At 69.8% G+C, this 88109-nt stretch carries 73 protein-coding genes and 4 pseudogenes (1 of these 77 running past the window's edge); 26 read left to right on the top strand and 51 right to left on the bottom strand.

The window, feature by feature from the left end; genetic code table 11:
* The 4 genes in view from SALMUC_RS03305 to SALMUC_RS03320 are tightly spaced (each overlapping or abutting the next) and all read left to right on the top strand, a layout consistent with a single transcriptional unit that may run on beyond the window.
* On the top strand, window positions 1-233 hold the 3' portion of the coding sequence (locus tag SALMUC_RS03305; protein ID WP_020039605.1) for a sugar ABC transporter ATP-binding protein. Its footprint begins 1192 nt before the window's first position; the window shows 233 of its 1425 coding nt (coding positions 1193-1425); its start codon lies beyond the left edge, outside the window; the stop codon is at window positions 231-233.
* Window positions 230-1159, top strand: a complete 930-nt coding sequence (locus SALMUC_RS03310) for an ABC transporter permease (RefSeq protein ID WP_020039606.1) — start codon at window positions 230-232, stop codon at window positions 1157-1159. The genes SALMUC_RS03305 and SALMUC_RS03310 overlap by 4 nt, the downstream gene beginning before the upstream one ends.
* Entirely contained in the window at window positions 1156-2097 is a 942-nt protein-coding gene (locus SALMUC_RS03315) for an ABC transporter permease (RefSeq protein ID WP_020039607.1), read from the top strand. Before SALMUC_RS03310 ends, SALMUC_RS03315 begins: the two co-directional genes overlap by 4 nt.
* Window positions 2094-3020: an SMP-30/gluconolactonase/LRE family protein gene (locus SALMUC_RS03320; RefSeq protein ID WP_020039608.1), complete on the top strand. Its 927-nt coding sequence runs from the start codon at window positions 2094-2096 to the stop codon at window positions 3018-3020. The genes SALMUC_RS03315 and SALMUC_RS03320 overlap by 4 nt, the downstream gene beginning before the upstream one ends.
* A 29-nt stretch (window positions 3021-3049) precedes the next feature.
* Here the strand turns inward: SALMUC_RS03320 and SALMUC_RS03325 are convergent, their stop codons facing one another.
* The 5 genes from SALMUC_RS03325 to SALMUC_RS03345 all read right to left on the bottom strand — a co-directional run bounded on the left by SALMUC_RS03325 (window position 3050) and on the right by SALMUC_RS03345 (window position 8188).
* Window positions 3050-4387 (bottom strand): amidase, encoded by a 1338-nt coding sequence (locus SALMUC_RS03325; protein WP_020039609.1) that lies wholly within the window; start codon window positions 4385-4387, stop codon window positions 3050-3052.
* Window positions 4384-5685, bottom strand: a complete 1302-nt coding sequence (locus SALMUC_RS03330; protein WP_021119772.1) for a TRAP transporter large permease — start codon at window positions 5683-5685, stop codon at window positions 4384-4386. The genes SALMUC_RS03325 and SALMUC_RS03330 overlap by 4 nt, the downstream gene beginning before the upstream one ends.
* A 2-nt stretch (window positions 5686-5687) precedes the next feature.
* The gene (locus tag SALMUC_RS03335) at window positions 5688-6242 is read right to left on the bottom strand and encodes a TRAP transporter small permease subunit (RefSeq protein WP_020039611.1); all 555 of its coding nucleotides are present in this window, start codon (window positions 6240-6242) and stop codon (window positions 5688-5690) included.
* Between the two features lie 107 nt (window positions 6243-6349).
* Complete coding sequence (locus tag SALMUC_RS03340; RefSeq protein WP_020039612.1) at window positions 6350-7381, bottom strand: TRAP transporter substrate-binding protein; 1032 nt, start codon at window positions 7379-7381, stop codon at window positions 6350-6352.
* Between the two features lie 39 nt (window positions 7382-7420).
* Window positions 7421-8188 (bottom strand): maleate cis-trans isomerase family protein, encoded by a 768-nt coding sequence (locus SALMUC_RS03345; protein ID WP_020039613.1) that lies wholly within the window; start codon window positions 8186-8188, stop codon window positions 7421-7423.
* Between the two features lie 121 nt (window positions 8189-8309).
* On the opposite strand from SALMUC_RS03345, the gene SALMUC_RS03350 reads away from it, so the two are divergent.
* Window positions 8310-9257, top strand: a complete 948-nt coding sequence (locus SALMUC_RS03350; RefSeq protein ID WP_020039614.1) for a LysR family transcriptional regulator — start codon at window positions 8310-8312, stop codon at window positions 9255-9257.
* Here the strand turns inward: SALMUC_RS03350 and SALMUC_RS03355 are convergent.
* From SALMUC_RS03355 to SALMUC_RS03385, 8 genes and pseudogenes are all read right to left on the bottom strand, one after another.
* Window positions 9238-9957: a hypothetical protein gene (locus tag SALMUC_RS03355; RefSeq protein WP_020039615.1), complete on the bottom strand. Its 720-nt coding sequence runs from the start codon at window positions 9955-9957 to the stop codon at window positions 9238-9240. The genes SALMUC_RS03350 and SALMUC_RS03355 overlap by 20 nt on opposite strands.
* A 35-nt stretch (window positions 9958-9992) precedes the next feature.
* A complete protein-coding gene (locus SALMUC_RS27920; RefSeq protein WP_020039616.1) occupies window positions 9993-11972 on the bottom strand; it encodes a M10 family metallopeptidase C-terminal domain-containing protein in 1980 nt (659 codons plus the stop codon).
* A gap of 161 nt (window positions 11973-12133) precedes the next feature.
* Window positions 12134-13405, bottom strand: coding sequence for a hydroxymethylglutaryl-CoA reductase, degradative (locus SALMUC_RS03365; RefSeq protein WP_020039617.1), 1272 nt, complete (start codon window positions 13403-13405; stop codon window positions 12134-12136).
* Window positions 13406-13436: 31 nt separating this feature from the next.
* Complete coding sequence (locus SALMUC_RS31465) at window positions 13437-13709, bottom strand: SDR family NAD(P)-dependent oxidoreductase (RefSeq protein WP_021119774.1); 273 nt, start codon at window positions 13707-13709, stop codon at window positions 13437-13439.
* Between the two features lie 91 nt (window positions 13710-13800).
* A pseudogene (locus SALMUC_RS31470) lies at window positions 13801-14202 on the bottom strand (SDR family NAD(P)-dependent oxidoreductase); the annotation flags it as partial.
* Between the two features lie 12 nt (window positions 14203-14214).
* Entirely contained in the window at window positions 14215-15558 is a 1344-nt protein-coding gene (locus SALMUC_RS03375) for a TRAP transporter large permease (RefSeq protein WP_020039619.1), read from the bottom strand.
* Window positions 15551-16129: a TRAP transporter small permease subunit gene (locus SALMUC_RS03380; protein ID WP_020039620.1), complete on the bottom strand. Its 579-nt coding sequence runs from the start codon at window positions 16127-16129 to the stop codon at window positions 15551-15553. The genes SALMUC_RS03375 and SALMUC_RS03380 overlap by 8 nt, the downstream gene beginning before the upstream one ends.
* 8 nt (window positions 16130-16137) lie before the next feature.
* Complete coding sequence (locus tag SALMUC_RS03385; RefSeq protein ID WP_020039621.1) at window positions 16138-17181, bottom strand: TRAP transporter substrate-binding protein; 1044 nt, start codon at window positions 17179-17181, stop codon at window positions 16138-16140.
* A 176-nt stretch (window positions 17182-17357) separates the two neighbouring features.
* Here SALMUC_RS03385 and SALMUC_RS03390 point away from each other — a divergent pair, with 176 nt between their 5' ends.
* From SALMUC_RS03390 to SALMUC_RS03410, 5 genes are read left to right on the top strand one after another with little or no spacing between them, the layout of a single operon-like run.
* Window positions 17358-18062, top strand: coding sequence for a GntR family transcriptional regulator (locus SALMUC_RS03390; protein ID WP_021119775.1), 705 nt, complete (start codon window positions 17358-17360; stop codon window positions 18060-18062).
* 28 nt (window positions 18063-18090) lie between these two features.
* Entirely contained in the window at window positions 18091-18870 is a 780-nt protein-coding gene (locus SALMUC_RS03395; RefSeq protein WP_020039623.1) for an SDR family oxidoreductase, read from the top strand.
* The gene (locus SALMUC_RS03400) at window positions 18870-19823 is read left to right on the top strand and encodes a 3-hydroxyacyl-CoA dehydrogenase (protein ID WP_020039624.1); all 954 of its coding nucleotides are present in this window, start codon (window positions 18870-18872) and stop codon (window positions 19821-19823) included. Before SALMUC_RS03395 ends, SALMUC_RS03400 begins: the two co-directional genes overlap by 1 nt.
* A gap of 23 nt (window positions 19824-19846) precedes the next feature.
* Entirely contained in the window at window positions 19847-20782 is a 936-nt protein-coding gene (kce, locus tag SALMUC_RS03405) for a 3,5-dioxohexanoate:acetyl-CoA acetone transferase (protein WP_020039625.1), read from the top strand.
* Window positions 20769-21515: an SDR family oxidoreductase gene (locus tag SALMUC_RS03410; protein WP_020039626.1), complete on the top strand. Its 747-nt coding sequence runs from the start codon at window positions 20769-20771 to the stop codon at window positions 21513-21515. Before kce ends, SALMUC_RS03410 begins: the two co-directional genes overlap by 14 nt.
* 60 nt (window positions 21516-21575) lie before the next feature.
* Here the strand turns inward: SALMUC_RS03410 and SALMUC_RS03415 are convergent, their stop codons facing one another.
* From SALMUC_RS03415 to SALMUC_RS03430, 4 genes are all read right to left on the bottom strand, one after another.
* Window positions 21576-23591: a CocE/NonD family hydrolase gene (locus SALMUC_RS03415; RefSeq protein WP_020039627.1), complete on the bottom strand. Its 2016-nt coding sequence runs from the start codon at window positions 23589-23591 to the stop codon at window positions 21576-21578.
* A gap of 79 nt (window positions 23592-23670) precedes the next feature.
* Window positions 23671-24969 (bottom strand): ATP-grasp domain-containing protein, encoded by a 1299-nt coding sequence (locus SALMUC_RS03420; protein ID WP_020039628.1) that lies wholly within the window; start codon window positions 24967-24969, stop codon window positions 23671-23673.
* Between the two features lie 73 nt (window positions 24970-25042).
* Window positions 25043-27691, bottom strand: a complete 2649-nt coding sequence (gene cphA, locus SALMUC_RS03425; protein ID WP_037370995.1) for a cyanophycin synthetase — start codon at window positions 27689-27691, stop codon at window positions 25043-25045.
* Window positions 27678-28538, bottom strand: coding sequence for a cyanophycinase (locus tag SALMUC_RS03430; RefSeq protein ID WP_020039630.1), 861 nt, complete (start codon window positions 28536-28538; stop codon window positions 27678-27680). The genes cphA and SALMUC_RS03430 overlap by 14 nt, the downstream gene beginning before the upstream one ends.
* A 188-nt stretch (window positions 28539-28726) precedes the next feature.
* Between SALMUC_RS03430 and SALMUC_RS03435 the strand changes: the two genes are divergently transcribed.
* A complete protein-coding gene (locus SALMUC_RS03435) occupies window positions 28727-29653 on the top strand; it encodes an isoaspartyl peptidase/L-asparaginase family protein (protein WP_020039631.1) in 927 nt (308 codons plus the stop codon).
* A gap of 13 nt (window positions 29654-29666) precedes the next feature.
* On the opposite strand, the gene SALMUC_RS03440 is transcribed toward SALMUC_RS03435, so the two are convergent.
* Window positions 29667-30851 carry a GAK system CofD-like protein gene (locus tag SALMUC_RS03440; RefSeq protein ID WP_020039632.1) on the bottom strand — a complete coding sequence of 395 codons (1185 nt, stop codon included), beginning with the start codon at window positions 30849-30851 and terminating at the stop codon, window positions 29667-29669.
* A gap of 297 nt (window positions 30852-31148) precedes the next feature.
* On the opposite strand from SALMUC_RS03440, the gene SALMUC_RS03445 reads away from it, so the two are divergent.
* Window positions 31149-31712 (top strand): carboxymuconolactone decarboxylase family protein, encoded by a 564-nt coding sequence (locus tag SALMUC_RS03445; RefSeq protein WP_020039633.1) that lies wholly within the window; start codon window positions 31149-31151, stop codon window positions 31710-31712.
* 9 nt (window positions 31713-31721) lie between these two features.
* Here the strand turns inward: SALMUC_RS03445 and SALMUC_RS03450 are convergent, their stop codons facing one another.
* The 5 genes from SALMUC_RS03450 to SALMUC_RS03470 all read right to left on the bottom strand — a co-directional run bounded on the left by SALMUC_RS03450 (window position 31722) and on the right by SALMUC_RS03470 (window position 36988).
* Complete coding sequence (locus tag SALMUC_RS03450) at window positions 31722-32699, bottom strand: endonuclease/exonuclease/phosphatase family protein (protein WP_020039634.1); 978 nt, start codon at window positions 32697-32699, stop codon at window positions 31722-31724.
* Window positions 32696-33769 carry a sn-glycerol-3-phosphate ABC transporter ATP-binding protein UgpC gene (gene ugpC / locus SALMUC_RS03455; protein ID WP_020039635.1) on the bottom strand — a complete coding sequence of 358 codons (1074 nt, stop codon included), beginning with the start codon at window positions 33767-33769 and terminating at the stop codon, window positions 32696-32698. The genes SALMUC_RS03450 and ugpC overlap by 4 nt, the downstream gene beginning before the upstream one ends.
* Complete coding sequence (locus tag SALMUC_RS03460; RefSeq protein ID WP_020039636.1) at window positions 33769-34611, bottom strand: ABC transporter permease subunit; 843 nt, start codon at window positions 34609-34611, stop codon at window positions 33769-33771. The genes ugpC and SALMUC_RS03460 overlap by 1 nt, the downstream gene beginning before the upstream one ends.
* Window positions 34612-34616: 5 nt before the next feature.
* Window positions 34617-35588, bottom strand: a complete 972-nt coding sequence (locus SALMUC_RS03465) for an ABC transporter permease subunit (RefSeq protein WP_020039637.1) — start codon at window positions 35586-35588, stop codon at window positions 34617-34619.
* 104 nt (window positions 35589-35692) lie between these two features.
* The gene (locus tag SALMUC_RS03470; RefSeq protein ID WP_020039638.1) at window positions 35693-36988 is read right to left on the bottom strand and encodes an extracellular solute-binding protein; all 1296 of its coding nucleotides are present in this window, start codon (window positions 36986-36988) and stop codon (window positions 35693-35695) included.
* A gap of 224 nt (window positions 36989-37212) precedes the next feature.
* Here SALMUC_RS03470 and SALMUC_RS03475 point away from each other — a divergent pair, with 224 nt between their 5' ends.
* Both SALMUC_RS03475 and SALMUC_RS03480 read left to right on the top strand, forming a co-directional pair.
* Window positions 37213-37896 (top strand): DUF6639 family protein, encoded by a 684-nt coding sequence (locus SALMUC_RS03475; RefSeq protein WP_020039639.1) that lies wholly within the window; start codon window positions 37213-37215, stop codon window positions 37894-37896.
* 86 nt (window positions 37897-37982) lie between these two features.
* The gene (locus tag SALMUC_RS03480; RefSeq protein ID WP_020039640.1) at window positions 37983-38600 is read left to right on the top strand and encodes a hypothetical protein; all 618 of its coding nucleotides are present in this window, start codon (window positions 37983-37985) and stop codon (window positions 38598-38600) included.
* Window positions 38601-38661: 61 nt separating this feature from the next.
* Here the strand turns inward: SALMUC_RS03480 and SALMUC_RS03485 are convergent, their stop codons facing one another.
* The gene (locus SALMUC_RS03485) at window positions 38662-40686 is read right to left on the bottom strand and encodes a TonB-dependent receptor domain-containing protein (RefSeq protein WP_020039641.1); all 2025 of its coding nucleotides are present in this window, start codon (window positions 40684-40686) and stop codon (window positions 38662-38664) included.
* Between the two features lie 190 nt (window positions 40687-40876).
* Here SALMUC_RS03485 and SALMUC_RS03490 point away from each other — a divergent pair, with 190 nt between their 5' ends.
* From SALMUC_RS03490 to SALMUC_RS03505, 4 genes are read left to right on the top strand one after another with little or no spacing between them, the layout of a single operon-like run.
* The gene (locus SALMUC_RS03490) at window positions 40877-41929 is read left to right on the top strand and encodes a hemin-degrading factor (RefSeq protein WP_020039642.1); all 1053 of its coding nucleotides are present in this window, start codon (window positions 40877-40879) and stop codon (window positions 41927-41929) included.
* 11 nt (window positions 41930-41940) lie between these two features.
* Complete coding sequence (locus SALMUC_RS03495; protein ID WP_020039643.1) at window positions 41941-42837, top strand: heme/hemin ABC transporter substrate-binding protein; 897 nt, start codon at window positions 41941-41943, stop codon at window positions 42835-42837.
* Window positions 42838-42840: 3 nt separating this feature from the next.
* Window positions 42841-43908: a FecCD family ABC transporter permease gene (locus SALMUC_RS03500; protein WP_020039644.1), complete on the top strand. Its 1068-nt coding sequence runs from the start codon at window positions 42841-42843 to the stop codon at window positions 43906-43908.
* Window positions 43905-44699 (top strand): heme ABC transporter ATP-binding protein, encoded by a 795-nt coding sequence (locus SALMUC_RS03505; RefSeq protein WP_020039645.1) that lies wholly within the window; start codon window positions 43905-43907, stop codon window positions 44697-44699. The genes SALMUC_RS03500 and SALMUC_RS03505 overlap by 4 nt, the downstream gene beginning before the upstream one ends.
* Window positions 44700-44714: 15 nt before the next feature.
* On the opposite strand, the gene SALMUC_RS03510 is transcribed toward SALMUC_RS03505, so the two are convergent.
* The 6 genes and pseudogenes from SALMUC_RS03510 to SALMUC_RS03535 all read right to left on the bottom strand — a co-directional run bounded on the left by SALMUC_RS03510 (window position 44715) and on the right by SALMUC_RS03535 (window position 51309).
* Window positions 44715-45494, bottom strand: a complete 780-nt coding sequence (locus tag SALMUC_RS03510) for an SDR family NAD(P)-dependent oxidoreductase (protein ID WP_020039646.1) — start codon at window positions 45492-45494, stop codon at window positions 44715-44717.
* Window positions 45495-45541: 47 nt separating this feature from the next.
* Window positions 45542-46861: a TRAP transporter large permease gene (locus SALMUC_RS03515; RefSeq protein ID WP_020039647.1), complete on the bottom strand. Its 1320-nt coding sequence runs from the start codon at window positions 46859-46861 to the stop codon at window positions 45542-45544.
* A gap of 39 nt (window positions 46862-46900) precedes the next feature.
* Window positions 46901-47422: a TRAP transporter small permease gene (locus tag SALMUC_RS03520; protein WP_020039648.1), complete on the bottom strand. Its 522-nt coding sequence runs from the start codon at window positions 47420-47422 to the stop codon at window positions 46901-46903.
* Window positions 47423-47461: 39 nt separating this feature from the next.
* A complete protein-coding gene (gene dctP, locus SALMUC_RS03525; RefSeq protein ID WP_020039649.1) occupies window positions 47462-48547 on the bottom strand; it encodes a TRAP transporter substrate-binding protein DctP in 1086 nt (361 codons plus the stop codon).
* Window positions 48548-48586: 39 nt separating this feature from the next.
* Window positions 48587-50132, bottom strand: a pseudogene (locus SALMUC_RS03530) (class I adenylate-forming enzyme family protein).
* A gap of 4 nt (window positions 50133-50136) precedes the next feature.
* Window positions 50137-51309 carry a thiolase domain-containing protein gene (locus SALMUC_RS03535; protein WP_020039650.1) on the bottom strand — a complete coding sequence of 391 codons (1173 nt, stop codon included), beginning with the start codon at window positions 51307-51309 and terminating at the stop codon, window positions 50137-50139.
* A gap of 114 nt (window positions 51310-51423) precedes the next feature.
* On the opposite strand from SALMUC_RS03535, the gene SALMUC_RS03540 reads away from it, so the two are divergent.
* Window positions 51424-51993: a PAS and helix-turn-helix domain-containing protein gene (locus SALMUC_RS03540; protein ID WP_020039651.1), complete on the top strand. Its 570-nt coding sequence runs from the start codon at window positions 51424-51426 to the stop codon at window positions 51991-51993.
* Window positions 51994-52014: 21 nt separating this feature from the next.
* Here the strand turns inward: SALMUC_RS03540 and SALMUC_RS03545 are convergent, their stop codons facing one another.
* The 9 genes and pseudogenes from SALMUC_RS03545 to SALMUC_RS03585 all read right to left on the bottom strand — a co-directional run bounded on the left by SALMUC_RS03545 (window position 52015) and on the right by SALMUC_RS03585 (window position 66484).
* Window positions 52015-52986 carry a GDP-L-fucose synthase family protein gene (locus SALMUC_RS03545; protein ID WP_020039652.1) on the bottom strand — a complete coding sequence of 324 codons (972 nt, stop codon included), beginning with the start codon at window positions 52984-52986 and terminating at the stop codon, window positions 52015-52017.
* Between the two features lie 31 nt (window positions 52987-53017).
* Window positions 53018-54137: pseudogene (gene gmd, locus SALMUC_RS03550) on the bottom strand (GDP-mannose 4,6-dehydratase).
* Window positions 54138-54326: 189 nt separating this feature from the next.
* A complete protein-coding gene (locus SALMUC_RS03555; protein WP_020039654.1) occupies window positions 54327-58481 on the bottom strand; it encodes a DUF4082 domain-containing protein in 4155 nt (1384 codons plus the stop codon).
* A 22-nt stretch (window positions 58482-58503) separates the two neighbouring features.
* Entirely contained in the window at window positions 58504-59745 is a 1242-nt protein-coding gene (locus SALMUC_RS03560; protein WP_020039655.1) for a GTP-binding protein, read from the bottom strand.
* An 18-nt stretch (window positions 59746-59763) separates the two neighbouring features.
* On the bottom strand, window positions 59764-61824 hold the full coding sequence (locus SALMUC_RS03565; protein WP_198014477.1) for a GumC family protein: 2061 nt from the start codon (window positions 61822-61824) through the stop codon (window positions 59764-59766).
* Window positions 61825-61926: 102 nt separating this feature from the next.
* Entirely contained in the window at window positions 61927-63054 is a 1128-nt protein-coding gene (locus SALMUC_RS03570) for a glycosyltransferase family 4 protein (RefSeq protein ID WP_021119783.1), read from the bottom strand.
* Between the two features lie 51 nt (window positions 63055-63105).
* On the bottom strand, window positions 63106-64278 hold the full coding sequence (locus SALMUC_RS03575; RefSeq protein ID WP_021119784.1) for a glycosyltransferase family 4 protein: 1173 nt from the start codon (window positions 64276-64278) through the stop codon (window positions 63106-63108).
* On the bottom strand, window positions 64275-65228 hold the full coding sequence (locus SALMUC_RS03580; protein ID WP_020043054.1) for a glycosyltransferase family 2 protein: 954 nt from the start codon (window positions 65226-65228) through the stop codon (window positions 64275-64277). Before SALMUC_RS03580 ends, SALMUC_RS03575 begins: the two co-directional genes overlap by 4 nt.
* The gene (locus SALMUC_RS03585; protein ID WP_020043053.1) at window positions 65225-66484 is read right to left on the bottom strand and encodes a polysaccharide biosynthesis/export family protein; all 1260 of its coding nucleotides are present in this window, start codon (window positions 66482-66484) and stop codon (window positions 65225-65227) included. The genes SALMUC_RS03580 and SALMUC_RS03585 overlap by 4 nt, the downstream gene beginning before the upstream one ends.
* A gap of 218 nt (window positions 66485-66702) precedes the next feature.
* On the opposite strand from SALMUC_RS03585, the gene SALMUC_RS03590 reads away from it, so the two are divergent.
* From SALMUC_RS03590 to SALMUC_RS03610, 6 genes are all read left to right on the top strand, one after another.
* Complete coding sequence (locus tag SALMUC_RS03590; protein WP_020043052.1) at window positions 66703-68040, top strand: O-antigen ligase family protein; 1338 nt, start codon at window positions 66703-66705, stop codon at window positions 68038-68040.
* 268 nt (window positions 68041-68308) lie between these two features.
* Window positions 68309-69097, top strand: a complete 789-nt coding sequence (locus tag SALMUC_RS27930; protein ID WP_021119787.1) for a hypothetical protein — start codon at window positions 68309-68311, stop codon at window positions 69095-69097.
* On the top strand, window positions 69078-69686 hold the full coding sequence (locus SALMUC_RS27935) for a sugar transferase (protein ID WP_021119788.1): 609 nt from the start codon (window positions 69078-69080) through the stop codon (window positions 69684-69686). Before SALMUC_RS27930 ends, SALMUC_RS27935 begins: the two co-directional genes overlap by 20 nt.
* Window positions 69687-69737: 51 nt before the next feature.
* Complete coding sequence (locus SALMUC_RS03600) at window positions 69738-70787, top strand: UDP-glucuronic acid decarboxylase family protein (protein WP_020043050.1); 1050 nt, start codon at window positions 69738-69740, stop codon at window positions 70785-70787.
* Entirely contained in the window at window positions 70784-72010 is a 1227-nt protein-coding gene (locus SALMUC_RS27940) for a glycosyltransferase family 4 protein (protein ID WP_020043049.1), read from the top strand. The genes SALMUC_RS03600 and SALMUC_RS27940 overlap by 4 nt, the downstream gene beginning before the upstream one ends.
* A 50-nt stretch (window positions 72011-72060) precedes the next feature.
* Window positions 72061-73524 (top strand): oligosaccharide flippase family protein, encoded by a 1464-nt coding sequence (locus tag SALMUC_RS03610; RefSeq protein WP_020043048.1) that lies wholly within the window; start codon window positions 72061-72063, stop codon window positions 73522-73524.
* A 2-nt stretch (window positions 73525-73526) separates the two neighbouring features.
* Here SALMUC_RS03610 and SALMUC_RS03615 read toward each other — a convergent pair whose 3' ends face one another.
* Window positions 73527-74189 (bottom strand): response regulator transcription factor, encoded by a 663-nt coding sequence (locus SALMUC_RS03615; protein ID WP_020043047.1) that lies wholly within the window; start codon window positions 74187-74189, stop codon window positions 73527-73529.
* 484 nt (window positions 74190-74673) lie between these two features.
* Here SALMUC_RS03615 and SALMUC_RS03620 point away from each other — a divergent pair, with 484 nt between their 5' ends.
* Window positions 74674-75282, top strand: coding sequence for a NeuD/PglB/VioB family sugar acetyltransferase (locus SALMUC_RS03620; RefSeq protein WP_084513880.1), 609 nt, complete (start codon window positions 74674-74676; stop codon window positions 75280-75282).
* 13 nt (window positions 75283-75295) lie between these two features.
* Here SALMUC_RS03620 and SALMUC_RS03625 read toward each other — a convergent pair whose 3' ends face one another.
* From SALMUC_RS03625 to SALMUC_RS30900, 11 genes and pseudogenes are all read right to left on the bottom strand, one after another.
* Window positions 75296-76474 (bottom strand): DegT/DnrJ/EryC1/StrS family aminotransferase, encoded by a 1179-nt coding sequence (locus SALMUC_RS03625; RefSeq protein WP_020043045.1) that lies wholly within the window; start codon window positions 76472-76474, stop codon window positions 75296-75298.
* On the bottom strand, window positions 76471-77475 hold the full coding sequence (locus SALMUC_RS03630; protein WP_020043044.1) for an NAD-dependent epimerase/dehydratase family protein: 1005 nt from the start codon (window positions 77473-77475) through the stop codon (window positions 76471-76473). The genes SALMUC_RS03625 and SALMUC_RS03630 overlap by 4 nt, the downstream gene beginning before the upstream one ends.
* Window positions 77472-78599, bottom strand: a complete 1128-nt coding sequence (locus tag SALMUC_RS03635) for a DegT/DnrJ/EryC1/StrS family aminotransferase (protein ID WP_020043043.1) — start codon at window positions 78597-78599, stop codon at window positions 77472-77474. The genes SALMUC_RS03630 and SALMUC_RS03635 overlap by 4 nt, the downstream gene beginning before the upstream one ends.
* Window positions 78596-79615 carry a Gfo/Idh/MocA family protein gene (locus SALMUC_RS03640; RefSeq protein WP_020043042.1) on the bottom strand — a complete coding sequence of 340 codons (1020 nt, stop codon included), beginning with the start codon at window positions 79613-79615 and terminating at the stop codon, window positions 78596-78598. The genes SALMUC_RS03635 and SALMUC_RS03640 overlap by 4 nt, the downstream gene beginning before the upstream one ends.
* Complete coding sequence (locus SALMUC_RS03645; protein ID WP_020043041.1) at window positions 79612-80130, bottom strand: acyltransferase; 519 nt, start codon at window positions 80128-80130, stop codon at window positions 79612-79614. Before SALMUC_RS03645 ends, SALMUC_RS03640 begins: the two co-directional genes overlap by 4 nt.
* A 250-nt stretch (window positions 80131-80380) precedes the next feature.
* Complete coding sequence (locus SALMUC_RS03650) at window positions 80381-83554, bottom strand: cadherin-like domain-containing protein (RefSeq protein ID WP_037370997.1); 3174 nt, start codon at window positions 83552-83554, stop codon at window positions 80381-80383.
* A 484-nt stretch (window positions 83555-84038) separates the two neighbouring features.
* Entirely contained in the window at window positions 84039-84719 is a 681-nt protein-coding gene (locus SALMUC_RS27945) for a class I SAM-dependent methyltransferase (protein ID WP_021119791.1), read from the bottom strand.
* Between the two features lie 48 nt (window positions 84720-84767).
* Entirely contained in the window at window positions 84768-85598 is an 831-nt protein-coding gene (locus SALMUC_RS03660) for a WecB/TagA/CpsF family glycosyltransferase (RefSeq protein WP_020043038.1), read from the bottom strand.
* 107 nt (window positions 85599-85705) lie between these two features.
* Window positions 85706-86491 (bottom strand): non-hydrolyzing UDP-N-acetylglucosamine 2-epimerase, encoded by a 786-nt coding sequence (gene wecB, locus SALMUC_RS03665; protein ID WP_021119792.1) that lies wholly within the window; start codon window positions 86489-86491, stop codon window positions 85706-85708.
* Between the two features lie 61 nt (window positions 86492-86552).
* Window positions 86553-86678: pseudogene (locus SALMUC_RS31475) on the bottom strand (non-hydrolyzing UDP-N-acetylglucosamine 2-epimerase); the annotation flags it as partial.
* The coding region (locus SALMUC_RS30900; protein ID WP_245584655.1) for a hypothetical protein at window positions 86638-88109 on the bottom strand (1472 nt) is incomplete at its 5' end. The gene SALMUC_RS30900 and the pseudogene SALMUC_RS31475, both read right to left, overlap by 41 nt.

Genomic DNA, 88109 nt, shown 5'->3' on the forward strand with positions numbered 1-88109 from the left:
ACCCCATGCGCGGCGTCGACGTCGGCACCAAGCAGGACGTCTACGCCATGATCCGCGCCGAGGCGGCACGCGGCCGCACCTTCCTGTGGTACTCGACCGAGACCGAAGAGGTCTGCCAGTGCGACCGCGTCTTCGTCTTCCGCAACCACGAGATCAGCGCCGAACTCACCGGCGCCGACATCACCGAGGAACGCATCCTCGAGGCATCCTTCGAAATGCAGGAGGCGTCATGAGCCTGCTCGCCCGCTACCGCATCATCCTGCCGGCGGTCTCGCTCGCCGTGCTGCTGGCCGCGACCTTCTGGATGCAGCCCCGCGCCATGAGCTATTTCGGCCTGAACCTGCTGTTCAACCTGGCCGTGCCCATCGCGCTGGCGACCATCGCGCAGATGATGATCATCATGGTCAACGACATCGACCTCTCGGTCGGCGCCTTCGTGAGCCTCGTCGCCTGCATCACCGCGACCTTCCTCAACGACGCGCCGGTGCTCGGGCTGGCCATGCTGCTGGCGCTGATCGTGACCTATGCCGTCATGGGGGCGGTGATCCACGCGCTCGACCTTCCGGCCATCGTCGTGACGCTGGGCATGTCCTTCGTCTGGGGCGGCATCGCGCTCTTCATCCTGCCCAGCCCCGGCGGCAGCAGCCCCGGCTGGCTGCGCACGCTGATGACGGTCAAGCCGCCGCTCGCGCCCATGGCCGTCGTCGCCTCGGTGGTGATCGCCGTGGTGACGCATTTCCTCGTCATCCGCTCGGGGCTCGGCACCGTGCTGCGCGGGGTGGGGGGCAACGCCCGCTCGGTCCAGCGCGCCGGCTGGCCGGTCATCCGGCTCAAGGCGCTGGCCTACGGGCTCGCCGGGCTCTTCGGCGTGCTGGCGGGCATGGCGCTCGTCGGGCTCACCACCTCGGCCGATGCCAACATCGCGCTGCGCTACACGCTGCTGTCCATCGCCGGGGTGATCCTCGGCGGGGGCGAGTTCACCGGGGGCAAGGTCAGCCCCACCGGCGCCGTCATCGGCGCACTGACGCTGACGCTGGCCTCCTCCTTCCTGAGTTTCCTGCGCCTGTCGCCGGACTGGCAGATCGGCGCCCAGGGCGCGATCCTGATCCTCGTGCTGACCGCGCGGCTGGTGTTCCGTCAAAAGAGGGCCGAGGCATGACCAACCCCTTCGCCAAACCCTGGATCTGGTCCTGGGTCGCCGCCGCGCTGGCCTTCGCGCTGACGCTGGGGCTGACCTCCGGCCGCGGCGCGGGCGAGCTGGCCTATGCCGCGCTCAGCTTCGGGGCCTTCGCCGCCATCGTCGGGCTGGGGCAGATGCTGGTCATCACGCTCGGCCCCGGCAACGTGGACCTGTCGATCCCCGCCACCATGACGCTCTCGGCCACGCTCGCGCTCAAGGCCATGGGCTCGGACGAGGGCACGGCGCTGCTGGGCCTCGTCGTGGCGCTGGGCGCGGGCCTTGGCGCGGGCCTCGCCAACTACGCGCTCATCTTCCTGCTGCGCCTGCCGCCCATCATCGCCACGCTCGCCGCCTCGCTGGTCTACCAGTCGTTCGCGATCTGGTCGAACCGGGGCCTGCGCATCAAGCCGCCCGAGGGGCTGGCCGATTTCGCCACCGGCCGCTTCCTCGGCCTGCCCAACGTCGCATGGGTCGGCCTCGCGCTCGCCATCGTGGTCTGGGTCGTGCTCGAACGCTCGGTCTGGGGCCGCTGGCTGCTGGCCACGGGGCAGCAGATGCGCGTCGCCCGCCTCGCCGGTGTCCCGGTCGAGCTGGTGCGCGCCAGCACCTACGTCACCGTCGCCGTCTTCGCCGCGCTCTCGGGCTACCTGCTCGCCAGCTTCTCCGGCGGCGCCGCGCTCAACATGGGCACCGAGTACCTGCTCATGTCCATCGCCGTGGTCGTCATCGGCGGCACCTCCATCGCGGGGGGCTACTCCAACGTGCCCGGCGTCTGGGGCGCGGCGCTCTTCATGTTCCTCGTGGTCTCGATGCTCAACAGCTACGGGGCGGGCGCGGGCGTGCGCAACGTGCTCACCGGGGCCATCATCATCGCCATCGTCATCGCCGCCAGCACGAAGAAAAGGGGTCGCGCATGATCACCCTGCCGCCGCATCTCGACATCCACGACGACCGCTTCTCGGCGCTGGTCCACCCCATGTCGACCCTCGACATGATCGCCGAGGGCTTCACCTGGACCGAGGGGCCGGTCTGGTTCGGCGACCGCGACTGCCTGCTCTTCTCCGACATCCCCAGCCAGCGCATCCTGCGCTGGTCCGAGACCGAGGGCCTCTCGACCTACCGCGCGGGCAGCGAATTCAACAACGGCAACACCCGCGACCGCGAGGGGCGACTCGTCGGCTGCCGCCACGGCATGCGCGACGTGGTCCGCACCGAGCATGACGGCTCGCTCACCGTGCTGGCGGACAGCCACGAGGGCAGGCGCCTCAACTCGCCCAACGACGTGGTGGTCAGCTCGGACGGCGCGGTCTGGTTCACCGACCCGACCTACGGCATCATCTCGAACTTCGAGGGTTACCGCAGCACGCCCGAGCAATCGGCGCACCACGTCTTCCGCCTCTCCCCCGAGGGCGAGCTGCGCGCCGTGGTCTCGGACTTCACCCAGCCCAACGGCCTGTGCTTCTCGCCCGACGAGCGGCGGCTCTACATCGCCGAAAGCGGGTCGAGCCACGACGACAGCGTGCCCTCGGTCATCCGGCAGTTCGACGTCGAGGGCGGCCGCCTCACCGACGCCGGCGTCTTCGCCACGATCGACCGCGGGTTGCCCGACGGGATGCGCTGCGACGTGATGGGCAACCTCTGGTCCTCGGCCGCCGACGGGGTGCACTGCTTTGCCCCCGACGGCACGCTGCTGGGCAAGATCCTCGTGCCGCAGGTGGTCTCGAACCTCTGCTTCGGCGGCCCCGACGGGCAGCGCATGTTCATCACCGCCACCCGCGCGGTCTACCGCGTCTTCGTCGACGTGAAGGGCGCCGAACCCTGGACGCGCGGCCGGGGCTAGGGCCCCGCCGCCGCCCGCGCCCCGGGGGCTCAGGCCCCCGGCGCCGCGTCGAGCGCCTCCGCCACCGACAGCAGCATCTCCTCGCCGCCGGCATCGCCCACCAGCTGCATGCCCACCGGCAGGCCCCCGTCCGGCCCGGCCGGAAAGGCCAGCCCCGGCAGACCCGCCGCGTTGACCCAGCCGGTATAGACCGCGTGCCCGCGCGGGCCGACCTCGGCCCCGTCGATGCGCGCCGGAAAGACCTCGGCCGCGGGCCAGGGCGGGGCGGCCGCCGTGGGCATCAGCACCGCGTCGACCCCCCAGAGCCCGCGCACCGCCTCGCGCAGCGCGAAGACCCGCGTCAGCGCCTCGTAGAGCGTCACCGCGCTCACCTCCGCGCCGCGCTTCGCCATGTCGCGGTATTTCTCCGCCGCCGCCTCCAGCACCGGCGGATCGCGCCAGGCAAGGTGCGCCAGCCCGATCTCGGCCATCTGGCTCCAGACCTCGTTCAGCGGCCCGAGGTCCAGCGGCAGCGCGCCCTCCTGCACCGCGTGCCCGAGGCCCCGCAGCCGTTCCACCGTCGCGGCAAAGGCCGCGCGGATGCCCGCGTCGCAGGGCGCGTCGCCGATCACCGGCACCGCGAGGATGCGCAGCGGCCCCCCGGGCGCCCGCCGGGTCCGGCCCGACAGCACCGCGTGGAACAGCGACAGGTCCCGCGCCGAGCGCGTGATCGGCCCCACCGTCTCGAAATCCAGCAGCACCTGCGGCAGCCCGCCGCCGCGCCGCACCGTGCCGATGCCGGGCTTCAGCCCCCAGAGGCCGGTATAGCCCGCCGGCCGCCGGATCGAGCCGCCGCCGTCGGTCCCCAGCCCCGCCACCGCCATGCCGGCGGCCACCGCGGCCACGACGCCGCCCGAGGAGCCGCCCGGCGTCAGCGCCGGGTCGACCGGGTTGCGCGTCACGCCATAGGTCATGTTCGCGGTATAGCCCTCGACCGCGAACTCCGGCGTGTTGCCCTTGCCCAGCACGATGGCCCCCGCCGCGCGCAGTGCCGCCACCGGCAGCTCGTCGTGCTCCGGCACCCGCCGGCCCAGCTCGGCATTGCCCCAGGCGGCGGGCAGCCCCGCCGAGACCAGGTTGTCCTTCACGATCACCGGAACCCCGTCCAGCGGCCCGGCGGGCGCGCCCCCGGCCCAGCGGTCCCGCGCGGCCCGCGCCTGCTCCAGCGCGTCCTCCGCACGGGCGGAAAAGGCGTTCAACTCGGGCTCCAGCCGCTCGATCCGCGCCAGGTGCGCCTCCACCGCCGCCACCGGGTCGCTCCGCCCGGCGCGGTAGTCCGCCAGCAGCGCGGTGGCGTCGGGGCTCTCTGCCAGGTCGCGCGGGCTCATCGTCCGATCGCTCCGGGCAGCCATGTCGCCAGCGCGGGCCACAGGATCAGCGCCGAGGTGAAGAGCAGCATCAGCACCGCGTAGGGCACCGCGCCCGCGATCACATCGGTAAAGGGCCCCCGGTCGCTGCGCACCCCGTGCACCACGTAGAGGTTCATCCCCACCGGCGGCGTGATCATCCCCAGCTCGCACATGAGCACCACGAAGATGCCGAACCAGACCGGGTCGATCCCCGCGCTCACCACGATGGGCACCACGATCGGGATCGTCAGCACCTGCATCGAGAGCACGTCCATGAACATCCCCAGCACGAGGTAGAAGACCATCAGCGCGAACAGAAGCTCCACCGGCGTCAGCCCCAGCCCGTCGACCCAGGCCGACATCACCCCGGTGATCCCGCCAAGCGCCAGCGTCACGTTCAGCGTGAAGGCCGCCACGATGATGAGCAGGATCATCCCCGTGGTCTTGGCGGTCTTGCGGAAGCACAGGTCGAGAAAGGCCATGTTCAGCCGGCCCTCGTACCAGACGAACCCCAGCGCCACCATCACGGCCAGCGCCGCGCTCTCGGTCGGCGTCGCGATCCCGAGGTAGATCGACCCCATCACGATCAGGAAGACCGTCGCGGCGGGCACGAGGTGCTTCAGCGCGCGCAGCTTCACGTCCATCGGCACATGCGCGTCCTCGAAGGCCCCGCCCGGCGCCAGGATGTCCTGCGCGGCGATGAAGACCATGAAAGGCAGCGTCAGCAGGAGGCCGGGCACGATCCCCGCGATGAAGAGCTGCCCCACCGAGACGCTCGCCAGCGAGCCGTAGACCAGCAGGTTCACCGACGGCGGGATCAGGATCCCCAGCGTGCCGCCGGCGGCCAGCGAGCCGAGCGAGCGGGCTGGCCGGTAGCGGCGTTCGGTCAGCGCGGGCAGGGCGACCGTGCCCACCGTGGCGGCCGTCGCCACCGACGAGCCCGAGGTCGCCGCGAAGAGCGAACAGCAGCCGATGTTGGTGTGCAGCAGCCCGCCGGGCAGCCGCCCCAGCCACAGCGCCAGCGCGCCGTACATCCGGTCCGCCAGCCCCGAGCGCAGCAGCAGCTCGCCCAGCAGGATGAAGAGCGGGATGGCCGTCAGCACCGGCTCGTTCGAGGTGCCCCAGAGCACCGGCCCCATGCTCTTCAGCAGCACCGGCCCGTAGAGGATCATGCCCCCCGCGACGCCCATGGCGACCATCACGGTGGCGACCGGCAGCCCGGCCAGCAGAAGCCCCATCATCACGATGAAGCCGACGAAGACGTCGATGATACCCATGTTCAGCGTTCCTTCAGCTGGTCGAGCTCTTCCGAGAGCTCGTCCTCGGCGGACTTGGGATTGAATTCCTCGGCCAGCCGCCGGTGCCGTCCGGTCACGAACAGCCGCGTCGCGCGGCCCGCCATGACGAAGGAGCACAGCGCGAAGACCGCCAGCCCCGCGTACCAGGCCGACTGCGGCCAGATCAGCGGCGTGCGCCAGGGCGTCGCGGCGGTCGAGCCATAGGCCAGCGTGTCCGAGATCACGAACCAGCCCACGTAGAGGAAGAAGAGCCCCAGCACCCCCAGCGAGATCACCGAGAGCCAGTCGACCAGCGCCTGCAGCTTCACCGGGAAGCGCGCGTGCAGCACGTCGATGCGGATATGCGCGCGGTCGATCATCGCGACGATGAAGGCCAGCGAGGCCCCCAGCGCCAGCACGTAGCCCCCGAGCTCGTCGGCGCCCTGCAGCGAGGTGTTGAAAAGCTTCCGAAGCGCCGTCTCCAGCGCGACGAAAGCGGAAAGGAACAGCATCGCCCATCCGAAGAGGCGGCTGATCCAGGTGGCGAGGCGGTCCATGTCCCGTTCCTTCTTCTGGCTGGAAATATCCCGGGGTGCGGGGCAGCGCCCCGCCGGCCCGAAGGGCCGTCCGCGCGCGCCGCCAAGGGCGCGCGCGGACCGTCAGGTCACATGTTCATGTCGCTGCCGACGGTCTCGAGCCAGGCCTCCGAGCAGCCCGGGTTGACCGCGTCGCAGACCTCCTTCCACGCCGGGAACGAGACGTTGGGCACGGCGGTGCCGACCAGCTCCTTGTCCTCGGCGGTGGGCTCGACCAGCGTCAGGTCGTACATCGTGCCGGTCTCGCAGGGCTCGGTGCCGGTGTTGCAGTTCACTGCGTCCACGAAGAGCTCTTCCGAGTAGTCCCAGATCCGCCCCACGAGGCTGTCGAAGGCGCCCTGCAGCTTCTCCTGCTCCTCGGGCGACATGGCGTTCCAGGTGTCGAGGTTGATGCCGTAGCCGTTCATCGCCAGCTGGAAGGCGATCGGCAGGGTGAAGCTGCTGACCTCGGGCCAGCCGGCCGAGTTGGCCGAGGAGGGGCCGGTGATCGCGCAGTCCACCACGCCGCGCGCCAGCGACTGCTGCACCTCCGGGAAGCCGATCGGCACCGGCGTGCCGCCGACGAGGCTCACGAACTCGGCGAGGTTCTGGTCGTAGACCCGCACCTTCAGCCCCTCGAGGTCCGCCAGCGAGCCGATCTCGGGCTCGCAGAACAGCACCTGCGGGCCGAAGGGCCAGACGCCCAGCAGCTTGGTATTGAACTTCGCCTGCAGCTGCTCGTCGACCACGGGCGCAAAGGCCTCGACGGTCTCGCGGCCGGTCTCGTAGTCGGGGTTCAGCCCCACGAGGTCGAGGCCCAGGATCGTCGGCTCGTCGCGCGACACCTGGCTCAGGCGCAGCGAGACGATGTCGAAGAGTCCGTCCTTGAGGATGCGCAGCTGCTCGGTGTCCTTGATGCCGGTCACGTCGACGGGCTGGTAGTCGGCCGTGTAGCCCTCGAGGCCGGTTTCCTCGGCGAAGTTCTCGAAGAAGGGCTGCTCCACGTTCTCCTGGATGAGGCCGGTGGCGACGGGCTGGCCCATCACGCGCAGGCTTTCGGCGCCGGCAGGCACGGCGAGGACGGCCAGCGCCGCGGCGCCGGTTGCGATCTTGTGGATCATGTCTTGGTCTCCTTGGGTCGGTGTCTGTCGTTACTGTGGTCAGGTCGGACTTGTTACGGCCGGAACCGCGAGGCGCCCGAAGACGCTCCCCCAGCCGGTCACGCGGGCGGGGTCGAGCCCCGTTTCCCGCAGGCAATGCGCCGCCGTGACGGCGACGGAATCGAGCACCGGGATCCCGGTCTCGGTCTCGATGCGTTCCGCGACGGGGGCGCCGCGGAAATTCGTGCAGACGACGGCGATGGCGTCGGGCTTCGCCTCGGCCACCTGCTCGATCATCGCGCCCACCTGCGCGGGCGGGTAGGTGGCGAAGCTGTAGTTGCCCTTGTCGTCCAGCCGCGCGCTCGCGGTGACCTCGATGCCCTGCGCGGCGTAGGTCTCGATCATCCGCCGCTCGATGTCGGCGATGTAGGGCGTTACCAGCCCCAGCCGCCGCACCTGCATCGCCCGGAAGAGCGCGTCGTAGGCCAGCACGGTCGAGGTCGCGGGCACGCCCGTCCGCTCGGTGATCGCGGCGCAGAGCGCGCGGTCCTTCTCCAGCCCCAGCCAGCTCGCCGAGGTGCCGTTCCAGCAGATCAGCGCGGGCTCGGCCTCGGCCAGACGCTCGGCGGCCTCCAGGATCGGCTCCGGCGTGAACTGCGATTGCGAGGCCTCCGACATCGAGATCTCGACCACCCGGAAGCGCCCGAAATGCGCGCTCGCCGCCTCGCCGAAGGGCGCCAGCATGGCCGAGGTGTAAGGCTCGAGCACGGTGTTGGACGAGGGCGTCAGCATGCCGATGCGGCGGCCGTCGACGGGGGCGTAGGTCATGGTCTCGGTCGGTCCCTCTGCTTGGGTTTCACAAACCCTAGCGAGGCGTTGAATTGCCATCCATGGCAAAATGAGTAATGCTGCGTTCTCGAATCGAGAATGCAAAACAGGGCGATCCTGCATGAATTTTCACCTCGTTCCGCGCCCTCTGCTCTATGTCGAGGCGGTTGCCGAACACGGATCGGTCCAGGCCGCCTCGCGGGCGCTGGGAATCGCCGCATCGGCCATCGACCGGCACATCAAGTCGCTGGAAGAGGCGAATCGCGCGCCCCTGTTCGAGCGCCTCCCGCGCGGCATGCGCCCCACCGCGGCGGGCGAGGCGATGGTCGTCATGACCCGCCGCTGGCGCTCGGACGCCGAGCGGCTCGAGACCGACCTGCAGGAGATGCGCGGGCAGGAGCGCGGCAGCGTGCGCCTCGCCGCGATGGACAGCCTCGCCAACGGCGTGCTCTCGGACCTGCACGCCTGGCTCCGGGACGAGCATCCGCACATCCGCCTGACGCTCGACATCCTCGCGCCGACCGAGGCCGCGCGCGAACTCGACGAGGGCACGGTCGAGGTCGCCATGGCCTTCAACATGCCGCGCCTGCGGCACCAGCACGTCGTCTGGACCGAGAAGCTGCGCTTCGGCTGCATCGTCGCGCCCGGCCATCCGCTGGCCGACAGCGCCGAGACCTCGCTCGCCCGCGTCAGCGGGCATCCCCTCGTGTCGCAAAGCGCGATCCTGCCCACGCGGCAGTATCTCGACAACCGCTACGCCTGGTTCTTCGCCGAGAACGCGCCTGTCCTCGCCTCGAACTCGCTGCAACTTCTGAAGGGCGCCCTGCGGCAGGGCGAGGTCGCGATGATCACCTCCGAGCTCGACGTGCTGCCCGAGCTTGCGCGCGGCGAACTGCTGTTCCTGCCGCTCAAGGACAAGGGCCTCGCATCGCCCACGATCTCGGTGGTGATCGACGCGCGCCGCCCGCTCTCGCGGGCCGCGCGGCTGGTGTCGGAATGTCTCGTCTCGCGCACGCAGACCCTGCTGGCCGAGGCGCGCGGCACGCCGCTCAGCCCAGCTGGCAGCTGACCTCGCCGAAGCCCTCGACGCGCCCCGAGACGGCGGTCCCGGCGGGGAAATACTCGAGGCCGGACAGCGAGCCGGTGATGATCACCTGTCCCTCGCGCAGCCCGCCGCAGTGATCGCCGACATTGGCGCAGAAGACGCCAAGGTTCGACAGCGCCGAGCCGCCGGGCACCGTGGCCGCGGCCTCGATCACCTGCACCTCGCCGCAGCGCAGGGCGGCCTCGACGGTGCCGAAGTCGCTGCCGTCCCAGCCCTCCAGCACCGGACCCAGGATCAGCCCCGCGTTGATCTGCATGTCGGCCAGCTTCAGCATGGGGATCTCGTCCGCGCCCTCGAGCCGCGTGTCCACCAGCTCGATCACCACGCGCGGGCGGAACACCCGCGCCGGGTCCGCCATCGGGTCGGCGCCGGGCGGCGCGATCACCTCGAAGCCGATCTCCAGCTCCACGCCCATCCGGTCGCGCACCGCGACCCGCGCGCCCGAGGGCCGCGTCAGGTCGGCGCGGATCGGCGCGATCACCGGCGGCGCGTCGCCCTTGTCCGCGACCTTGAAGCCCGCGACATCGCCCAGCCGCGCCTGCACCCGCTGCTGGATGTCCAGCGCCTCGCCGTGGTCCGGCACCGGCAGCGCCGAGGCCTCCGCCCGCGTGCCGCTCTCGTGGGCGCCGATCAGCGCCTCCGCGACGGTGTCGATCGTGGTCATGTCCTGGTCCCTTCCTGCCCCGCGGCGCGGCCCGGTCAGATCAGGAAATCGTCCGCCGACAGGTCCATCACGCCCGACAGCTCGATCTCGAAATCCGCCGCGCCGTCGCCGTCGAAATCGGCCTGCACGATGGTGTTGCCTGCCTCGTGGCGATACCCCAGCTGGCCGGCCGCGTCCAACGCCGCGTCGCCGACCCAGTCGAAGGCCTGCTTGAAGCCGCGGGTCGTGTCGGCATCCAGCCGCGAGATCTCGATCCGGTCCTCTCCCGCGACGAAGTCGGTGATGACATCGCGGTTGCCGGCCCCCGGCCGCGACTCCTCGGCCTGGAAATAGATGAAGCGATCGCGCCGCCCGACATCGTCGCCGCCCGTCATCACGTCGGCGCCCAGGTTACCGTAAAGCGCGTCCGCTCCCGTGCCGCCGAGCAGACGGTCGTCGCCCGCCCGCCCGTAAAGCCGGTCCGAGACGCCGCCTCCCTGCAGCACGTTCACCCCCGCATCGCCGCGCAGGTTGTCGGCAAAGGCCCCGCCCACGAGGTTCTCGATCCCCGCGTAGGTGTCGCCCGCCGCGGCGCCCGCCGCGAAGAACCGCGCGAAGTCCGCGCCGCTGACGTCGGCCTGCAGGTCGACCAGCACGCGGCCCTCGGCCCGCAGGTGCAGCAGCGTGTCCACGCCCTCGCGCCCGTCGAAGCGCTGCCCGCCCGCGCGGTCGACCATCCGGTCGCCCGCCTCCGTGCCCAGCACCTCTGCCGCGTAGAAGCGCATGCGGATGTCGTTCTCCGAGCCGAAGCCGAAGCCGCGCTCCCAGACCGCGACGAGACGTCCGTCGTCCAGCTGCTCGATGTCCGAGTCCATGTTGACCGTGATCCGGTCCAGGTCGCCCGCAAGGCGCGCGACGTCGTCCACCGGTTGCCCGTCCGGGTCGAAGCGCAGCAGCCGCGTCTGCGGGAACTCCGGCCCCCAGCCGCCGGACACGTCGTAGGCGTAGCGCAGCAGCCAGCCGCCGTCGTCCAGTGCCGTGACCCCGGGATCGCCGATCCGGGGGCCGCTCCCGTCCTGCAGCGCGCTCCAGGTCTCGCCCGCCGTGCGGCCCTGCGCGTCGAAGCGCTGCACGAAGACCCCGTCGGTGAAATCGCCGGGCGAGTCCGGGCTCTCGTAGCTCAGGCCGCCCGACAGCAGCCAGCCGCCGCCGGGCAGGGCCTCGATCGCCGGCGAGACATGATCGTAGGCCGACCACGGGCGCCCGTCCGGCGTGGCCGGAAGGTCCAGCGCCTGCTGCGGGCCGCGCGGCTCGCCCTCGGCCGAGAACCGGCGGGTCATGATGCCCTCTTCGAGATAGTCGCTCTCCGGCGTCAGCTCCCGCGTGCCCCATGCGGCCAGGAAATCGCCGTCGGCCAGCACCTCGACGTCGCCCTGTAGCAGGAAAGCTCCGCCCGCTGGCTGGCTCAGCACGAACTGCCCGCCCTCGGGCGTGCCGTCCGCCGCGAGCAGTCGCGCCTGGATGCCCTCGGCGCGTTCGGTGCCGACGCCGTTGTCGTACCAGGTGACAATCATGCGCCCGTCGTCGAAGACGTCCAGCGCTGTGGCGCCGCTGTTTGCCGATCCGACGGCGTTGATCTCGAAAGCCGCGCCGCGCGGGTCGCCCGCGCCGTCGAAGAGACGGCCGCGCACGTAGGTCACCGGGGGATGGGGGTCCACCTCCGGGTCCCAACCGCTGGGATCGTACTCGCGCCAGCCCACGACGAAGCCGCCGTCGGGCCGGGCCTCGACCACCGGCGTCAGCTGCACCGAGACGGGGTTTTGATCGACCAGCCGCACTTCCGTCAGCGGGCTGCCTTCGGCATCGTAGAGCCGGTAGCGCAGGTTGCTGAGATCATCGGCGCCGCCGGGGCCGACCCAGACGACCACCACGTCGCCCGAGGGCAGGATCGCCACCTCCGGGTTTTCATGGCTCTCGTCGGATCTGTCGGGAGTATTGACGACGAAGGAGTCTCCGTCCGGGAGGGGGCTTGCCATGACAACCGGCCTTTCACTCTGGATAACGCCCCAGCCTCGTGGCGCGGGGGCGCGCGTGTCAATGGCGCGGGCGGGGAGGTGGTCTCAACAGGCTGTAATATATAGGAAAAAAACTTGGAAGGCGGTGCCCCGGCCCGTCCTTGGGCCGGGGCCGGGGGGCGTCAGCCCCCGCGCAGCTTCTCCAGCGCCTTGCGGCCCTCGGCCTCGGTCACCCGGCCGCCCGCGCGCAGCGCGGCGGCGACCTGCTCGACCTCGTCGCCGGTGGCGCCCACGGTGATCGCCACGTTCTGCGCGTGCAGCGCCATGTGGCCCTTCTGGATGCCGTCGGTCGCCAGCGCCCGCAGCGCGCCGAAGTTCTGCGCCAGCCCGACCGCGGCGGTGATTCGCGCCAGCGCCTCGGCGCTGTCGGTGCCCAGGATCTTCAGGCAGAGCTGCGCCACCGGGTGAATGCGCGTCGCGCCCCCCACGATGCCCAGCGACAGCGGCACCTCGATGGTCCCGGCGAGGTCGCCCTCGGCGGTGCGCTCCCAGTGGGTGAGGGGGCCGTACTGCCCGCCCTGCGCGGCAAAGGCATGGGCGCCGGCCTCGATGGCCCGGGTGTCGTTGCCGGTCGCCAGCACCACGGCCGAGATGCCGTTCATGATGCCCTTGTTGTGCGTCGCCGCCCGGTAGGGATCGGCCTCGGCGAACTCGGCGCCCAGCAGCATGGCCTCGACCACCTCCGCGCCGCCGATCTCGGCGGCCGGCCAGACCGCGCGGGCGCGCGCCAGCCGCCGGTCCGCGAGGTTCGACAGGATGCGCAGCAGCGGCCGCGCGCCGGTCCACTCGGCCAGCACCGGGGCCACGGTCTCGGCCATGGTGTTGACCGCGTTGGCCCCCATGGCGTCGCGCGTGTCGACGACGAGGTGCACCACCACCATGTCGCCCGCCCGCGTGTTCAGCAGCCGCACCTCCAGGTCGCGCAGCCCGCCGCCCAGCTCGGTGAGCTGCGGGTCCACCTCGTCGCACATGGCGCGGATCTCCTCGGCGCGGCCGAGGATCTCCAGCCGCGCGCGCTGCGGATCGCTCAGCCCGCAAAGCTGCACCTGCGCGATGGTCAGCGAGCCGGCATAGGAGGTGTGGAAGCCCCCCGTCGCCCGGCAGCGCTTGGCCGAGTTGCAGACCGCCGCGATGACCGAGCTTTCCTCGGTCGCCATCGGCACCAGCATCTCGCGGCCGTCGACCATCATGTTGGTCGCAAGGCCCAGCGGCACCGGCATGACGCCGATGGCATTCTCGATCATCCGCTCGACGAGCTCGCCCTCGACGGGGCCGAGGTGCTCCATCAGCGACAGGGCCTCTGCGTTGCCGCCAAGCCGTTCGGCGAGCACGCCAAGGCGCTCCTGCCGGCTCGCGGTGGCGAATCCCGGCAGACGGGACGTGGTGTCGGTCATGGTCTCCTCCCAGATACCGATGCGCGGGGGCTCAGCCCCGCATGAGATAACCGCCGTCCACCGGAATCATCGTCCCGGTGACGAAACGCGCGGCGGGCGAGGCGAGAAACAGCGCCGTGCCGGCCATTTCCTCCGGCTTGGCCCAGCGGCCCAGCGGGGTCCGCGCGGTGACGCGCTCGTCCAGATGCGGCATGTCCTCGCGCGCCTGCCGCGTCAGCGGCGTGTCCACCCAGCCGGGCAGGATGCAGTTCGCGAGGACCCCGTCCTTGGCCCAGGACACCGCGAGGCTGCGGGTCAGTTGCACGACCCCGCCCTTGGCGGCGGCATAGGCGGCGCTGGATTCGTTGGCGGAGCACCGACAGCATCGAGCCCACCGTGATGATGCGCCCGTCGCCGCGCTGCTTCAGCAGGGGGTAGAGTGCCTTGCAGGCGGTGAAGGTGCCCTTGAGGCTGGCGTCCACGACCGTGTCCCAGTCCTCCATCGTCAGGTCTTCCGGCGGCATGCGCCGGTTGGTGCCGGCGGCGCAGACCAGTACGTCCGCGCCGCCCAGCGTATCCTTGGCGGCCGTTGCCAGCCGCCTGCAGTCGCTTTCGGAGGCCGTGTCGCCGGCGATGAAATGCGCCGGTCCCGCGTCCTTCAGCCGTTGCACCGCCTCGCTGCCCCGCGTCTCGGACCGCCCCGAGACGAGCACGCTCGCGCCCGCCTCGAGAAAGCCCCGCGCGATGGCCAGGCCGATGCCGCTGGTCCCGCCGGTGATGACGACACGGCGGCCGCCCAGATCGAACATCGCGTGCATGGCATTTCCTCCTCAGTTGCCGATGGCTTTCGGCAGCCAGAGTACCAGCGCCGGGAACAGGATGCATAGCATGAGCCCGGTCACCTGGATCAGCACGAAGGGGATGATGCCCTTGTAGATGTCCCTGATCCCCAGTTCCGGCGGCGCGATGCCGCGCAGGTAGAACAGCGCGTAGCCGAAGGGTGGCGTCAGGAACGAGGTCTGCAGGTTCACCGCGACCAGCACCGCGAACCAGGTCAGCGTGATCCCCGAGTTGCCCAGCCCGAAGTCGAGATTGGCGATGATCGGCGCGAAGAGCGGCAGCACCACGTAGGAGATCTCGATCCACTCCAGGAAGAAGCCCAGCACGAAGATCAGCAGCATGATCAGCGCCAGCGTCTGGTAGGGCCCCGAGGCGATGGCCAGCACCGCGTCCTCGATCATGTAGTCCCCGCCCACGCGCTTGAAGATCGCGCTGAAGACCGTGGCGCCGATGGCCACCGTCAGGATCATCGCCGTGGTCAGCGCCGTTTCCTGCACGCATTCGACCAGGTTCTTCCAGGTCAGCTCGCGCATCACGGCCGCGAGGACCGTGGCCCCCAGCGCGCCGATGGCCGCGGCCTCGGTCGGCGTGGCGACGCCCGCCACGATCGAACCCAGCACGCCCAGGATCAGCAGCACCGGCGCCACGAGGTGTTTCGCCAGCGTGACGATGAGCTCGCCGGTCGAGGCGCTCTCGGGCTTCTCCGAGGGCGGCGCCTTGTTCGGGTCCATCCAGGTCGTGATCAGGATGTAGGCGGCATAGAGCCCGCCCAGCAGAACGCCGGGGATGACCGCGCCCATGAAGAGATCGCCGATGGAGATCGACAGGATGTCGCCCACCAGCACCAGCATGATCGACGGCGGGATCAGGATGCCCAGCGTGCCCGCCGAGCAGATCGTGCCCGCGGCCAGCGACATCGAGTAGTTCTGCTTGATCATCACCGGAAGCGCCATGAGACCCAGCATCACCACCGAGGCGCCGATGATCCCGGTCGAGGCCGCCATGACGACGCCCACGATGGTCACCGACAGCGCCAGCCCGCCCGGCCGCTGCGCGAACATGCGCTCCAGCGATAGCAGCAGGTTCTTGGCGATGTTGGATTTCTCCAGCATCAGGCCCATGAACACGAAGAGCGGTACCGCCAGCATCAGCCAGTTGGTCAGCGTGCCGGTGAAGATCCGCGACGACACGGTGTTGAGGAACACCATCGGCACGTCGCCGATGAAGGTGAACAGGATGCCGACGCCCGCCAGCACCAGCGCCACCGGGTAGCCCGAGAAGATGCCCGCGATCAGCACCGCGACCATCGACAGGGGAAGGACGTATTCACCCATGCGTCTCCTCCTTCGGTGACAGGATTCGGCCAATATTCACGAGGATGCGCCCGATCCCGGTGACCCCGAGGATCACGAAGCCGATGGGCAGGAAGGCCTTGGCCAGGTAGCGGTCCGTCAGCCCGCCGTAGTCCGACTGTTCACCCGTGCTGAACGAGAACTGCACGAAGCTCAGGCTGAGCCAGCCGATGATGATGCAGAAGGGCAGCAGGAACAGAACGTCGCCCAGCAGGTCGATGAGGGCCTGCTTGCGGGGGCTGAGGCTGCCGTAAACCAGGTCGACCCGCACATGCTGATTGCGTGCGAGCGCGTAGGACATGCCGAGCATGACGATGATGGCGAGCAGGTGCCACTGCAGCTCTGCGAGCCCGGTGAGCGTGAGCTCGGTGCCGAAGAGCGGCAGGTCCGTCTGCCAGGTGGCGATCTGCCCCACCTTGAACAGCGAGCCCACCACGGCCACCAGAACCAGCACGATCATCGGCAGCAGCAGCCAGGCCGCGGCACGGCCTGGCCATGCGCCCGCCTTCACGAGCGCATGGCCGACCCGCTCCAGAGAGGAACGCGTTTCCATTATGGATCTCAGTCAGCCGAGGGGGCCGCGGGGATCTGCTGCAGGTCGTCCCAGACGCGGGCCTTGTCCATGTAGGCCTGGATCGACTCATAGGCCTCGGCCACGATCTCGTCGTTGGCGGCGGCCTCTTCCAGGACCTCCTTGGAGGCCTCGCGCAGCGCGTTCAGCACCTCGTCGGGGAAGCGCTTGGTTTCCACGCCCTGGCTGCGGAACTCCTCGATGATCTCGCCCTGCGGCTCGGGAGCCGCGGCCAGCGACCAGGTGACGGTGGCCTTGCAGGCCGCGAGAACCTGATCCTGCACCTCTTCGCCGAAGCCTTCCCAGACGTCCATGTTGACGATCAGGGTGTTCCAGCTTGCCGGCTGGTGCCAGCCCGGGAAGTAGTAGTACTTGGCGATCTCGGGAAAGCCGAGCGACTTGTCGACGACCGGAAGCGAGAACTCGGTCGCGTCGATGCGGCCACGCTCCAGCGCGACGTAAAGCTCGCCGCCCGGGATCAGCTGGGTCGATGCGCCCAGCTTGTTCAGCACCTGGCCGCCCATGCCGGAAATCCGCATCCGAAGGCCCTGCAGGTCCTCGACCGAGTTGATCTCGGTGTTGAACCAGCCGCCCGGCTCGGGGGCGGTGACGTGGCAGGGCAGCATCTTCACGTTCAGCGGCGTGTAGGCCTTCTGAACGATCTCCATGCCGCCGCCTTCCCACATCCAGCCGGTGAACAGGTCCGGGCCGGGGCCGAAGGGCATCGCGCCGGCAAGGCCGGCGACGGGGATGGTGCCGCCCCAGTAGCCCATGAAGTCCCAGCCCGCCGGGATCGCGCCCGAGCTGACCTGGTTCAGCACTTCGAGGGCCGGCACGAGGTCGCCCGCGCCATGCACGCGCAGCTCGACTTCGCCGCCGGTCGCGGTGGCGATGTTCTCGGCCAGGACCTCGGCGCCTTCACCAAGGAACGGCATGTTCTTGGGGAACGTGCTGGCCACGTCCAGCGTCTCGGCGTGCACGAAGCCGGCCGACGCCGCGATGGCGGCCGCGGATAGGGTCGCTGTGAATTTCAAAGGATATCCTCCCGTTTTGACGCAACGGGGGCGCGGCCCCCGTGCGGTCCTCCTCGTTGGGTCACCCGGCTCCTTTCCGGGTGGCGATCCCTGGCCCTGGCGGCGCTTGGCTTGACTTTCGGTCGCCTGCCGCGCAAGCTGCGATCGCAGATCAAAGATAACGAAAGACGATGACGATGCAAGGTGTTTCTGATCACCCGTCCGGCGGCGCCAAGACGCCGCTGCGGCGTGACAGCCTGCAGCAGCAGATCTACGAAAGACTGCGTAACGGGCTGGTTTCAGGAGCCTTTCTTCCGGGGGAGACGGTGTCGAGCAGGGGGCTCGCACAGTCGCTCGCGGTCAGCGCGATGCCCGTGCGCGAGGCGCTGACGCGCCTCACCGCCGAGGGCGCCCTGGAGCTGACGAGCAGCCGCACCCTTCGCGTGCGCGTGCTGACGCCCGCCGACTTCGACGAGGTCACGACGATTCGCGTCGAACTCGAGGGCATGGCAGCCGAGCGCGCCGCGGGACAGGTCACCGAGGAGGATGTGGCGCGCGTGCGCGCGCTGCATGGTGACCTGACCGCCGCGGCTGAAACCGCCGACGCCGACCGCTACCTCGCCGCCAACGCGGCCTTTCATTCCGGCATCTACGCCGCCGCGCGCTGGCCGCTGCTGCTCAGCATGATCCAGCGGCTCTGGCTGACCGTGGGCCCCTCGATCCGGGCCAGCGTGCCCGACCACCTGCACATGGCGACCTCGATGCGCTTCCACGACGCGGCCGTCGAGGCCATCGGTGCCCGCGACGCCGAGGCCCTGCGCGCCGCCATCGTCGGCGATATCGAGACTGCCGCAAAGGACATCCGCGCCTTCCTGGCCGAGGAGGCCGGGGCGACGGACTGACACGACCACTAGGGAGGACATTCGAACCATGAGCATTCTCGCGTCCCTGACGCCGCCCGAGGGCCTGCGCGTGCTGGTCACCGCCGGCGCCGGCGGCATCGGCCACGCCATCGCCCGCGGCTTCGCCGAGACCGGCGCCCGCGTGCATATCTCCGACGTCGACGCCTCGGCGGTCGAGGCGGTCACCGACGAGCGCATCACCGGCAGCGTCGCCAACGCCGCCGATGACGCGGAGACCGAGGCGCTCTTCGCCGAGGCCGTCGACTCGATGGGCGGGCTCGACGTGGTCATCGCCAACGCGGGCGTCGCCGGCCCCACCGCCGGGGTGGGCGAGATCTCCACCGCCGAGTGGGACCAGTGCCTCGAGATCAACCTGCGCGGCGCCTACCTCGCCGCCCGCTTCGGCGCGCCCGAGCTGGTCAGGAGCAAGGGAAGCTTCATCGCCCTCTCGTCTGTCGCCGGCCGTCTGCCCTATGCCTACCGCACGCCCTACGCCGCCTCGAAGTGGGGCGTCGTCGGTCTCGCCAAGAGCCTCGCCGCCGAGCTCGGCCCCGAGGGCGTCCGCTCCAACGCGATCCTGCCCGGCATCGTGAAGGGCCCGCGCATCGACAAGGTCATCTCGGCCCGCGCCGAGCAGCTGGGCATCTCCTTCGAGGAGATGCGCGAGCAGTACCTCGCCAAGGTCTCGCTCCGCCGGATGGTCACCCCCGAGGACATCGCCGCCATGTGCCTCTTCCTCGCCAGCCCCGGCGGCGGCAACGTCTCGGGCCAGGCGCTCAGCGTCTGCGGCAACGTGGAGACCCTGTGATGTCCGACGCGCCGAAAATCGCCATCGTCGGCAGCGGCCTCATCGGCTGCGCCTGGGCCGTTTCTTTCGCGCGAGGTTCCTGTACGGTTTCCCTGTACGACCGGGACAGTTCGACCGTCGCGCAGGCCCCGGAGCGGGTCCGCACCATCGCCACCGACATGGAGGCCGCGGGCCTTCTGGGCGATGCCACCGCCGAAGAGATCTGCGCCCGCGTGAGCGTCGCCGACAGCCTCGAGCAGGCGCTTTCGGGCGTCTCTCACGTACAGGAAAACGTACCGGAAAAGCTCGAGATCAAGCAGGCGGTCTTCGCCGAGCTCGACAAGCTCGCCCCCGCCGACGCGGTGCTCGCCAGCTCGACCTCGGCCCTGCTGCCCTCGGCCTTCACCGAGCACCTTTCGGGCCGGGCGCGCTGCGTCGTGGCGCACCCCATCAACCCGCCCAGCCTGATCCCCGCGGTCGAGGTCGTCCCGGCCCCCTGGACCGACCCGGATGTCGTGGAGCGTACCGCGCAACTCATGGAAAGGATTGGACAAAAGCCGATCCGCATGAAGCGCGAGATCGACGGCTTCATCATGAACCGCCTGCAGGGCGCGCTGTTGCAGGAGGCGTTCCGCCTCGTCGACCAGGGCATCTGCGGCCCCGAGGACGTGGACATCGGAATCCGCGACGGTCTCGCACCCCGCTGGGCGCTCGTCGGACCCTTCGAGACCATCGACCTCAACGCCCCGGGCGGCGTGCGCGACTACGTCGAACGGTACGGCGGCATGTACGAACGCATGGCCCCCAGCCAGCGCGACCCCGCCGACTGGCGCGGCCCGGTGCTCGACACCATCGACACCGCCCGCCGCGCGACCGTCCCGCTCGAGGACATCCCCAAGGCCCAGGCCCGGCGCGACCGGCGCCTCGTTGCGCTCATGCAACACCTTGGAAACGCAGACAAAAAAGACAGATGACACGCCCCGGGAGGAGACCCGACATGCCCAGAACAAGCCGCAAGATCATCATCAGCTGCGCCGTCACCGGCGCGATCCACACGCCCTCGATGTCCAAGCACCTGCCGGTGACGCCGCGCGAGATCATCGACGACAGCCTCGCCGCCGCCGAGGCCGGCGCGACCATCCTGCACCTGCACGCCCGCGATCCCGAGACCGGCAAGCCCACGCAGGACCCCGACGCCTTCCGCGCCTTCCTGCCGCAGCTCAAGCAGAGCACCGGCGCGGTGCTGAACCTCACCACCGGCGGTTCGCCGCACATGTCGGTCGAGGAACGCATGCGCCCGGCGGCCGAGCTGAAGCCCGAGGTGGCCTCGCTCAACATGGGCTCGATGAACTTCGGCCTCTACCCGATGCTCAATCGTTTCAAGGAGTTCGAGCACGATTGGGAGCGCCAGCACCTCGAGAACAGCCGCGACCTGGTGTTCAAGAACACCTTCCGCGACATCGAGCACATCCTCACGACGGGCAATGCCAACGGCACCCGCTTCGAGTTCGAGTGCTACGACACCTCGCACCTCTACAACCTCGCGCATTTCGTCGATCGCGGGCTGGTGAAGCCGCCCTTCCTCGTTCAGACGGTCTTCGGCCTGCTGGGGGGCATCGGCGCCCACCCCGAGGACGTGGCCCACATGAAGCGCACCGCCGACCGCCTCTTCGGCGACGACTACGTCTGGTCGGTGCTGGGCGCGGGCCGCAACCAGATGCCGGTCGCCGCACAGGCGGCGGCGCAGGGCGGCAACGTGCGGGTCGGGCTCGAGGATTCGCTCTGGATCTCGCCCGGCAAGCTGGCCGAGAGCAACGCCGACCAGGTGCGCAAGGCGCGCGAGCTGCTGCAGGGGCTCAGCCTCGAGGTGGCCACGCCCGACGAGGCGCGCGAGATGCTGGACCTGAAGGGAGCCGAGAATGTCGCATTCTGAGACCGGCCCCGTCGTCGTCACCGGCGGCAGCCGCGGCATCGGCGCCGCCACCGTCGAGACGCTGGCAGCCGCCGGCCGGCCGGTGGTGTTTTCCTACGCCTCGAGCGACGCCGCCGCGCAGGAGGTCTGCGACCGCGCCGCGGCGGCCGGCGGGCAGGCCGTGGCGGTCAAGGGCGACGCTGCCGACGAGGCCGCCGTCGAGAAACTCTTCGCCACCTGCATCGAGCGTTTCGGCACGCCCACCGGCGTCTTCACCAACGCGGGCATCACCGGGCCGGTCAGCAACCTCGCGGACCTCGACGTGGCCGACCTACGCCGCGTGCTCGAGGTCAACGTGACGGGCACCTTCCTGGCCGCGCGCGCCGCCGTGCGCGCCATGGGCAAGTCGGGCGGGTCGATCGTGCTGATGTCGAGCCGCGCCGCCAAGCTGGGCAGCGGCGGCGAGTGGATCCACTACGCCGCCAGCAAGGGCGCGATCGACACGCTCTGCACCGGCCTCGCGCAGGAGGTCGGGCCGCAGAACATCCGCGTCAACGCGGTGGCGCCGGGTCTCATCGCGACCGAGATCCACGCCGCGGCGGGCCGGGAGCACCGGCTCGAGACGGCGGACAAGACCGTGCCGCTGGGCCGCGTCGGCACCGTGGAGGAGGTTGCCAAGGGCGTGCTCTGGCTGCTCTCGGACGACAGCGCCTACGTCACCGGCACGATCATCGACATCGGCGGCGGCCGCTGACGGCGGCGCGGCGAGGGCCGCGCCGACATCGAGCAGGGCAGGGGCCGCGCGCGGCCCCGCTCAGACCAGGTTGCGGGGGATGGTGACGTCCCACTCCTGGTCGCGGACCTCGCGGTCCCCCTCCCAGGCCTGCATGCGGGCGGTGATGCGGAAGTTCGTCGTATCGCCGGTGAGCCGGGTCGTCGTGACGGTCTTCACCGACCAGTCGTCGCGCGCCATCTCGTGCACCCAGGTCACCTCGCCCTCGGCCGAGGTCGGATCGTCGGGCAGCACCGAGTAGCGCTCGAACCCCTCGGACGAATGGTAGAAATCCTGCGCCTTGATGCGCACGCCGCCCTCGTGGTCGCGCACCTCGACGGTGAGCCGCCCGGTGTCGCGATCCTCGCCCACGGTCCACTCCGCCTGCGGCGGCACCGAGACGGCAAGCTCCAGCGGTTCGGCCGCGCGGGGCGTGCCGAGATCGCGCACGGGTGTCTCCGTGCGGGCGCGCACCGGCAGGTCCAGTTCCGAGGATCCGGGCAGCACGGTCATGGTCACCGGCTCGGGCGTCGGCCAGGCGATGGGGAAATACCCGGTCGAGAGCGACAGCCGGATGCGGTGCCCGGCCCGGAAGGTCTGCGCGACGTGCTTGAAGGGCACCTCGACGGTATAGACCTTGCCCGGCTCCAGCGGCGCCGGGTCCTCGTGGCCGTCGCGGTGCGTCAGGTTCAGCAGCCCGTAGCTCACCCGCGTCGCGGCACCGTCCGGCGCCACGTCCACCAGGCGCGCGGCGACCTGCGCGACGGGGCGGTCGACCTTGACCGTCAGCGTCAGCCGCGCATCACCCGCGATCTCGAGGTCGGCCTCGAGCGGGGCGGTGTCGAAGGTCAGGCTGCCCGCGTCCTCGCGGCGCTGATCGCCCGGCTGGTCGCCCACATGCGCGTAGGAGCACCACTTGCCCGCGTGCTGGCCCACCCAGAGCGGCGAGCGGATTTCGAGCGCGGCATCATCGGCCGCCTTCGTGCCGCCAAGCTGCCCGTCCGCCCCCAGCGCATAGGCCGTGCGCGTGATGTTGGGCGAGGGCCACGCGGGCTCGGTGATCCAGCGGCCGTCGCGGCGTTCGTAGAAACCGCGCGGCTCGGCATGGTCCTGCATGAAGAGCCGCAGCGGCGGCTCGTCCGCGATGCCGGTGTCCTGCCCCTTGAGCCACTGGTCCCACCAGCGCGTCTCCTCGGTCAGCCAGTCGACGGCGGGGCCGGGCTCGCCCAGGTGCGGATACTTGTGCGACCAGGGGCCCACGATGCCCTTGACCGGCGAGCTCAGGTTCTCGACCAGCCGGAAGACCGAGCGGCAGTAGCCGTCGGCCCAGCCGCTGACGGCATAGACCGGCACCTCGATGTCGGCGAAATTCTCGCAGACCGAGCCGTGCTCCCAGAAGGCGTCGCGCGTCTGGTGGCGCAGCCATTTCTCCAGCCAGAGCCCGGAGCCGTCGAGCCGTTCCTCCCAGAGCGCGCGCCAGCGCTCGCCCACGTGCGCGGGATCGGGCGGCAGGGTGTTGATGCCGAACATGACCGAGGCCCAGGACAGCTGGTCGCAGAGCAGCGTGCCGCCCATGTAGTGGATGTCGTCGGCGTAGCGGTCGTCGGTCGAGCAGATGGTCACCACGGCCTTGAGCGCGGGCGGCCGAAGCGCCGCGATCTGCAGACCGTTGAAGCCGCCCCAGGAGATGCCGACGATGCCAACGCCGCCGTCGCACCAGGCCTGCTCGGCGATCCAGGCGATCGCGTCGCAGCCGTCCTGAAGCTCGATCTCGGTATACTCGTCCTCCATGACGCCGTCGGACTCGCCCGTGCCGCGCAGGTCGACGCGCACGTAGGCATAGTCGCGCGCCGCCAGCCAGGGCGCGCGGGCGTGGTCGCGTTCGAGCGTCTTGTCGTTCTTGCGATAGGGGATGTACTCGAGGATCGCCGGAACCGGCCGCGTCTCGGCGTCCTCCGGCATCCAGATCCGCGCCGCGAGGCGGGTGCCGTCGGGCATCGGGATTTCGACGTGCTCGAGTTCCCGCACCGGGCGGGGCAGTTCGGTCTCGATCTTCATGGATTCGCTCGGTCCGGGGTAGGGGCGGTTGGCGCAGGGTATTGGGCGCCGGACCATGAAAGTCCAGCGCCCGTTGCCGCTACTCGACGATATCCGAGAACTCGTAGTTCAGCTTCTTCATCACCTGCTCGTAGTTCCACAGCAGCTTGGACTGCTTGCTGGCCCCCATCCAGACCGAGGCCACCGCGAAGCTGTAGGCGTCCTGTTCGGGCAGGTCCGAGAGCATCGAGCCGCGCGTCACGTAAGAGGTGATCCGCGTGCCCTCGACCTGCTCGGCGGCGACCTCGATCTCCGCCCGGGACGGCGCGCGGGCGACCTTGGCGTCGCGGAAGAAGACCCGGTAGAAGAACTCGGCCGCCACGTTCTCGGGGCCCTCGCCGCTGGGCATGTCGGGTTTCCGGCCGAGGCCGACGTCGATGGTCACCTGCTGGTGGCTGACGCCGTCGACCATCTCGAAGAGGTCGCAGTGCGACTGCGCGATGCGGGTGTTGATCTCGAGCAGCCAGATCTTGTCCTGCACCTCGTCCCAGTAATACTCGATGTTGAAACCCGCGTTGTCATAGCCGATGTGCGCCATGATCGTGCGGGTGATCTCGTACATCTTGTCCTGCACCTTCTTCGGAAGCTGCGAGGGATAGAGGTAGTAGAAGAAGCTCAGCACCTGCGGGTAGCGGATCGAGTCGACCGTGCCGTAGGGCACCACCTCGCCGTTGTGGACGTAGCCCTCGACCGTGCACTGTCGTCCGCCGATGACCTGCTCGGCCATGCAGTAGTGGCCCTCGACGCGGCTGATCTCCTCGGGCAGGTCGGCCTGGTTCAGCACGTGGTCGAAAGGCTCGCCGATGGTGCGGATCTCGGCGCGCAGCTTCTCGATGGCGAAGTCGAAGTCCTCGGGGCTGTCGATGCGGAAGCCCAGCCGCGAGCCCGAGGACTTGATCGGCTTCACGAAGAAGGGAAAGCGCAGGTCGGCCTCGCCGATCTTCGACAGCGCGTCGTCGTCGAAGGGATCGAAGGCGGTGAACTTCGGGATGTGATCGGGGATCGACTCCCGCATCACGCAGCGCGACCAGTACTTGTGCTCGCACTTCAGAAGGCTTTCGAGCGAGGCCTGCGGCGTGCCGTATTTCTCGCAGAGGATCGGCAGCATGGTCGAGACGGGAAAGTCGATGTAGCCCACGATGGCGTCGATGGAGCCGTCGAAGGCATCGAGCGTCGCCTCCGCTTCGGCCAGCATCGCGGGAATGTCGAAGTCCTGCGTCTCCGAGACCTGCGCCGGCGTGAGCAACTGGTGGAATTCCACGTCCTCGACGCCGCGCAGGCGCTCGAGGCGCTCGGCGTTCAGCTTGTTCAGGCCGATCACGAATACGTTCTTGGTCATTGTTTCCCCCTTCGCTGGGACGTGCGCAGACCCGCCGGACGACATCCGGCGGGCGCGCCCGTGTCGGCGTTGATCAGGTCTGGGCCAGTTCGGCCTGCGTGGGGAAGCTGCGCCCCTTCAGCCGGTCTGTCGTGCCCTCGATGTCGTCCACCAGCAGCAGCAGGAAGTCGCCCTGCCGCGCCTCGTCGATGGCCCGCTCGACGGCCTCGGCCTCGCCCATGATGACCTCGACCCGGCCGGTGGCGCCCGAGTTCCGCGCCCCGTCCGAGATCAGCTTGGCGACCTCGCCCTCGGCGCGGCCGCGGGCGTCGGTCTCGTAGACGAAGACCGCGTCGCACATCTTGGCCAGCTGCGCGCCGAGCGCCTCGAGGTCCTCGTCGCGGCGGTTGCCGGGCGCGGTCGAGACGGCGATCTTGCGCTTGGTGCCCAGCCCCGAGACCAGCGGCTCGAGCGCGACCAGCGCGGGCACGTTGTGGCCATAGTCGATCAGGCACTTCACGCCGTCGGCCTCGAAGTAGTTGGTCCGCCCGGGCATCTGCGCCGGGGTGGGGTGGAAGGTCAGCAGGCCGGCACGGATGTCGTCGATCTCGACCCCGTGGCCGATGGCCGCCGCCGCCGCCGCCATGGCGTTCTGCACGTTGAAGGGAGCATGCCCCTCGAAGGCGATGGGCACGTCGTTGACCTCGACGATCTCGACGGTGACCTTGCCGCGCAGCATGACGATCTTGCCCTGCTTCACCGTCAGCACCATGCCGTGACCGGCGAGATGCTCGGCCAGCGCCGGGTTCTCGGGGTCCATGGTGAAATAGATGATCTCGCCACGGGCCCAGTAGGTGCCGTGTTCCATCACCAGCGGATCGTCGGCGTTGAGCACGCAGTAGCCGCCTTCGCCCTTGCGCTTGACCGCGTCGACCACGACCGTCTTGCACCGCGCGAGTTCCTCGAGCGTGTGGATGTCGCGCTCGCCCAGGTGATCCGAGGCGATGTTGAGCAGCACGCCCACGTCGGCCTCGTCGAAGCCGAGGCCCCGGCGCATGATGCCGCCGCGCGCCACTTCGAGCACCGCGTGTTCGACCGTGGGCTCGTGCAGCACGGCGTGGGCGGCCGCGGGGCCCGAGTAGTCGCCGCGCAGGATGACGTGGTTGTCGATCTCGACCGTGCCGGTGCAGCCCATGCCGACCGACTTGCCCGACTGGCGCAGGATATGCGTGGTCAGGCGCGTGGTCGTGGTCTTGCCGTTGGTGCCGGTGATCGCGGTGATCGGCACGCGGCCGTCGTCGGTGGGATCGGGGAACAGCATGTCGACCACGTGCTCGCCCACCGGGCGGGGATCGCCGTGGGTGGGGGCCATGTGCATGCGGAAGCCGGGGCCGGCGTTCACCTCGACCACGCCGGCCGACTGTTGCTCCAGCGGCACGGTGAGGTTCTCGGCCAGCAGGTCGATGCCGATGACGTCGAGCCCGACAAGCCGGCCGATGCGCTCCATGGCGAACTTGACGTCGGGGTGCACGTCGTCGGTCAGGTCGGTCGCCGTGCCGCCGGTCGAGATGTTGGCCGTGGACTTGAGAAAGGCCAGCTCGCCCTCGGGCAGCACGGTCTCGAGCGTCAGGCCCGCCTGTTCCAGCATCCGCTCGGTCTGTGCGTCCACGTCGATCTGGGTCAGCAGGTTCTCGTGGCCGACGCCGCGCCGCGGGTCGGCGTTCTCGATGTCGATGAGCTGCTGGATCGTGTGTTTGCCGTCGCCGGTCACATGCGCCGGGCGGCGCCTTGCGGCCGCGACCAGCTTGCCGCCGATCACCAGCATGCGGTGATCCTCGCCCTTGATGTAGCTCTCGACGATCACCGCGCCGGAGTCGTCGCGCACGCGGGCCAGGGCGGCCTCGAAGCCGGCCGCGAGATCCTCGTCATTGGCGATGTCGGTGGTCACGCCGCGCCCGTGGTTGCCCGAGAGCGGCTTGGTCACGACCGGCCAGCCGATCCAGGCGGCGGCCTCCTTCGCCTCGTCGACGGAATAGCAGATCTGGCCCTGCGGCACGGGGATGCCCGCGTCGCCGAGGATCTGCTTGGTCCATTCCTTGTCGTCGGCGATCGAGTGGCCGATGATGCCCGAGGCGTCGGTCACGGTCGCCTGGAACTTGCGCTGCTTCACCCCGTGGCCGAGCTGGGTGTAGCTCGTGCCCTCGGTCAGGTTGGTGGCGGGAATGTTGCGCGCCTTGGCGGCGTTGACGATGGAGCCGGTCGAGGGGCCGAGCGCGTTGGCATCCCGCACCTCCTTGAGGTGGTCGATGATCGGATCGAGGTCCACGTCCTCGCCGTCGTAGAGTTTCTGCACGATCTCGACGGCCGCCTCGCCGGCGGCGAGGCCCGTGGCCTCGTCGCGGTAGCGGTAGACGACGTTGTAGATGCCGGCATCGTAGCTGTCGACGGTCTTGCCGTAGCCGACCGAGAAGCCCACGAGGTTCTGCAACTCGATCGCGACATGCTCGACCATGTGGCCGGCCCATGTGCCGCGCTCGACCCGCTGCAGGAAGCCGCCCGGTTCACCGACCGAGCAGCGGTGGTCGTGGATCGTGGGGATCAGCGACTGGAGGTTCTGCGCGATGCCCGGCACCTTGTCGCTGGGCCGGTCTTCCAGTTCCTCGATGTCCAGCCGCATGTAGATCGCTTTGTAGCGGCTGTAGTAGTTCGGTCCGCGAAGAGCGCGGCATTCAAGTATCTGCAAACTCATGCTCCAGGTTTTCGGCCCGGAGCTCGTCCGGGCTTAGGACCCGTTGATCCGCCATGTCGTAGGCATAGCCGTCGACCAACGCGTGCATGATGACGTTCTGGACGCTCACCGCCTCGCCGTCACCCAACTCGAAAACATTCGAGCCGGTAATGCGGCTGCTGTCAATGAGGATGACGTGACCCGGCCCGAAGACACGCAGCAGGTCGCCGTCGAAGAAGACGGCCGCATCCTCGCCAAGACCCACGCCGAGGTATTCGGGATTGGTCGCGCCGACCTCCATCAGGCGCGAGAAACGCCCGCGCTCGAGGAAGTGGGTGTCCATGATGACGCCGTCCACGAGGCCGAACCCGGCCGACATCTTGACCGCGCCCTTGCGCAGGCAGTCGTCGGCCGGACCGCCGTAGACCATCGTGCGCGACTGGCAGGCGGCGCCCGCGCTCGTGCCGGCGATGACGGTGCCGCGTTCGTGGCAGGCGCGCAGCGTGTCCAGCGCCACCGAGGCGCCCAGCACGTTTGTCAGCCGCATCTGGTCGCCGCCCGAGATGAAGATCACGTCCGAGCGGCGGATCATCTCGACGAAGGTGCCGGATTCCGCGTCCTGCCGGTCGCGAATGCGGATATCGAGCACCTCGGAGGCGCCAAGTGCGCCGAAGGCCTGGTCGTATCCGGCGAAGACATCGTCGGGGATGCTGCTGGCCGTGGTGATGACGCCGACGACAGGGGCGTCCTTTTGCGACAGCGACAGGACCCGGCGCAGGATGTCTCCGCGCGACGTCTTCTCCTCGGCGCCGCCGATGGCGACGAGCGCGCCCTTGCGGGGCACCTGGACGGACATGTTCATTTCTTTGTCTCCGGAGGATGATGACGTCATATCGGCAACATGACTACAGCATGTCAGCAGGTGATTGACAGAGCGTATCCACTGGATGAAACGATCCGGTGCCCGCGCAGCACACATCCTGCCCTCCACGAGGCAGCCGATCGGGCGCGCGGCAGATTTTGGACCCCCATTGCAGCCGAGGGATCGCCATGACTCGCAGTTTCACCCTTGCCGTCCACGGCGGTGCCGGCGTCATGCCGCGCGCCCAGATGACACCCGAGCGCGAGGCGGCCTGTCACGCCGCGCTCGCCCGTGTGCTCGCGGCGGGCGAGGCGGTGCTGGCCGCCGACGGCACCGCGCTGGATGCCGCGGTGGCGGCGGTCTGCGCGCTCGAGGACGAGCCGCTCTTCAACGCGGGGCGCGGCGCGGTCTACACCCGCGAGGGCCGGCAGGAGATGGATGCCGCCGTCATGGACGGTCGCGACCGGCGCGCAGGGGCGGTGGCCGGGCTTTTCGGGCCGCGCAACCCGGTGCTCGCGGCGCGGGCCGTGATGGAGACCACGGACCACGTCCTCATGATGGGCGAGGGCGCGCTCGCGGTGGCGCGGGCGGCGGGGCTCGATCTCGCCGAGCCCGACTACTTCTTCACGCAGGAGCGCTGGGATACGCTGCAGGAAACGCTGCGAATGGAGCGCGAGGGCGTTCTGGACGACGATCCCTCGCGCCGGCACGGCACGGTTGGCGCGGTGGCCCGCGACCGCGATGGCAATGTCGCCGCCGCCACCTCGACCGGCGGCATGACCGCCAAGCGGCCCGGCCGGGTGGGCGACAGCCCGGTGATCGGCGCGGGCACCCATGCCGACAACGCGACCTGCGCGACTTCCGCCACCGGCGACGGCGAGGCCTTCCTGAGGCTCTGCGTGGCGCACGAGATCGACGCGCGCATGCGGCTGGCGGGGCTCAGCCTGGCGCAGGCCGCCGAGCAGGTGGTGATGAGCGATCTCGCGGCGATCGGCGGCTCCGGCGGGCTGATCGCGGTGGATCGCGATGGCCGGGTCTCGATGCCCTTCAACTGCGAGGGCATGTATCGCGGCGTGCTGACCGAGGGGCAGTCGCCGGAAACCTCGGTCTACTGAGGGGCGCGGGCATTCAGGCCAGCGAGATCAGCGCCTCGGCCACCGCCTGCGCATCGTAGCGGTCCGGCTCGGCGGCCTTCTGCAGGGGCAGGCGGTGGCACGGGATGCCGAAGCGTTCGGTCACCTCGGCGCAGTCCGAGGGCGAGACCGAGCTATCGCAGAGCACATGCGTCATCAGCCGGCGGGCGGGCACCTCTTCGCGGATATCGGCATGCAGCGGTGCCAGGATCGCGGCGACGCGGTCAGCGAGAGACTGTCCCGGCGCCTCGGGGTCGCGACCGAGGCTTGGCAGGTAGACCTTGGGCACGTGCCGCGCGGCGATGGCCCGGCCGACGCCGGCGGGCAGGAGGTTGGCGACGACGCTGGAATAGAGGCTCCCCGGCGGGTAGCAGATCACGTCGGAGCGGTCGATGAGCCTGCGGTTGCGCTTGGGCAGCGGCACCTGCGCGGGCGTGATCTCCTGACTGCCGTCGCTGAGAAAGCAGCGGGTGACGGGGCTGTCGATGGGCGGCGCCTCCTTGCCGCTGATGAGCCGCTGGCTGAGGATGCGCCGCCCGTCGGCGAGGTCGACCCCGAGCTGCAGGTTCGCGTCGACCACGGCGCGCACGGTGCCGCGCACGTCCACCATCTTGGTCATGAGGAACAGCACCGGCTCGAGCGCGCGGCCCTCGTCGAGATAGCCGCCCGCAAGGATCAGGTTGCCGATGCTGGCATTGCGGTAGTCGAAGCCGTCGGGAACCTGCGCGGCAAAGCTCCTGAGCCGCGCCTGGATCAGCCCGCGCATGGGTTTCGTGACGGCGGCCATCAGCGGGTGCCTGCCCCCGATCATGGCATCGAGTTCAGCGCGCAGCTCGGCCTGCGGGGCGCTGCGCGACAGCCGGTGGCTGAAGAGCGCGTAGATGTCGGGCTGGCCCAGCACGGATTCGTCCGCGAGTGCCATCAGGCGGCTCCGCAGGTCGCCCACCGCCGGCATGTCGAAGACCTCGCGCAGGATCTGCGAGCTTCCGCCGCTGTCGAAGGGCGTGATGAGGTGGATCGAGTTGTAGGTATAGTGCTTGAGCTGCCGCGAGATGCCGTTGAGCGCGCTGCCCCCGCTGAAGAACAGCACCCTCGGGCCGAGGTGCGGCGCGCTGCGCGCGCGGGCGGTGCGCAGGTCGTCGGGCAGCCTGATCTCGCGTTCGATCCGGATTTCGGTCATGTGGTCGTCACCCGGTTTTCGAGACAGGGCGGGAAACTGTCTTCGATCTGTGGCCGTCATCGGACGCATGTGTCTGCACGGACCCCGTGAACGTCATACGCCCGACAACGCCCGCTGTCATCCGCAACGGTCCGCAGGTGCTCGTGGAGGTCAAGCCGCGGCCTCGGTTGCGGCGGCGCGCTCGGCTTCCATCTCCTCGTGGATTCCTGCGGCGATTTCGCTCGCCTCTTCGCCGGGCTATCTCGACCTTGGAGCGCCTTTGGAGCGCGCTGCCCTTGCACGAACGGAGAGACCGCAATGACCGACTGGCCCGAACAGCGCCTGGCCGCGCCCGATCCCGAAACCTACGACGCGCGGCAGCGCGAGATCCACGAGGCCATCGCGAGCGGTCCGCGTGGCGGTGTCCAGGGGCCGCTCGCGGTCTGGCTGAACCGGCCCGAGCTGGCCGCGCGGGCGCAGGACCTCGGGCGCTACTGCCGTTACGACAGCGCGCTCGAGCCGCGCCTGTCGGAGCTGGCGATCCTGACCATGGCGCGGCACTGGGGCGCGGAATTCGAGTGGTACGCACACAAGTCGCCCGCGCTGGAGGCGGGCCTCTCGCCCGGGCTGGTCGAGGCGATCCGCACCGGCGCAGAGCCGCGCTTCGCGGATGCCGAGGAGCGCGTGGTGCATGCCGTCGCGCGCTCCGTGCTGGAGACCCGTGGGGTGTGCGACGCGCTTTACGCCGAGGCCGAGCAGGTGCTGGGCACGGATCGACTGGTCGACCTGGTCGGGGTGCTTGGCTACTACTCGCTGATTTCCATGACGCTGAACGTCTTCCGCATCTCGCCCCCGCCGGAGGCAGACCGGGAGCTGTCGTGACGGCGGCGCTCAGCCGATTGCGGTGACCCGGGTCACGATGGCGTCGTGATCCGACAGCGGGCGGCCGTCGGGGTCGAGAGAGGGGCGGATTTCCGTGTCTTCGAGCGTCAGGTCACGGGCGAGCAGCCAGTCGAGCTTCATCCGGCGCTCGGGCCAGCGGGTGATGAGGCTGGGGCGCGTCGTCGGCGTCTCTTCGGGGCCGCCGTGGACGGTGAAACCCGCCGCGCGCGCCACGTCGAAGAGCCCCTCGGCGCGCCAGTCGCCCGCGTTGTGGTTGCCGGTGTTGAGATCGCCGCCGATGAGCAGGGGCAGGCACGGGAAAGCGCCGTCGAGCGTCTCGATGAGGCCCTGCACCTGGCGTTCTCGGTGGGCGGGGCCGCAGGCGCTTTCGAGGTGGGTCGAGACGGCGAGGAAGGGGCCAGAGGTGGTCTCGACCGTCGCGCCGATGGCGACGCGCTCGCCCAGGCGCGGCTGTTCGGGGTCCGAGAACCACTGCCGTTCGCCATGGAGGCGCAGGGCGAAGGGATCGCGCAGCCGGGTCTTCGCCATGAGCGCGTTGCCGTGGTAGCCGCGGGCGTTGCGGTCCTCGGTGCAGAAGCCCTGCTCGACGGGGGAGCCGAGGCCCAGTTCGAGAAATTCCGCCGCGTAGGCGTAATGCATGCCCAGGGCCGCGGCCATGTCGCGCGTGGTGTTGCGCTGGGCGGTGCGGGCCATGCCGTGGTCCATCTCGGAGAGCAGCAGCACGTCGCAGTCCGCGACCTGCGCTGCCGAGGCCTCGGGGAAAAGGCAGCGTTCAAGGTTCCAGGCGCCGAGCGTCAGGGGCAGGGCGAGCTGCACGGGACCGGAGGTGCCGCCGGTCTCGACGAGGTTCATGCCCTGCACGCCCGCCATATGCGCGTCATGCGCCGCGACGGTGCGGGGCAGGCCCCGCAGCGCGAGATCGGCCCCCGTCGGGACCGGCAGTTCCGGAACGGTCTCGCGGATCATTCGGCGGGCACCGGCGCCGGTTGCGCCGCGGCCTCGATCCGTCGGCCGGTCGTGCTGTCGAAGAGGTGCACCTTCGAGGGCGCGACGGCGATCCGCACGGTTCCGGCCAGCGTCGCGTCGCCGGTGTCGACCACGGCGAGCGACTGATCGCCCACCATGCCGTGCACGATGCGCTGGGCGCCCAGCTCCTCGACGTGATCGACGCGCATGGGCAGGCCCGCGTCGGTGATGCGCAGGTCCTCGGCCCGCAGGCCCAGCGTGATCGGGCCGGGCGCGTGGGCGACGGGGGCCAGCGCGTGCCCGTCGAGCATGACCTGCCCGCTGTCCACGCGGGCGTCGAGCAGGCTCATCGCCGGGGCGCCGATGAAGGCCGCGACGAAGGTCGAGGCAGGGCGGCGGTAAACCTCGAGCGGGGCGCCGATCTGTTCGACCGCGCCGCCGTTCAACACGACGAGGCGGTCGGCCAGCGTCATCGCCTCGAGCTGGTCGTGGGTGACGTAGAGCGAGGTGGTGCCGAGCCGCTTCTGCAGCTTGCGGATCTCCATGCGCATGGAGACGCGCAGCTTGGCGTCGAGGTTCGACAGCGGCTCGTCGAAGAGGAATGCCGCGGGCTGGCGCACGATGGCGCGGCCCATGGCGACGCGCTGGCGCTGCCCGCCCGAGAGCGCGCGCGGCTTGCGGTCGAGGTAGGGGCGCAGCTCGAGCATGCGGGCGGCCTCGGCCACGCGCTCCTCGATCACGGACTTGCTCTCGCCGCGGTTCTTCAGCCCGTAGGCCATGTTGTCGCGCACCGTCATGTGCGGGTAGAGCGCGTAGTTCTGGAACACCATCGCGATGTCGCGCTCGGCCGGGTCGAGGCGGTTGACCAGCGTGTCGCCGATGCGGATGTCGCCCCGGGTCACGGTCTCGAGCCCGGCGACCATGCGCAGCAGGGTGGACTTGCCGCAGCCCGAGGGGCCCACGAGGACGATGAACTCGCCGTCGGCGATCTCGATGTCGACGCCGGCCACTGCCGGTTGCGTGCTGCCGCCGTAGGTCTTGCCGACGTTGGTCAGGGAAAGATGTGCCATCACTTGTCGCTTTCCGTCAGGCCCTTGATGAACATGCGCTGGAAGATCACCACCACGGCAACCGGGGGGACCATGGCCAGCACCGCAAGGGCGAAGGCTTCGTTGTAGTCGGGGATCTGGCTGCCGACCCAGACCTGCAGGATCGACTTGATGCCGCGCATGAGCGTGAAGAAGCTCTCGTCCGTGGTCATCAGCAGCGGCCAGAGGTACTGGTTCCAGCCGTAGATGAACATGATGATGAAGATCGCGGACATCATGGTCTTCGACAGGGGCACCAGCACGTCGATGAAGAACTTCACCGGCCCGGCGCCGTCGATGCGAGCGGCCTCGAGCAGCTCGTCCGGCACCGAGCGGAAGAACTGCCGGAAGAAGAAGGTGCCCGTGGCCGAGGCCAGCAGCGGCACGATGAGGCCGGTGTAGGTGTTGAGCAGGTGCAGCTCCGACATGACCTGGTAGGAGGGCATGATGCGCACCTCGAGCGGCAGCAGGAGCGTCGCGAAGATCGCCCAGAACATCAGGGTCGCGAAGCGGAAGCGGAAGTAGACCAACGCGTAGGCGGCCATCATCGACAGCACGATCTTTCCGACCGCGAAGCCCAGTCCCATGATCATGGAGTTGGTGAGCATCAGCAGGCCGGTCACGTCGCCGGTGAAGCCGCCGCGCTGGGTCAGGACCTTGCCGTAGGTCGCCGCGCCCTCGCTGCCGGGGGTGATGTAGAGGCCGTTCGAGTGGATATCGATGGCGGCCTGGGTCGAGGACATGAGCGCCATGACCACCGGCAGGCAGAGGAAGAGCGCGCCGAGGATCAGGATCGCGTGGTCGAGGGGTTTGATCTTCTGCATTGGCCTTACCCGTAGTGCACGCGGCGTTCGAGGAAGCGGAACTGCAGCACCGTCAGCGCCGCGACCACCACCATGAGGATCACCGACTGGGCCGAGGAGCCGCCGATGTCGTTGCCCTTGAAGCCGTCGAGATAGACCTTGTAGACCAGCGTCATCGGGTTGTTGGCGGGCTTGTCCTTCACGATGACGTCGATGATCGGGAAGGTGTCGAACATCGTGTAGGTGATGTTGATGACCAGCAGGAAGAAGGCGGTGGGCGCCAGCAGCGGCAGGGTGATGTCGCGGAACCGCCGCCAGCCCGAGCGGGCGTCGATCAGGGCCGCCTCGCGGACCGAGACGGGGACCGACTGCAGGCCCGAGAGGAAGAAGATGAAGTTGTAGGGGATCTGCTTCCAGACCGAGATGACGATGAGCGCACTCGCGGTGTCCCAGTAGTCGATGCCCACGCGCAGATCGTGACCGAACCAGGCGGCGATCTCGGTGAAGGGGCCCATGTGCATGTCGAAGAACATCATGCCGATAAGGCCCGCCACCGGCGGCGCGATGGCGTAGACCGAGATCAGCAGCGTCTTGTAGGTCTCGGCGCCGCGGATCACCTTGTCGGCCTTGACCGCCAGCAGCAGCCCGATGCCCAGCGAGAGCGCGGTCACGACGACGCAGAAGAAGGCGGTGAAGCTCGCGGTCGAGAGGTAGCCGCGGCTGGTCAGCGCGTCGGTGTAGTTGTCGAGGCCCACGAAGGTCGCGCCGAAGCCGAAGGGGTCCTCGAGGTAGAAGGACGAGGTCACCGCCTGCACCGAGGGCCAGTAGAAGAAGATGGCGACCACCGCGAGCTGCGGCAGCAGGAACATCCAGGGGGTCAGCGGGCGGTCGAACTGGACGCGCTTGACGGGGTTGGCGGTCTCGCCGGACCACCAGCGGCGGAGCCGCGCGAGGGCGCGGCCGTCCGTCTGCGCGAGGGTGAGGGGCGTGTCTGTCACGGGGCCTGTCCTGGTCTTGGCCGCGGCCGTCCCGGGCGGGGGCCGCGGCAATGGAACGGGGGCCGGCCCCTGGGCCCGGCCCCCCTCGCTGTCTCGGGTCGTGCCTACTGGGCGGTCTTGGCGAAGCGCGCCAGCAGGGCGTTGCCCTCTTCCTCGATGATGTCGAAGGCGTCCTGGACCGCGACCTCGTCCGAGAAGATGCGGTTGAACTCGCGCTCCATCACGGTGCGGATCTGCGGGTAGAAGCCGAGGCGGTAGCCCTTGGACCACTCGCCGCCCTCGAGCATCAGCTGCTGGATGCCGACTTCGGCGACCGGCTGGTCGTCGTAGTAGCCTTCCGACTTCGCCATCTCGTAGGCGGCCTCGGTGATCGGCACGTAGCCGGTCGAACGGTGCCAGAAGAACTGGGTCTCGGGCGAGGTCAGGAAGGTGAAGAACCGCGCGGTGCAGGCGTTCTCCTCGTCGGGGCGGCCGGCCATCGCGAAGAGCGCGGCACCGCCGATGAAGCTCTGCGTGCCGGCGCCCTCGATGCTGTCCCAGTAGGGCATGTAGACGGCGTCGAAGTCGAAGTCGGCCGACTGCTGCAGCCCGCCGAAGGAGCCCGAGGAGCCGATCCACATGGCGGCCTCGCCTTCCTCGAAGGGCTTGAGGTTGTCGGCCCAGCCGGCGCCGTAGAAGCCGTAGAGGTCCTCGTCGGCCCATTCCTTGAGCTTCTCGAACATCATCACCTGGTTCTCGTCGCTGACGATGATCTCGGTGCCCTCGACGACGTCGTAGCCGTTGTTGTTCGTGGCGAACTGCTGGTTGTTCCGTGACTTGAAGTTCTCGACCATCATCCAGGTGAGCTGCGATGCGGTCATCGGGATGTAGCCGGCGTCGCGCAGGGCGGGGGCGATCTGCTCGAACTCTTCCCAGGTCTGCGGCGGCTCGACACCGGCTTCCTCGAGGGCGGCACGGTTGTAGTAGAGGATCGGCGCCGAGGAGTTGAAGGGCATGCCGATGAACTTGCCGTCGCTGTCGGCGTAGAAGTTGCGCACGCCCGCGATGAAGGCCTCGCGGTCGAACTCTTCGCCCGCGCCGGTGATCAGGTCCTCGGCGGGGATCGTCGCGCCCTCGGCCGAGATGATGGTGGCGGCGCCGGCGTCGAAGACCTGCAGGATGTTGGGCTGCTCGCCCGAACGGAAGGCGGCGATGCCCGAGGAGAGCGCCTCTTCGTAGGTGCCGCGCGAGACGGGCGTCAGGTTGCACTGGTCCTGCGCGTCGTTGAACTGCTGCGAGATCTCGTTGATGACCTCGCCGTTGCGGCCGCCCATGCCGTGCCACCAGGTGATGTCGGTGGCCGCGAGGGCGGTGGAGGCGGTCAGCGCGAAGGCGATGGACGTCGAAGCCGTCTTGATCATTGTCCCGTTCCCTTGAGGATTTCTGGTGTCGCGAGCGCTAGGCGCGCAATGTGACGGAGAGGCTTCGGATTTGTGAAAGTTTGACGTAGCTGCGGGCACTTGATCCGTGACGTAGGGGGAGGGCGCGCCGGTCGTGTCGCGCGGCGCCCTTCAGAATGCGGACGGATGCCCGTTCCGGTGATATGCTGAGGGCCTGATGCCTGCGCTTGCCAGGGGAGGCCACGATGCGTGCAGCATGGAGATCGATCCCGCCGGCCCTGATCCTTGCCGCGGGGCTGGCCGCGGCGCCGGTCGGAGCCGCGCCCGTGACCTGCGAGGATCCGGCCTTTTTCGTCGAGACGGCGGAGCCCGCGACGCGCGAGATGATCTGCGCGGCCGCCTCGGGCGCCCGGCAGGCGCTGGCGCGCTGCGGGCTCGAGCAGCGGGAGCCGATCGGGATCGAGACCGTCGACAGCCTGATCCATGCCATCGGCCAGTGCCTCGCCGCCTACGACTGCACCCTGAAGCGGATCCGCATCATCGCGCCTGAGCTGCTGCGCGAGCATCTTCCGCCCGACGATCCCTACGCGGCGCTGCCGGACGAGGTGGTCTTCGGCTCGCTGCTGACGCACGAACTGGCGCATGCCATCGTCGTGCAGCAATCGGGCGACCGCGAGATCGCGCTGGTCGACCACGAATACATCGCCAACGCGCTGGAGCTTTCAGCCCTCCCGCCGGAGCATCGCGAGACCCTGCTGGACGCCGCCGGGGTCGAGCCGCCGGTCTCGGCCGATGTGATCGACCTCTTCATCTATGGCCTCGCGCCGCGCCGGTTCGCGGCGGCGGCCTATCTCTACCTCGAGGCCAACGGTTGCGGGACGGTGACCGACATCCTGGAGGGCACGGCCACCTTCCGGGTTGCCCGATAGGTTCGCGCGTCGCGAAAAGTCGCGTGCGGCCCGGGCCGGGGTCGGGCAAGACTGGCCGAAAGGCACAGGAAAGGCGCATCGGCCCCATGACCTACCGAAACCGGGTGGACCCCTTCGGAGAGCTTCACGCGACCCCTGCGCGGGGCACGCTGATGGGCAATCGCGGTATCCTGCATGACGAGAGCGGCGCGATCCGGCGCAGCCATGCGCACCCGAACTGGGTGGCCTGCGCGCTGAGCTTCAAGGATCGCAAGCGCGAGATCATGCAGCCCGGGAACTACACCGAGCTGTTCTTCCTGGACGAGGCGACGGCCCTTGCCGCAGGGCACAGGCCCTGCGCCACCTGCCGGCGCGAGCGTTACCGCGCCTTCACCGAGGCCTGGCGCCGGGTGCATGGCGATGCGCCGGAGGGGTGGTCGCTGCCGCAGACCATCGACAAGGCGCTGCACGCCGCCCGCATCGACCGCAAACGGCGCAAGGTCACCTTCGAGGCAGAGGCCGAATGCCTGCCGGATGGCACGGTCTTCGCTGTAGGGGAGGAGGCGGTTCTGCTCTGGCAGGGCAGGGAGTTCGCCTGGGGCTTCGAGGGCTATCGCCCGTGCGCCGGGCGGACCGACGGAGACGTCGCGGTGCTGACTCCGGCGCCCGTTGTCGATGTCTTGCGCGAGGGCTACCTGCCCGCCGTCCATCCCTCAGTGGGCTGACGGCGGACGGGCGCTCTGCCGGGGCCCGGTTCGCGGGCCCCGGCGGGACGTGCAGGCGGGATCAGAACCGCTGCGTGAGCGTCACCTTGTAGGTGCGGCCTGGCGCGTTGCGCGTCGGCGAGGCGAGGTGCCCGACGTAGTCGAGGTCGGCCACGTTCTCGACGCCGAAGCGCATCTCGGTGCCGTCGAGCAGGCCCTGCTCGGGCCGCCAGGTGGCGCGCAGGTTGTGCACCGTGCTGTTGGGCAGGTCGTCGCCGGTGGAGTCGCGCTTGTCGGCGGTGTGCACCACCTCCCAGCTCAGGTCGAGCCAGTCGTCCCACTTGCGGCCCAGCGTCAGCTGCAGCCGGTCCGCCGCCGCGTTGCGCCAGACATCGTCGGTGTCGTCCGGGTTGTACTCGGTGCCTTCTCCGAGGTGCCCGGCGACGTCGAAATAGACCCCGTTGCGCATCCCGTAGGAGGCTTCGAGCTCGAAGCCCTCGGTCTCGATCCGCTCGAGGAAGCCCGAGGCGGAGCCGCCGGCGCTGAAGCTGGTGATGTCCCACATCTCGGTGCGGTAGGCATTGCCGCGCAGCGCGAAGGTGTCGCCCGTCGCGAAGACGTCGCTGCCCTCGTATTCCGCGCCGATCTCGAAGGTGTGCGACTTCTCGGTGTTGTGCATCCGTGCCGTGGCGGCGTCCCCCGAGCCGAGGTCGTCGATGATCGGGAGGCCCTCGGTATAGGCGGTGCTGCCGAAGACCGACACGCCGTTGCCGACGTCGTAGGAGAGCGCAAGCCCGCCCATGAGCGCGTCGTTGTCGAAGCTGCCGTAGGTCGTGGCGCTTTCGACGGTCGAGCTTTCGTAGCGCAGCGCGGGCGTGACGGTGACCGGCCCCATCGACATCTCGTCGACCACGAAGAGCGCGACGCGGCGGTCCTCGCCGCCCGGCGCGCTTGCGGCGTCGTTGTCGGCGCGTTCGCGCAGCATCAGCTCGACGCCGCCCAAGAGGTCATGCCCGACGGTGCCGGTGTCGAAACGCGCGCGGTTCGAGACCTTCAGCTTGGTCGTCTCGTAGCGCTGGTCGGCGTTCACCGTGTCCACGAGGAAAGGGAAGGTCGGCGTGCCCTCGAGCGGCGAGGAGCCGGGCACGTAGTCGTATTCGATCTTCTGGTCGGCATAGGACAGGTTCGCGCGCAGATCGATCAGGTCGCTCGCCGGGTTGTAGCGGTAGTCGACCACGGCCTGCCGGGTGTCGGTCAGCCGGTCGACGTTGCCGAAGCTGCCGCCGGTGGTGGCGAACTGGTCGTAGGGCACGTCCTTGTCGTCGGCCACGGTGCGCGAGTAGCTGAAGGTCAGCTCGTGCGCATCGGTCTCGCCGAAGGTGAAGCGCGCCTTGGCCAGCCCCGAGGGCGTGGTGAAGGCGCTGTTGCCGATGGTGTCGCCGTCACCGTCCGTCAGGTCGCCCTGGTCGCGCCAGGTGTAGTTCAGCAGGAACTCGGCGCGCTGGGTCGGCTGCCACGCCAGCGTGGTCGAACTGACCGCCCCGTCGCCGTTCGAGCTGTATTCCAGCGTCTGCGCGCCGGCGAAGCCGGGCGTGCCGCCGGTGAAATCCGAGGCGTCCTTGCTCTCCAGTTTCACGACGCCGCCGACGATGCCCGAGCCGTAGGCAAAGCTGCCGATGGTGCCGCGCAGCACCTCGGCCTCGCGGTAGAGCAGGGGGTCGGTGAAAAGCTGCGTGCCGATGCGGTAGAGCTCTTCCGAGCCGACGCTCGCGCCGTCCACCAGAACGGCAATCTTCTGGTCGGTGCCGTAGGTCGTGTTGGCGCCGAAGCCGCGGATGTTGATGCCCGAGCCCTGCGGCGTCGTGCCGTTCACCAGCGTCACGCCGGGGACCGAGTCGATGAGCTGGGCGATGGTGCTGGCCTGACGGTCGGCGATCTCTTCCTCGCCGACGACGGTGCGCGACAGGGCCGAGCCGAAGCTCAGGTCGCGTTTGCCGCCGGTAAGGATGAGGGTCCCGAGGAATCCGGCTTCGTCCTGCGCCGCGGCGGGGGCCGCAAGCGCAAGACAGACGAGCGCGGTAGTGCCGCGCAGTATGGATGCGTGCATGTTGGTCTTCCTTCACGTGTCCGTTGGGCCGGTGCTCGCGAAGGCTGGCGTGGCGTATTCTTGGGATTTTGGGGGTGTGGCCACCCATCCGGGTTGCACCGTTACGCGATCCAGACTAAAACAGTCAAGTAATTTGCCAGCCACGCCCGGTCCCGGACGCAGCGACGCCTCATCAACGAGAAGGTGGTCCATGACCGAGACGATCGAGCTTGCCCCAGACCGAGTCCGCGCGGCGATCGCGGAAAATCCCACAACCCGTGCCCGCGACCTGGCGGACAGTCTCGGCATCTCCGAGGCGCAGCTTGTCGCCGCGCGCGTCGGGCAGGGCGCGACCCGGATCGCGGCTCATCCCGACCGGCTGATGCCGGCCGCGGGGCAGCTCGGCGAGGTCATGGCGCTGACCCGCGTGCCGGCCTGCGTGCACGAGAAGGTCGGCCGCTACGAGAACTACCACTCCGGGCAGCACGCCTCGATGGTGCTGGCCGAGGAGATCGACCTGCGGATGTTCCCCTCGCACTGGGTCCATGCCTATGCCGTCGAGACCGACGGCGAGCAGGGTCCGCGCCGGTCGCTGCAGGTCTTCGATGCGGGGGGTGACGCGGTGCACAAGATCCACCTGCGCCCCGGATCGGACCATGCCGCCTGGGCCGGCGTGGTCGAGGGCCTGGCCGAGTCCGAGCAGTCGGACCGGCTGGTCGTGGAGCCCCGCGTGCCGACCGAAGGACCGAAATCGGCGCCGGACAAGGTGGATGTCCTGCGCAAGGAATGGGCCCGTCTGACCGACACGCATCAGTTCCTGCGCCTGTGCTCCAAGCTCAAGATGAACCGCCTCGGCGCCTACCGCATCGCCGGCGCGCCCTTCGTGCGCCGTCTCGCGCCAGGCGCGGCGAACACCATGCTGCAGACCGTGCAGGCCGAGGGCATCGAGGTCATGGTCTTCGTCGGCAACCGGGGCTGCATCCAGATCCACACCGGCCCGCTGCAGCGCCTGCGCGAGGTCGGCCCGTGGCAGAACGTCATGGACCCGGGCTTCAACCTGCACCTGCGGCTCGACAAGGTGGCCGAGGTCTGGGCGGTCGAGAAACCCACCCAGCGCGGCCCGGCGATCTCGGTCGAGGCCTTCGACGCCGAGGGCGGGATCATCTTCCAGGTCTTCGGCGTGGGCAAGGAAGGCCGCGATTCGCGTCCCGCCTGGGGCCGCATCGTCGAAGGGCTCGCCTCGGCCGAGGAGGCCGCGGCATGAGGCAGGGCAGAATGCGCAGGGGTGGCGATGGCTTCGCCACCTTCATGGGCGGCATGATCGCGGCGCTTGCGATCCTGGCGGCGGTGGCGGTCAGCGCCCGGCAGGCCGAGCCTGCGGACGGGGCCGAGGCTGACGTGCTGTCGATCGGCGGCTCGGTGACCGAGATCGTCGCCGCGCTGGGTCAGGCGCACAGGATCAAGGCGCGCGACACGACCTCGACCTATCCGCCGGAACTCGCTGACTTGCCCGACGTGGGCTACATGCGGGCACTCTCGCCCGAGGGCGTGCTTTCGGTCGATCCTTCGCTCATCATCTCCGAGGATGGCGCGGGCCCGCCCGAGGCGCTCGAGGTGATCCGCGCCGCCGACGTGCCCTTCATCGAGGTGCCCGCGGCCATGTCGCCCGAGGGCATCCTCGAGAAGATCGACATCGTGGGCGAGGCGCTGGGTGTCCCGGAGCAGGCCGAGGCCCTCGCGGCCGAGGTGGGCGAAGATCTCGAAAGCGCCATCGCCCGGGCCGAGGCCCGCGCCGAGGCGCCGCGCCGCGTGCTCTTCGTGCTGTCCACGCAGGGCGGGCGCATCACCGCCAGCGGCACCGGCACGGCGGCCGACGCAATGATCCGCATGGCCGGCGGGGTGAACGCGATCGGTGACTTCGAGGGCTACAAGCAGATGAGCGACGAGGCGGTGGGTCTCGCGGCGCCCGACGTGATCCTGATGATGGATCGGGGCGGCGACCACGGGCTGCCCGACGATGAGCTCTTCGCCATGCCGCCGATCCGGGTGACGCCCGCCGCGCAGAGCCGCTCGGTTGTGCGCATGGACGGGCTGCTGCTGCTGGGCTTCGGCCCGCGCACGGCCGAGGCGGTCGAGCAGCTGTCGCAGGCACTCTACGGCGGGGACGCCTGAGCGATGGCGGCCCTGACCGAGATCTCTTCGCGTCCGCGCGACCGCCACGCGCGGGCGCGGGCGCTGCACTGGGCGCTGGCCGGAGTGCTGGCGCTCTGCTGCGCGGTGAGCCTGCAGATCGGCGCGGCTGAGGTCACGCTCACGGCGCTTCTGGGCAAGTGGCTCGCGGGTGAGCCGCTGACGATGATGGAGCGCGTGGTGCTCTTCGACATCCGCCTGCCGCGCCTCGCCATGGGCGTCATGGTCGGTGGCGCGCTGGCGGTCTCGGGCGCGGCGATGCAGGGTCTCTTCCGAAACCCGCTGGCCGATCCCGGCATCGTGGGCGTCGGCGCGGGCGCGGGGCTGGGAGCGATCCTGGCCATCGTGCTGGGCACGCTGCTGCCGGTCTGGGTGACCGACATCGCGGGCAATCACCTCGTGCCGCTCGCGGCCTTCTTCGGCGGCTGGGGCTCGACGCTGCTGCTCTACCGTGTCTCGACGCGCGGCGGGCGCACCTCGGTCGCGACCATGCTGCTCGCGGGCATTGCGCTCGGCGCGCTGGCCGGGGCGCTCTCGGGCATCCTCGTCTACATGGCCGACGACCAGCAGCTGCGGGACCTGACCTTCTGGGGGCTGGGCTCTCTGGCCGGCGCGAGCTGGGCCAAGGTGCTGGCCGCGGCGCCGCTGGTCGTGCTCTCGGTCGGGGCGGCGCTGGTGCTGGGACGCGGGCTCAACGGGCTCGCGCTGGGCGAGGCGACCGCCGCGCATATCGGCATCGACGTGCAGCGCACCAAGCTGGTGGCGATCCTTGCCGTGGCCGGGGCGACGGGCGCCGCCGTCGCGGTCTCGGGCGGGATCGGTTTCATCGGCATCGTGGTGCCGCACCTGCTGCGGCTGGCCTCGGGGCCCGATCACCGGATGCTGCTGCCCAACGCCGCGCTGCTGGGCGCGAGCCTGCTGATCCTCGCAGACGTCATCGCGCGGGTGATCATCGCGCCGGCGGAACTGCCCATCGGCATCGTGACCGCCGTGCTGGGGGCGCCGGTCTTCCTGTGGATCCTGCTGCGCCGCAGGGGACTGGTGGACCTGTGAGACTCGAGACCGAAGACATCGGCGTCCGCTACGGGCGCCACGAGGCGCTGGGCGGCGTGAACCTGCGCGCGCGTGCAGGCGAGGTGACGGCCATCGTCGGGCCCAACGGATCCGGCAAGTCGACGCTGCTGGGGGCGATCACCGGCACGCTGCCCCACGCGGGGCGCGTGATCCTGAACGGGCGCGACGTGGCGGGGCAGAAGCCCTGGGAACTGGCGGCGCAGCGCGCGGTGCTGCCGCAGGCGACGCGCCTGGCCTTTCCCTTCGAGGTGCTCGAGGTCGTCCGGCTGGGCCAGCAGGCCGGCACCGCGGGGGGCCGCGCGAACGTGCCGATGCAGGCGTTGGCCCGCGTGGGCATGGCGCATTACGCCGAGCGCATCTTCCAGGACCTCTCGGGCGGCGAGGCGCAGCGCGTGATGCTGGCCCGCGTGCTGGCGCAGGTCTGGTCCCCGGTCGAGGCGGGCGTGCCGCGCTGGCTGCTGCTCGATGAGCCGGTGGCGAGCCTCGACATCGCGCACCAGCTGCAGGTCATGGAGATCGCGCGCGACTTCGCTCGCGCGGGCGGCGGCGTGGTGACGGTCATGCACGACCTGAACCTGACGGCGCTTTTCGCCGACCGCGTGCTAGTGCTGTCCGGGGGGCGGCCGCTGGCCTTCGGCACGCCGCAGGAGGTGCTGACCGACGACACGCTCTCGCGCGCCTATGGCTGCACGCTGAAGGTCTCGCGGCCGCCCGAGCGGGCGGACATGCCCTATGTCCTGCCGCACCACGGGCAGCTGACCGGGGCCTGAGCCCGGTTAGCGCCGTCAGACTTCGATCCCGGCCGTCTGGGTCATGCCCGAGGCGAGGTAGCCGCCGTCCACCGGCATCGTGTGCCCGTTGACGTAGCGGGCCTGTTCCGAGGCGAGGAAGATGATCGAGGGCGCGATGTCCTCGGGCTCGGCGATGAAGCCCGAGGGGATCATCTTGAGGAAGTTCGCCTTGTTCTCCTCCGTATAGGCGGCGGCTGTCATCTTCGTCATCGTTGTGCCGGGCGCGATGGCGTTGGCGGTGATGCCGCTGCGGCCCAGCTCCAGCGCGATCTGGCGCGTCAGGTGCGCGATCGCCGCCTTGGAGGTGCCGTAGGCGGTCCGTCCCACGCCGGCGCGGTAGCCCGAGACCGAGGACAGGTTGACGATCCGGCCGTAGCCCTTCGCCTTCATGCCGGCGGCCGCGCGCTGCGCGCAGTGGAAGCTGCCGGTGACGTTGACGCTCATGACCGTCTCGAAATCCTCGGTGGTGAAGTCCTCGAAGGGCTCCACCCGCAGGATGCCCGCGCTGTTGACGAGGATCGTGACGGCGCCCTTCCAGGCCTCGACCTTGTCGAAGGCCGCGTCGACGGCCGCGCGGTCGGTCACGTCGAGCGCGAGGCCGAGCGCCGCGCCGCCCTCGGCCTCGATCCGGGTGACGGTCTGCGTGACGCCGTCGCCGTCGATGTCGGCCACTGCGACCGGCACCCCGGCCGCGGCCAGCATGATGGCGGTTGCCTGACCGATGCCCGAGCCGCCGCCGGTGACGAAGGCCGTGCCTTCCGCGAATGTCAGCATGAGACCTCTCCTCTTTGTCATGCGGTTGCTGCGCCGGTAGGCCGGGCTCAGCCCAGGTCCATCATGTCTGGCAGCCAGGTGATCAGGACCGGGAAGACGAACAGCAGCGTGATGGTCACGAATTCCATCGCCACGAACCACAGCGCGCCCCGGAAGACCGTCGGCAGCGGCGTGTCGCGGTCGATCCCGGCGATCACGTAGCAGTTCAGGCCCACGGGCGGCGTGATGAGGCCGATCTCGCACATCTTCACCGTCAGGATGCCGAACCAGATCGGGTCGAAGCCCAGCGAGCGCACCGTGGGGAACATGATCGGGATCGCGATCACCATCATCGAGAAGGCGTCGAGGAACATGCCCAGCGGCACGAAGACCAGCAGCAGGCAGGCGATGACGAGGTAGGGCGGAAGCCCGGAGTCCACGACCGCCTGCGCGAGCTGGTTGGGCACCTGCACCAGCGTCAGGAAATACGAGAAGACGCCCGCGCCGATGATGGTGAAGAGGATCATGACCGTGGTGTCGATGGTCGAGCGGAAGCTCTCGATGAGCTTGCCCATGAGCCCCGCGCGCCACGAGGCGCGGTGCGCCAGCAGCATCAGGAAGGCGGCAAAGGCCCCGAGTGCGCCCGCCTCGGTCGGTGTCATGAGGCCGAGGTAGATCCCGCCCATCACCACGATGAAGAGCACCAGCACCTGCCAGGCCTGTCCGGTGCCGACGACCGCCTCGCCCCAGCCCGCGCGACGCGTCACCGCCTCGCGCGAAGCGCCCCGCCGGGCGATCACGTAGATGCCGCCCATGAAGACCAGCGTGGTCAGCAGCCCCGGCACGATGCCCGCGATCAGCATCTTGCCTGCCGATGTCTCGGTCAGGGCGGCGTAGAAGATCAGCAGCACGCTCGGCGGGATCAGCACGCCCAGCACGCCGCCCGCCGCCACGGCGCCGGCCGAGAGCGAGGGGTCGTAGCCCGCCTTCTTCATCTCGGGCAGCGCGACGCTGCCCACGGTGGCGGCGGTGGCCACCGACGAGCCCGAGGTCGCGGCGAAGCCCGCGCTGGTCAGGATCGAGGACATCGCCAGGCCGCCGGGCAGGTGGCCGACCCATTTCGAGGCGACGTGGAAGAGCTTCTTGCCGACCTCGGCGTGGTGCGCGAAGGCGCCCATCAGGATGAAGAGCGGGATGATGACCAGCGTATAGACCGCGGTGGTCGAATAGGGCAGGGACTTCAGCCGCGTGAGCAGGAAGGCGAAGTCCTCGACCATGATGATGCCGGCCGCACCGGAGAGCGCCAGCGCCGCGAAGACGGGCACGCCGGTGGCCATGAAGAAGAAGATCAGCGCAACCGCGATATACGGTGCGAGAGACGGGTCCATTCGGGTAACCTCTCAGAAGCGGGGCGGCGGAGGCCGCGGTCAGGCCTCGGTTGCCGGCCCGGTCGTGGTCGTTTCCGGCTCGTCCTCGACGAGGGCCGCGATGGCATGCACCGCCATCTGCATGGCCGCGAACCAGAGCCCCAGCGCGAGGCCGGCCTTGGTCCACCAGATCGGGACCTGGATGTAGCCCCAGCGGAATTCCCAGATCGAGATCGAGTAGATCGCCTCCTGCGTCGCCGGCCATGCGAGCATCAGGAGCGCCAGCGCCCCGCAGCCCCAGGCAAAGCCCATGGCGATCCGGTGCGGCAGGCCCGACAGCCGGGTCGACAGGATGTTGACGCGGATGTGGGCCCGGTCCTGCTGGCCCCACATCGCGCCGAGGAAGACGATCATCACGAGGCTGAGCTCGGACATCTCGAAGACGCCCGAGATCGGGTCGCCGGTCAGCGCCCGCGCGACGACGTCGGCGGTGATGCCGAACATCAGGAAGGCGAGGAAGAGGGCGGCAACCACCCCGAAGACGTCTGATACCAGCTTGAGTGCTTTCTTGGTCTTGTTCATCGGTCATCCATTCCGAAGCGGTTGCCTGCCGCGCGCGCCTTACGACGCCTGCGCGATCTCGTAGGGACGGGGCAGGGTGCCCTCGGGGTCGTACTTGGCGATGGCATCCGAGATCATCGACTGCATCTCCTCGCCATCGATGCCGGCCTGCGGCGCGACGGTCTCGACCCACTTGTCGACCTGCGCGGGCTGGACGAGCCCGCGGGCGCGTTCCTTCTCGGCATCCGACACCGTGCCCAGATTGACGCCCTCGGACTGCGCCGTGTCGACGTAGCGCGACAGCACGTCGCCGTAGATCTCGCCGAACTTGCCGCCGTAGATCTCGTCCACAATCTCGTCCGAGACCTTGCGCACGTCGTCGGGCAAGCCGTCGTAGACCGCCTTGTTCATGATCGTCGCCGAGGGCGCGTGCGGGCCGTCGCCGATGTCGTAGAAGTTCGGCGCGATCTCGTGCAGCTTGTAGGCCACGGCGGTCACGAAATCGAAGCCGTAGACACCGTCGAGGATGCCGCGCTCGAGCGCCGGGTAGACCTCGGGGGCCGCCATCGGGATCGCGGTGCCGCCAAGCGCCTCGATCACGTCGGTCGCCACGCCGTAGCCGCGGATGCGCTTGCCCTTGAGGTCCTCGAGCGACTCGATCGGCTCGCGCAGGATCAGCGGCGCGTAGTTCCAGTTGGTCCAGTAGAGCACCTTGGAACGATGGCGCTGCTCCCATTCGGCGCGCAGGGGCTCGTAGGTCTGGTAGATCTCCCGGCAGACCCGCTGCAGCGCGTCGGCGCGGTTCATGCGGAAGTACCACTCGAGCCCGCGCGTCACCGGCAGCTCGGCCTGGTAGTAGCCGGGCGAGATCAGCGTGATCTCGGATGTGCCGTCGCGCGCCGCCGCGAGGTGCTCGCCGACCTTGTTCAGCGAGCCGGACCAGTAGCGGCGGATCTCGACCTCGCCGTTGGTGCGCTTCTCGAGCTCGTCGAGATACCAGCGGTCGGTCCACGAGGGACCCGCGCTGTCCGACACGTAGCTGTCGAACTTCAGCGAGGTTGCCGCCGAGACGATGCTCGGCGCGCCCATCACGAAGGCGCCACCGGCGACGGCCGCGCCGGATTTCAGGAATTGTCTACGCTGCATGGTATCCTCCCTTTTCAGCGTTTGCCCGCGCGGGGACGTTCACACCTCCTCCTCCGAGAGGGCGGCGCGTTCGCGCAGGCTGGTCTTTAGAACCTTGCCGTAGCTGTTCTTGGGCAGCTCGGGCACGAAGACGTATCGCTTCGGCTTCTTGAACGAGGCGATCTGCGACCGGCACCAGCTCTCCAGCGCGGCCTCGTCGCAGGCGCCGTCCTCGGCCTGTACGACGAAGGCCACGACCTCCTCGCCCCACTCGGGGTGGGGGGCAGCCGATGACCGAGACCTCGAAGACGCCGTCATGGGTCAGCAGCGCCTCCTCGACCTCGCGCGGGTAGATGTTGGTCCCGCCCGAGATGATGACGTCCTTGGAGCGGTCGGTGAGGGTCAGGAACCCGTCGCCGTCCAGCCGGCCAAGGTCGCCGGTCCGGAGCCAACCGTCGATCACCGTCTCGGCGGTCGCCTTGTCGTTGTTCCAGTAGCCCTTCATGACCGTGTCGCCGCGCACGACGACCTCGCCGGTCTCGCCCTCGGGCATGTCCTGCATGGCGTCGTCCACGACCCGGACCTCGACGCAGGACTGCGCGATCCCGACCGAGGCGCGGCGCGCGTCCGCCCTGGGGTGCGTGCGGTCCGCGACCAGGTCGCGCGGCATGGCGGTGATGGTCATCGGGCTCTCGCCCTGGCCGTAGATCTGCACGAACTTCGGCCCGAAGACCTCGAGCGCGCGGGTGATGTCGGCCAGGTACATCGGGCCGCCGCCGTAGCTGATCGTGCGGATGCCGGTGCCGTCGTAGCCGGTGGTCTCGGCGTGGCGCATCAGGCGGGTGATCATCGTCGGCGCGGCGAAGAACACCAGGTTGCCCAGCCGCTCGGCCAGGTGCTGGATCTCGGCCGGATCGAAGCCCTTGGAGTCGGGGATCACGTGGCAGCCGCCGGCGCGCACGAACTGGAAATTGTAGAGTCCCGCGCCATGCGACATCGGCGCGGCGTAGAGCGAGTGGTCCTCGGCCGAGACGGTGTCGACGTCCAGCGCATAGCTCGTCGCCATCATGCGCAGGTTGCGGTGCGTGGTCATCACGCCCTTGGGCCGCCCCGCGGTGCCCGAGGTGTAGAAGAGCCAGGCGATGTCGTCGTCTTCGACCGCGACCGGCGGGCCGTAGTCGGCGAGCGCCGCCCCGGCGATCGCGCTGGCGAGGGGGGCCGAGCGGATGCCGACCTCGGGGCAGGCGGCGCCGGCCTCGTCCTCGCGGTCGCAGATCTCGCCGGTTTCGGTGATCGCGAGTTTGGCCTCGGCGTTCTCGATGATCCAGGCCGCCTCGCGCGGGTGCAGCTTGTTGTTGATCGGCACGATGGTCGCGCCGATCCAGAGGACGCCGTAGACCACCTCGAGATACTCGGCGCAGTTCTTGGCAAAGAGCGCCACGCGGTCGCCGCGCCCGATGCCGTGGGCCGACTGCAGGTGGCGCCCCAGCGCACAGGCGCGGCGGGCGAAGTCGCCATAGGTCGCGTGCAGGTGCTCGCCCGCGCGGATCGCGGGCGCGTCGGGGCGCACCAGTCCCGTCTGGTGAAGCCAGCTCGCGAGGTTCATGGGATCAGGCCTTCTGCGTTTCGAGGATCGAGACGTAGTTGGCGACGGCGGAGCCGCCCATGTTGAAGACGAGGCCGACCCCGGCGCCCTCCTTCTGCATCTCGCCCGCGCGGCCCGTGAGCTGGCGATGGGCGAGGGCGTGCATCGACACGCCGGTGGCGCCCACCGGGTGCCCCTTGGCCTTGAGCCCGCCCGAGAGGTTCACCGGCAGCCGGCCCTCGCGGTAGACGGTGCCCTCTTCCAGCGCGCGGTGCCCCTCACCCTTCGGCGCGAGGCCCATGGCCTCGTAGGTCAGCAGCTCGGCGATGGTGAAGCAGTCGTGCACCTCGGCGAAATCCACGTCGCCCAGCGTCAGCCCGGCCTCATCGAAGGCCATGCGGAAGGCGCGCTCGGGGCCCTCGAAGGCAAGGAAATCGCGGCTCTTCATGGGCAGCAGGTCGCTGACGTGCACGGCGGCACGGATGCGCGTGCTGCGCTCGAAGCGCGCGGCGTCCGCCGCGGGGACCAGCACCACGGCCGCGGCGCCGTCGGTGACCAGCGAGCAGTCCGTGAGGCGCAGCGGCGGCGCGATCTCGGGGTTCTTGTTGGTGACCCGGCTGGTCTCCTCGAAGGTGAATTCCTTCTGCATGTGGGCCAGCGGGTTCTTCATCGCGTTGGCGTGGTTCTTGACCGAGATCCGCGCCATCGCGTCGAGCGGGCTGCCGTGGCGCTCGGTGTAATCCCTGGCCGCGACGCCGAAGACCTGCGGAAAGCTCAGCGCCTGTTCCTCGGCGTCGTTCTGGTAACCGGCGCCGGCCAGCGCGGTGGTCACGTCGGCGGTCGAGCGATGGGTCATCTTCTCGGCGCCCACCACCAGCACGGCGCGCGCCTTGCCGGCGTCGATCGCGTTCATGCCCGCGTGGATCGCGGCCGAGCCCGAGGCGCAGGCGTTCTCGGCGCGCGCGGCCGGGGTGAAGCGCAGCTCGGGGTAGGCCTGGTGGATCAGCGACGAGGCGAAGCCGTCGCTCACCATGCCGGAGTTGAAATGTCCCAGGAACACCGCGTCGATCTCGGCCGGGTCGACGCCGCTGTCCCCGACGGCCTCGCGCACGACCTCGACGATCATCTCCTCGAGATTGGCCTCGAGTCGTCCGAACTTCGTGTGGCCGCTGCCCACGATGGAAATCTTGCCGGTCATGTCGTCCTCCCTCACTTGGCGGAAAAGGTGGCATGACCGTGACGACGGAGATATGCGTAGATATACGTATTTATCTACGTATGACTACGTAGGGTCCTGCGTAGGGAGCACGCGATGATCGACACCTCAACCGCGGCCAAGGCCGGTCTGCTGGCCTTCCGGGAATCGCCCGTCGCGCACCTGGTGGTGCGCCACCGTCGCATCGTCGAGGTGAACACCGCGCTCGAACGGCTGTTCGGCTACCGCCGCGACGAGCTGGTCGGGCGCTCGGTGCAGCGGCTCTACCCCTCGATCACCGACTTCAAGCGGCTGGGCGAGGCCTGCGAGAGCCAGATGCGCGCCACGGGAGCGACCTTCTGGGAGGACGAGCGCTTCATGCAGACCAGCGATTCCGAGGTCTTCTGGGCCCGTGCGCGGGGCACGACGCTGTCGCCCGAGGACCCCTTCGCGCTGATGATCTGGGCCTTCGACCGCGTCGAGGAGCGGCAGTATCGCTCGGTCCGCCTGACCCCGCGCGAGCGCGAGATCGCGCCGCTGATCGGGCAGGGGCTGACCTCGCGGATGATCGGCGAGCGGCTGGGCATCTCGACCCGCACGGTCGAGACGCACAGGGCGCGGCTGATGAAGAAGTTCGGCGTCAACAACACCGCCGAGCTGGTCTCGCAGATCGTCGTCGCGATCTGACCGGCCTTGCCGGGGCGCGGCTCAGGCCCGGATCTCCGAGCGGTGCTCGAGGAACCACTTGTAAGTGGCGGCGAGCCCGTCTTCCAGCTCGATCCGCGGACGCCAGCCCATGGCCTTGAGCAGCGAGTTGTCCATCAGCTTGCGCGGCGTGCCGTCGGGCTTGTCGGGATCGGTCAGGATGCGGCCCCGGAACCCGGTCGCGCGGGCGATCATCCCGGCCAGCTCGCGGATCGAGACGTCGCCACCGCTGCCGATGTTGATGTGCGACAGCATCGGCCGCGTGTTCGACTGGTAGATCGCGAGCGGCAGGTCCAGCAGGAACAGCGCAGCGACGGCCATGTCGTCGACATGCAGGAACTCCCGCCGGGGCGTGCCGGTGCCCCAGATCGTGACATCGCTCGCCCCCGACTGCACCGCCTCGTGAAAGCGGCGCATCAGCGCGGGGATCACGTGGGCGTTCTTCGGATCGAAGTTGTCGCCCGGTCCGTAGAGGTTGCAGGGCATGACCGAGCGGTAGTCGCGGCCATACTGGCGGTTGTAGCTCTCGCACAGCTTGATCGCCGCGATCTTGGCGATGGCATAGGGCTCGTTGGTCGCTTCCAGCGTGCCGGTGAGCAGCGCCGCCTCGCGGATCGGCTGCGGCGCATTGCGCGGGTAGATGCAGGACGAGCCGCATTGCAGCAGGCGCTGCACGCCGGTCCGGTGGGCCGCGTGGATGACGTTGGCCTCGATCATCAGGTTCTCGTAGATGAACTCGGCCGGGTAGGTGTTGTTGGCGTGGATGCCGCCGACCTTGGCGGCGGCGAGGATCACCACCTCGGGCTGTTCGGCGTCGAAGAAGGCCTGCACGGCGCGCTGGTCGGTCAGGTCGAGCTCGCGCCGGGTGCGGGTCACGATGTCGACCCGTTCGCCGGTGCCGCGCCGGGCCTCGAGCGCGCGGACGATGGCGCCGCCCACCATGCCGCGGTGCCCTGCCACGTAATACCTGGTCATGCCGGCATCCCTCCCGTCTGTCTCATCCGCGCTATCGTCCGAAGGCCACGGGGATCGCGTGGCCGTTGTCGCGCAGCGTCGCGTACTGGCGCGCGGTGGCGAGGTCGGCGGCGACCATCTCGGCGCACATCTGGCGTGCGTCGGTCTCGGGCGTCCAGCCAAGCCGCTCGCGTGCCCGCGTGGCGTCGCCCAGCAGCGTCTCGACCTCGGCCGGCCGGAAATAGGCCGGATCGATCCGCAGGATCACGTCGCCCGGCTTGACCGCCGGGGCCGACGGGCCCCGCGACCCGCTCGACCCGCGCGACCTCGTCCACGCCCGAGCCCTCGAAGGCCAGCGTCAGCCCCAGTGCCGCGGCAGACCATTGCACGAAGTCGCGCACGGAGTGCTGCTGCCCGGTGGCGATGACGTAATCCTCGGGCGCGTCCTGCTGCAGCATCAGCCACTGCATGCGGACGTAGTCGCGCGCGTGTCCCCAGTCGCGCCGCGCGTCGAGGTTGCCCATGTAAAGGCAGTCCTCGAGCCCCATGGCGATATTGGCGAGGCCGCGGGTGATCTTGCGGGTGACGAAGGTTTCGCCCCGGCGCGGGCTCTCGTGATTGAAGAGGATCCCGTTGCAGGCGAACATGCCGTAGGCCTCGCGGTAGTTCACCGTGATCCAGTAGGCATAGAGCTTGGCCACCGCGTAGGGCGAGCGTGGGTGGAAGGGCGTGGTCTCGCGCTGCGGGATCTCCTGCACCAGCCCGTAAAGCTCGGAGGTCGAGGCCTGGTAGAAGCGCGTCGTCTCCTGCAGCCCGAGAAAGCGGATCGCCTCGAGCAGGCGCAGCGTGCCGAGCGCGTCGATGTCGGCGGTGTATTCCGGCGACTCGAAGCTGACGCCGACGTGGCTCTGCGCCGCGAGGTTGTAGACCTCGTCGGGCCGCACCTCGGACAGGATGCGCGTCAGGTTCGAGCTGTCGCTGAGGTCGCCGTAGTGCAGGTGAAAGCGTGGGTCGTGGTCGTGCGGGTCCTCGTAGAGGTGGTCGATCCGCTGCGTGTTGAACTGCGAGGCGCGGCGCTTGATGCCGTGAACCTCGTAGCCCTGCGCGAGCAGGAATTCGGCGAGGTAGGACCCGTCCTGGCCTGTGATACCGGTAATGAGAGCACGTTTCATGCGGGACTCGTCTCCTGTTGGGGCTGGCCCGATCCCCGGCGCCGGTTGCGGCCCGCGGATGCGGCAAGGACATGCTCCGGTTTTAGCCGAGGCCCGGCCGTGCGCGGCCTCGGACCATCCGGCGTGCGGATCATCCCTTCGATGCCCGCCACCCCCTTTTGGGTGAGGCGGCGGGCCGGGGTGCTGCGATCAGAGGAGCGCATCGGCCGGGTCGAAGATCACGTCGACCCAGTAGTTCGCGGCGTTGAAGCTGTACTCCGGGAAGATGCCCGTGGCGCCGGAGCTGAACACGCCGTTGCCCGCGCTGGCCGCCGGTGCGCTCAGGATGCCTTCGCTGCCGGTCCAGGCCGTGCCGAAGAAGTCCACCGTGAAGGCGTAGTTCTGGGTCGTGCCGTAGGAGGCGACGTAGAGGGTGTCCGCGTCGATCGCCACCGGCGCCGCGAGCAGCGCCGTCTGCCAGCCGCTCTGGCCCGGCGTCGAGCTGACCGTCGCGCTGGCCAGCAGCGTGCCGCCCGCGTCCCAGAGATTGAGCGTCCGCGTGTCGGTGTCGCCCGCGTCCGCGGCGCCCCGCCAGTAGCGCAGGGCGGTGATCTCGCCGTCCTCGGCAGAGAGGAACCGCACGCCGAGTTCGTAATCGGTGGAGTCGCCGGTCTCGGTCTGCGCGGGGGCGTCGCCCGGACCGAAGAGCGACAGGGCGTCGGGTGCGGGCTCCGGGTCGATGTCGGTCACCTCGACGGTGATCGCCTGTTGCACCGCCGGGTTCGTGCCGTCCGAGACCGACACGATCACGTCGTAGACATTGTCGCCGCCCACGTCCCCGGGGGTCTCGAAGTCGGGCTGCGTCGCGAAGGTCAGCAGCCCCGTGTCGGGCGAGATGTTGAAGGCGCCGGCATCCGCCCCGCCCGCGATCGCGAAGACCAGCGTGTCGGCGTCGGGATCGCTTGCAGTCAGGGTGGCGGCGACGGTCTGATTCTCCTCCGCCGTGAAGGCGGTCCCGGCGAGCGTGAAGGCGGGCGGGTCGTTCACGATGGGACCGGCGCGGAAGCCGACGTCGACCCAGTAGTTCGACCCGAGGTAACTCTGCGTCGGATAGCTGCCCGTCCCGCCGGCCGCGTAGACCCCGGCATTCGCGGGTCCGGTCAGCATGCCGCCGGGTCCGTCCTGCGGGAAGCCGAAGTATCCTTGACTCACCACGTAGTTCTGGGTGGTCCCGTAGGATACGGTGTAGGTCTCGCCACTCGCGATGGACACGGGCGTTTCCAGCACGCCCACCTGCCAGCCGCTCTCGCCCGGGCCCGAGGCCACGGTGACCGAGGCCAGCAGTGTCCCGGTGCCATCCCAGAGGTTCAGCACCCGGCTGTCGTTGTCGCTGGCGTCGGCCGCGCCGCGCCAGTAGCGCAGGCTGTCAATCTCGCCCGAGCCGGCGGCGGTGAAGCGGGTGCCGAGCTCGTAGTCCGTCGCATCGCCGGTCTCGGTCACCGCCGGGCTGCTGCCCGGCGCGAAGAGCGTCCAGACCGCATCGTCGGTCTCGTCGGCCTTGTCGGTGACGGTGATCTGCATGGGGTGCGTCACCGACGGGTGGAAGCCGTCGGTGACCGCGACCGTGACCTCGTAGAGGTTGTCGCCGTCCGCGTCGGCCGGCGCCTCGAAGTCGGGCGCGTAGACGAAGGACAGCGCCCCGGTGACCGCGTCGATGCTGAAGGCGGCGGCGTCGGCGCCGCCCGCGATGGTGTAGGACAGCGCGTCCGTGTCGGTGTCGTCGGCGGTCACGACGGTCGCAAGCACCGCGTTCTCTTCGACGTTGAGTGCCGAGGGCGTCAGGAAGATCGGTGCCTCGTTGTCGATATCGCCCGGCGTGAAGGTGACGTCGACCCAGTAGGACGAGCTCTCGAAGCTCTGCGTGGGCATGATCGCGCCCGAGCCCGAGGCGTAGACGCCCGCGACATCGGACGGGGCCGTCAGCAGTGCGAAGGGATCGGAGTAGGGCGCCGAGAAGAAGCCCGAGGTGCCGACGTAGTTGTTCTCGGTCTCGTAGGACACGGTGTAGGTGCGCCCGGCAAGCACGTCGACCGGGGTGGACAGCACGGCGGTCTGCCAGCCGCTCTCGCCCTGCTGCGAGACGAACTCGACCGTTGCCAGAAGGGTCCCGTCCTCGGCCCAGAGGCGCCCGGTGCGGGTGTCGGTGTCATCGGCGTCCGAGGCGGCCCGGTAGTAGTGCAGCTCGGTGATCTGGCCCTGTCCGCCCGTGCTGAAGCGCGTGCCCAGCTGAAGCGGCCCGCCGGCGTCATAGACCTGTCCCGTGAAGTCCGCCCAGGGATCGAACATCGAGATGGACTCGGGCGTCGTGGTCTCGATCACCGTGGTCTGGAGCGAGGCCAGCACCGGCAGGTTGAGGCTGTCGTCGATGGCCCGCACGAGGATTTCCTGCGTCGCGATCGTGTCGGGCGACCAGGTGTAGCTCCAGGTGCTCGTGCCGCTGGCCGGGCGCCAGGTCGCGCCGCCGTCGAAGGACAACTCGACGAGCGCGACCGCGCCGTCGTCGGTCAGCGGATTGCCGTCGTCGTCGGTCGCCGTGCCGGTCAGCACCACGGGCGTGCCCGCCGGAACGGTCGGGGGCTGGGCGTCGATCGTGGCACTCGCGGGGGTCACGTCGGTCGATGCGGTGGCCCGCACCAGCCCCTGCGAGGCGAGCACGGCGTCGGTCTCGCCCGGCTGGATCTGCATGTCTGCAAAGAGGTTCACCACGAACTGCTGGATCTCGGCGTTCTCGATGTTGGCGCCGTAGGGTTCGCTGTCGTGGTTGTCGGTCAGCGCCCAGGTCCAGAACACCGTGCCCGCGCCAAAGACCAGCGCGCCGCTTTCGGCACGGTAGAGCGACAGGTTGTGCGTCGCGGTCCCCGGTTCGACCGTGTTGCCCTGGTCGACGAGGATGCCGCTCCAGTCCAGCGTGGTCGCGGACAGGTGCACCAGGCCGGCAGGCCGGTACTCGTTGTCCGGCGAGGTGTTCCACTCGTAGCCCAGGATGCCCGGCGAGAGGCCGGTGTCCCCGGTGCCGGAGAGATCCGTGTCACGCCAGAAGCGCAGGCTGGCATAGTCCTCGGGCACGTCGAGCGCGCCGCCGAACTCGCCGGTGCCGTCGGGCCCGAAGAGCTGCCCTGTCAGCGAGGTCTCGGCGCAGTTGCACAGGTCGGGCTGGCCGGTCAGGGGCGGTCGGTCGGTCGCGTCGCCGGCCAGCGGGTTGCCGATGAAACGGTCGTCGCGCCATGTGCCGGTCCAGATGTTCGCCGGGTCGAGGTTGACGTAATCCTCGGGGCCCGCGTTCTGGTCGAGCACCGCCCAGGTCTCCTTGTAGCAGACCAGCGTGCGGTATTCCTGCCCGTCGATGGTGCTCGTCTCCCAGCGGGTCTTCCAGTAGACCTCGTTGCCGCTCCAGAACAGCAGGTTGACCCCGGCGTCTCGCGCGTCCTCGACGTTGTAGCGCTGGTCGGCGGACCAGTACTCGTCGTGGCCGACCGAGATGAAGGCGCCGTAGTTCTCGAGGTACTCGGACCCGAGCCGGTCGGTGTCGATGCCCGACATGTAGGCCACGTCGTAGCCGTTCTGCTCGAGCCACCGGATCGCCGCGTAGTCGGCCCCGAAGAGGTAGTCCTGCGCGCCCGCGGCCGGTCCGCCCTGTTCGCCCTCGATGCCGCGGGTGATGAACGGGCGGTTGTAGCTCACGGCGTAGGCGCGGTTCTGGGCAAAGCCCCCGGCGCCGGGGATCTCGGGGTTCTCGATGGTGCCGCTGGCGTCGCCGTAGAAGTTGGCGCCGATCTCGCCGTTGTTGCCGATCCAGCCGTTGTAGGCATGCCAGGTGGTGTCCGAGGTCTGCAGCACGATGTCTGCCGGCCGGTCGTCCTCGCGCACCACGAAGGGGATCTGGTTCACCGCGCCGTCGATCGGATCGCCGTTGGCGTCCAGCCGCTGCACCCGCGCGAGATAGACCCCCGAGACCGCCTCGGCGGGGATGTCCCAGCTGTCCGTAATGCTCCAGTTGCCGGCATCCGCCGTGCCGGTGGCTTCGATGAAGACCGCGTCCGGCTGCACCGTCGCGTCGGTGTTGGTCCACGAACCCACCATCCGCGCCCCGTCACCGCCGTAGTAGCCCAGCCGGAAGATCTCGACGATGTAGTCGCTGCCGGGATTGTCCGAGACGTTGATCTTGAAATCGACGGTGTCGCCCGCATTGATGCTGAACTCGGTGGTGAACCCCTCGATCAGGCGCGAATGTTCGACGTCCCAGTAGGACTGTGGCGTGCGGCCGTCCGTGCGGGCGTTTTCTTCGACGATTGCGTTTGTGGGCATGCGCTGTCTCCTGGGTGGGGTCTCAGATGCGGGCGGTGCCGGCCGCGTGTCGCGGCGGCAGGGTGGGGGGCGCGGGCCTGCGGATGGTCGTGCGGCAGGCGTCCATCGCGGCCGTGATGGCCGCCCGGTTCATCTCGGGGGTTCCGATGAAGACGATCTCCTGCCGCCGGTCGCCGTAAGGGGGACGCCAGTGCCGGGCGATGCGGGCCACGGCCTCGGGGTCCTCGGGCCACTGGGCGCGGGGCACCGCCGCCCACCAGCGGCCGGTGCGACGGATCGCGCTCAGCTGGCCGGCCAGGCTGATCTCCATCACCGCGGCGGGTTGCGCGGCGGTCCAGAAATGCCCCTTGGCGCGCAGCACCCCGCGGAAGAGGCAGGGCGCCCCGCCGCCGAAAACATGCCGCACCCGGTCGAAATCGAGCGGCGCCCGCGTGCGCCAGACAAAGGACGACAGCCCGTATTCCTCGGTCTCGGGGACGTGGTCGGCAAAGCCGTGCAGTTCCTTGAACCACATCGGGTGGCTCCGGGCACGGCGCGGATCGAAGAGGCCGGTGCCCAGGATCTCGTCCGGCGCCACGTCGCCGAAATCGGTCTCGATCACCCGCGCGTCGGGGTTGAGCGCGCGCAGGATGCGCCGCGCCTCGGCGGTGCGCTCGGGCCCGGCGGTGCCGACCTTGTTGAGGACGATCAGGTCGGCGAACTCGATCTGGTCGACCAGCAGCTCGACCAGCGTGCGGGCGTCCTCGTCGTCGCGCGGCTCGGTGCGGTCGCGCAGGAAATCGCGGCTGGCGAAGTCGTTCAGCAGGTTGGCGGCATCGACCACCGTCACCATCGCGTCCAGCCGCGCGACCTCCGCCAGGCTCGCGCGGGTGTCGTCGCAGAACTCGAAGGTCGCGGCGACCGGCAGCGGCTCGGAGATGCCGGTGGATTCGATCAGCAGGTGATCGAAGCGCCCGGCCTCGGCCAGCCGCCGCACCTCGAGCAGCAGGTCCTCGCGCAGGGTGCAGCAGATGCAGCCGTTGGTGAGCTCGACCAGCGTCTCCTCGGTCGCGCTCAGACCGGCCCCGCCCGAGCGGATCAGGTCGGCGTCGATGTTCACCTCGGACATGTCGTTGACGATCACCGCCACGCGCAGGTCGCCGCGCGTGTTGAGCAGCCGGTTGATCAGCGTGGTCTTCCCTGCGCCGAGAAAGCCCGAGAAGACGGTGGCCGGCAGCCGCGTGTCTTGCGGGGCAGGGCCGGAAAAGGTCGGCGATACTGTCATGGGAACTCCCTTGTGCCCTCAGCCCTGCCCGAATAGCCGCGCACCCAGTCCGGGGCGCGACGAGACGGTCAGGCGGTCGGTGAATCCGTAGAGGCGATGGCGGCGCGGCTGCACGTCCGCGACAAGCGAATAGACCTGCGGCGCACCCAGCTTGGCCAGAAGGCCGGCGGCCAGTTCGACCACGGCGCGCGGCGTGCGGCCCCAGCGCAGGACAAGCAGCACCGGCCCGCCCAGCCGCGCGAAGCGCAGCGAGCCGGGGCTCAGCAGCGGCGGGGCATCGACGATGACGATCGCGCCGTCCTCTTCGCCCCGGGCGGTCACGGCCCGCAGCGCGGCCGCGACGTCGCCGCCGTGGCGTGTCACCAGCTTGGGCAGCTCGAGATGCTGGATCCCGTCGTCCGGCCGGGCCTTCGCCCCCGCCGATCCGCCGATAAGATGCCGCAGCGGGCTGACGCCGGCCGCCCGCGTCTCGACCAGGCGCACCTTGCGGCCGGTGGCGGCAAGCTCGAGCGCGATCCACCCGGCCACAGGAACCGCCATGTCCTGGCCGCGCGGCGCCGTGACGGTCAGCAGGCGTGGCAGTCGCCCGCCGTGGGCGCTTTCCAGCATCAGAAGCATGTCTCGCAAGGCCTCGGTCGCGGGCGTGACGGTCCGGCGGTCGACGTCCCGCCGCATCGTGCGCTTCTGCGCCCGCGTGAATTGCGGCCAGAGCCCCACCGGCTCGAGATGCGGCAGGTGGGCGAGCTGTTCGTGGCTGCGCACGCCGGTGTCGCGCATCTCGAGGATCGCCGCGATCAGCAGCGCGACCAGCAGCGCGCCGATGGCCGTCCCCGCGAGGTAGACCTTGCGGCCCGGTCCCAGCGGGTCCACCGGCACCCGCGGCGGCGAAAGCTCCTCGAGCGATACCGGCGCCAGCCGCGCCTGCGACAGCAGCAGCTGCTGGCGGTACTCGAGATCCGACAGCGTCTGCTCGCGCGCGCGCAGCACGTCGGTGCGTTCGCGCACCTGCGGCGTCGTCGCGCGGATCGCGCCCAGTGCGGCGCGGGCGGCTTCGGCGTCCTGGCCAAGGCGCTCCTGCTCGGCCTCGAGCGCCGTGTCGCGCAGCTCCAGCGTGCGGTCGAAGGAGCGCAGCCCCTCGGCGATATCGGCGCGGATCGAGTCGATGCGGGCCTTGCGCCGTTTCACCGTCTCGTAGCTGTCACCGTAGACGAGCGCGATCCTGTCCAGCTCGCGCACCTCGTCCTGCAGCTCGCCGCGCAGGGTCTCGATGCGGGCGGGTTCCGTGAGCGCCGGGATGTCGGGGTTCGCCAGCGCGGCCGCGATCGACCGGCGCGAGGCGGCGATGTCGAAGCGCATGCGCTCCAGCTCGGCCTGGCGGTCCTCGATCTGCAGCAGACGCTTGGCGGTCGTGTCCTCGGTGTCCGCGCCGCTCTGCCCGTCGGCGCCGAGCAGGCGGTCGAGCTCGGCGCGCGCCTCGTCGACGTTGGCGCGTTCGGTCGCGATGCGCTTTTCCAGCCAGTCGGCGGCCTCGGTCACCTCCTGCTCCCAGTGGGCCGAGCGGCGGGCGAGGTAGGTCTCGACCATGGCGCCCGGCACCTGGGCGGCCAGCCAGGGATCGCGCGAGGTGAAGCCCACGGCGATGACGTCGACGTTGGACTGCCGCGAGACCACGAGCGCCGCGTCGAAGGCCTGCGCCACCTTGTCGGCCGTCTGTTCGTCGCTCCCGCCGTCGGCACCGACCTCGGTGCCGTTCAACCGGGCGCGCAGCGCGGCGATGAGCGTGTCGAGCTCCGACGGCGGCTTCAGCGACGCGTTGAATTCCTCGCGCCCGGCAAGGTTGAAGCGTTCGATCACCGCCGCCGAGACCTCCTTGGACAGCAGGCGTTCGAGTTCGGCCTGCATGTCGATCCGGGCTTCCCGCCCGTCCAGCCCGGCGGTCAGCGCCAGCGCCGGCGCGGGCGAGGCCAGCACCCGCGTCTCGGAGTAGTAGTGCTTGGGCACGGCCATGATGAAGGGCAGGGCGACGACGCAGGCGAGCAGGGTGATGCCGATGATGAGCCGCGCGCGCCGTTGCAGCATGCGCAGCGCGCCCATCCAGGCCGAGCCTTCGCCGGGCACGGGCGCCGATGGCGGGGCGGAGAGGCCGAGCTTCGGGGCCGTGCGGGAAGGAGACCGAGGTATTCATGCCGACCGCGGCAGAGCCGTCCCGATCTGGAGGTGGTCGGCCTGCAGCGCCTCCAGCGCGTGCACGTAGCCGCTCATGCCGAAGCGCGAAAGGAACAGCTCGCGGCCGTCCGCGCCGAGCCGCGCGCGCAGCGCCGGATCGGCGACCAGCCGCGAGAGCGCCCCGGCCAGCGCCCGGGCGTCGCCCGGCGGCACCAGCAGGCTGTTCTCGCCGTCGACCAGCACCTCGCCCTGCGCGCCCACGCGCGTCGTGACGACCGCCAGCCCCTGCGCCAGCCCCTCGAGCACGGCCATGGCGAAGCCCTCGGCGTGCGAGGGCAGCACGAGGATGTCCGAGCCCTCGCGCAGGCTCGCCGCGCGGCCGGCATCGACCCATCCGGTCAGCGCCACGCGCCCGGCAAGGCCCAGCCGGGCGACCTCGTTGCGGTAATGCGCCACCGGGCCGTCCCCGGCGAGCGTCGCGTGCCAGCCCTCGGCGGGCATCGCCGGGTCGGCCAGCGCCGCCAGCAGCTCGGGCACGCCCTTGCGCGGTCCCAGCTGTCCCAGGAACAGGATGCCGACCTCCTGCGGGTCGGTGCCATGCGGCGGGCGCGGGCCGGGATCGGGCACGCAATTGCGCAGCAGCGCGATCCGCCCCGGCGGCACGCCGAGGGCATAGCGCACGGTGGCGCGGTCGCGCTCGCCCAGCACGATGACGCGCGCGGCGCCGAGGAACAGGCGCCGGATCGCCTCGAGCTGCCAGCGCGGCCGCCGGGCGAGATCGTCGGCATAGGCGTAGTCGTGCAGATGCAGCACGTAGGGCGCGCGCAGACGGCGGGCCCAGGCGCCCAGCACCAGCTTGCGCACGGTGCTGCCGCGCCCGGCGATGTGCAGGTGATGCAGCACCGGCGCGCCGCGCAGGGTGTCGGCCGCCATCACGGCCATGGCCTGCAGCAGCCGCGCGGGCGACCGCAGCAGGCTCAGGCCCGGGCCCCGCGTGTCGACCACGACATGCCTGAAAGAAGTATCCCCGGCATCACCCGCCGACAGGACGTATCCCACGAGTCGCCCGATCCCGCCGCCATGTTCGGCGCCTCCGGCTATGTAGTGCCGGATCACCGGCGCATCGGACGGCATGTCTGGCATGTGACCTCCTCGGTTGCAGGGCTGGGGTTCGTGCGGCATCCGCTCTCTCCACTACGGCGGCACGACGCCCGGCGGGCAATCTGGGTCCGTGGTCGGCGGGGGCATCCTTTCGGAGGAGGGGCTGTCCCCTCGTGCGATCATCTCGCGGTAGAGGGTCACCGCGGATGCACCGATTCTGCAGGGGGCATTCTCCCCCTCCGACCAGAGGCGGGCGTTCTCGCCGAAACGGGCGCGTTCGGCGGCATTGCCGGCCAGTCGCACCAGCGCCCGCGCCAGCGCCTCGGGGTTGCGCGGCGGCACCACGAGACCGAGGCCGTTGGGCTCGACCGTGGCGCGCAGCTCGCCCACGTCGGTCACCACCACCGGCTTGCCGAAGGTCGCCGCCACGTGCAGCACCCCGCTCTGCGAGGCCTCGTCGTAGGGCAGCAGCACCATGTCGGCCTCGGTGAAGAGCCGCGCGGTCGCGGCGTCCTCGATGAAGCCGCGGTGGATCTCGTAGCGCGAGGGATCGCCCATCAGGTGCGACAGCGCGCGCGGATCGTCGCCGCGCCCCGCGATGACGATCCGCAGCCCGCGCAGCCGCGGGTCGATCATCGCCTCGGCGCGTATCAGCGTCTCGAGGCCCTTGTAGGCGAAGATCCGGCCGTAGAGCAGCATCACGACCTGGTCCGCCGGGCGCGTCCGGGTCATGCCCTGCTTCCGGGCCTGCTCGGCATAGCGCCGGATCGCGGGATGCTGCAGGACGTGCACCCGATCCCGCGACTTGCCGAAGACCTCGGCGGCGGCGGCGCGCAGGCCCTTGCCGTGCACCACGATGTCGCCGGACTGCCGCGCCAGCAGCCGCGAGCCCCATCCCGGCAACCGCGAGGTCTCGCGGTCGCCGGGGTGCAGCGCCACGTCGTGCACGGTGGTGACCAGCCGCGCCCCGCGCCAGAAGGGCACCGCGGCATTGAGCCAGGGCGCGGTGTTGCTCAGCAGGTGCACCACGTCGGGCCGGTGCGCGCGGATGCGGCGCGTCAGCTCTACCAGGAAGGCGGGGTTGCGCGCGCTGCGGTTGCGCGGCCAGTCGACCAGTTCCAGTTGCACCCGGGGATCGATCCAGGGTCGCAGCTTCTCGTAGCGCTTGCGGGGCAGGATCGCCACCGTCTCCACGTGCGGCGCCAGTCCGTTGGCGTAGGCGATGGTGTAGTCGATGGGTTCGGAGTTGATCAGCAGGACCTTCATCGCACGTCGGCCGGAAGGGCGCCCTCGGCGCGGTCGCGTTGCAGGTTCCTCAGGGCAAAGAGCGTGTCGCGCAGCCGCCGCACCGCGCTGGGCTCGCCCGCGTCGGTCAGCCCGTGCAGCGCCAGCGCCAGCATCCCGGGCGCGTCTTCGCGCCCCAGCCGGGCCTGCGCCACGCGGTAGTCGAAGTGATCGCGCAGCCGCAGCCGGCCCGGCATCCCGCGCTCGGCGAGAAAGGCGTTGGTGACGCGCGCGGTCTCTTCCCAGTGCGTCATGCGGCGCGCCAGCATGGCGGCATCGTCGTGATGGCGGAACCAGGTGTTGTCGTGGATGCGGTAGTACCCCAGCGCCTCGGGCAACGCGACGACGGGGGCGAGGAAGGGCAGCACGCCGGCGATCCAGGCATCCGCCGAAATGGTGAACTCGGCCGGGATGTCGCCCGCCTCGAGCCAGAGCGACCGCCGCACGGCCAGCGACGAGGTCATCGCGAAGGGCCAGCGCCCGCCGCTGCGCAGCAGCCGCGGTCCGAGATCGCCGTTGCAGAGCGAGCGGGGGATGGCCGCAAAGGCGTGGGTGCCATCCGAATGGACAGGTTGCAGGCGGTGATAGACAAGCCCGGCCTCGGGCGAGGCGTCAAAGGCCTCGCGCACCGCGGACAGCTTGTCGGGATGCCAGCGGTCGTCGGCGTCGAGAAAGGCCAGGATCGGCGCCCGCGCCATGGCGACCCCCGCGTTGATCGCGCGGGCCTGTCCACCATTTGGCTGAAAACGGGCGCGGATGCGGTCGCCGTAGCCCTCGATCACCTCGCGGGACCCGTCGGTCGAGCCGTCGTCGACGACGACGACTTCGGCCGTGACCTCGCGCTGTGCCAGCGCCGAGTCGAGTGCCTCGGGCAGGAAGCGGGCGTAGTTGTAATTGTTAACGATGATACTGATCTCGGGGGCTTCGGTCATGGCTGCTCCGGCAGAGGCAGGGAGGCGGGAGTCGCGGCCCGTCCCGGGCGCGCGGCGGGCGGGTCCAGCGAAATGTCGAGCACGTCGCCGGGCTTGATCGGGTCGTCCATTCCGGCATCGAACTGCGTCGCGACGCCTGCCCGCGTGCGGTGGATCACCAGCCGGGGCTCGGAGTTCGTGCGCGGGCTCAGGCCGGCGGCCATGATGCGCAGGTCCAGCGCCTCGATCTCGGCCTCGAGCGCGGCGCGTTGCTGTCGCGCCTCCTGCAGCTCGAGCCGCACCTCCCGGCGCCGGTCCGCCGCGGCATCCACGCGCTCGAAGCGCACCGTCTCGGATTGCTGCCGTGCGCGCGCCGCGAAGGCCGAGGTGTCGAGCCGGTCGCGGTTCAGCCGCGACTGCTCGCGCAGAAGCTCCTGCAGACGGGGGCGGGGCATCAGCCCGCGCTCGACGAGGCTGCGGGCGTTGTCGATTTCCGATTGCTGGACCTCGGCCTCGCTGTCCTGCAGGGCGGCCTGCCGGTTCAGCGTGTCGACCTCCAGATCGATCAGGCTCAGCAGCGCGTCCGTATGATCCTCGCGCGCGGCGACACGGCCGCGCAGGTCGGCCAGCAGCGCGGACTCCGACTGCGCGGCGCTTTCGAGGTCCGACGGCTCGAGCGACGGCAGCGCCTCGGTCTCGGGCATGGCGGCCGCCGGACCGGCAAGCTGAGCCTCGAGCCGCGCGATCCGCGCGATGACCTGCGCGAGGGCAAAGGCCTTGGCCCGGCGGGTCGCGAGCGCGCTCAGCGCCGCCTCGGTCCCGGGCGCGCCCGCGGAGGCCGCGAGGCCGATGCCGCCGGCCGCGATGATCGCCTGCCGCGCGGTCATGCCGGGCACGAAGTCGATGGCGCCGGGCTGTCCCACGCGGCCACCGACATAGACCTGCCGGTAGGAGGCCACCTCGACCAGCACCACCGGCGAGGTCAGCAGCTCGCGCGCGGCAAAGGCCTCGGCGATGGCGGTGCCGATGGCGTCGATCTCCTGTCCGGCGACGGGGATGGTGCCAAGGACGGGCATGGCGATGCGCCCGTCGGCGTCCACCGGCGCGAGGCGCGAGAACTCTGGCGCGTTCATGACCTCGATGCGCAGGACGTCGCCGCGCTCGACCGCGGTGCCGGCCCAGGCCGCGAGCGGCGCCAGGGCGAGGCAAAGGCCGAGGGCGGCGCGCCGCGAAGCGCGGGGCACCGATGTGGCGGGAACAGCTGCGTCTTGCGTCATGGGTCTCCCTGCGCTCTGGCCGAGATGCATTTGCCGCCCGCGGCCCGCAGGCGGCCCTTCAAGGATCGCGCCGGGCGTATCGCGATGGAACGCCTCCATTCGGTCAGGCGCGGCCCCCGGACTTCGCCATGCGGTGGAGGCAGGCCGCCCCGGGCTATCCGAACGGTCGGAGGGGGCGCCGAAGGGCCGGGTTTCCGCGCGTCCCGGCCGGGGGTCTCATGCCCGAAGGCATCGCTGATGCGGCCACCACCCAGGAGACGCCCCGCGTGACCACCCCGCCGACCTCCGTCGAGCGCACCCTTCGCCGGCTCGAGTGGATCGCCGTCGGCGCGGCGCTCTTCGTCTTTTCCGGCGCGCTCTTTCCGCTGCTGGTCGAGGGCTCGGACGGGATCCTGGACGCCGCTGAACGCTCGAAGCTGCGCCTCGTGAACCTTCCGGTCTACGCGCTGACGCTGGGGCTGCTGGTCCGGCGGCCGGTGCTGCTGGCCTCGGCGCTGTGGCGCAACCTGCCGATGCTGGCGCTCATGCTGCTGCCCATGGCCTCGTTGCTCTGGACGGTCAGCCAGTCGGTCACCATGCGCCGTGCCATCGCCCTGATCATGTCCATGTCGGTGGCCTACCTGCTCGCCACGCGGTTCACACCGCGCCAGCAGATCCTGCTGATGGGCGGCGTCCTGGGGGGCTCGACGCTCCTGAGCATCCTTGCGGCGGGGGCAGTGCCGGGCATGGCCTTCGCCCCGGGCGAGAGCGCGCTGCGCGGGATCTTCATGCACAAGAACGTGCTGGGCTGGGTGGCCAGCTTCACCGTCCTGCTGGGCATCGCGGCACAGCTCGACCCGCTGCGCGCCATGCGGCGCGGCGGGGTGGCACTCATCCTCGTGGGCGGGCTGGGCGTGGTGCTCTCGACCTCGGCCACGAGCCTGCTGTCCTGCGTGGTGGCGCTGCTTGTCTTCCTCGGTGTGCGCACGGTCACGCAGGGGCAGGGGCCGGCGCGCCTCGTCCGCAAGCTCGCGGTGCTGCTGACGACGGTCCTCATCATGGCGGGCCTGGGAATCGGGCTTCTGCCGCTGCTCGAGATGCTGGGCAAGGACGCCACCCTGACAGGCCGCGTGCCGCTCTGGGCGCTCGTCGACCCCGAGATCGCCGCCCGCCCGCTGCTGGGCTACGGCTACGGCGTCTTCTGGTCCGAGGCGAGCCCCGAGGCCTGGATGATCTGGGAAAAGATCCTCTGGCAGGCGCCCCATGCGCACAACGGCTACCGCGACCTGCTGCTGGGCGTGGGCATCCCGGGGCTGGTGCTTTTCGTGGTGCTGACCGTCCGGGCGCTGCGGCAGGGCGCCCGGCTCTGCACCGTCGCCCCGCGCGACGGCTGGATCTGGTGCACCACCGCCATCGGCACGACGCTGGCGATGAACGTGACCGAAAGTACGATCCTCATGCAGAACGACCTGATGTGGATTCTCTTCGCGACCGCCGCGCTCACCCTGTCGCAGCGCGCGCCCGAGCTGTCGCCCGCGCTGCCGCGCCACGCCCGCCTGGCCTACGCCGCGGTCTGACACCCCGCTTCCGATGATGAATCGACCCGCGGCAGGGGCCGGACGGGACCGGATGGGGAATGCCGTGGCCGCGCATGGCGCGCAAAACGGCAGCCCTGCCTGCGAATGCACCAATTGGCCAAGCCGGCTGACCGTTCAGCCAACTACACGGCTCCGAACAGTCACGCCACGCTCTAGGCACTGTTTCAAGTCCGAGGGCCGATCCCATGCGAACCACAGCTGCATTCCGACCGCGCCGCCATGACGCCCTCGGGCCGGGGGCCACGTCATGAGCATCGTTTTCCCGTCCCGTCCGCCGCGCCCGACCCTGGCGCGGGCCCGCACCCCCGTCTTCGGCGGCGGGCTGCGCGCGCGTGTCTCCAGCGTTGCAGGGCTCATCCTCTCCGACCTTCTGGCGCTTGCCGCGCTCTGCTGGGCCGGCGGCGCGCTGCTGGGATACACCGCGACCCTCGACACGGCCCTGCGCCTGCTGGCGCTGGCCGGAGCGGTGCAGGTCGGGCTCAAGGCGGCGCTGGGACTCTACCCGGGATTCGGCCTTCACGCCGAGGCGCGGCTGCGCAAGACGGCCTCGGCCTGGGCCGGCGCCGGCATGATCGCCACGCTGGCCGCGCTGGCCCTGCACGGCGGCGGCGCGGCGGTGCAGATGCTCTTCTGGCCCGGCTTCCTGGCCCTCCTGGCCCTGCAGGCCGCCTTCGCGGGGCTGACCCGCGCCGCGCTGAGCGCGCTGGGCGCCTGGGGCATGCCGGTGCATGTCGCGGGCGAGGACGCCTCGGCCGCGGCGCTCACGTCGATGCTGGAGGCGACCCCGGGTCTCGGCCTGCGCCCGGTCGAGGACGCGGTGCCCTCGCGCACCCTGCTCTGGGCCGACCGCGCGCTGCCCGAGCCCGAGACGCTGGCGATCCTGCGGCGCACCCACGACGAGATCGTGCTGGTCTCGGACCTGCCCCGGCTGCGCCTTTCGGGTGTGCATCCATCGGAACACGGCGGCCGGATCGGCCTTCGGCTGACCCCGCTCCACGAGGGGCCGGGGCGGTGCGGTGCTCAAGCGTGCCTTTGACCTGGCGCTCACCCTGCCGGCCGTCGTCGCCGCGGCACCGGTCGTGATCGGTGCCGCGGCCCTCATCCGGATGGTGGACCCCGGGCCCGCCTTCTACGTTCAGACCCGCGAGGGCCGCGACGGCAAGCCCATCGGCGTGCTCAAGCTGCGCACCATGTATCTCGACGCCGAGCGCATGCTGACCGAGCTGCTCGACCGCGACCCGGAGGCCCGCGCCGAGTGGGAGGCGCATTTCAAGCTGCGCCGCGACCCGCGCATCCTGCGGGGGATCGGCACCTTCCTGCGGGCATCGAGCCTCGACGAGTTGCCGCAGCTGCTGAACATCCTGCGCGGCGACATGAGCCTCGTCGGCCCGCGTCCCTTTCCGGACTACCACCTTCGGGCCATGCCCGCCGACTTCCGCGCCCGCCGGGCGACCGTCACGCCGGGGCTCACCGGGCTCTGGCAGATCTCCGAGCGCAGCTCGGCCGATCTCGAGGGCCAGCAGCAGCTCGACGACTTCTACATCGCCGGTGGCTCCTTCTGGGGCGACCTGTCGATCTTCCTGCGCACCTTCGGGGCCGTACTCGGCCGCCGCGGGGCCTATTGACCCACCGCTTATTGACCCAACGCCGACTGACCCAACCCGAAAGGACGGACCATGGACGAGAACAAGCGCATACTGGTGACGGGGGGATCGGGCTTCCTGGGATCGTTCCTGTGCGAAAGCCTGCTCGCTGACGGCCACGAAGTGCTCTGCGTCGACAACTTCCAGACCGGCTCGCGCCGCAATGTCGAGCACCTGCACGGGCATCCCCGCTTCGAGGTCATGCGCCACGACGTGACCGTGCCGCTCTACGTCGAGGTCGACGAGATCTGGAACCTCGCCTGCCCGGCCTCGCCGGTCCACTACCAGACCGACCCGGTCAAGACGGTCAAGACCAGCGTCATGGGCGCCATCAACATGCTGGGCCTCGCCCGGCGCACCAAGTCGCGGATCTTTCAGGCCTCGACCAGCGAGGTCTACGGCGACCCGCGCGAGCATCCCCAGCCCGAGGGCTACTGGGGCAACGTCAACTCCATCGGCCCGCGCTCGTGCTACGACGAGGGCAAGCGCTGCGCCGAGACGCTGTTCTTCGACTACCAGCGGCAATACGGTGTCGAGGTGCGCATGGCGCGGATCTTCAACACCTACGGCCCCCGCATGAGCGAAAGCGACGGCCGCGTGGTGTCGAACTTCATCGTGCAGGCGCTTCGGGGCGAGCCGCTGACGCTCTACGGCGACGGCAGCCAGACCCGGTCCTTCTGCTACGTCGACGACCTGATCCGCGGCTTCCGCGCGCTGATGGCCTCGGGGGACGACGTGCCGCAGCCGGTGAACCTCGGCAACCCCGGCGAATTCACCATCCGCCAACTGGCCGAGATCGTGACCGAGCTCACCGGCACCGGCTCGCGGATCGAGTACCGCCCGCTGCCCGGGGACGATCCGACCCAGCGCAAGCCCGATATCTCCCGCGCGCAGGAGGCGCTGGGCTGGGCGCCCGAGATCGAACTGCGCGAGGGGCTCGAGCGCACCATCACCTACTTCGAGGAGCGTCTCTCCACCGGGCCGACGAAATGGCACCGCGCCTACCTCAACGGCGCCCAGTCGATCCCGGCGACCGCCGGCATCGCACGCCCGAACGGACAGGACGACAGGGCACGCGCATGAAACTGCTGAGCTTTGCGCATCGGCTTGAACTCGGCGGCACGCAGATCAACGCGATCGAGCTGGCCGCCGAGCTGCGCGACGCGCATGGCTTCGACGTCACGCTGCACGCGGCGCCGGGGCCGGCGCTGCCGCACCTGCGGGGTAGGGGGGTGCCCTTCCGCCCCGCGCCCGATGTCCGCTTTCACCCGTCGCCCGCCCGCATCCGCGCCCTGCGCGCGCTGGTGCGGCGCGAGCGGCCCGACGTGATCCACGCCTGGGACTGGTGGCAGGGGCTGGAGGCCTACTTCGGCGTCAATCTGCCCATGGGCATCCCGCTGGTGATCTCGGACATGATGATGGACCTCACCCGCGCCATGCCGCGCGAGGTGCCCACGACCTTCGGCTTCGGCGCCCTGCGCGACAAGGCCGAGCACGCCGGCTGGCGCCGCGCGCGCCTGCTGCTGCCGCCCGTCGACGTCACCGCGAACGCCCCCGGCGTCAGCGACGGCCGCGCCTTCCGCCAGGCCCACGGCGTGGGCGATGACGAGATCCTGCTGGTCACCGTCTCGCGCCTCGCGCATGTCATGAAATCCGAATGCCTCGAACGCTCCATCCGCGCGTTGCGCGCGCTGGGCGCCGAGCTTCCGCTCAGGCTGGTGATCGTCGGCGACGGCGAGGCCCGGTCGCATCTCGCGGCGCTGGCCGCCGAAACCAACCGCCACCTCGGCCGCGCGGCCGTGGTCATGGCGGGCGCCATGGAGGATCCCCGCCCGGCCTATGCCGGCGCCGACGCGGTGCTGGGCATGGGCGGCTCGGCCCTGCGCGGGCTGGCCCACGCGGCGCCGGTGATCGTCCTGGGCGAGCAGGGCTTCGCCCGGCTCTTCAGGCCCCACACCGCCCGCGACTTCCTGCATTCGGGCATGTTCGGGCAGGGCGACGGCGACGACCGCGCGCTGCACGCGGCGATCCGCGACATCTGCAGCAGCTCGGCCCTGCGCGCCGACCTCGGCCGCTTCGGCCGGCACTTCGTCGTCGACCACCACGGGCTGGGCGCCGTTGCCACCAGCCTCGCCGACATCTGCCGCGAGGCCCGAGACGTGCGGCCCGGCCGCGCCGCGCAGGGCCTTGATGCCGCGCGCACCGCCTTCTGGTACCTGCGCGAGCGCCGCTTCCGCGTGGCTTCGCGCGATGCGACGGTCACGCCCGCGCCGCGTCCCGTCGGCCCGGACCCGCTGCAGCCATGAGCGCCGCCGGCCGGTTGTTCCCATCTTCCGTGTACAAGGTGTTCTGAACCATGGTCCGTCGTTCGTTCTTCTTTTCCTTTGCCGACAAGTCCACCGGGCTTGTGCTGACGCTCGCCACCATGGCCGTCGTCTCGCGCCTGATGACCCCGGCCGAGGTCGGCCTCTTCATGGTCGCGAGCAGCCTCGTCATCCTGATCGAGGCCTTCCGCGACTTCGGCGTTGCCGCCTTCCTGATCCAGGAGCCCGAGCTGACGCCCGACCTCACGCGCAGCGCGGTCACGGTCATCGGCCTGATGTCGCTGGGGCTGGGCCTGTGCATGGCGCTGAGCGCCGGGCTCGCCGCCGCCCTCTTCGAGATGCCCGAGCTGGGAGAGCTGATCCGCATCGCCGCGCTGGGCTTCCTCGCGGCGCCGATCAGCAACCCGCTGGTGGCGCTGATGCAGCGCGACATGAACTTCGCCGCCGTGGCGCGGATCAACATCTCGGCCGCCGCCGTCAACGCCGCGACGACCATCACGCTCGCGATCCTGGGCTTCGGCGCCTTCAGCTTCGTTTGGGGCTCGGTCTGCGCGGCCGCGACCTCGGCGCTTGGCGCGGCGATCTCGCGGCCCGAGTGGTGGATCTTCCGCCCGACGCTGCGCCACTGGCGCCGCGTCGTGCCCTTCGGCGCCTGGACCACGGTGGTCACGCTGCTGGGCATGCTCTTCGAGGCCATGCCCCGGCTGATCCTCGGCAAGGCGATGGGGTTCGGCGCCGTGGGCCTCTTCACCCGCTCGGTCTCGCTCACGCAGATGCCCGACAGGCTGCTGCTCAGTGCCGTGCAGCCGGTCGTGCTGCCCGCGCTTTCGGCGCAGGTGCGGGCGAAGAAGGGCCTTGTCGAACCCTACCTGCTGGGCATCTCGCTCATCACCGCGATCCAGTGGCCGGCGCTGCTGTGCCTCGCCCTGCTGGCCGACCCCATCGTGCGCCTGCTGCTGGGGCCGCAGTGGCTCGGGGTGATCCCGTTGGTGCAGGTGGTATCATTCGCCGCCATGCTGCTGGCGCCGATCTACCTCGCCTTCCCGGTGCTGGTGGCGACGGGGCGGGTGCGGCAGATGGCGCTGCTCAGCCTCGTGGCGCTGCCGCTCTCGATGGCGGTGATCCTCGTCGCCACGCGCTTCGGCCTCTCCGCCGTGGCCTGGAGCCTCTTTCCCGCCAACGCGATCCACGTCGGGCTGATCCTCGTCTACATCCGCCGCCTCGTCGGCTTCCGCTGGACCCAGCTCGGGGCGGCCGCCCTGCGCAGTGCTGTCGTGGCGCTTTGCACCGGCGCGACCGCGGGCCTCCTCGTGGCGATCCACGGGGTCGAGCTTTCGCTGCTGCAGGCGGGGCTTGCCGCGGCGGGGGCGTTCGCGGGCTGGCTGGGCGGGCTGGCCCTGACGGGCCATCCCCTCGCGGCCGAAATCTCGCACCTCGCCAGTGCGCGCCTGCGAATGCAGGCGCGCAAGGTCGATGGCAGGGTCGGTGTGCGGTGATGTCAGTCCTCGGGCAGAACCTCGATCTCGGTGCTGCCGTTGGCGAGTTCGTTGAGCCGGAAGGCTGCCTGCGTGCGGTTGGTGGCCTTCAGCTTGCGCATGATGTTGCGGATGTGAACCTTGACCGTGCTTTCGCAGAGCCCGAGTTCGTAGGCGATGATCTTGTTGGAATCGCCCCGCTGGAGCGCCCGCGCCACCTCCAGCTGCCGCTCGGTGAAGAACCGCTCGAGCCCCTGGCGGCGCTCCGTGCGATGGTCCAGCGCGGCCCGCAACGAGGCCATGCTGCTGCGCGGGATCACCACGCTCTTGGACGAGGGCGCGCGCATCGCCTCGATCAGCTCGTCGACCCCGGCGTCGGGCGGAATATAGCTCGATGCGCCGCAGTCGATGGCATGGAAGACGGCAAGCGCGTCGTCGTTGCGCGAGATCACGATCACCTGGCGCGGCCCCGCCTTGTCGACGAAGGCCTGCAGAGCGGCCTTGACCGAAGGTTCGGAGATCGCGTCGTTGCCGAGGTTGTAGAGCACGATCTCGCGCTCGGTCTCGCCGGACCCGTGCTGCGTCCAGTCACGCGCATTGGCGTAGTGGTGCATCTCGACGCCCGGAAAAATGTGGCGAAGAAGTGCACCCAGGACCTGGATCTCGAAGGGGGATCCGGCAATCATGCTGATGATCCGCGGAGCCGGTGGCCCGGCATCGTGGATCTTGCGAAGTGGCGTCGGAGCGGGGTGTCTATTGTCGAAGTCCTCGTCCGGATCTTGTTTGCTTGAATTCATGGCTGGTAACCCTCCAAGAAAAGTCACACCGCTTGCCGGGCGGCCGCGACACGAAAAAGGCCGAACGGATTTATCCGAAAACGGCCGAAAATTTCATTTGCAAAAGACGACGTGTCTTTCACCGCAAAAAATATGCAATCAATACTCCCCTGTGGTGCTACTCGGTACGCCCCGGGCGGATCTGGCGAAGGAATAATTTTCGCCGTGCATTTTTCCGCACGAAGAAATTGGCGGGTACGCGAGTCGTTCGCGGGTCCGTCTCAAAGTTATCACATATCCTTAGAAAACACGCATTGATAAAAGACAAATTGAGGCCATAACCGGACCTTGGAGTGACAATCACGTGATGACGACAGAACTTGTTCCTATCGGCATGAGCGGCAACTGCCTCGAACTCTTTGAGGCGATGGAGGCGGCGTTTCGCATTCCGGCGATCCTGGATGACGCAGAACGACACCGCGGCACAACCTTTGCGGGAATTCCCATCCTCCCGCTAGACCATTCGACAAACTACCCTGGGGCAGAATTCCTCATCCTTGTCGGATCTTCCAAAAATCATCGCACACGCAAAGATATAGTGACGCGCATTGGCGTGAGACAGGAACGATACGCCCGGGTCCTGCACCCCGAGGCCTCGGTCTCGCGCTTTTCCGAGATCGGGCGGGGCACGGCGCTCTACTCCGGCGTGCTCGTGACCTCGAACGCGACGGTCGGAAACCACGTCCTGATCATGCCCAGATCCATCGTTCATCACGACGTTGTGATCGAGGATTTCGCGATTGTCGGGGCAGGGGTGATCCTCGCCGGCGGCGTCCGGGTCGGCCACAGCTGCTACATCGGGAGCGGCAGCGCGGTCCGCGACGGGGTCACCATCGGCGAGGGCGCGCTGGTCGGCATGGGCTCGGTGGTGGTGCGCGACGTGCCGCCCGGCGCGGTGGTTGCCGGCAATCCCGCCCGGCCGCTGCGCGGCGCGGGCGGTTGACGCAAGGCCTGCGTCAGACTGCACGCACGAGGGTTGCATCGCGCGCTCCCGCGGCCGAGGCCAGCGCCGCCACGAGCGCCTCGAGCACCTCGTCCTGTTCCGCGTCGGTCATCTGCGCGTAGAGCGGCAGCAGGACCGAACGGTCGCGCGCCGCCTCCGAACGGGGCAGGGGGAAGCGCAGCGCCACGTCGGCCTGGGCCGCTTCCTGGTGCATGTTCATGATCCCCCGCCGCGTCGCGACGCCGCGATCCAGCATCGCCTGCATCACGCCGCGCTGGTCGATGCCGTCGGCCAGCCCCACGCAGTAGCTCTGCCAGTTGGAACGCGCCCAGTCCGGCTCGGCGGGTGGCGTCAGCCCCTCGATCCCGGCCAGGGCCGCGCGGTAGCGCTCGGCCAGCGCCCGCCGCCGCGCCACGATCCCGGGCAGCCGCTTGAGCTGTTCGCGCCCGACCGAGGCCTGGATATCGGTCATGCGGTAGTTGTAGCCACGCACCGGGTAGTCCTCGAAGATCACCTTCGGACTGCCATGCCGCGCGGTGTCCGAGACCGACATCCCGTGCTGCCGCCACAGCCGGAAAGCCGCGTCCAGCTCGGGCCGGTCGGTGGTCAGCATGCCGCCCTCGCCGGTGGTCACGACCTTGCGGGGGTGAAACGAGAAGCACACCACGTCCCCCATCGGCCGCCCGACCGGCTGCCAGTCGCCGCCCATGCGGATCTCTGCGCCGATGGCGCAGGCCGCGTCCTCGATCACGGGCACGCCGAACCCCTGCGCCAGCCGCAGAAGCTCGGCCATGTCGCAGGGCATGCCCATCTGGTGCACGCAGAGGATCGCCCGGGTGCGCGGCCCCAGCGCCTCGGCGACGCGCGAGGGGTCGATGTTGAACCCGTCGGGCTCGATATCGACGAAGACCGGCGTGGCCCCGCATTGCCGGATCGCGTTGGCTCCGGCGATGAAGGAATGGCTGACGGTGATGACCTCGTCTCCGGGCCCCACGCCGACGGCCAGCAGCGCGAGATGCAGCGCCGTGGTGCAGTTCGAGACCGCGCAGGCACGCGCGGCGCCGGTGAGGGCCGCGAAATCCGCCTCGAAGGCGGCGACCTGCGGGCCCTGCGACACCCAGCCCGAGAGCACCGCCGCGCTGGCGGCCTCGGCCTCCTCGGGACCCAGGAGCGGTTTCGCGATGGGGATCATTGCGCCGCCTCCGTGACCCGCATGTCCGCCCGCGCGCCCTGCCACCAGGCGATAAGCTCGGCGAGGCCCTTCTCCGGCCCGATCTCGGCCCGGAAGTCGAGGTCGCGCGCCGCGGCCGTGCAGTCGGCCAGACGCCGCGGTACCGGGTTCACCTTGCGCTCGGGCGCGTGCTCGGGCGTCAGCTCGCCCCGGCCCATGCCGCGCGACATCAGCTGCGCCAGCTCGAGCAGCGAGGTCTCGGTCTGCGAGCCCACGTTGTAGACCCGGTCGCTGACCGGCGCCTTCGCCGCGCAGATGTTGGCCCGCGCCACGTCGCGCACCTGGATCAGGTCCAGCGTCTGCGACCCGTCGCCGAAGACCACCGGCGGCAGTCCCGCCGACAGCCGCTCCATCCAGCGCACCATGACCTCGGTGTACTTGCCGTGCAGGTCCATGCGCGGCCCGTAGACGTTGAAGTAGCGCAGCGCCACGTAGTCCAGACCGTACATGTCGTTGAAGGACCGCAACAGCCCCTCGCCGAAACTCTTGGCCGCGCCGTAGAGCGTGCGGTTGTCGTAGGGCGGGTCGCTCTCGGGCGTGGGGAAATGCGGCGCGCTGCCGTAGATCGAGGCCGAGGAGGCCATCACCACCTTGCGCACCTTGTGGCGCACGCAGTCCTGCAGCAGGTCGTAGGTCGCCTGCACCATGACCGACATGGCCTCGTCGGGCTCGGCGGCGCAATGGGTGATCCGCAGTGCCGCCTGGTGGAAGACCACGTCGCTTTCCGCCACGAGCCGCTGCATCACGTCGCGGTCGCGGATGTCGGCATCGACCAGCCGGACGCGCGAGGATCGCCGGGCATCGGCCAGGTTCTCGGGGCGGCCGCGCACCATGTTGTCGATCACGACCACGCGCTTGACCTTCTCGTCGAGCAGCTGGTCCACGATGTGCGATCCCACGAAGCCGGCCCCGCCGGTCACCAGGACGGTCGCGCCCTTCAGGATATCGGTGTTCCCGGTCATGCGATGGCCCTTTCTCTCGGCTCATGGGTGCGTTCCGACAGCGCGTTGACCGCCGCCGCGACCTGTTCGACCTCCGGGCCCGTGAGCTCGGGGAAGATCGGCAGCGACAGGGTGCGCGCGGCATAGGCCTCGGCCACCGGGAAGCTGCCCGGGCCGTTCGCCAGGTCGGCGTAGGCAGGCTGCAGGTGGACGGGCCGCATGTAGTGGACGTTGGTGCCGATGCCCGCGTCGGTCAGGTCGCGGCGCAGCGCGTCGCGGTCCTCGCTCTCGATGGCATAGACGTGGTAGACGTGGTCCTCGGGCCCCGAGGTGGCCGGGCGCCGGATCTCCGGCGCCAGCGCCGCGTCGTAGTGCCCCGCGATCCGGCGCCGCGCGGCGGTCCAGCCGTCGAGGTGCCGCAGCTTCACGCCCAGCACCGCGCCCTGGATCGCGTCCATGCGGTAGTTGTAGCCGCGCAGCGCATGCACGCCGCGCTCCAGCTGGCCCCAGTCGCGCAGCGCCCGCAAGCGGGAGGCAAGACCGTCGTCGTTCGTCGTGACGGCCCCGCCTTCGCCGGCCGCGCCAAGGTTCTTGCCCGGGTAGAAGCTGAAGCAGCCCATGGCCCCGAAGGATCCCGCCCGTTGCCCGTCGCGCCGCGCGCCGTGGGCCTGCGCGGAATCCTCGATCAGCGTCAGGCGGTTGGCGTAGGCGATCGCGTCGAGCGCGGCCATGTCGGCCAGCCGCCCGTGGAAATGCACCGGCAGGATGGCCTTGGTCCGCGGCGTGACGGCCCTGGCGCATTGCGCCGGGTCCATGGTCAGCGTCTCGGGGTCCACGTCCACAAGCACCGGCGTCGCCCCGCAGTAGAGGATCGCCGCCACCGTCGCCACGAAGGTCGTGGGCACGGTGATCACCTCGTCGCCGGGGCCCACGCCCGCGGTGAGCAGCGCCAGCTGAAGGGCCGAGGTCCCGGTGCTGACGGCCACGGCGTGGCGCGTGCCGCAGTAGGTCGCGAAGTTCTCCTCGAAGCACTCCACCGGCTCGCCCAGCACGTACTGGCCGCTGCGCAGGGTCGCGAGAACGGAGGCTTCTAGGTCGTCGGCGATGCCGGCATATTGTCGGCGCAAGTCGAGAAACGGGATCATGAGGCAACCTTCCTGGTAACGAGATCGACGGGATGGCCGCGCTGCCGCGTCGAGAGCGACGCGGCGGCCAGCAGTTCCACGACACGCAGCCCGCCCTCGCCGTCGGTGAGCGGAGCGGTGCGGCTGTCGATGGCGCGCACGAATTCCTCGACCTCGGTGAGCAGCGCTTCCTTGGTCGAGAGGGCGGGCGCGTGCATGTCGCCCAGCCGGTAGGACACGAGATGTTCGTAGGGATCGCCGTTGCACGAGGCGCCCCGGTCGTAGACCTTGATCTTCTCGCTGGTCTCCATGTCGTCGTAGACGACCATCTTGCGGCTGCCGCCGATCAGCGTCTGGCGGATCTTGACCGGCGCCAGCCAGTTGACGTTGAGGTTCGCCATGGTGCCGCCGTCGTAGTGCACGGTGACATGGGCCATGTTCTCCGGGCTGCCCGCCAGGAAGCCCGCCGCGCAGGCCGAGATCGCCACCGGGCTCTGGTCCAGCAGGTGGTCCATGATGGCGAAGTCGTGCACCGCCAGGTCCCAGATCACGTTCACGTCGCGCTGGAAGAGCCCCAGGTTCACCCGCGTGGAGTCGTAGTAGTAGAGATCGCCCAGCTCGCCGTCCTCCAGCAGCTGGCTGATCTTCCGGATCGCCGGGGTGTAGACGAAGGTGTGGTCCACCATCAGCGTGAGCCCGCGCCGCGCGGCCTCGTCCACCAGCTGCACCGCCTGGGCGACGGTCTCGGTCATGGGTTTCTCGACCAGAACGTGCTTGCCCGCGCGCAGCGCGGCGAGCGCGAGTTCGAAATGCGTTTGCACCGGGGTCGCGATCATCACCGCGTCGACCTGCGGGTCGCGCAGCATCTCGCCGATGTCTCCCGTCATCCGTGCCGCGGGATGGCGCGGCGCGGCGCGCTTGCGGGCCTCGGGCGAGGGGTCCGCGATCATCTCGACCTTCGCGACCCCGCTCTCGGCGACGGCACGGGCCAGGTTCGGCCCCCAGTAGCCGTAGCCGGCAACTCCAACCCCGATCATGCCCGGCCTCCCGTCTGAAGTTGCGACGCGTCGGCGGGCGGCGGCGCATGGCGCCGGTCGCCCACGATCCGTGCGGGCACGCCCGCGACGATGGCGTGGTCGGGAACGTCGCGGGTCACCACCGCTCCGGCCCCGACCAACGCCCCGGTGCCGATGCGAAGCCCCGGCAGCACGGTCGCATTCGTGCCGATCGAGGCCCCGCGGCCCACATGCACCGGCTCGCAGCACCAGTCGTCGGCACCCTTCAGGCTGCCGTCGGGGTTGGTGCTCGAGGGGAAACGGTCATTGGTGAACATCACCCCGTGACCGACAAAGACCTCGTCCTCCAGCGTCACGCCCTCGCACAGGAAGCTGTGCGAGGAGATCTTGCAGCGCGCGCCCACGGTGCAGCCCGCCTGGATCTCGACGAAGGCGCCGATCCGGCTGCCGGCGCCGATACTGCAGCCGTAGAGGTTTACGAGGTCGGGTTGGAAGATGCGCGCGTCCGGCGCGATGCTGCAGTTCGTGATCGCCAAGGCACCTGTCTCCGTTCAGGGCCCGGCCGCCGGGCACGAGGTCCTGGCGTACGGGCGGTTTCCTGAAGCGAGAGTATGGAGTTGGGGGCTTGGCGAAAGCGTCCGAACGGGCGCGGGCACTCATCCAAATGCACAGGCCGGGCGCCGCAAGTGGGCCTTTCGCGTCATCCCCGGCGCCTTTCGTGCGCAAAAGGCGCGGCCCGGAGGCAGGGAAGCCCCGGCCGCGCGCGCGGCCGGGGCAGGGGCACCGTCAGAGGACGGTGTCGCTCTCGAAGGGGGTGCCCTCGATCAGGCCGGTCTCGAAGCCGACAAAGCCGGCGTCCTCGTCCACGTGGCGGACCTCGCCGTCACGCGAGGTCTCCTCGAGCACGCGCAGCACCATGCTTTCGTCGTCCAGCGACGCGGTCTGCAGCGTCGCCACGTCCCAGCCGTTGGTGGTCTGCATGTCCGTCACCATGACGAAGTCCTCGCCCGAGAAGCTGCCGTCGAAGTCGACCGTGGTCGGCCGGTGATCGACCATGTTCCCCGAGGTGCCGGCAAGCGCGCCGTCGGTCGCGCTGCCGCCCTGGCCGACCGCGATCCAGTCGAAGCCCTCGGCCTCGATCGAGCCGGTCGCGGCTTCCTGCTGGAACAGGCGCGCCTCGAAGCCCGTCTCGCTGACCGAGCGCAGGCGATCGGTGACCGCCATTGCGTTGGCCTCGCCCACGGCCTGGCCCAGCACAACCGGTGCGGAGTCGAAGGCGCCGTCGTCGAACGAGATCCCGGCAAAGCTGCCGCCCACCGAGGCGTCGCCCGCGCTGATCGTGCGGCCGTCTGACAGGACATGCGTGCCCTTCTCGACCGCGAGCCAGCTGATCTCCTCGGTCGTGTGCCAGTCGTCGAGGTATTCGTACTCGTCGATCTGGTACTCGAAACCGGTGTCGGTGACGTTGCGGACCCGCACCGTGTAGGGGTTGGCCCCGTTCCCGGTGAGGCCGCCCATGACGACCGAGGGATCCTCGAGCGGGGTGTCGAAGGTGACCGAGGTCCAGTCGCCCGCGCCGGCCTGCCCGGCGACGACCGTGCCGGTCTCGCCGATGACGTTGTCACCGGCGACGTCAGTCGCGGTGTCCGGCGTCAGCACGACGTCGACCCAGTAGTTGCTGAAGGCATAGCTCTGGTCCGGGAAGCTGCTGCCGCCGCTGCCGTAGGAATAGACCCCGGAGTTCGCCTCGAGGCTGATCGGCCCCTCGTCCGAGGCGCTGTCGAAGTAGTCCTCCGAGACGACGTAGCCGCCGTTCGGGGCGTAGTAGGAGGCGATGTAGTCCTCGCCGGCCTCGAGCTGCAGCGGCTTGTCGAAGGACACGGTGCTCCAGCCGCTCTCGGTCACCTCGGCGGTGGCCTGGCCCAGGCGCGTGCCGCTGTCGGACCACAGGTTGATCGACTGCGTGCCGGTGTTCGCCTCGCTCACGTAGAGCCGCAGCGCCTCGAGCGCGGCGTCGACATCCGCGGTGAACCGCAGGCCAAGCGTGACGGCGGCCGTGTCGCTGTCGGCCATGATGTCCGGCGTCGCCGAGCTGTCCCAGATGCTGAAGCTGCCCGCTTCCTCGTCGTCTTCCGGCGGAGCGGGCGGCGTCACCTCGGCGGTCGAGACCTGGATCTCGGCCTGCGCCGTGTCGGTGCCGCCTGCGCCGTCCGAGATGGTGTAGTCGAAGCGCGCCATGCCGGTGAACCCGGCGTCCGGCGTGAAGACCACGGTCTCGTCCGCGGCCAGCGAAACGGTCCCGTTCACCGCGCCGCTGACGTTGGTGATCGTCAGCGAGTCACCGTCGGCGTCGGTATCGTTGTCCTTCAGCATCGACGGCTTGAGCGACAGCGCCGTGTCCTCGCTCGTCGCGAAGCCGGAGTCGTCGGTCGCCACGGGCGCGGTGTTGGACGGCGGCGCGCTCGCGGCCGTGACCTCGATCGAGACGGTGGCGGTGTCGGTGCCGCCTGCGCCGTCCGAGACGGTGTAGTCGAAGCTCGCCATGCCGGAGTAGCCGGCATCCGGGGTGAAGACCACCGAGGAGGCACTTGCCAGCGAGACAGTGCCGTTCACCGCGCCGCTGACGCTGGTGACGGTCAGCGCGTCGCCGTCCGCATCGCTGTCGTTGGCGCGCAGGTCCGCGGTGGCGATCGTCGCCGCCGTGTCCTCGGTCGTCGAGAAGCCGCTGTCGTTCGTGGCCTCGGGTGCGGTGTTGGCGGGCGGCGTCGGGGTCCCGCTGCTGTCGCGCTCGTAGGCGCCGATGTCCACGACCCCCTCGACACGCGCGGTCCCTTCGAGATCGACCGAGGCCAGCCCGTAGTCGTCGGTGCCCGCGTCGATCGCAACCGAGCCCGAGGACAGCCGGAAGTCGTTGCCCGGGTCGATGAAACCGGGGTCCACGCCCAGCAGGTTGCCGTCTGCCGCGCTCGGCATCGCGTTGCCGCCGTCGGTCTTGACCGAGGCTTCGCCGGCGGTGCCGGTGTAGGTCAGGTTGTTGGCCCAGACCACGTTGTCGTTCGTGTAGCCACCGTAGGAATTGTTGTCGATCGCGGTGTTCTCGGGGTGCACCGAGGGATCGACCACCGCGATGTTGTTCACGAAGGTGTTGTTGCTCGACTGCGAGTTGCTGATCTCGCCGCGCCAGGTGCCGGTGTTCTGCAGGTCCTGGTTGTTGTGGTAGGCGGTATTGCCGCGCACGGTGACGTTGTCGCTCCAGATGACCTGGATGCCCTTGCCGCCGTTCTCGTAGACGAGGTTGTTCTCGACCAGCGTCGGGTAGGTGTAGCTCGGGAAGGCGCTGTTCTGGGTGCTCTGGAAATCATCGATGATGATCCCGTTGCCGTCGGTGTGCTGGCCGTTCTCGGTGACGTTGTCGTAGGAGACGTTGTTCCGGATGATCGTGCGGTAGCCCGTCGTCTCGGTGTCACCGGTGATGTTGCGGTTCTCGTAGACCGAGATGCCCGAGAACCAGTCGCTGGCCGCGTTGCCGTAGGTGGTGTTGCCCTCGATCAGGTAGAATTCGCCCCAGATCGCCGACAGCCCCGAGGCGCCGTTGTCGTGCGAGATGTTGTTCAGCATCGAGATGTGGTGCGAGTTCTGGGCCTCGATGCCGTGATAGGCGCTGCCCGTGATCTCGAACCCGTCGATGGTGATGTAGCTCCCCTCGATGGTGAAGCCGTTGCCCGAACTTCCCGGTTGAATCGACGCGGCACCTGGGGTTTCTGACCGGATCGTGATGTCGCCGGCCGCGGATCCGTCGATGTTGACGTAAACGCTTTCGCGGTAGGTGCCGGGCTTCACGAGAACAGTGTCGCCGGGCTGCAAACCGGAGCTGACCGCATGATTGATCGTGGCGAACGGAGAGGATTCGCTTCCGTCGTTTGCGTTACTGCCAGTTGTCGAAACGTAGTACGTTGCCATGTAGCTTTCGCCTTTTTGAGTATTGGCTTGTCCATTCGGATGAGTGGACATGGCAACGGATACCAGCCGGTCGAATCCACGGACCAGATTGGCAACCCCCCTCAGAAAGGCCTCGGGCAAAGACCCGCCGACTCGCATTTCGGCCGCGTCGGCGATTGATTCAAGGCTCTCGGAAATGTGTGCGGTGCGCCAATGACTTGCTCCCGGCCCCCCCTCACGGGCAGGGGTGGGGACCGCCATTGCCAGCACCATTGCGGCGGTCAGAAGGCACAGGCGGATAGTTGCGCAGAGGCGCGCCGCCCGCCGAAATATGTAAAAAGTGTGACGAAGAGCGACGGCCGAACGCGCCGCGCTGGCGCAAATCACGCCCTTTCCGGCGCGTCCGGATTCGACGCACCTGGCCGTTCGGACATGCCCCGGAGGTTGCGTCAGGGGCCCGCTCCGGTCCTCGCCGCTGCAGGGAATGACGGGGTCCGGGGACACCCTATGCGGCGGCCTCGTCCCGCAGGCGCGAGGCCCAGTGCACGACGTAGCTCTTGGCGACGACGAGACGCTCGGTATAGATCTGCAGGTCCGGGAACAGCGCCTCGAGCTCGCGCCGGGCCAGCAGGTTGACGTGGTCCAGCTGGTAGCGGCGCACCTGCAGGTCGGCCTGGCGACACCAGCTCAGCCGCGACAGCGACAGCAGCCGGACCCCCACGCGGCTTGCCGACCCACGTGGACGAAGGGGGCGGTGGAAATGTGGCTCGATCGGGAACTCCCAGGCCGGGGTCTGGATCCAGCCGGACCCGCCCACGCGCACCACCTCGCGCGCCATGGCGGCCATGTCCTCCCAGCAGCCGACATGCTCGATGACCGAGTTGGAATGCACCAGGTCGACCGACTTGTCGGGAAACTCCGACAGCTGCCGCGCATCTCCGATCCGGAAGGAGAACTCCACGCCCGGCGCCGCCTCGATGCGCTCGCCGAACTCCATCTCGTCCTGGTTCAGGAAGACGATGCTGCGGATCCCGTCGAGGCCGACGTTGTCCCAGTAATCCGGCCGCCCGCCCACATCGAGGATGTCGAGCTTCCGGCCCAGCGACTGCGACTGCTGCCGGATGTGCTGCCGCAGGCGCGCGCCGCGCTTCTTGCGGAAGTAGTTGACTGACTGGTTGAAGCTCATGTCGTCACCCTGTCCATGTGCTGTCCCTCGCGCTGGCTTGCATCCCCGTCATGCCGCCGGTCGCGGGCCGGGGTCCGGAAACCGGCGCAGCCCGCTGCGCTGCAACGCCAGCAGCGCGAGGTATCCGGGCACCACGCGCAAATAGCGCCGCCACAGCCGCCGCGGCTCGGAGGCGAGGCGAAAGGCCCACTCCAGGCCCGCCCGCTGCAGCCGTGCCGGCGCCTGCTTCACGTTGCCGGCGTGAAAGTCGAAGGCGGCGCCCACGCCGATCAGCATCGGCGCCTCGAGCCGGTCGCGCAGCCGCGCCATCCAGCGTTCCTGCTTTGGCGCGCCGATCCCGACCCAGACGATGTCCGGGGCCGCCGCGTTGATGTCGTGCACCACCGCTTCTTCCTCGGCCTCGGTCAGCGGGCGGAAGGGCGGGGCATGCATGCCGACGATCTCGGCTTGCGGAAAGTCCCAGGTCAGCCGCGTCTCGAGCCGGCGCAGCGTTTCCTCGGTCGCGCCGTAAAGGTAATGCTTCAGCCCGCGCCCGAACATCGCCAGCATCAGGTCCGGCCCGTAGACACGCCCGGCGCCCGCATGGCCGCGCCGGTGCAGTTCCCAGACCAGCGGCATGCCGTCGGGCGTCACCAGGAAGGCATCGTTGAAGATCGCCCGCATCTCCGGGTCGCTCTGGCAGTTCATCAGCCCGTGCGCCTCGGCCACGCAGATGTAGCCGCGCTCGCCGCTGCGCACCGCCTCGACGATGCGCTCGGTCGCCAGCGGCAGGTTCAGGGCCGAGACCCGGACCCCCAGCAGGTTGATGTAGGGGACCGCCTCGGGCGGCGGCGGCGAAGGCGGCAATGCGGCGGCCTGCGACTCGGTTGTCTGCAACATGGTCCGGCTCGTTCCTTACAGCATGGGTTCAAGGTGCCCGCGGCGTCCCTTCGCGGGTAGACGGCCCTTCGGGCGGGCAGCACCCCCGAAAGGCTTAGGCGCGCCTGTCACGCGATGGCGTCCACGATCCGCGCCGCCGCGTGCCCGTCGCCATAGATCTGGCGGGCCGAGGGATCGTTCGCGAAGGCCGAGTTCCGGTCCAGCAGCGACGCGGCGCCGCGCAGGATCTTCTCGGGGTCGGTGCCCACCAGCCGGCAGACGCCGGCCATCACCGCCTCGGGCCGCTCGGTGACCTCTCGGGTCACCAGCACCGACTTGCCGAGCGCCGTCGCCTCCTCCTGGATGCCGCCCGAGTCCGAGATGATGAACTCGGACCGCTGCATCAGGTGCACGAAGGGCACGTAGTCCATCGGCTCGACGAGGTGGATGTTGCTGCGGTCCTTCAGCATCTCGAAGACCGTCTCGCGCACCCGCGGGTTCAGGTGCACCGGGTAGACGATCTGGTGCCCCGGGTAGCGCTCGGCGATCTCGTTGAGCGCGATGCAGAGGTTGCGGAACCCCTCGCCGAAGCTCTCGCGCCGGTGCCCGGTCACCAGGATCCAGGGCGCCTCGGAGGGCACCTCCGACAGCAGCCCCGACAGGTCCGCCGTGCGGTTCGCCAGCACCCAGAAGAGCGCGTCGATGACCGTGTTGCCCGTCACCTCGATGGTGTCGGGCGGCACGCCCTCGCGCAGCAGGTTCTCCTCGGCATGGGCGGTGGGCGCGAAATGCAGGTCCGCGATGGTCGAGATCAGCCGCCGGTTCACCTCCTCGGGGAAGGGCGCGCGCTTGTCGTAGGTGCGCAGGCCCGCCTCGACGTGGCCCACCGGGATCTGCAGGTGAAAGGCCGCCATCGGCCCCCGCGAAGGCCGAGGAGGTGTCGCCCTGCACCAGCACCATGTCCGGCTCCTCGCTGGCGAAGACCGTGTCCAGCCCGCGCATGACCTCGGGGACCAGCCCGTTCAGCGACTGCCCGGGCGTCATCGCGTCGAGGTCGAAATCAGGCGTGATCTCGAAGATCCGCAACACCTGGTCGAGCATGTGGCGATGCTGGGCCGTGGCGCAGACCGTCACCTTGAAGTCCCGCGGCCGTGCCGAGAGCTCCTGGTAGATCGGCGCCATCTTGATGGATTCCGGCCGCGTGCCGGCAATGAGCATGACTTTCTTCATGATGTTTCCTCGGGTCGGGTCTGGGCGCTGAGGGCCGTTGGGGCAGGGCCCGGCCCGGTCGGGGCGGTGCCCCGGTAGGGCCGCGCGGGACGATGTGCGGGACGATCCGGCCCGGTGTGGCGGGCACGGCGCTGGCGGGGCCCGCCGGGGGCGCCGGCCGCCTTGCCCGGCTGCGCAGCGTGCAGGCCGCGGGCGCGGTTGCCCGCCGGCAGGCCGAGCCGCATTTCCTCGAGGCAGGCGTCCATGAGGTACTTCGTGCCCCAGTTGTTGACGCAGAAGGGCAGGTAGGCACCGTCGAGCGGAAAGGCCGAGGGCAACCCGCCGCGCCACCCCTCGTCGGTGAGGGTCCCAGCAGGCGGTCGGCCTTGAAGCCCGCATCCGCCAGCTGCGCCACGGCGGTCATCGCGGTGAACCCGAAGCCGGTCGTCATGTCCTTGCGGACGAAGGCGCCCGGCACCGTGCCACTGCGCGCGATGCCCTCGTGCAGCGCGTCGAGCGCCGGCAGCACCGCTTCGAGATAGCCCCGCGACGGGTCGATCTCGGCCGCCTTGAGATAGCCCTCGATCGTGTAGACAAAGGGGTGAAGGAAGGCGATGCCGGGCCGCACGCCGGGAAACTCGCAGCCCTCGATATAGCCGTCGGGCCGCAGCCGCGCGCGCAGCGTGTCGAGACACCTGTGCCCGGCCGCCTCGATCCGCCTGTCCTCGAGCGCCTGTCCGGCGTCGATCATCGCGTAGGCGACCAGCGCGTTGTGGCTGCCGAAGTGGTCGAAGGCGAGATGCCGCCGCCATGTTCCGTCCTGCGCCTGCGCGTCCGCCAGGAAGCGCCCCAGCCGGTGCGCGGCCGAGGTGAAGCGGTCCTCGCGCCGCGCCATGGCGGTGAAGCCCTGCAGGATCGCGCCGCAGTCGAAGATCACGATCTTCGACGTGCCGATCGGCGCCGTGCGCGGCGGCTCGATGTTGCAGCGGATCGCGCCGTCGGGCAGCTGCCGCGTGGCCAGCCAGGCCGCGGCAGTCGTGGCCATGTCACGCGCCTCGGGGGCGTTCAGCGCTTCGGCTGCGTCCAGCAGCGTGGGAATGCTGTAGCCCGTGGTCTCGGGGTAGGGCGCGGCATAGCGGCGCGACCGCGCGCTGTAGCTGGCGGGGATGCCCCCCGTGCCCCAGTGATCCTGCGAGCGCCGGATCCAGGCCAGCGCCTGCCGCAGGGTGCCCTCCAGCGCCTCGGGCCGTTGCGCCGCCACCGGGGGCAGGCGCGCGGGCCAGGCCCGCCGCTCGGCCAGCGTCTGCCGCGCGAGATCCGCCC

It is taken from the genome of Salipiger mucosus DSM 16094 (assembly GCF_000442255.1).
Lineage (GTDB): Bacteria > Pseudomonadota > Alphaproteobacteria > Rhodobacterales > Rhodobacteraceae > Salipiger > Salipiger mucosus.

Coding starts and splice junctions, on each gene's coding strand:
- SALMUC_RS03380 (WP_020039620.1), bottom strand. CDS start 16,129: ATGGAAACGCGTTCCTCTCTGGAGCGGGTCGGCCATGCGCTCGTGAAG.
- SALMUC_RS03335 (WP_020039611.1), bottom strand. CDS start 6,242: ATGGACCGCCTCGCCACCTGGATCAGCCGCCTCTTCGGATGGGCGATG.
- SALMUC_RS27930 (WP_021119787.1), top strand. CDS start 68,309: ATGAGCATCGTTTTCCCGTCCCGTCCGCCGCGCCCGACCCTGGCGCGG.
- SALMUC_RS27920 (WP_020039616.1), bottom strand. CDS start 11,972: ATGGCAAGCCCCCTCCCGGACGGAGACTCCTTCGTCGTCAATACTCCC.
- wecB (WP_021119792.1), bottom strand. CDS start 86,491: ATGGCGGCCTTTCACCTGCAGATCCCGGTGGGCCACGTCGAGGCGGGC.
- SALMUC_RS03320 (WP_020039608.1), top strand. CDS start 2,094: ATGATCACCCTGCCGCCGCATCTCGACATCCACGACGACCGCTTCTCG.
- SALMUC_RS03660 (WP_020043038.1), bottom strand. CDS start 85,598: ATGTTGCAGACAACCGAGTCGCAGGCCGCCGCATTGCCGCCTTCGCCG.
- SALMUC_RS03635 (WP_020043043.1), bottom strand. CDS start 78,599: ATGATCCCGTTTCTCGACTTGCGCCGACAATATGCCGGCATCGCCGAC.
- SALMUC_RS03570 (WP_021119783.1), bottom strand. CDS start 63,054: ATGCCAGACATGCCGTCCGATGCGCCGGTGATCCGGCACTACATAGCC.
- SALMUC_RS03480 (WP_020039640.1), top strand. CDS start 37,983: ATGACCTACCGAAACCGGGTGGACCCCTTCGGAGAGCTTCACGCGACC.
- SALMUC_RS03560 (WP_020039655.1), bottom strand. CDS start 59,745: ATGACAGTATCGCCGACCTTTTCCGGCCCTGCCCCGCAAGACACGCGG.
- SALMUC_RS03485 (WP_020039641.1), bottom strand. CDS start 40,686: ATGCACGCATCCATACTGCGCGGCACTACCGCGCTCGTCTGTCTTGCG.
- SALMUC_RS03420 (WP_020039628.1), bottom strand. CDS start 24,969: ATGACCAAGAACGTATTCGTGATCGGCCTGAACAAGCTGAACGCCGAG.
- SALMUC_RS03540 (WP_020039651.1), top strand. CDS start 51,424: ATGATCGACACCTCAACCGCGGCCAAGGCCGGTCTGCTGGCCTTCCGG.
- SALMUC_RS03600 (WP_020043050.1), top strand. CDS start 69,738: ATGGACGAGAACAAGCGCATACTGGTGACGGGGGGATCGGGCTTCCTG.
- SALMUC_RS03325 (WP_020039609.1), bottom strand. CDS start 4,387: ATGAGCCCGCGCGACCTGGCAGAGAGCCCCGACGCCACCGCGCTGCTG.
- SALMUC_RS03630 (WP_020043044.1), bottom strand. CDS start 77,475: ATGACCGGGAACACCGATATCCTGAAGGGCGCGACCGTCCTGGTGACC.
- SALMUC_RS03470 (WP_020039638.1), bottom strand. CDS start 36,988: ATGATCAAGACGGCTTCGACGTCCATCGCCTTCGCGCTGACCGCCTCC.
- SALMUC_RS03575 (WP_021119784.1), bottom strand. CDS start 64,278: ATGAAGGTCCTGCTGATCAACTCCGAACCCATCGACTACACCATCGCC.
- SALMUC_RS03650 (WP_037370997.1), bottom strand. CDS start 83,554: ATGGCAACGTACTACGTTTCGACAACTGGCAGTAACGCAAACGACGGA.
- SALMUC_RS03545 (WP_020039652.1), bottom strand. CDS start 52,986: ATGACCAGGTATTACGTGGCAGGGCACCGCGGCATGGTGGGCGGCGCC.
- SALMUC_RS03515 (WP_020039647.1), bottom strand. CDS start 46,861: ATGGACCCGTCTCTCGCACCGTATATCGCGGTTGCGCTGATCTTCTTC.
- SALMUC_RS03330 (WP_021119772.1), bottom strand. CDS start 5,685: ATGGGTATCATCGACGTCTTCGTCGGCTTCATCGTGATGATGGGGCTT.
- SALMUC_RS03390 (WP_021119775.1), top strand. CDS start 17,358: ATGCAAGGTGTTTCTGATCACCCGTCCGGCGGCGCCAAGACGCCGCTG.
- SALMUC_RS03510 (WP_020039646.1), bottom strand. CDS start 45,494: ATGCTGACATTCGCGGAAGGCACGGCCTTCGTCACCGGCGGCGGCTCG.
- SALMUC_RS03430 (WP_020039630.1), bottom strand. CDS start 28,538: ATGAACATGTCCGTCCAGGTGCCCCGCAAGGGCGCGCTCGTCGCCATC.
- SALMUC_RS03445 (WP_020039633.1), top strand. CDS start 31,149: ATGACCGACTGGCCCGAACAGCGCCTGGCCGCGCCCGATCCCGAAACC.
- SALMUC_RS03625 (WP_020043045.1), bottom strand. CDS start 76,474: ATGATCCCCATCGCGAAACCGCTCCTGGGTCCCGAGGAGGCCGAGGCC.
- SALMUC_RS03475 (WP_020039639.1), top strand. CDS start 37,213: ATGCGTGCAGCATGGAGATCGATCCCGCCGGCCCTGATCCTTGCCGCG.
- SALMUC_RS03450 (WP_020039634.1), bottom strand. CDS start 32,699: ATGATCCGCGAGACCGTTCCGGAACTGCCGGTCCCGACGGGGGCCGAT.
- SALMUC_RS03365 (WP_020039617.1), bottom strand. CDS start 13,405: ATGACCGACACCACGTCCCGTCTGCCGGGATTCGCCACCGCGAGCCGG.
- SALMUC_RS03310 (WP_020039606.1), top strand. CDS start 230: ATGAGCCTGCTCGCCCGCTACCGCATCATCCTGCCGGCGGTCTCGCTC.
- SALMUC_RS03355 (WP_020039615.1), bottom strand. CDS start 9,957: ATGACCACGATCGACACCGTCGCGGAGGCGCTGATCGGCGCCCACGAG.
- SALMUC_RS03615 (WP_020043047.1), bottom strand. CDS start 74,189: ATGATTGCCGGATCCCCCTTCGAGATCCAGGTCCTGGGTGCACTTCTT.
- SALMUC_RS03565 (WP_198014477.1), bottom strand. CDS start 61,824: ATGCTGCAACGGCGCGCGCGGCTCATCATCGGCATCACCCTGCTCGCC.
- SALMUC_RS03410 (WP_020039626.1), top strand. CDS start 20,769: ATGTCGCATTCTGAGACCGGCCCCGTCGTCGTCACCGGCGGCAGCCGC.
- SALMUC_RS03315 (WP_020039607.1), top strand. CDS start 1,156: ATGACCAACCCCTTCGCCAAACCCTGGATCTGGTCCTGGGTCGCCGCC.
- SALMUC_RS03500 (WP_020039644.1), top strand. CDS start 42,841: ATGGCGGCCCTGACCGAGATCTCTTCGCGTCCGCGCGACCGCCACGCG.
- SALMUC_RS27945 (WP_021119791.1), bottom strand. CDS start 84,719: ATGAGCTTCAACCAGTCAGTCAACTACTTCCGCAAGAAGCGCGGCGCG.
- SALMUC_RS03435 (WP_020039631.1), top strand. CDS start 28,727: ATGACTCGCAGTTTCACCCTTGCCGTCCACGGCGGTGCCGGCGTCATG.
- SALMUC_RS03585 (WP_020043053.1), bottom strand. CDS start 66,484: ATGACGCAAGACGCAGCTGTTCCCGCCACATCGGTGCCCCGCGCTTCG.
- SALMUC_RS03340 (WP_020039612.1), bottom strand. CDS start 7,381: ATGATCCACAAGATCGCAACCGGCGCCGCGGCGCTGGCCGTCCTCGCC.
- SALMUC_RS03520 (WP_020039648.1), bottom strand. CDS start 47,422: ATGAACAAGACCAAGAAAGCACTCAAGCTGGTATCAGACGTCTTCGGG.
- SALMUC_RS03555 (WP_020039654.1), bottom strand. CDS start 58,481: ATGCCCACAAACGCAATCGTCGAAGAAAACGCCCGCACGGACGGCCGC.
- SALMUC_RS03460 (WP_020039636.1), bottom strand. CDS start 34,611: ATGCAGAAGATCAAACCCCTCGACCACGCGATCCTGATCCTCGGCGCG.
- SALMUC_RS03620 (WP_084513880.1), top strand. CDS start 74,674: ATGAGCGGCAACTGCCTCGAACTCTTTGAGGCGATGGAGGCGGCGTTT.
- ugpC (WP_020039635.1), bottom strand. CDS start 33,769: ATGGCACATCTTTCCCTGACCAACGTCGGCAAGACCTACGGCGGCAGC.
- SALMUC_RS03535 (WP_020039650.1), bottom strand. CDS start 51,309: ATGACCGGCAAGATTTCCATCGTGGGCAGCGGCCACACGAAGTTCGGA.
- SALMUC_RS03415 (WP_020039627.1), bottom strand. CDS start 23,591: ATGAAGATCGAGACCGAACTGCCCCGCCCGGTGCGGGAACTCGAGCAC.
- SALMUC_RS03490 (WP_020039642.1), top strand. CDS start 40,877: ATGACCGAGACGATCGAGCTTGCCCCAGACCGAGTCCGCGCGGCGATC.
- SALMUC_RS03610 (WP_020043048.1), top strand. CDS start 72,061: ATGGTCCGTCGTTCGTTCTTCTTTTCCTTTGCCGACAAGTCCACCGGG.
- SALMUC_RS27940 (WP_020043049.1), top strand. CDS start 70,784: ATGAAACTGCTGAGCTTTGCGCATCGGCTTGAACTCGGCGGCACGCAG.
- SALMUC_RS03580 (WP_020043054.1), bottom strand. CDS start 65,228: ATGACCGAAGCCCCCGAGATCAGTATCATCGTTAACAATTACAACTAC.
- SALMUC_RS03395 (WP_020039623.1), top strand. CDS start 18,091: ATGAGCATTCTCGCGTCCCTGACGCCGCCCGAGGGCCTGCGCGTGCTG.
- SALMUC_RS03590 (WP_020043052.1), top strand. CDS start 66,703: ATGCCCGAAGGCATCGCTGATGCGGCCACCACCCAGGAGACGCCCCGC.
- dctP (WP_020039649.1), bottom strand. CDS start 48,547: ATGCAGCGTAGACAATTCCTGAAATCCGGCGCGGCCGTCGCCGGTGGC.
- SALMUC_RS03640 (WP_020043042.1), bottom strand. CDS start 79,615: ATGATCGGGGTTGGAGTTGCCGGCTACGGCTACTGGGGGCCGAACCTG.
- SALMUC_RS03345 (WP_020039613.1), bottom strand. CDS start 8,188: ATGACCTACGCCCCCGTCGACGGCCGCCGCATCGGCATGCTGACGCCC.
- SALMUC_RS03400 (WP_020039624.1), top strand. CDS start 18,870: ATGTCCGACGCGCCGAAAATCGCCATCGTCGGCAGCGGCCTCATCGGC.
- kce (WP_020039625.1), top strand. CDS start 19,847: ATGCCCAGAACAAGCCGCAAGATCATCATCAGCTGCGCCGTCACCGGC.
- SALMUC_RS03440 (WP_020039632.1), bottom strand. CDS start 30,851: ATGACCGAAATCCGGATCGAACGCGAGATCAGGCTGCCCGACGACCTG.
- SALMUC_RS03350 (WP_020039614.1), top strand. CDS start 8,310: ATGAATTTTCACCTCGTTCCGCGCCCTCTGCTCTATGTCGAGGCGGTT.
- SALMUC_RS03495 (WP_020039643.1), top strand. CDS start 41,941: ATGCGCAGGGGTGGCGATGGCTTCGCCACCTTCATGGGCGGCATGATC.
- SALMUC_RS03375 (WP_020039619.1), bottom strand. CDS start 15,558: ATGGGTGAATACGTCCTTCCCCTGTCGATGGTCGCGGTGCTGATCGCG.